Origin of the sequence: Paractinoplanes bogorensis, from assembly GCF_018829635.1 — a bacterium.
Taxonomy (GTDB): domain Bacteria; phylum Actinomycetota; class Actinomycetes; order Mycobacteriales; family Micromonosporaceae; genus Actinoplanes; species Actinoplanes bogorensis.
The window spans coordinates 338358-453700 of the sequence record NZ_JAHKKG010000002.1 but is presented as its reverse complement, the minus strand read 5'-3'; the positions used below and the strand labels follow the sequence as shown (position 1 = coordinate 453700).

At 70.4% G+C, this 115343-nt stretch carries 95 protein-coding genes, 1 tRNA gene, 2 pseudogenes and 1 riboswitch (2 of these 99 cut by a window edge); of the genes and pseudogenes, 56 read left to right on the top strand and 42 right to left on the bottom strand.

Annotation, left to right across the window (positions count from 1 at the left end; genetic code table 11):
* Nucleotides 1-481, top strand: the 3' portion of a protein-coding gene (gene ispD / locus KOI35_RS06920; RefSeq protein ID WP_215785197.1) for a 2-C-methyl-D-erythritol 4-phosphate cytidylyltransferase. 212 nt of this gene lie to the left of the window's left edge; only the last 481 of its 693 coding nucleotides appear in the window; its start codon lies off the left edge, out of view; its stop codon occupies nt 479-481.
* A gap of 10 nt (nt 482-491) precedes the next feature.
* Here the strand turns inward: ispD and KOI35_RS06915 are convergent, their stop codons facing one another.
* Nucleotides 492-800: a hypothetical protein gene (locus KOI35_RS06915; RefSeq protein ID WP_215785196.1), complete on the bottom strand. Its 309-nt coding sequence runs from the start codon at nt 798-800 to the stop codon at nt 492-494.
* Nucleotides 801-1259: 459 nt separating this feature from the next.
* Here KOI35_RS06915 and ispF point away from each other — a divergent pair, with 459 nt between their 5' ends.
* Both ispF and KOI35_RS06905 read left to right on the top strand, forming a co-directional pair.
* Nucleotides 1260-1733 (top strand): 2-C-methyl-D-erythritol 2,4-cyclodiphosphate synthase, encoded by a 474-nt coding sequence (gene ispF, locus KOI35_RS06910; protein ID WP_215785195.1) that lies wholly within the window; start codon nt 1260-1262, stop codon nt 1731-1733.
* Between the two features lie 268 nt (nt 1734-2001).
* Nucleotides 2002-3171 (top strand): tetratricopeptide repeat protein, encoded by a 1170-nt coding sequence (locus KOI35_RS06905; RefSeq protein WP_215785194.1) that lies wholly within the window; start codon nt 2002-2004, stop codon nt 3169-3171.
* Between the two features lie 93 nt (nt 3172-3264).
* On the opposite strand, the gene KOI35_RS06900 is transcribed toward KOI35_RS06905, so the two are convergent.
* The 6 genes from KOI35_RS06900 to KOI35_RS06875 all read right to left on the bottom strand — a co-directional run bounded on the left by KOI35_RS06900 (nt 3265) and on the right by KOI35_RS06875 (nt 9957).
* A complete protein-coding gene (locus KOI35_RS06900) occupies nt 3265-4281 on the bottom strand; it encodes an N-acetylglucosamine kinase (protein WP_308120826.1) in 1017 nt (338 codons plus the stop codon).
* Entirely contained in the window at nt 4278-5534 is a 1257-nt protein-coding gene (locus tag KOI35_RS06895; protein WP_215785192.1) for a family 4 glycosyl hydrolase, read from the bottom strand. The genes KOI35_RS06900 and KOI35_RS06895 overlap by 4 nt, the downstream gene beginning before the upstream one ends.
* Entirely contained in the window at nt 5531-6388 is an 858-nt protein-coding gene (locus KOI35_RS06890; RefSeq protein WP_215785191.1) for a carbohydrate ABC transporter permease, read from the bottom strand. Before KOI35_RS06890 ends, KOI35_RS06895 begins: the two co-directional genes overlap by 4 nt.
* Nucleotides 6385-7323: a carbohydrate ABC transporter permease gene (locus KOI35_RS06885; RefSeq protein WP_215785190.1), complete on the bottom strand. Its 939-nt coding sequence runs from the start codon at nt 7321-7323 to the stop codon at nt 6385-6387. Before KOI35_RS06885 ends, KOI35_RS06890 begins: the two co-directional genes overlap by 4 nt.
* A gap of 3 nt (nt 7324-7326) precedes the next feature.
* A complete protein-coding gene (locus KOI35_RS06880; RefSeq protein ID WP_215785189.1) occupies nt 7327-8643 on the bottom strand; it encodes an ABC transporter substrate-binding protein in 1317 nt (438 codons plus the stop codon).
* A 132-nt stretch (nt 8644-8775) separates the two neighbouring features.
* A complete protein-coding gene (locus KOI35_RS06875; RefSeq protein WP_215785188.1) occupies nt 8776-9957 on the bottom strand; it encodes an ROK family transcriptional regulator in 1182 nt (393 codons plus the stop codon).
* A gap of 207 nt (nt 9958-10164) precedes the next feature.
* On the opposite strand from KOI35_RS06875, the gene KOI35_RS48285 reads away from it, so the two are divergent.
* Nucleotides 10165-11376: a lectin gene (locus KOI35_RS48285; RefSeq protein WP_215785187.1), complete on the top strand. Its 1212-nt coding sequence runs from the start codon at nt 10165-10167 to the stop codon at nt 11374-11376.
* Between the two features lie 39 nt (nt 11377-11415).
* Here the strand turns inward: KOI35_RS48285 and KOI35_RS06865 are convergent, their stop codons facing one another.
* Nucleotides 11416-14154 (bottom strand): ATP-binding protein, encoded by a 2739-nt coding sequence (locus tag KOI35_RS06865; RefSeq protein ID WP_215785186.1) that lies wholly within the window; start codon nt 14152-14154, stop codon nt 11416-11418.
* Nucleotides 14155-14215: 61 nt separating this feature from the next.
* Here KOI35_RS06865 and KOI35_RS06860 point away from each other — a divergent pair, with 61 nt between their 5' ends.
* Nucleotides 14216-14875 (top strand): hypothetical protein, encoded by a 660-nt coding sequence (locus KOI35_RS06860; RefSeq protein ID WP_215785185.1) that lies wholly within the window; start codon nt 14216-14218, stop codon nt 14873-14875.
* On the opposite strand, the gene KOI35_RS06855 is transcribed toward KOI35_RS06860, so the two are convergent.
* Entirely contained in the window at nt 14872-16029 is a 1158-nt protein-coding gene (locus KOI35_RS06855; RefSeq protein ID WP_215785184.1) for a homogentisate 1,2-dioxygenase, read from the bottom strand. The two genes, KOI35_RS06860 and KOI35_RS06855, sit on opposite strands and share 4 nt — an antisense overlap.
* A 93-nt stretch (nt 16030-16122) precedes the next feature.
* Between KOI35_RS06855 and KOI35_RS06850 the strand changes: the two genes are divergently transcribed.
* From KOI35_RS06850 to KOI35_RS06835, 4 genes are read left to right on the top strand one after another with little or no spacing between them, the layout of a single operon-like run.
* A complete protein-coding gene (locus tag KOI35_RS06850; protein ID WP_215785183.1) occupies nt 16123-16965 on the top strand; it encodes a hypothetical protein in 843 nt (280 codons plus the stop codon).
* Nucleotides 16962-18062, top strand: a complete 1101-nt coding sequence (locus KOI35_RS06845) for a fumarylacetoacetate hydrolase family protein (protein WP_215785182.1) — start codon at nt 16962-16964, stop codon at nt 18060-18062. The genes KOI35_RS06850 and KOI35_RS06845 overlap by 4 nt, the downstream gene beginning before the upstream one ends.
* Nucleotides 18063-18095: 33 nt before the next feature.
* The gene (locus KOI35_RS06840) at nt 18096-18554 is read left to right on the top strand and encodes an SRPBCC family protein (RefSeq protein WP_215785181.1); all 459 of its coding nucleotides are present in this window, start codon (nt 18096-18098) and stop codon (nt 18552-18554) included.
* A gap of 14 nt (nt 18555-18568) precedes the next feature.
* Nucleotides 18569-19672: an outer membrane protein assembly factor BamB family protein gene (locus KOI35_RS06835; RefSeq protein WP_215785180.1), complete on the top strand. Its 1104-nt coding sequence runs from the start codon at nt 18569-18571 to the stop codon at nt 19670-19672.
* On the opposite strand, the gene KOI35_RS06830 is transcribed toward KOI35_RS06835, so the two are convergent.
* Nucleotides 19644-20954 (bottom strand): aspartate aminotransferase family protein, encoded by a 1311-nt coding sequence (locus KOI35_RS06830; protein WP_215785179.1) that lies wholly within the window; start codon nt 20952-20954, stop codon nt 19644-19646. The two genes, KOI35_RS06835 and KOI35_RS06830, sit on opposite strands and share 29 nt — an antisense overlap.
* A 75-nt stretch (nt 20955-21029) precedes the next feature.
* Between KOI35_RS06830 and KOI35_RS06825 the strand changes: the two genes are divergently transcribed.
* Nucleotides 21030-21920 (top strand): LysR family transcriptional regulator, encoded by an 891-nt coding sequence (locus KOI35_RS06825; RefSeq protein WP_215785178.1) that lies wholly within the window; start codon nt 21030-21032, stop codon nt 21918-21920.
* 4 nt (nt 21921-21924) lie between these two features.
* Here the strand turns inward: KOI35_RS06825 and KOI35_RS06820 are convergent, their stop codons facing one another.
* Together KOI35_RS06820 and KOI35_RS06815 are read right to left on the bottom strand one after the other, a co-directional pair.
* Nucleotides 21925-23142, bottom strand: coding sequence for a Fic family protein (locus KOI35_RS06820; protein WP_215785177.1), 1218 nt, complete (start codon nt 23140-23142; stop codon nt 21925-21927).
* A gap of 123 nt (nt 23143-23265) precedes the next feature.
* Complete coding sequence (locus KOI35_RS06815) at nt 23266-24366, bottom strand: ROK family transcriptional regulator (protein WP_215785176.1); 1101 nt, start codon at nt 24364-24366, stop codon at nt 23266-23268.
* Nucleotides 24367-24418: 52 nt separating this feature from the next.
* Between KOI35_RS06815 and KOI35_RS06810 the strand changes: the two genes are divergently transcribed.
* Complete coding sequence (locus tag KOI35_RS06810) at nt 24419-25630, top strand: MFS transporter (RefSeq protein WP_215785526.1); 1212 nt, start codon at nt 24419-24421, stop codon at nt 25628-25630.
* Here the strand turns inward: KOI35_RS06810 and hisC are convergent.
* From hisC to hppD, 4 genes are read right to left on the bottom strand one after another with little or no spacing between them, the layout of a single operon-like run.
* Nucleotides 25627-26709 (bottom strand): histidinol-phosphate transaminase, encoded by a 1083-nt coding sequence (gene hisC / locus KOI35_RS06805; protein WP_215785175.1) that lies wholly within the window; start codon nt 26707-26709, stop codon nt 25627-25629. The two genes, KOI35_RS06810 and hisC, sit on opposite strands and share 4 nt — an antisense overlap.
* Nucleotides 26706-27632: an RDD family protein gene (locus tag KOI35_RS06800; RefSeq protein WP_215785174.1), complete on the bottom strand. Its 927-nt coding sequence runs from the start codon at nt 27630-27632 to the stop codon at nt 26706-26708. Before KOI35_RS06800 ends, hisC begins: the two co-directional genes overlap by 4 nt.
* Nucleotides 27629-28255, bottom strand: coding sequence for an RDD family protein (locus KOI35_RS06795; RefSeq protein WP_308120825.1), 627 nt, complete (start codon nt 28253-28255; stop codon nt 27629-27631). Before KOI35_RS06795 ends, KOI35_RS06800 begins: the two co-directional genes overlap by 4 nt.
* Nucleotides 28256-28265: 10 nt before the next feature.
* Nucleotides 28266-29420, bottom strand: coding sequence for a 4-hydroxyphenylpyruvate dioxygenase (gene hppD / locus KOI35_RS06790; RefSeq protein ID WP_215785173.1), 1155 nt, complete (start codon nt 29418-29420; stop codon nt 28266-28268).
* A 208-nt stretch (nt 29421-29628) separates the two neighbouring features.
* Between hppD and KOI35_RS06785 the strand changes: the two genes are divergently transcribed.
* Both KOI35_RS06785 and KOI35_RS06780 read left to right on the top strand, forming a co-directional pair.
* Nucleotides 29629-30933, top strand: a complete 1305-nt coding sequence (locus KOI35_RS06785; protein WP_215785172.1) for a hypothetical protein — start codon at nt 29629-29631, stop codon at nt 30931-30933.
* Nucleotides 30934-31003: 70 nt separating this feature from the next.
* Entirely contained in the window at nt 31004-32671 is a 1668-nt protein-coding gene (locus tag KOI35_RS06780; RefSeq protein WP_215785171.1) for a fumarate hydratase, read from the top strand.
* Nucleotide 32672: 1 nt separating this feature from the next.
* Here the strand turns inward: KOI35_RS06780 and KOI35_RS06775 are convergent, their stop codons facing one another.
* Nucleotides 32673-33185, bottom strand: a complete 513-nt coding sequence (locus KOI35_RS06775) for a hypothetical protein (protein ID WP_215785170.1) — start codon at nt 33183-33185, stop codon at nt 32673-32675.
* A gap of 329 nt (nt 33186-33514) precedes the next feature.
* Here KOI35_RS06775 and KOI35_RS06770 point away from each other — a divergent pair, with 329 nt between their 5' ends.
* The 5 genes from KOI35_RS06770 to rlmB all read left to right on the top strand — a co-directional run bounded on the left by KOI35_RS06770 (nt 33515) and on the right by rlmB (nt 43486).
* The gene (locus KOI35_RS06770) at nt 33515-36463 is read left to right on the top strand and encodes an AfsR/SARP family transcriptional regulator (RefSeq protein ID WP_215785169.1); all 2949 of its coding nucleotides are present in this window, start codon (nt 33515-33517) and stop codon (nt 36461-36463) included.
* Between the two features lie 76 nt (nt 36464-36539).
* Nucleotides 36540-39527: an AfsR/SARP family transcriptional regulator gene (locus KOI35_RS06765; RefSeq protein ID WP_215785168.1), complete on the top strand. Its 2988-nt coding sequence runs from the start codon at nt 36540-36542 to the stop codon at nt 39525-39527.
* A gap of 38 nt (nt 39528-39565) precedes the next feature.
* The gene (locus KOI35_RS06760; RefSeq protein WP_246612754.1) at nt 39566-40921 is read left to right on the top strand and encodes a class II fumarate hydratase; all 1356 of its coding nucleotides are present in this window, start codon (nt 39566-39568) and stop codon (nt 40919-40921) included.
* Nucleotides 40922-40952: 31 nt separating this feature from the next.
* Nucleotides 40953-42368, top strand: coding sequence for a cysteine--tRNA ligase (gene cysS, locus KOI35_RS06755; RefSeq protein ID WP_215785166.1), 1416 nt, complete (start codon nt 40953-40955; stop codon nt 42366-42368).
* Nucleotides 42368-43486, top strand: coding sequence for a 23S rRNA (guanosine(2251)-2'-O)-methyltransferase RlmB (gene rlmB / locus KOI35_RS06750; RefSeq protein ID WP_215785165.1), 1119 nt, complete (start codon nt 42368-42370; stop codon nt 43484-43486). The genes cysS and rlmB overlap by 1 nt, the downstream gene beginning before the upstream one ends.
* 363 nt (nt 43487-43849) lie before the next feature.
* Here the strand turns inward: rlmB and KOI35_RS06745 are convergent.
* Nucleotides 43850-43923: transfer RNA gene (locus KOI35_RS06745), tRNA-Thr, on the bottom strand.
* Nucleotides 43924-44059: 136 nt separating this feature from the next.
* On the opposite strand from KOI35_RS06745, the gene KOI35_RS06740 reads away from it, so the two are divergent.
* Complete coding sequence (locus KOI35_RS06740; protein WP_215785164.1) at nt 44060-45145, top strand: ABC transporter ATP-binding protein; 1086 nt, start codon at nt 44060-44062, stop codon at nt 45143-45145.
* Between the two features lie 63 nt (nt 45146-45208).
* On the opposite strand, the gene KOI35_RS06735 is transcribed toward KOI35_RS06740, so the two are convergent.
* Nucleotides 45209-48031, bottom strand: coding sequence for a hsp70 family protein (locus KOI35_RS06735; protein WP_215785163.1), 2823 nt, complete (start codon nt 48029-48031; stop codon nt 45209-45211).
* 58 nt (nt 48032-48089) lie between these two features.
* Between KOI35_RS06735 and KOI35_RS06730 the strand changes: the two genes are divergently transcribed.
* The 3 genes from KOI35_RS06730 (at nt 48090) to KOI35_RS06720 (ending at nt 53241) form a co-directional block, all read left to right on the top strand.
* Nucleotides 48090-48518, top strand: a complete 429-nt coding sequence (locus KOI35_RS06730) for a GNAT family N-acetyltransferase (RefSeq protein WP_215785162.1) — start codon at nt 48090-48092, stop codon at nt 48516-48518.
* Nucleotides 48515-49681, top strand: a complete 1167-nt coding sequence (locus KOI35_RS06725; RefSeq protein ID WP_215785161.1) for a low temperature requirement protein A — start codon at nt 48515-48517, stop codon at nt 49679-49681. The genes KOI35_RS06730 and KOI35_RS06725 overlap by 4 nt, the downstream gene beginning before the upstream one ends.
* A 275-nt stretch (nt 49682-49956) precedes the next feature.
* Nucleotides 49957-53241 (top strand): S8 family serine peptidase, encoded by a 3285-nt coding sequence (locus KOI35_RS06720; RefSeq protein WP_308120824.1) that lies wholly within the window; start codon nt 49957-49959, stop codon nt 53239-53241.
* 57 nt (nt 53242-53298) lie between these two features.
* On the opposite strand, the gene KOI35_RS06715 is transcribed toward KOI35_RS06720, so the two are convergent.
* Nucleotides 53299-54114, bottom strand: a complete 816-nt coding sequence (locus tag KOI35_RS06715; protein ID WP_215785159.1) for a hypothetical protein — start codon at nt 54112-54114, stop codon at nt 53299-53301.
* Nucleotides 54115-54230: 116 nt separating this feature from the next.
* Between KOI35_RS06715 and KOI35_RS06710 the strand changes: the two genes are divergently transcribed.
* Nucleotides 54231-55997 carry a potassium channel family protein gene (locus tag KOI35_RS06710; protein WP_215785158.1) on the top strand — a complete coding sequence of 589 codons (1767 nt, stop codon included), beginning with the start codon at nt 54231-54233 and terminating at the stop codon, nt 55995-55997.
* Here the strand turns inward: KOI35_RS06710 and KOI35_RS06705 are convergent.
* A complete protein-coding gene (locus KOI35_RS06705; protein ID WP_215785157.1) occupies nt 55971-57194 on the bottom strand; it encodes a DUF4032 domain-containing protein in 1224 nt (407 codons plus the stop codon). The genes KOI35_RS06710 and KOI35_RS06705 overlap by 27 nt on opposite strands.
* Before the next feature lie 111 nt (nt 57195-57305).
* Here KOI35_RS06705 and KOI35_RS06700 point away from each other — a divergent pair, with 111 nt between their 5' ends.
* Both KOI35_RS06700 and KOI35_RS06695 read left to right on the top strand, forming a co-directional pair.
* Nucleotides 57306-58742 carry a trypsin-like serine peptidase gene (locus KOI35_RS06700; protein WP_215785156.1) on the top strand — a complete coding sequence of 479 codons (1437 nt, stop codon included), beginning with the start codon at nt 57306-57308 and terminating at the stop codon, nt 58740-58742.
* Nucleotides 58743-58752: 10 nt separating this feature from the next.
* A complete protein-coding gene (locus KOI35_RS06695) occupies nt 58753-59472 on the top strand; it encodes a phosphatase PAP2 family protein (RefSeq protein ID WP_215785155.1) in 720 nt (239 codons plus the stop codon).
* Here KOI35_RS06695 and nagA read toward each other — a convergent pair.
* The 3 genes from nagA to KOI35_RS06680 are packed head-to-tail and all read right to left on the bottom strand — an operon-like array spanning nt 59438 to nt 62363.
* On the bottom strand, nt 59438-60526 hold the full coding sequence (gene nagA, locus KOI35_RS06690; RefSeq protein ID WP_215785154.1) for an N-acetylglucosamine-6-phosphate deacetylase: 1089 nt from the start codon (nt 60524-60526) through the stop codon (nt 59438-59440). The two genes, KOI35_RS06695 and nagA, sit on opposite strands and share 35 nt — an antisense overlap.
* Nucleotides 60523-61443, bottom strand: coding sequence for an ROK family protein (locus KOI35_RS06685; RefSeq protein ID WP_215785153.1), 921 nt, complete (start codon nt 61441-61443; stop codon nt 60523-60525). Before KOI35_RS06685 ends, nagA begins: the two co-directional genes overlap by 4 nt.
* Nucleotides 61440-62363 carry an SIS domain-containing protein gene (locus KOI35_RS06680; protein ID WP_215785152.1) on the bottom strand — a complete coding sequence of 308 codons (924 nt, stop codon included), beginning with the start codon at nt 62361-62363 and terminating at the stop codon, nt 61440-61442. Before KOI35_RS06680 ends, KOI35_RS06685 begins: the two co-directional genes overlap by 4 nt.
* Nucleotides 62364-62555: 192 nt before the next feature.
* On the opposite strand from KOI35_RS06680, the gene KOI35_RS06675 reads away from it, so the two are divergent.
* The 5 genes and pseudogenes from KOI35_RS06675 to KOI35_RS06655 all read left to right on the top strand — a co-directional run.
* A complete protein-coding gene (locus tag KOI35_RS06675) occupies nt 62556-63341 on the top strand; it encodes a DeoR/GlpR family DNA-binding transcription regulator (protein ID WP_215785151.1) in 786 nt (261 codons plus the stop codon).
* Between the two features lie 253 nt (nt 63342-63594).
* On the top strand, nt 63595-63993 hold the full coding sequence (locus tag KOI35_RS06670) for a contact-dependent growth inhibition system immunity protein (protein ID WP_308120823.1): 399 nt from the start codon (nt 63595-63597) through the stop codon (nt 63991-63993).
* A 22-nt stretch (nt 63994-64015) separates the two neighbouring features.
* The gene (locus tag KOI35_RS06665; RefSeq protein ID WP_215785150.1) at nt 64016-65002 is read left to right on the top strand and encodes an ATP-binding cassette domain-containing protein; all 987 of its coding nucleotides are present in this window, start codon (nt 64016-64018) and stop codon (nt 65000-65002) included.
* The gene (locus KOI35_RS06660; RefSeq protein ID WP_215785149.1) at nt 64999-66009 is read left to right on the top strand and encodes an ABC transporter permease subunit; all 1011 of its coding nucleotides are present in this window, start codon (nt 64999-65001) and stop codon (nt 66007-66009) included. The genes KOI35_RS06665 and KOI35_RS06660 overlap by 4 nt, the downstream gene beginning before the upstream one ends.
* 167 nt (nt 66010-66176) lie before the next feature.
* Nucleotides 66177-66401 (top strand): annotated as a pseudogene (locus KOI35_RS06655) (DUF3263 domain-containing protein); the annotation flags it as partial.
* Here the strand turns inward: KOI35_RS06655 and KOI35_RS06650 are convergent.
* Nucleotides 66398-68617, bottom strand: a complete 2220-nt coding sequence (locus KOI35_RS06650; RefSeq protein ID WP_215785147.1) for an AAA family ATPase — start codon at nt 68615-68617, stop codon at nt 66398-66400. The pseudogene KOI35_RS06655 and the gene KOI35_RS06650 overlap by 4 nt on opposite strands.
* 108 nt (nt 68618-68725) lie before the next feature.
* On the opposite strand from KOI35_RS06650, the gene KOI35_RS06645 reads away from it, so the two are divergent.
* The 4 genes from KOI35_RS06645 to KOI35_RS06630 all read left to right on the top strand — a co-directional run bounded on the left by KOI35_RS06645 (nt 68726) and on the right by KOI35_RS06630 (nt 75077).
* Nucleotides 68726-71476, top strand: coding sequence for an alpha/beta fold hydrolase (locus KOI35_RS06645; protein ID WP_215785146.1), 2751 nt, complete (start codon nt 68726-68728; stop codon nt 71474-71476).
* A complete protein-coding gene (locus tag KOI35_RS06640) occupies nt 71473-72342 on the top strand; it encodes an ABC transporter permease (protein ID WP_215785145.1) in 870 nt (289 codons plus the stop codon). Before KOI35_RS06645 ends, KOI35_RS06640 begins: the two co-directional genes overlap by 4 nt.
* 79 nt (nt 72343-72421) lie before the next feature.
* Nucleotides 72422-72549, top strand: a riboswitch (SAM riboswitch).
* 11 nt (nt 72550-72560) lie between these two features.
* Nucleotides 72561-73844 (top strand): threonine synthase, encoded by a 1284-nt coding sequence (gene thrC, locus KOI35_RS06635; protein WP_215785144.1) that lies wholly within the window; start codon nt 72561-72563, stop codon nt 73842-73844.
* A 255-nt stretch (nt 73845-74099) separates the two neighbouring features.
* Nucleotides 74100-75077, top strand: a complete 978-nt coding sequence (locus tag KOI35_RS06630; protein ID WP_215785143.1) for a GNAT family N-acetyltransferase — start codon at nt 74100-74102, stop codon at nt 75075-75077.
* Here the strand turns inward: KOI35_RS06630 and KOI35_RS06625 are convergent.
* Nucleotides 75016-75507 carry a hypothetical protein gene (locus KOI35_RS06625; protein WP_215785142.1) on the bottom strand — a complete coding sequence of 164 codons (492 nt, stop codon included), beginning with the start codon at nt 75505-75507 and terminating at the stop codon, nt 75016-75018. The genes KOI35_RS06630 and KOI35_RS06625 overlap by 62 nt on opposite strands.
* A complete protein-coding gene (locus tag KOI35_RS06620) occupies nt 75507-76016 on the bottom strand; it encodes a GNAT family N-acetyltransferase (RefSeq protein ID WP_215785141.1) in 510 nt (169 codons plus the stop codon). Before KOI35_RS06620 ends, KOI35_RS06625 begins: the two co-directional genes overlap by 1 nt.
* Nucleotides 76017-76113: 97 nt before the next feature.
* On the opposite strand from KOI35_RS06620, the gene KOI35_RS06615 reads away from it, so the two are divergent.
* Both KOI35_RS06615 and groL read left to right on the top strand, forming a co-directional pair.
* Nucleotides 76114-77016 carry a hypothetical protein gene (locus KOI35_RS06615; protein ID WP_215785140.1) on the top strand — a complete coding sequence of 301 codons (903 nt, stop codon included), beginning with the start codon at nt 76114-76116 and terminating at the stop codon, nt 77014-77016.
* A 265-nt stretch (nt 77017-77281) separates the two neighbouring features.
* Nucleotides 77282-78904, top strand: a complete 1623-nt coding sequence (gene groL, locus KOI35_RS06610; protein ID WP_215785139.1) for a chaperonin GroEL — start codon at nt 77282-77284, stop codon at nt 78902-78904.
* A 73-nt stretch (nt 78905-78977) separates the two neighbouring features.
* Here groL and KOI35_RS06605 read toward each other — a convergent pair whose 3' ends face one another.
* A complete protein-coding gene (locus KOI35_RS06605) occupies nt 78978-84338 on the bottom strand; it encodes an Ig-like domain-containing protein (RefSeq protein ID WP_215785138.1) in 5361 nt (1786 codons plus the stop codon).
* Between the two features lie 137 nt (nt 84339-84475).
* Here KOI35_RS06605 and KOI35_RS06600 point away from each other — a divergent pair, with 137 nt between their 5' ends.
* Both KOI35_RS06600 and KOI35_RS06595 read left to right on the top strand, forming a co-directional pair.
* A complete protein-coding gene (locus KOI35_RS06600) occupies nt 84476-86275 on the top strand; it encodes a glycerol-3-phosphate dehydrogenase/oxidase (protein ID WP_215785137.1) in 1800 nt (599 codons plus the stop codon).
* Nucleotides 86272-86535: a DUF4031 domain-containing protein gene (locus tag KOI35_RS06595; RefSeq protein ID WP_215785136.1), complete on the top strand. Its 264-nt coding sequence runs from the start codon at nt 86272-86274 to the stop codon at nt 86533-86535. Before KOI35_RS06600 ends, KOI35_RS06595 begins: the two co-directional genes overlap by 4 nt.
* On the opposite strand, the gene KOI35_RS06590 is transcribed toward KOI35_RS06595, so the two are convergent.
* Nucleotides 86532-87164 (bottom strand): HD domain-containing protein, encoded by a 633-nt coding sequence (locus KOI35_RS06590; RefSeq protein WP_215785135.1) that lies wholly within the window; start codon nt 87162-87164, stop codon nt 86532-86534. The two genes, KOI35_RS06595 and KOI35_RS06590, sit on opposite strands and share 4 nt — an antisense overlap.
* 233 nt (nt 87165-87397) lie before the next feature.
* Here KOI35_RS06590 and KOI35_RS06585 point away from each other — a divergent pair, with 233 nt between their 5' ends.
* Nucleotides 87398-88594, top strand: a complete 1197-nt coding sequence (locus tag KOI35_RS06585) for an FUSC family protein (RefSeq protein ID WP_215785134.1) — start codon at nt 87398-87400, stop codon at nt 88592-88594.
* A 1468-nt stretch (nt 88595-90062) separates the two neighbouring features.
* Here the strand turns inward: KOI35_RS06585 and KOI35_RS06580 are convergent.
* Nucleotides 90063-91874: pseudogene (locus tag KOI35_RS06580) on the bottom strand (PrsW family intramembrane metalloprotease); the annotation flags it as partial.
* Between the two features lie 56 nt (nt 91875-91930).
* A complete protein-coding gene (locus KOI35_RS06575; RefSeq protein ID WP_215785523.1) occupies nt 91931-92227 on the bottom strand; it encodes a GroES family chaperonin in 297 nt (98 codons plus the stop codon).
* Between the two features lie 110 nt (nt 92228-92337).
* Here KOI35_RS06575 and KOI35_RS06570 point away from each other — a divergent pair, with 110 nt between their 5' ends.
* The gene (locus KOI35_RS06570) at nt 92338-93591 is read left to right on the top strand and encodes an AI-2E family transporter (protein ID WP_308120822.1); all 1254 of its coding nucleotides are present in this window, start codon (nt 92338-92340) and stop codon (nt 93589-93591) included.
* Nucleotides 93592-93694: 103 nt separating this feature from the next.
* Here KOI35_RS06570 and KOI35_RS06565 read toward each other — a convergent pair whose 3' ends face one another.
* The 5 genes from KOI35_RS06565 to KOI35_RS06550 all read right to left on the bottom strand — a co-directional run bounded on the left by KOI35_RS06565 (nt 93695) and on the right by KOI35_RS06550 (nt 97100).
* Nucleotides 93695-94024 (bottom strand): DUF1416 domain-containing protein, encoded by a 330-nt coding sequence (locus tag KOI35_RS06565; protein WP_215785133.1) that lies wholly within the window; start codon nt 94022-94024, stop codon nt 93695-93697.
* 5 nt (nt 94025-94029) lie between these two features.
* Nucleotides 94030-94878, bottom strand: a complete 849-nt coding sequence (locus KOI35_RS06560) for a sulfurtransferase (protein WP_215785132.1) — start codon at nt 94876-94878, stop codon at nt 94030-94032.
* Between the two features lie 190 nt (nt 94879-95068).
* The gene (locus KOI35_RS49230; RefSeq protein WP_369076848.1) at nt 95069-95146 is read right to left on the bottom strand and encodes an Ms5788A family Cys-rich leader peptide; all 78 of its coding nucleotides are present in this window, start codon (nt 95144-95146) and stop codon (nt 95069-95071) included.
* A gap of 117 nt (nt 95147-95263) precedes the next feature.
* A complete protein-coding gene (locus KOI35_RS06555; protein WP_308120821.1) occupies nt 95264-96058 on the bottom strand; it encodes an LmeA family phospholipid-binding protein in 795 nt (264 codons plus the stop codon).
* A gap of 73 nt (nt 96059-96131) precedes the next feature.
* Nucleotides 96132-97100, bottom strand: a complete 969-nt coding sequence (locus KOI35_RS06550; protein ID WP_215785520.1) for a hypothetical protein — start codon at nt 97098-97100, stop codon at nt 96132-96134.
* Nucleotides 97101-97374: 274 nt separating this feature from the next.
* On the opposite strand from KOI35_RS06550, the gene KOI35_RS06545 reads away from it, so the two are divergent.
* The 6 genes from KOI35_RS06545 to pstB all read left to right on the top strand — a co-directional run bounded on the left by KOI35_RS06545 (nt 97375) and on the right by pstB (nt 103381).
* Nucleotides 97375-98145 carry a winged helix-turn-helix transcriptional regulator gene (locus tag KOI35_RS06545; protein ID WP_215785131.1) on the top strand — a complete coding sequence of 257 codons (771 nt, stop codon included), beginning with the start codon at nt 97375-97377 and terminating at the stop codon, nt 98143-98145.
* Nucleotides 98146-98155: 10 nt separating this feature from the next.
* Nucleotides 98156-99028, top strand: a complete 873-nt coding sequence (mshD, locus tag KOI35_RS06540) for a mycothiol synthase (protein ID WP_215785130.1) — start codon at nt 98156-98158, stop codon at nt 99026-99028.
* 269 nt (nt 99029-99297) lie between these two features.
* Nucleotides 99298-100395: a phosphate ABC transporter substrate-binding protein PstS gene (pstS, locus tag KOI35_RS06535; RefSeq protein ID WP_215785129.1), complete on the top strand. Its 1098-nt coding sequence runs from the start codon at nt 99298-99300 to the stop codon at nt 100393-100395.
* A gap of 41 nt (nt 100396-100436) precedes the next feature.
* Entirely contained in the window at nt 100437-101510 is a 1074-nt protein-coding gene (gene pstC / locus KOI35_RS06530) for a phosphate ABC transporter permease subunit PstC (RefSeq protein ID WP_215785128.1), read from the top strand.
* A gap of 32 nt (nt 101511-101542) precedes the next feature.
* A complete protein-coding gene (gene pstA, locus KOI35_RS06525; RefSeq protein ID WP_438870590.1) occupies nt 101543-102592 on the top strand; it encodes a phosphate ABC transporter permease PstA in 1050 nt (349 codons plus the stop codon).
* A 12-nt stretch (nt 102593-102604) separates the two neighbouring features.
* Complete coding sequence (gene pstB, locus KOI35_RS06520; RefSeq protein ID WP_215785126.1) at nt 102605-103381, top strand: phosphate ABC transporter ATP-binding protein PstB; 777 nt, start codon at nt 102605-102607, stop codon at nt 103379-103381.
* 182 nt (nt 103382-103563) lie between these two features.
* Here the strand turns inward: pstB and KOI35_RS06515 are convergent, their stop codons facing one another.
* The gene (locus KOI35_RS06515; protein WP_215785519.1) at nt 103564-104337 is read right to left on the bottom strand and encodes an NUDIX hydrolase; all 774 of its coding nucleotides are present in this window, start codon (nt 104335-104337) and stop codon (nt 103564-103566) included.
* A 59-nt stretch (nt 104338-104396) separates the two neighbouring features.
* On the opposite strand from KOI35_RS06515, the gene KOI35_RS06510 reads away from it, so the two are divergent.
* Both KOI35_RS06510 and KOI35_RS06505 read left to right on the top strand, forming a co-directional pair.
* A complete protein-coding gene (locus KOI35_RS06510) occupies nt 104397-105374 on the top strand; it encodes a Gfo/Idh/MocA family protein (RefSeq protein WP_215785125.1) in 978 nt (325 codons plus the stop codon).
* A gap of 40 nt (nt 105375-105414) precedes the next feature.
* Nucleotides 105415-105870 carry a MarR family winged helix-turn-helix transcriptional regulator gene (locus KOI35_RS06505; protein WP_215785124.1) on the top strand — a complete coding sequence of 152 codons (456 nt, stop codon included), beginning with the start codon at nt 105415-105417 and terminating at the stop codon, nt 105868-105870.
* Here KOI35_RS06505 and KOI35_RS06500 read toward each other — a convergent pair.
* The 3 genes from KOI35_RS06500 to KOI35_RS06490 all read right to left on the bottom strand — a co-directional run bounded on the left by KOI35_RS06500 (nt 105863) and on the right by KOI35_RS06490 (nt 108544).
* Nucleotides 105863-106876: an inorganic phosphate transporter gene (locus tag KOI35_RS06500; protein WP_215785123.1), complete on the bottom strand. Its 1014-nt coding sequence runs from the start codon at nt 106874-106876 to the stop codon at nt 105863-105865. The two genes, KOI35_RS06505 and KOI35_RS06500, sit on opposite strands and share 8 nt — an antisense overlap.
* 3 nt (nt 106877-106879) lie before the next feature.
* On the bottom strand, nt 106880-107506 hold the full coding sequence (locus tag KOI35_RS06495; protein ID WP_215785122.1) for a DUF47 domain-containing protein: 627 nt from the start codon (nt 107504-107506) through the stop codon (nt 106880-106882).
* Between the two features lie 78 nt (nt 107507-107584).
* Nucleotides 107585-108544: a PI-PLC domain-containing protein gene (locus tag KOI35_RS06490; RefSeq protein WP_308120818.1), complete on the bottom strand. Its 960-nt coding sequence runs from the start codon at nt 108542-108544 to the stop codon at nt 107585-107587.
* An 81-nt stretch (nt 108545-108625) separates the two neighbouring features.
* On the opposite strand from KOI35_RS06490, the gene sigJ reads away from it, so the two are divergent.
* The gene (gene sigJ, locus KOI35_RS06485; RefSeq protein ID WP_215785121.1) at nt 108626-109489 is read left to right on the top strand and encodes an RNA polymerase sigma factor SigJ; all 864 of its coding nucleotides are present in this window, start codon (nt 108626-108628) and stop codon (nt 109487-109489) included.
* Here sigJ and KOI35_RS06480 read toward each other — a convergent pair.
* Nucleotides 109469-109975 (bottom strand): DUF402 domain-containing protein, encoded by a 507-nt coding sequence (locus KOI35_RS06480; RefSeq protein WP_215785120.1) that lies wholly within the window; start codon nt 109973-109975, stop codon nt 109469-109471. The two genes, sigJ and KOI35_RS06480, sit on opposite strands and share 21 nt — an antisense overlap.
* 82 nt (nt 109976-110057) lie before the next feature.
* On the opposite strand from KOI35_RS06480, the gene KOI35_RS06475 reads away from it, so the two are divergent.
* From KOI35_RS06475 to KOI35_RS06465, 3 genes are read left to right on the top strand one after another with little or no spacing between them, the layout of a single operon-like run.
* Nucleotides 110058-112082 (top strand): ATP-dependent DNA helicase, encoded by a 2025-nt coding sequence (locus KOI35_RS06475; RefSeq protein WP_498371305.1) that lies wholly within the window; start codon nt 110058-110060, stop codon nt 112080-112082.
* Nucleotides 112079-112513 carry an NUDIX hydrolase gene (locus KOI35_RS06470; protein WP_308120817.1) on the top strand — a complete coding sequence of 145 codons (435 nt, stop codon included), beginning with the start codon at nt 112079-112081 and terminating at the stop codon, nt 112511-112513. Before KOI35_RS06475 ends, KOI35_RS06470 begins: the two co-directional genes overlap by 4 nt.
* Nucleotides 112510-113346: a hypothetical protein gene (locus KOI35_RS06465; protein ID WP_215785118.1), complete on the top strand. Its 837-nt coding sequence runs from the start codon at nt 112510-112512 to the stop codon at nt 113344-113346. Before KOI35_RS06470 ends, KOI35_RS06465 begins: the two co-directional genes overlap by 4 nt.
* Here KOI35_RS06465 and KOI35_RS06460 read toward each other — a convergent pair.
* The gene (locus KOI35_RS06460) at nt 113340-113702 is read right to left on the bottom strand and encodes a DsrE family protein (RefSeq protein ID WP_215785117.1); all 363 of its coding nucleotides are present in this window, start codon (nt 113700-113702) and stop codon (nt 113340-113342) included. The genes KOI35_RS06465 and KOI35_RS06460 overlap by 7 nt on opposite strands.
* Nucleotides 113703-113748: 46 nt before the next feature.
* On the opposite strand from KOI35_RS06460, the gene mtfM reads away from it, so the two are divergent.
* The 4 genes from mtfM to ygfZ form a co-directional block, all read left to right on the top strand.
* Complete coding sequence (gene mtfM, locus KOI35_RS48275; RefSeq protein WP_275407434.1) at nt 113749-113853, top strand: small membrane protein MtfM; 105 nt, start codon at nt 113749-113751, stop codon at nt 113851-113853.
* Nucleotides 113847-114452, top strand: a complete 606-nt coding sequence (locus tag KOI35_RS06455) for a heme-binding beta-barrel domain-containing protein (RefSeq protein WP_246612627.1) — start codon at nt 113847-113849, stop codon at nt 114450-114452. Before mtfM ends, KOI35_RS06455 begins: the two co-directional genes overlap by 7 nt.
* 64 nt (nt 114453-114516) lie before the next feature.
* Complete coding sequence (locus tag KOI35_RS06450; RefSeq protein ID WP_215785516.1) at nt 114517-114909, top strand: Fur family transcriptional regulator; 393 nt, start codon at nt 114517-114519, stop codon at nt 114907-114909.
* 4 nt (nt 114910-114913) lie between these two features.
* Nucleotides 114914-115343: the beginning of a CAF17-like 4Fe-4S cluster assembly/insertion protein YgfZ gene (gene ygfZ, locus KOI35_RS06445; RefSeq protein WP_215785115.1), read on the top strand. It continues 605 nt past the right edge of the window; the window shows 430 of its 1035 coding nt (coding positions 1-430); it begins with the start codon at nt 114914-114916; its stop codon lies off the right edge, out of view.

Sequence of the window (115343 nt, the reverse complement as noted above, 5' to 3'; positions counted from 1 at the left end):
ACTCCTGACGCCGGTCGCGCCGGTCACCGTGGTGGCCGGCGGGGCCGAACGTCAGGAGTCCGTCGCACTGGCCCTGGCGGCAGTCCCCGCCGAGATCCCCATCGTGCTCGTCCACGACGCAGCGCGCGCCCTCACCCCACCCGACGTGATCGAGTCGGTGGCCGCCGCAGTCCGATCCGGCCGGCCCGCGGTGATCCCGGTGCTTCCGGTTGTCGACACCATCAAAGAGGTCGACGCCGACGAGGCCGTGCTCGGCACGGTCGACCGCTCGGTGCTACGCAGCGTGCAGACTCCGCAGGGCTTCCAGCACTCCGTGCTGGCTGCCGCCCACGCCGCCGCCACCGACCCGCTGACCGACGACGCAGGCTTAGCCGAAAAGGCCGGCATCCAGGTCACCTGCGTCCCCGGCTCCGACCTGGCCCTCAAGATCACCCGCCCGATAGACCTGATCCTCGCCGAGGCCTTCCTCAACCTCCCCTGATCCCGAGCGGCTACTGCAGGGGTTTGCCGGTGTGCCAGATCGTCACGACGGTGGGCACGGGGCTCGTGCCACGGCCGTCCGACGCCAGCCGCGCTTCGAAGCCGTTGAGGCACACGAGTCGCTCGTCGTCGGTCCACCACCCGACCGAGAAGCCACTCGCTGAGTCGATCGGCCGCAGACGTGGGTGCCGAGCGCGGAGTTCGGTCAGGTAGGCATTGGCATCCGTGGGCGTCTCGGCGGAGACGACGCGCTCGTGGCGGACGTGCTGCAGCAGGGCGTCGCATTCCAGAAAGTGGGCAAGCGAGGGAAAGGCCGGCACTTCGACGCCCAGGAAGCCGAACCACAGCGTCTCGTCGGGCCGGACGAAGCCGTAGCGGCAGCCGTCGGGCGCGGCGTCTGAGACGGCGTAGTCGAAGTTTGATCTGCCCGGTGCCGGGATCGACCTCGAAGGCAGGCTCGAAGACGATCTCGGAATCGCGGAACCGGCTGAAGTAGGTCAGTCCCGCATATCGACGCTGGACACGCCGGAACATGGCCAGCGCATCCTCATCGCTAGATCCGAGTACAGAACGCATCATCGCCCGGCAATCGTCGTCACCCGGCCCGGCATGCGCGTGTGCACTCAGGAAGCCCCGCGCACGCACGCTGAGCGGCGATGGGGAGACGAGGACGTGCGCGTTCGACATCGACTCATCCTCCGGCACCGCGTCACATCCGCCGCTCGGTGGGCAGCTCGCCAGGAGATCTGTTCGATCAGGCGGCTCGGTAGGGTGGTTTCGTGATCAACCAGCGGGTCGGGATCGGGACGGATGTGCACGCCTTTGCGGCCGGGCGGGAGTGCTGGGTTGCGGGGCTGCTCTGGCCGGACGAGGTTGGGCTGGCTGGGCATTCGGACGCCGATGTGGCTGCTCATGCGGCTTGCGATGCGCTGTTCGGGGCGTCGGGGCTGGGTGATCTGGGGAGCAATTTCGGCACCTCGCGGCCGGAATGGGCGGGGGCTTCGGGGGTCGCTCTGCTGAGCGAGAGTGCGCGGCTGGTTCGGGCCGCGTCCTTCGAGATCGTGAATGTGTCGATCCAGGTGATCGGGAACCACCCGAAGATCGGCAAGCGGCGTGACGAAGCTCAGCGGGTGCTGTCGGCCGCGGTCGGGGCGCCGGTCACGGTCTCGGGAACCACGACGGACGGTCTCGGGCTGACCGGCCGCGGCGAGGGCCTGGCGGCCACGGCGATCGCGCTTATCGCGCACATCTGAGAGCGTCGGGCGCGCACGCTTGAGGGCGTCGGGCGCGCACGCTTAAGGGCGCAGCGCGCGCACGTTGAGAGCGTCGGGCGCGCATGCTTGAGGGCGCGGGGCGAGCACGTTCGAAAGCGTCGGGCGCGCACGCTTGAGGGTGTCGGGCGCGCACGTCTGAGGGTGTCGGCTGCGGGCTGGTCACGGGTGGCTGAGAGTGCGCTGGAAGATGCATCGGAGGCGGTCACCCGGCAACGGGGGATTTCGTGGCAGCGCTTACTCTCGGAGCGTGGCCGCGCCCCTGGAACCAGAAACCACGCCGGAAGAGTACCGGCAGCGTGCGCTGTTGCTGGCCGACCTCGGGCGGTATGACGAGGCGGCTCAGGAGATCGCGTCGGGGCTGTCGACCGCCCCGGATGACCCCAACCTCCTCGCCACTTTGGCCCGCATCCACCTCGCGGCCGAGCAGCCCGGTGAGGCCCTGCGCGCGGCCCAGAAGGCGACCGAGGCCGCCCCGGGCACGCTGACCAACCTGGTTGTGCAGGCGATGGCGCTGGCCGACAGTCAGAAGTACGGCGAGGCGGCGCTGGTCGCGTCCGAGATTCTGCGCACCTGGCCGGGTGACGCCTACGCGCAGCGGACCGGCGCGGCGCTGCTCAGCGAGTCGCGGAACGGGCAGGAGGCGCTCAACGCGGCCTGGAACGGGGTTCGGGTGGCGCCCGCCGAGGCCGAGGCACACCTGGTCCTGGCGGTCGTGGCGGCGCGGTTGCGGTTGTTCGACCTGGCCCAACGGGCGTACGCGCAAGCACTTGACCTTGATCCGGAGATCGGGGACGCGCAGCGGGACGTCGGCATCGTGCGGTTCGAGCGGCGGCGCTGGGCCCAGGCGCTCGAGTCGCTGGCCGATGAGGCGGCGCTGCCCACGGCGGCCGAGCCCGTTCCCGATGACGGCGAGCCATATCCGGAGCCCTTCCCGCGCCCCTACCCGGCGCCCGACCGGCCCGATCCGGAGGAGCCGCCGGCGCACACGTCGGCGAGCTGGACCGGACAGCCCGCGATCAGCAAGCCCGTCGGCCCGGTGCTCGACCCGTCCGAGTCGTCGGCCGAGGCCGTACGCCGGCATGTGCTCTACGGCATCAACGGCACGCTCGTGGCCGGTCTGGTGGCCGGGCTCATGACGCTGGCCAGCCCGGGGATCTCGCGGATGTGGGGCGGCCTGATCGGCATCCTGATCTTCGTCGGGGTGGTGTTCGCGCTGAACCGGGCCGTGCCCGAGCCGCTCGCCGCCGCCCTCGGACGGTTGCGCGCGCACGATCGCCCCCTGGCCGCGGCGGCCTACGTCGGTTTCGTCGCGCCGCTGCTGCTCTTCGTCTACGCCCTCGTCGGCGGCGTGATCCCGCTGGTCGCGGCGCTGGTGCTGGCCGCCGTGGCCGAGATCCTGATCCTGACCCGCCGCTAAGGCACTCCCCCACAAACCCGGTCAGCCGGCACCGCTTGTCCTCGGAATCATTCGCAGTCCTGGCCCGGGGCGACGGTTCAGCTGAGACAAAAACTATGCCGCTCGACGCGGGAGGGCGGAACCGAGCGCTTGCGGGGTCATCGTGGCCAGTTCGGCTCGCACCACTGCCTCGGCGGCGGATGAATCCAGGGCGTCGAGTGCGAGCAGCGCCGCCCCGGCGATCGGTGCGGCGTCGGGCACGGTGACCTGCACCTGGGGTGCCAGCCGCTGCGCCCCGGCGACGATCTGGCGATGTAACTGGGGGTGCTGGGCCCGCAGCACGCTCCCGCCCAGCACCAGCGTGTGCGGGGTGTCCAGCAGGTCGAGGCGGGTGGCGGCCACCCGATGCTGGGCCAGCACCTCTTGAGCTTGACGGGTGACCAGGGCACTCGCCACCTCGTCACCGGTGGCGGCCACCTCGAACAGCAGGTGGGACAGGGCCGACAGTTCGTCGCGGGGGATGTCGCCGAAGTGCAGCGCGATCGACACCGCCTCCACGGTGGGCCGACCGAAGTGGGCCGCGATCGCCGCGCTCAACGCCGTCGGTTGGCCGCGGCCGTCTTCGCCGCGGGCCGCCAGGTGCAGGGACTGGTCGGCCAGGTCGTGGCCGCCGCCCCAGTCGCCCGAGATCGGGCCGAGGGCGACGAAACGCGCGGTCCGGCCGTCGGCCGCGCGGCCCACGCAGTTGGTGCCGGCGCCGCAGACGACCGTCACCGCGTCCGGCAGTGAGGTGCCGGAACGCAGCAGCGCGAAGCAGTCGTTGTCGACGATCGTGCGCCGGGCCCAGCCCTCGGCCGCGATCGCGCCGTGCAGCGCGGTCACCTCGACGGGCAGGTCGGCGCCGGCCAGGTAGGCCGCGACGACGTCGACCGGCGTACCGAAAGCCATGCCCGCCTGGGTGTAAGCGGAACGCACGAGATGAGAGAGCACGGCGACGGCACCGTCGAGGCCGATGTTGTGCGGGGACGACGTTCCCCCGCGTACGTATCCGAGAATCTCCCCGGTCGACGTGCCCAGCACCACGTCGGTCTTGGAGTTGCCGCCGTCGATGGCCAGATAGAGCGCTCTCACCGCGACCACGCCAGATGCGCCCGTCCGCTCGCGATGAGCCGGTCGGTCAGGTCGTCGGCGATCTCGTGCTGGCCGATCAGCGGGTGCGCGAGCAGCGCCCGATAGACCCGCGATCGACCACCACGCAGGGCCGCGTCCAGTGCGTACTCCTCGTAGCCGCTGACATGAGCGATAAGTCCGGACAGATCGGGCGGCAGCGGAGTCATCGGCAATGGCGTGGGACCGTCCACAGAGGCCCGAGCCGACACCTCGATCACCGCCGAAGACGGCAGAAACGGCAGAAGACCTTCATTCCGTACGTTTACCGAGTGCACCGACGACGAGTCGAACCCGTGCAGCGACGCGATCAACCCCACCGCTGCCTCGGAGTAGTAGGCGCCCCCGCGTTCACCGAGGAGAGCCGGCTTCTCGACCAGCGCCGGATCCCGATACATCTCGAGCAGAGACGCCTCGAGCGCGGCGACGACGGACCCCCGCGTCGGCGCGCCGGCCGCAGCCCGTACGTGCCGATCGTGGGCGTAAAAATACGACAAATAGTACGAGGGGACGTTGCCGAGCAACTGGAGAACCGAAGGCGCGAGATCGACCTCGGCCGCCAGGGACTCCAAATGATCTTGCAGCAACCCCGGTAGCCGGTCGACACCGTCCACATAGGCGGCCCGCTCCCACGTCAGGTGGTTGAGGCCGACATGCTCGAGAACGACCGATGACGGTGACACTCCGAGGTGGCCGGCGAACCGCCGCTGGAACCCGATCGCCACGTTGCACAGCCCGACCGCCTTGTGACCGGCGTCGAGCAGCGCACGCGTCACGATGCCGACCGGGTTGGTGAAGTCGATGATCCACGCGCCCGGCTTGGCCCGCTCGCGCACGCGCGCGGCCACATCGAGCACGACGGGAACCGTACGCAAAGCCTTGGCCAGGCCCCCGGCCCCGGTGGTCTCCTGACCGACGCAGCCGCACTCGAGCGGGAACGTCTCGTCGTTGATCCGGGCCTGTTGGCCGCCGACGCGCAACTGGATCAGCGCCACGTCGGCGTCGGTCACGCCGGCGTCGAGATCGGTGGTCCACCAGATCTTCGCCGGGTGGCCGTAGTGCTGCAGGATGCGGGCGGAGAACGCGCCCACGACGTCGAGCCGTTCCGCCGCCGGGTCGATGAGCACCAGTTCGGTGACCATCGGTCCGAGGCGGGCGAATCCGTCGACGAGCTCCGGCGTGTAGGTGGATCCACCGCCGATGACCGCGATTTTCAACCTTTGAATCCCGTCAGAGTGATGCCTTGGACGAAGGCACGTTGAGCGAAGAAGAAGATGACGATGAGGGGCGCCATCGCCAGGACGGTGGCCGCCGTGACCAGGTTCCAGTCGACGTGGTGGACACTGTGGAACGACGCGAGACCGAGCGACAGCGTCCAGGAGCTCTCGTTCTCGCTGGTGTAGAGCAGCGGGCCGTAGTAGTCGTTCCAGCAGTAGAAGAACTGGAACAGCCCGGCCGCCGCGATGCCCGGACGCGCCATCGGCAGCACGACCCGCAGCAACGTGCGCCACTCGCCACAGCCGTCGACCCGGGCCGCGTCCAGATATTCGCTCGGGATGGTGAGCAGGAACTGACGCAGCAGGAAGATGCAGAACGCGTCGCCGAACAGCGCCGGGATGATCAGCGGGGCCAGTGAGCCGGTGAGGCCGTAGCGGGCCCACATCAGGTAGAGCGGCACGGTCACGACCTGCGGCGGAAGCATCATCACGCAGATCACGAGCAGGAACAGCGGATTGCGGCCGCGGAACTTCAACTTCGCCAGCGCGTACGCGGCGGGGACGCTCGACAACAGCACCAGCACCGTCGACGACACCGCGTAGATGACCGTGTTGAGCAGATAGCGCGGCAACGGGGTCACCTCGAAGACCCGGACGTAGTTCTCCGGGTGCCACGAGTTGGGCCAGTAGTCGCTGGTCAGCGCCTGATCGCTGGTCATCAGCGAGAGCAGCACCAGATAGACGACGGGCGTCACGAACATGATGCCGAGTGCGATCGCGATGCTGTGCTTACCGATCCAGGCCAGCCGCCGCTGCCGGTGAATGCGACGATCCGGCGACGCCACTAAAGTCACGCCTCCTCCCCCGTAAAGGCCTTGGCCCGGCGCAACAGGATCAGGGTGACCCCGAGCGCGACCACGAAGAGCCCGATGGCCAGCGCGTTGGCGTAGCCGAGGGCGCTGTAGCGGAAGCCGACGGTGTAGAGCCAGAGCGGATAGGTGAAGGTCGAGCCCTCGGGGAAGCCGAAGTTGGACGAGATGCCACCGCCGACCGTGGCCTGTCCGCTGGCGATCGAGCCGGCCACCGCGGCCTGGTCGAAGTACTGCAACGTGTAGATCACGCCGGTGACCGCGGCGAACAGGATCACCGGCTGGATCGTCGGCAGCGTGATCGACCGGAACCGCTGCCAGGCGTTGGCGCCGTCCAGCTCGGCCGCTTCGTACAGGCTGGACGGAACTCCGAGCACCGCGGCCAGGAAGATCACCATCAGGTCGCCGATGGCCCACAGCCCGAGCAGGACGAGCGAGGGCTTGGCCCAGGTGGGCGAGTTGAACCAGAGCGGGCCGTCGATGCCGACCTTTTCCAGGAAGTGGTTGACCGGGCCGGTGCCGGGTTTGAGCAGGTAGACGAAGGCGATGGTGGCGGCCACCGGCGGCACGAGCGCGGGCAGGTAGAACAGCGTCCGGAAGAACCCGGCCCCGCGCTTGAGCTGGGTGAGCAGCATGGACAGGCCGATCGCCCCGATGATGCGTACGGGAACGAAGACCACCACCATCCACAGCGTGTTGCGGATGGACTGCAGCAGGAACGGGTCGTCGGCCATCCGCCGGTAGTTGTCCAGGCCCACCCACTCGGGCACGGAGAGCAGGTCGAACTTCGTGAACGAGAAGTAGACCGCCGAACCCAAGGGGTAGAGGAAGAACACCGCGATGCCGATCAGCGCGGGCGCGAGGAACGAGAGGGTCGTCGCGCCCTTCCGGACCCGTACGCCCAAAGGTCTGGCGGTCATCTTCTAACCGCCCAGGTTCATGACGCTGTTGATCTGCTTGTCGGCGTCGGCCAGGCCCTTGTCGAGGTCGGTGACCTTGCCCGACTGATAACTGTTGAGGAACTGCCCGAATGTCTCCTGGTAGGCCGGCCCCGAGGACGACGGCGGCGTGGTCGACGAGTTCGGGTTGGTGAAGATGTCGATGAACGTCTTGAAATCGGCGTCCGCATTGAGACCCGGGTCGGCGATCGACGCGGTCGTGGTCGGGATGTTCTTGAGCAGCCCGGAGAGCTTGATGACGGCCTGGTCATTCGTGGTCAGATACTTGATCAGCTCCCACGCGGCCTCGGGGTTCTTGGCGTTCTTGCTGATCCCGAGGATGTTGCCGGTGACGTAGCCACCGCCGTAGCGGGCGGGGTCGCTGGTCGGGATGGGCGCGACGCCGTACTTCAGGTTCGGGGTCTGGTCCTTGACGAACGCCAGGCGGTACTCGGCGTCGATGTTCATCGCCACCTGGCCCTTCTGGAACGCGTTGTCGGCGCTGTACTCGTCACCCAGGCCGGCCCGGAATTTGGTCAGCTTGTCGTAGCCGTACCAGTCGACGAGGTCCTTCTGCCAGGTCATCAGCGTCTTCCAGGCCGGGTCGGAGCCGATCGCGGACTTGCCGTCGTCGGTCAGCCACTTGGCCCCGACAGCCGGGGCGAGGTGCGACGCCGCGTTCTCGTAGAAGTCGTAGAGAGGCAGGAACCCGACCGTCTTGAGTGACCCGTCGGCGTTCTTCACGGTGAGTTTTTTCGCGTACGCCGTCAGTTCGTCCAGCGTCTTCGGCGGTCCGCTCAGTCCGGCCTTGGCGAACAGGTCCTTGTTGTAGAACATGCCGTACGCGTCGGCCAGGAACGGCATCGCGCACCGCTTGCCGTCGTACTCGGTGTACGAGCGGGTGGTGGCGTTGAGCTGGTTCAGGTCCACTTTGTCGCGTTCGATGTACTGCTTGAGGTCGACCCACGCGCCGGACGAGCAGAACTTGCCGACGATGTCGGTCGAGTAGGAGAGCCCGACGTCGGGACCGTTGCCGGCACCGATGGCCTGAGTGACCTTGGAATCGTCCTGGCCGCTCTTGATCGTGACCTTGATGTTGGGGTGGGTCGACTCGAAGTCCTTGACCACAGTCGCGATGGCGTCGGCCTCGCGCTCGGTGAAGAAGTGCCAGAGCTCGACGGTGCCGGAGACCTCCGTACCGGGGTCGGCGATCTTGGTTTCCTTGGGCGCCGGGGTGCAGGCCGTCGCCAGGGCGGTGGCGGTTATCAGGGCAAAAAGGGCGCGTGGGAGCCGTTTGTTCACTGTGGCCTCTCAGGGTTCGGCTTGGCGAAGAAACGAAATAAAGCGATAAAACGCGAGAAATCGAAGGACCGGATTCGGGCGGGTGGCGCAGGAGCAGGGTGGCGCAGGTGCGGGGCCGGCGGTGGCCGGTGGTCAGTTGTCGCGGATCGAGGCGATGAGGGTTTCGTGCACGGCGGTCAGGCCGGCGTCGAGGGCGCCGAGCAGCACCGAGTCGTCGTCGATCGAGGTGACGGCGATGGTGCTCTCGAGCGGGGCGGCACGGCGTACGGCGAAATTCACCGCCGACAGCAACGTGTCACCGCCGGCCTGGGCGATCGGGCCGGCCAGAACAACCAGGTAGGGATCGAGTACGGCGATGACCGCGGCCAGACCGATCACGATGCGGTCGGCCAGCGCGATCAGGAAGTCGCCGCCCGTCGCCGGGTCGGCCGCCGCGGCCCGGACGGCCGCGGCCGGGGTGGGACCCGGAACGCCGTTGTCCCGGGCCAGCTCGAGGATCGCCGCGCCGCCGAACAGGTCTTGCAGGTCGAGCTTGCGGTGGGACGAATCGGGGGAGTAGAGCGGCATGTAGCCGATCTCGCCGGCCCCGCCCCGCGCGCCGCGCAGCAGCGTGCCGGCCATGTCGATGGCCAGACCGAGGCCCTCTTCGCCCAGCCAGAGCAGGGCGAAGCCCTCGGCGTCACGTCCGGTGCCGCGCCGCCGCTCGGCGATCGCGGCCAGGTTGACGTCGTTGTCCACGCCGACCTCGGTGCCGAGCGCGGCCGCCAACTGGGGCACCAGGCCGGTGCGGCCGAATCCGGGCACGTCGACGTGCCGGATCGTCTCGGTGTGCGGGTCGTAGGAGCCGGCCACGCCGAACTGCACGTGGCGGATCCGTTCGGCGGGCACCCCGGCCTCGTTGCGCAGCTGGGCGACGACCTCGACCAGGGCGGTCAGCGGGTCGGCGGTCAGGAAGTCGATGCGGGACTCGATGCGCCCGCGGATCGTGCCGGTGAGATCGCACAGGGCCGCGACCACCGACGGGGCACCGCTCGCGCCGATGTCACGGACCGACACCGCCGCCGCGTACGCCGCGTCGGGGTTGGCGTTGTAGATCTCGGCGTTCGGCCCCGGCCGGCCACTGTTGTGGCCGACGACGTTGACCAGCCCGGCCTCGGTCAGCCGGCGCAGCACCTCGGAGATGGTGGGCGTCGACAGGGCCGTGAGCTTGCGCAGGTCGGCGCGCGTGAGCATGCCCGGATCCAGCAGGTGGGCCAGTGCCGCGCTCTCGTTCATGGCGCGCAGCAGTTTGGACGAACCGGCCAGACGGGTCACGGCGGCTCCTCGGATCGAGGCGGCTGATTGGCAAACTGACTAACAGTTAGCCCGGACGGTAGGCGGGCGGATCAAGGGTGTCAAGGGCCCGATCGCCAGCTTAGAACAAGCTATAGACGCCTATTGATAAACCTTTTTAACAGTTGTAGCGTCTCACCTCGTCGCGCGCGCCATCCCCCATGACTTCCCCCTCCCATGAGGAGCGCCATGAAACGCGCAAGGAGAGCCCTCTACGCCGCCGTCGCCCTGGCCGTCCCCGGAGCCGCCCTGATCTATGGGCTGCTCCCGGCCAATGCCGCGTCGGCCGGCCCGATCAAGGGGCTGGGCGGCAAATGTGTCGATGTGGCGGCCAGTAACTCGGCCAACGGCACCGCCATCCAGCTCTACGACTGCAACGGCACCGGAGCCCAGCAGTGGACCGTCGGTAACACCGACGGCAGCATCCGCGCGCTGGGCAAATGCCTCGACGTGACGGCTGCGTCGACCACCGACGGCGCCAAGATCCAGCTGTACGACTGCAACAACACCGGAGCGCAGAAGTGGACCGCCTCGGGCGGAAGTCTGGTGAATACGGGCAGCGGAAAGTGCCTCGATGTCACCGGTGGCAGCACCGCCAACGCCACCCGCCTGCAGATCTGGACCTGCTCGAACTCGGCCAACCAGCGGTGGACGCTGCCCGGCGGCACCACGCCGACCACTCCGCCCACGACCGCACCGTCGGGGACCAACTTGGACAACCCGGCCAAGAAGGACGTCGCGATGCAGATCGTGTCGGCCGCCGAGAACTCGTCCCTGGACTGGCGGGCCCAGTTCCGCTACATCGAGGACATCGGCGACGGGCGCGGCTACACGGCCGGGATCATCGGGTTCTGCTCGGGGACCGGCGACATGCTCGAGCTCGTGCAGGCGTACACGAACGCGGTGCCCGGAAACGTGCTGGCCAAGTACCTTCCGGCGCTGCGCAACGTGAACGGGACGGACTCGCACGCGGGGCTCGACCCGAACTTCCCGGCGGACTGGCGGACGGCCGCGGCCGACTCGCGTTTCCAGGCCGCGCAGGAGTCGGAACGTGACCGCGTCTACTTCAACCCGTCGGTGCGGGACGGGAAGAGCGACGGCGTACGGGCGCTGGGGCAGTTCGCCTATTACGACGCGGCCGTGATGCACGGCTACGAGGGCATGCGGGCGATCCGAAGCCAGGCGCTCAAGCGGGCCAAGCCGCCGGCCCAGGGCGGCGATGAGCGGGCGTGGCTGAACGCGTTCCTGGACGAGCGCGTGATCGAGATGAAGAAGGAGGAGGCGCACTCGGACACGTCCCGGGTGGACACCGCGCAGCGCCGCTTCCTCAACAACGGCAACTTCGACCTGAACACGCCGCTGGACTTCGCAGTCTATGGGGAGGCCTTCCACATCGGCTGACCCCTCCGACGGGGCCGAAGCTGCCCGGCTTCGGCCCCGTCACCCCGAACGCTTGAGAAACGGTCGGAGTTGGTCGGGATTTCGCGCTGGCTCCGAACGCCCCGCGATGATCGATGCGGACGAGCGGGAACGGGTAGCCGAACGGGGGAAACGATGGCGCACGCCGCCTACGGCGTCATCGTTGGGCTGCGCGTCCCCGCTCTGCCGTTCCCGGGTGCGCGCGAGACCCGCGTACGCCCGTCCCCGCTGCTCGGCCATCCCGCTCTCGGCCGCGATGGCCAGCGCCGCCTCGAAGTGGGCGACCGACGACTCGAGCCGGCCGGCCGCCCGGGCCGCCTCGCCGAGGTTGTTGAGGATGTCGGCCTCGGTGACCCGGTCGCCCGACTCCCGGGTGATCGCCAGCGCCTGTTCGTGCAGGTGAATGGCGCGTTCCGGCTCGCCGCGGCGGGTGCAGACCAGGCCCAGGGCGTCCAGCGCATCCGCCTCGACGCTGCGGTTGCCGAGCCGCAGGCACAGACCGAGCGACTCGCGGCAGTGCTCCTCGGCCTCGTCCAGCCGACCGCACCGGGCCTCGATGTTGGCCAGGTTGGCCAGGCCCTTGGCGATGCCGTGCGAGTCGGCCAGTTCGACGTGGACCGCGAGCCCCCGGGTCAGGAAGTCGAGCGCCTCGTCGAAGTTGCCGAGCGTGCCCTCGCCGTAGCCGAGGTTGTCCAGGGCCCGGGCCTCGCCGATCCGGTCGCCGGCGGCCCGATAGAGGGCGAGCGCCTTCTCGTAGTGCACCCGCGAGGCGGCCGGGCCGCGTCGGTAGAACTCGATGTTGGCCAGGTTGAGCACCGCGTGGGCCTGACCGCGGACGTCGTCGATGCTCGCGAAGAGCGTGGCCGATCGCTGGAGACGGTCGGCGGCCGGTTCGTTGCGGCCCAGGTTGGTGTAAGCGACGCCCAAGGCGGACAGGGCGGTGGCCTCGGCGCGGACATCGCCGACCGACCGGGCGGCCTCCACCGCGCGGTCGTTCATCACCAGCAGGTCGCGATAACTGGTGTTGAGCAGGTGCCGGAACATCGTCTCGGCGAGCCGGGTGGTGTGCGTCGGCCATCCGTGACCGGCGGTGTACGCGGCGAGCGCCATCAGCGTGGAATGCTCGGCGCTCAACCACGTCGAGGCGGCATCCGGGCCGGGCAGGGCCGGCGCCGCGGTGGTCGTCACCGGGGCCTGCGGGCGACGGTCGGCGCCGGTGGGATAGAGCACCCGCATCGCGGCCACGCTGGTGGCCAGGTAGTGGTCGAGCAGGCGGGTCAGGGCGGCCCGGCGCTCGGCCGGTCGCTCCTGGTCGTGGGCCCGGTCGGCCGCGTGCAGGCGGATCAGGTCGTGCTGCGAGTAGCGGTCGTCGCCGACGAACTGGATCAGGTGATCGTCGTAGAGCTGCCGGAGCCCGGTGCGGACCGTCCCCAGGTCGTCGCCGGTCAATGCGGCCGCGGCGTAGGCGTCGAAGTCTCCGGCCGGGTGCAGCGCCACCAGCCGGAGCAGCCGCTGCCGGTCGTCGTCCAGGTTGCGGTAAGACCGGTCGAGGGCGAGGGCCACGCCGTCGTCCAGGCGCCCGGCCCGGCGATGCTCGTCGAGCCGGTCCGCGTGGTCGGTCAGGCTCCAGCCGGGTGTGGCCCGCACCTGCGCCGCGACCAGGCCGAGCGCGAGGGGCAACCGTCCACAGAGCTCGGTGATGCGGACCGCGGCGTCGAGGTCGTCGCAGACCGTGGCCGCGCCGACCTCGTCGGACAGCAACCGCAGAGCTTCCGGGCGGCCGAACACCTCGAGCGTCAGCGAGACGGCCGGCTGCAGAGCGTCGAGGCTGCGTCGGCTGGTGACCAGCACCGAACAGCCCGGCGTGGCCGGCAGCAGCGGCCGGACCTGGTCGGCGTCGGCCGCGTTGTCCAGCACGATCAACGTCCGGGTGCCGGCCAGCCGCTCGTCGTAGAGCCGCCGGCAGGCGTCGAGGTCGTGCGGGACGGCCGAGCCGGGCACGCCGAGCAACCGCAGGAAGCCGTCCAGCACGGCGATCGGGTCGGCCGGCGGCTGGTCGGGATCGAAACCGCGCAGGCTGACGAAGAGCGTCCGCTCGTGCGGGAGCAGGTGGGCCGCCCGTACGGCCAACTCGGTCTTGCCGACTCCGGCCATCCCCTTGATCGCGGCGATCACGACCGGGCCGTCCGTGGACAGCGCGTCCCGCAGGTGGCGCAACTCGTCGGCCCGGCCGGTGAACAGCGGCAGCTCCGGCGGCAGGGTGTCGTAGACGCGGACCTGAGCACCGGCCTCCCGGCGACCGGCGACCGCCTGCAGAGCCTGCTGCCAGCGCGCCCGATAGCCGGGATCGGGATGCAGCACCTGGACGATCGCCGTCACCAGGTCGGAGCTGAGCCGGCGTCGCCCGGGCCGGAAACAGTCGCCCACGGTGGTGCGCCCGACCAGCTCGCCGTCGCCCCACAAGGCGTTGACCAGCGTGGTGATCCGTGCGTAGGACGGATCACCGGCCCAGACCTTGAGGGCACCGAGCCGTTCGGCCAGCTCGTCCACGGTCATCGCCGCGCCGGGTTCGGGCGGTTCCGGCCCGGGGCCCGCCGGCCCGTCGGTGGCCAGCGCCCGTGTCACCGCACGGTGCACTGTGGCCAGGCTCGGTACCCGGGCGCCGCCGGCCTCCGCCACCAGTTCGCGGTGCAGCGCGGAGATGTTGCCGCCCAGGTACGCCAGCCGGTCCAGCAGCGCGACATCGACGACAAACCCCACGTCGCTGAACACTAGGCGTCCCCGGCCCGGCCTCGACAGGGTGGTGAGTACCTTATCGGGCATGGTGGATCTCGTGATCGCGGTCGTCGCGGTCGTCGTGCTGATCGCGGTCGCGGTTCTGGTCGTGCGGCGTGACCGGATCAGCCACGCGGCGCTGGCTGGGGCGCTGGCGGTGGCCGTGGTGGCCGCCGGGGCGTTCGCGGTGGCGCTCTATCGCAGCCAGACCGGCGACGAACCGGCCGCGCTCCCCAAGGTCATCGGGTCGTCGGCGCCGGCCCGGCAGGGGCTCGGGACGGCGATCCTGAAGATCGAGGTTCCGATGGGTACGGGCGACAAATACCCGCAGGGCGCCCTGTGGCTGCTGCCCCCGCGCCCCGGCACCGATGCCTACACCGGCGACATCTCGCTGCTCTGCTCGACGCCCGGCAAGGACGAGAAAGTACAGAACTGCACGGGCGGCGACCAGCGCGTCTGGAGTGCCGAGCCGCTCGAGGGACGGGCGACCATCGGGCCGGCGACCGGGGATCCGTTCGCCGACCCGGCCGCCTGCGCCGAGGCCAACGGCGTGCAGTACTCCGGCGACTATCTGCAGCTGACCCCCGGCCGCGCCTACTGCCTGCACAAGGACGCGAGCACGGTGGTCTTCCGGGTGCCGTCCTTTCCGGACGAGAAGCCGCTCCCGGCCAAGCTCCTGGTCGAGCTGTCGGTCCTGTCCGCTTAGCGGTTCCAGGTCCAGGCGTAGGCGGTGTCCTCGACGGCGAGCGCGTTGTCGCACAGGTCGAGCGGGCGGAACGTGTCGACCATGACGGCCAGCTCGTCGAACGCCTCGACACCCAGGGCCCGCTCGACCGCACCGGGCTGGGGGCCGTGGGTGAAGCCGGACGGGTGCAGCGAGATCGAGCCCTGCTCGATGCCCGAACCGCGGCGGGCCTCGTAGTTGCCGCCGGTGTAGAACATCATCTCGTCGGAGTCGACGTTGTGGTGGTTGTACGGCACCGGGATGGCCAGCGGGTGATAGTCGACCTTGCGCGGGACGAACGAGCAGACCACGAAGTTGGGCCCCTCGAACGTCTGGTGCACCGGCGGCGGCTGGTGCACGCGGCCGGTGATCGGCTCGAAGTCGTGGATCGAGAACGCCCACGGATAGAGGCAGCCGTCCCAGCCGACCACGTCGAACGGATGGTGCGCGTAGACGTGCCGGGTCCAGCCGGCCCGGTGCTTGACCAGCACCTCGACGTCGGTCTCGTCGACCAGCAGCGGCTCCGACGGGCCGCGCAGGTCACGCTCGCAGTAGGGCGCGTGCTCGAGGTACTGGCCGCGCACCGACAGATAGCGCTTCGGCGGTCCGATGTGGCCGTTCGCCTCGATCGTCAGCAGGCGGGCCGGTCCGTCCACCGGCACGATCCGGTGCACGACCGAGGTCGGGACGATCACGTAGTCGCCCGGACCGGCCTCGAGTGCACCGAAGCTCGTCTCGACGACCACCCGGCCGTCCTCGACGTAGAGCAGTTCGTCGCCGACGGCGTCGCGATAGAGCGGGGACGGCCGGTCGGCGACCACGTAGCCGATCCGGACGTCGTCGTTGGCCAGCAGCGCGCGACGGCCCAGCACCGCGTCGGCCGGGCCTGCGTCGAGCTTGTGGGTCCGCAGGTGGCGCGGTTTCAGCGGCAGGTTCGGAGAACGCTTCACGGCCGGCGACTCGTGGGTGTCGGCCGAGACGATGGCCGTCGGCGGATACCGGTGATAGAGCAGCGAGGAATCGGAGGAGAAACCCTCCTGACCCATCAGCTCCTCGGAGTAGAGACCGCCGTCCGGGCGCCGGAACTGTGTGTGCCTCTTGTGCGGCACCTCGCCGACGCTGCGGTAGTAGGGCACCGTTGCCTCCCACCTGGGGTGATACCTCGTTGGCAAAACCGACATAGCGGACGTGGTTGTCCACTATCCGAAGCGTCTATTAGGTTCGGATTCGTGTCAACGTCGGTTCCTCCGCTCTTCGCCGGGCTGGTGGACGACGCCTCGCTGCTGCCGCCCAGCCCCACGAGCGCGGCCGAGGCCGTCGCCAAGCACGACGAGCACCGTGCGGGCTGGTTCGCCGGTCTGCTCGGTCCGTTGCTGCTGCCCGCGTCGCTGATCGGCGCCGACCTGCGGGCCGACGACCTGCCGGTCGCCCTGGTCGGCGACGTCAGCATGGGCGCGGTGCCGGTCGCGGTGGAGAAGCTACGCGCGGCCGGCGGCCGGGTGCAGCACCTCGAGGCCGCGGTCGCCCGCCGCGGGGAAGATCCGCAACCCGGGCTGGCCGACCTGCGCGGGCTGGCCGAGCGCGACGGTCTGCCGGTCTTTGCCGAGATCCCGCTCAGCTGGGGACTGCTCGGCGCCCTGGACACGGTGGCCGAGGCGCGTGGGGCCGGGGTGCGGATGGCCCCCAAGTTCCGGGTCGGCGGGCTCGCGGCCGAACTGTTCCCCACGCCGGTCGAACTGGCCGCCGTGCTCTGCGCCTGCCGCGACCGGGAGCTGCCGTTCCGGCTGGCCGCCGGGCTGCGGCATGCGATCCGGCACACCGACCCCGAGACCGGGTTCACCCACCACGGCTTTCTCAACGTGCTGGCCGCCTCGGTCAGCGCGACCGATGGCGCCGAGGTCGCCGAGGTGGCCGAGGTGCTGGCCGCGACCCACCCGGTGCCCCTGGTCGAGGCGTGCCGGGCCCGGCGCAGCGATCCGCGCCCGATGTTCGTGGGCTTCGGCGCGGCCAACGTCGTCGAACCGCTCACCGAACTGGTGCGCCTCGGACTGATCAACGGTGGGTACGAATGAGTGCAGGGTTCGGTCTCGACAATCTCCCGTACGGCGTCTTCAGCCGGCCCAACGGCGAGCGGCGCATCGGCGTACGGCTGGGAACCGACGTAGTTGATCTGTCGGCGCTCGGCGGGCACCTCTCCGCGCGGTCGCTCGACCCGCTGATGGCGGCCGGTCGTCGGGAGTGGACCGCCGCGCGCGAGCAGGTAGTGGCCCATGTGACGGCCGGGCCGCCGCTGATCCCGCTGCGCGACGTGACCCTGCACCTGCCGTTCGCGGTCGCCGACTACACCGACTTCTATTCGTCCGAGCATCACGCGCTCAACGTCTCGTCGATCCTGCGGCCCGAGTCACCCGGCCTGTCGCCGCAGTGGAAGCACCTGCCGATCGGCTATCACGGCCGCTCGGCGACCGTCGTCGTCTCGGGCACGCCGATCCCGCGCCCGCACGGTCAGCTCGGGGCGGGTGAGTTCGGCCCGACCCGGCGGCTCGACGTCGAGGCCGAGGTGGGTTTTGTCGTCGGACGCCCCGGCCGCCGGATCGCGACCACCGACTTCGCCGAGCACGTCTTCGGCGTCACCCTGGTCAACGACTGGTCGGCCCGCGACCTGCAGGCCTGGGAGTACCGTCCGCTCGGGCCGTTCCTGGCCAAGTCGTTCGCGACCTCGGTGTCGCCGTGGGTGACGCCGCTCGACGCGCTGGCCACCGCTCCCCCACCCGCGCAAGATCCGGAGCCGCTCGACTACCTGCGCCCGGCCGGGCCCGCCTTCGACCTGCGCCTGACCGTCGAGTGGAACGACACGCTGGTCAGCACGCCGCCGTTCGCGTCGATGTATTGGACCGCGGCCCAGCAGTTGGCCCATCTGACCAGCAACGGCGCTTCCGTACGGACCGGCGACCTCTACGCCTCGGGCACGGTCTCGGGGCCGGCCCGCGACCAGGCCGGCTCGTTCCTCGAACTGACCCGCAACGGCGACGAACCGGTCAAGCTGGCCGACGGCACCGAGCGCGGCTTCCTGCTCGACGGCGACCACGTGCGCATCGGCGGCACGGCCCGCTCGGCGGCCGGCACCGAGATCTCCCTGGGCTCGGTTTCCGGCACTATCGTCACCTAGAACATGTCGTAACGTGTACGCGGGGGTGACGCTATGTCGACGGTCGTGGTGACCCGCCTGATCGACGCGCCGGTCGCGGCGGTCTGGCAGGTGTTCACCGATCTGAGCCGGCGCCGCGAGTGGCTCACCGCCGTCACCCGGGTCGAGGTGCGCACGCACGGGCCGTTCGACGCGGGCACGGTCTGGCGGGAGACGCGCGCGATGGCCGACGGCGGCGAGGTCACCGAGGAGTTCCGGGTACGCGAGTGCGAGGTGCCCGAGCGGTTCGTCGTCTCTTCGCCGGGCATCGGCGCCGACTACCGGATGACCTATTCGTTCGTCCCGGTCATCTCCGGACGGCATCGCGGCGGCACGATGGTCACCGTCAAGCAGGAGGGCGCCCCGACCGCGCCGGCCGGCCGCATCCTGGCCCTGATCTTCGGCGGGCTGGCCGCTGAGACGGCCGAGGGCGTGCTGCGGCGCGACCTCGACGACCTGGCGGCGGTCGCCTGACATACGCTTCCCGGGTGTCCCGGGTGCTGCTGCGATCGCTGGTGGCGCTCGTGCTGGTGGCGGCGGCCGGTCTGATCGGCTGGCGGGTGCTGGCCCCGGCCGAGGTGCTGTCGCCCGCCGCGACGCCCTATCCGCTGCCCTCGGTCGTGACGGCGCAGGTGACCGGGCGGACGAACGTGGCGCCGCTGATCGTCGACCAGCGGATCCGGGTCTACGCCGGTCAGCGGCAGGTGCGCGCCGACGGTCCGGTCGACGCCAAGACCGTGAACACCGCCCGCTGGTCGCTGCGGCGCTGGCCGGCCACGGTGTCCGGGGTGGTGGCGGCCGGAACCACGGTGATCAGCCGCTGGTCGGACGGGGTGCTGGTCGCGGTCGACGCCCGTAGCGGTCGCGAGAGCTGGCGGGTCAACAGCGGGCCGGCGCCGGCCTTCGACGGGCATCGCACCGGGGCGTCGACCGTGTGGGCACCGGCCGGTCTGCACGTGGCCGCCGACTCGGTGCTGGTGCAGGCCGATCAGAAGCTTTCCGCGTACGAGGTGGACAGCGGGGCGCTGCTCTGGACGGTGACCGTGCCGGCGGGGTGCGGAGACGGGTTCACGACTCTGGGCGGGCAGTACTTCTGTGCCACCGGCGGGTTCGATGCGGTTACCGGGGTGGCGCTGCCGGCGTACGGGGAAGGCCCTTATACGCCTTTGACCTGCGGTGTTGCCGTGTCGGCGTGTCAGGGGATGCGGGATGCCCGGGGGCAGGGCTTTCTCACCACCGGTGTGACGCCTCGCCGTGTTGTTGAGCTGGACGACTCGGACATTTCGGTCGTTGATGGTGCGTTTGAGCGTGTGCCATCGGGCGTACAGGTGCTCGGTGTTTCCTCGGGGCGACTCGTGGTGCTGACCGCGGACCGGCATCTGCAGGTGCTGCGGTCGGGGCACGTCGTGGCCGACTTTCCGCTGGCCGTGGGCAGTGAGCGGCTGGACTGGAAGCCGGGGTTGTGGCAGGTGACCGACGGTTGGGTGGCGATCGAGCGCCTGACCGGGGACGGGCCGGCCGATCCGGGGGCGCCCGAGCACTACTTCACCGTCGACACCGTGATCATCGCGTCGCTGCTGTCACCTCTGTGATCGCCTGGTCGAGGATCGACAGGCCCAGGTCGAGCTCCTCGGTCGTCGAGGTCAGCGCGGGGGCGATCCGGAAGACGCCGCCCATGTGGGGCAGCTGGACCACGTTCATGTGCAGGCCGAGCTCCAGGCAGCGCTGGGTGACGGCGGCCCCGAGTGCGTCGGCCGGCTTCTTGGTCTCGCGATCCTGCACGAGTTCGAGTCCGACCAGCAGGCCGCGTCCGCGTACGTCGCCGATGACTTCGTGTTTCTTGGACAGGTCGCTCAAGCCTGTGCTGAGGTAGGCGCCGAGCTCCCTTGCTTTTTGGTCCAGTTTGTCGTTTTCCAGAACGTCGAGGACCGTGTTGCCGACCGCGGCCACCAGCGGGTCGGAGACGTGCGTGGTGAAGAACAGGAAGCCCCGCTCGTGGGCCGTCCGCTCGATCTCGTCGCTGGTCACGATCGCGGCCAGCGGCAGGCCGGCGCCCAGGGTCTTGCTCAGCGTCAGGATGTCGGGGGTGACGGCGTCGCGCTGGAACGCGTACCAGTCGCCGGTCCTGCACAGACCGGTCTGTGCCTCGTCCAGAATGAGCAGCCCGCCGCGCTCGTGCACCTTGTCGCGCAGCGCGGCCAGATAACCCGGCGGCAGGTCGAGCACGCCGCCCGAACTCAGGATCGGCTCGACGATGCAGGCGGCCAGGCTGCCCACCGACTGCGCGTCGAACAGCTCGAACGAGAAGTCGAGCTGGCGCCGCCAGTCGAGTTCGCCGTCGGCGCCGGTGAAGTCGGGCCGGTAGGCGTTCGGGGTCGGGATGGCGAAGTTGCCGGGCGACGCCGGTCCGTAGCCCTTGCGGCCCGAGCTGTAGGTGGCGTTCGCGGCCGCCTGCGTCATGCCGTGCCACGAGCGGGCGAACGAGATCACCTCGTGCCCACCGGTGACCAGCTTGGCCATCCGGATCGCGGCCTCGTTGCTCTCGGCGCCCGTGGTCAGCAGCAGCACCTTGCTCAGCGGCTCGGGCAGCGACTCGGCCAGGCGGCGGGCCAGGTCGACCACGGGCCGGCTGAGCATGCCGCTGAACAGGTGGTCGAGGGTGGCGGCGGAGCGCTGCACGGTCTCGACCACGGCCGGGTGCGAGTGGCCGAGGATGGCGCTCATCTGCCCCGACGTGAAGTCGAGCAGGCGGCGACCCTCGGCGGTGTAGACGAAGCTGCCCTCGGCGCGCTCGATGATCTCGGGGACGAAGCGTCCCGCACCGGAGTAGCGGACCAGGTGGCGCTCGGCGTCGGACCAGAATTCATCAGCCATGCCTCGACGCTAAGACGCGATCGCTGTGCCGGTCCATCTCACTTTTTCGCCGTCGCTGTTAAGTAAAGTTGGACAATGCTGAACCCGTGGCGCCTGCGTCTGCTGGTCGACCTGGCGACGTACGGAACGGTGCGAGCGGTCGCCCAGCGCGGCAACCACAGCCCGTCCGCGGTGTCGCAACAGCTGGCCACCCTGGAACGCGAAACCGGCACGGCCCTGCTCGAACGCACCGGCCGCCGAGTCCGCCTCACCGCGGCCGGGGTGCTGCTGGCCGGCCGGGCGCGGGAGATCCTGGCCGCCATGGACGCGGCCGAGGCGGCTCTGCGCGGCCTGGCCCTCGAACCGGCGGGCACGGTGCGGCTGGGCGCCTTCCAGAGCGCGCTGCCCGGGCTGGCCGCGCAGGCGGTGTCGCGGCTGGCCGCCCGGCACCCGGACGTGACGGTGGTGCTGCTCGAGATGGAACCGCACGAGAGCATGCCCGCCCTGCGCCGCGGCGAGGTCGACGTCATCATCACGACCACCGACTTCGTCGGCGCCGAACTCGACCCGGCCATCGACCTTGTGCCGCTGGCCTCGGACGAAGTCGTGGTGGTGCTGCCGCTCGACCATCCGCTGGCCGGGCTGGAAGCGGTCCCGCTGGCGGTCTGCGCCGACCAGCGGTGGACCTTCGAGGGGGCCGGCTCGTACATGTCGGAACTGGCCACCCGGCTCTGCCGCGAGGCCGGCTTCGAGCCGTCGGTGGTGTGCCGTTTCAACAACTACATGCTGGCGCAGCAGCACGTGGAGCTCGGCCAGTCGATCACGCTGCTGCCCAGCTTGGCCGTGGATCCGCGCTACCGGGTGGTCACGCGGCCACTCTCCCCACCGGTCACCCGGCGCATCACCGCGGCGGCGCGCCGGCCTTCCCCGTCGGCACCGCGCCCCGAGGTCACCGCCGTGCTGACCGCCCTGCGCAGCTCCGCTTAGCCGGTCAGGCGGCGTTGATGATGTTCAGAACCCGTCGCGCCGCGAAGACTCGCCCATACCTGCGACCCGTGCGCTCCTCCAGAATGCCGAGCTGAACGAGACGCCTGATCGCGGAGTTGGCGGCTTGATACGAGACGCCGTACCTCTCAGCGGTCGGCCTGGCCGTGATCAACGGATAGCCGAGCAAATCCTCGACGATCCGGACCGCGACGCCTCGGACGTCGGCATCAAGCAACTGGGCCAGGGCCTCGTCCCGCCAGTCGTGCAGGGCATCGATCTTTTCCACCCTGCGAACCGCCTGCGCGCGCACGGCCTCGGAGAAGAACCGGATCCAGGGCTCGAAGTCACCGGTTGCGCTGACCGCGAGCAGATGATCCTGATAGATGCGTCGTCTTCCTTCTAGCCACGGAGAAAGATTCAGCACCGGAACCCGCAGTTCGCCTCGATGGGCCAGTTGGAGGACGCAGGCGAGCCGGCCGAGTCTGCCGTTGCCGTCGTTGAACGGGTGCAGGGTCTCGAACTGGTAATGACCGAGAGCCATCTTGATCACTAGGGGGATGGTGTCGTCGGCCGTGATCCACGTCGCCCATGCGTCGACGCCCGCGCGAAGCTGATCGCCTGGCGGTGACGGCACGAATCGCGCATCTTCCACACGTCCGCCACCGGCGCCGATGAAGACCTGCGTGGTTCGGATCCGTCCCGCGTCGTGCGAATCTCCCCGGGTGCCTCGGACGAGAATCTTCTGCAGTTGCTCAAGCATGCCGACCGTGATCGGCTTGTCCTTGATCCAGTCGAACGCGAGCTCGGCCGCCTCGACATAGTTGTGAACCTCGGCGACCGACGCGGTGAGCTGGCTGCGGTTGAGGAAGTCGGCCTCCAGGACGTCATCGAGGGCCGCGTAGGTGCCTTCGAGTGCGGAGGTGCTGACAGCTTCTTGCCGGATTGCCGGTCGTGCGAGAAGGCCGGGGTTCGGAAGGCGGAAAGCGACCTGGTCAAGGCGAGCTACCGCGACTGCGGCATCGGTGACCGCCAGGTACGTCTCCTGTGCCAAGTTGAGTTGGGTCGGCAGCGGGTCGGGGACGAATGCGGAGCAGTCGTAGTCCTCGTTGTACCGGGAGTCCCAGCCAGTGATTCGGACAAGAGATCCCACTGGCGACGTTTGGGACATTGCGCCATCCATGATTTGAAGCAAAGCGCGAAAGACTTGAAAAGTGCCGCCCACTTTTCAAGCGCAACGGCATTCGCCCGGTCAGATTTCAAGTCTTGAGCCGCAGACGTGAAATTACATGGGTGGAATTCAACCACTCTAAGTAGTTAGGGTTGCGAGTCTGGATGCCGGCCGGAGTCAGCCGAGGGTAGTCAGCAGGGTTGACCAGGCGCTTTCGGCGGCGCCGGCTATCGGGCCGTCGGGGCCCAGGGCGGCCGGCACCAGAGGGGGCGGTGACTTGCGGCGGATGGCCATCAGGCCGGACTGGTAGGCCGAGTGGAGTTCGGCCGGGGCGGCGGCCAGCAGGTCGGCGGCGATGCTGCCCAGCGTGACCAGGTCGGCGTCCAAGCCGTTGACCAAGCCCGCTAGGCCGCGCCCGAGGGCGGCGGCGACCACGCCCACGGCGGCCCGCTCGGCCGGGGCGGTCGAGGCGATGACCCGCTTCGCGTAGGTCACCGGGTCGCGTGGTGGCGGCTCGCCCAGGAAGCGGGCCAGAGCCGTGCCGTCGACTGCGGTTCCCCAGCAGCCGCGGGCGCCGCAGGGGCAGATGACGGCCGGGTCGCCGAAGGGCATGTGGCCGAACTCGCCGCTGGCGCCGGACGCGCCGATCAGCAGGTGGCCGCCGTCGACCACCGCGCCGCCGAGGCCGCCCTCGATGCGGACGTGCAGGGCCACCGTGGCGCCCACGGCGGCGCCTCGGGCCGACTCGGCGGCGGCGGCCAGGCTCGCGTCGTTGCCGGCCACCAGGAGCGGCACGCCGGGCCACAGGGCGGTCAGGTCGGCGTCGTGCCAGCCCAGGTTGGCCGCGTCCAGGTGCAACGCGGGCGAGACGGTGCCGGGGACGGAGACGCCCATCGCTCGCAGGCGGCTGCCGTACGGGGGAATGTGCGATGCGATCGCGGCCGCCACGGTTGGCCACTCCGTGCCCGCGTGCGGAGCCGATACCGAGGTCAGCGTGTGACCGCCCAGCTCGACCACGTCGACCCGCCACGACTCGTGGGTTATCTCGGCGGCCAGCACGAGGGGGCCGGACGGATGCGGCACCAGCACGGTGGTCGGGCGGCCGCGGGTGCCGCTGGGAGCGGCCGGCGTCTCGGCCAGCAGGCCGGCCTGGGCCAGGCGGGAGACGACCTCGGTGGCGGCGCCGGTGCCGATGCCCAGCCGGCGGGCGGCGTCGGCCCGGGTCACGCCGGGGTGGGCGTGGACGACCCGGAGGAGCTCGGTTGAGCGCGTCGTCACAGTGGTCTCCCTTCTTTTGCTCGGATCAAGAGCTTATTCTGCGAGCGTGAGCATGAACCGTCCGGCTCTGGCCATTCTGGGCGCTTCGGCGTTCTTCTATGTGACCGCCGAGACCCTGCCGGTGGGGCTGCTGCCCGAGATCGCCACCGGTCTCGACGTCAGCGAGGCGGACGTCGGCCTGCTGCTGACCAGCTATGCCGTCGTGGCGGGGCTGAGCACGATCCCGCTGACCGCGCTGACCATGCGGGTGGCGCGGCACAAGCTGATCGCCATCACGATGGCCATTTTCGTGGTGTCGCAGGCCGCGGCCACGTTCGCGCCGACCTTCGAGATCCTGGCCGGGGCGCGGCTCATCTGCGCGCTGGCCCACGGGGTGTTCTGGTCGGTGATCGGACCGGTCACCGCCCGGCTGGCGCCGCCGGGGCAGGCCGGACGGGCGACCGCGCTGGTCTTCGTGGGCAACTCGCTGGCCATCGTGCTGGGTGTGCCGCTGGGCACCGCGCTCGGGCAGTGGCTCGGCTGGCGGGCGGCGGTCGGCGCGGTGACCATCGGCGGCGCGATCTGTGTGCTCGGGCTGCTCAAGGTGCTGCCCAAGCTGCCGCCGCGGCCGCACGACCTCGAGCTGCGGCCGGCCGCCCAACTGCGGGCGGCGTTCACCGTCGTCCGGGACCGGCAGGTCGTGCTGCTCTGCCTCATCGTCGCGGTGCTGGTGGTCGGGCACTTCGCGGCCTACACGTACATCGCCCCGCTGGTCCGCCGCGACGCCGGGCTCGAGGGGGCGGGGCTGAGCCTGCTTCTGCTCGGCTACGGCGTCGTCGGCCTGATCACCAACTGGGCGGTCGGCCGGCACGTCGACCGGCGGCCGGGCACCATGCTGGCCGTCCTGCTGGCTGTGCTGGCGGTCTCGGCGGGGCTGCTGGCGCCGGTGCTGGGCCTGGTGCCGACCGTGATCGTCACGCTGCTGTGGGGCGGGGCGTTCACCGCCATGCCGGTGATCCTGGCCGCCGCGCCGCTGCGGATCGCGCCGCGGGCCCGGGACGCGGCCTCGGCCCTCTATGTGGTCGCGTTCCAGGTCGGCATCGGCGGCGGCGCGCTGCTCGGCGAGCGGATGGTTCGGGCCGATCACCTGGGGACGCTGCCGCTGGTGACCGCCGGACTGGCGATCGTCGCCGTGGTGCTGGTGCTGACCGTGGGGCGCCGGGTCTTCCCCGCCCGCCTGAGCGAGGAAGACCATCACCGCACCGAAGCACAACTGGTGAACTAGCTCTTCAGGGCCACTTCGGCGGCGGCCAGGAAGGCGTCGTTCTCTTCGGCGGTGCCGATCGTCACCCGTACGCCGTCGCCCTGGAACGGCCGCACGATGACCCCGCGCGACTCGCAGGACTGGGCGAACGGGGCCGAGCCGTCGCCCAGCGGCAGCCACACGAAGTTGGCCTGGCTCGAGGGCACGTCGACTCCGAGCGCCCGCATCGCCTCGGTGACCCGGTCGCGCTCGGCCACCACCAGGGCACACCGGCGGCGAACCTCCGCCTCCTGGCCCAGGGCCGCGATCGCCGCCGCCTGGGCCACGATGCTGGTCGAGAACGGGGTCAGCACCTTGCGGATCGCCGCCGCCACCTCGGGCTGGGCCACCAGGTAACCCATCCGCAGGCCGGCCAGCCCCCACGCCTTGCTCATGGTGCGGAGGACGAGCACGTTGGGCCGGTCGCCGTACGTCTCGACGCCGTCCGGCACCTCGGGATCGGTCACCAGTTCCCGGTACGCCTCGTCGAGCACGATCAGCACGTCGGACGGGACGGACGCGATGAACCGGTCGAGCTCGGCCTTGCGCACGCTCGTGCCGGTCGGGTTGTTCGGGTTGCACACGATCACCAGCCGGGTCCGCTCGGTGATCGCGGCGGCCATGGCCGGCAGGTCGTGCTCGTGGGCGGCCGTGTTGGGCACGCGCACGCTGGTCGCCCCCGCGCCGGCCGAGATGATCGGGTAGGCCTCGAACGACCGCCACGAATAGACGATCTCGTCGCCCGGCAGGCAGGTCGCCTTGACCAGAATCTCGGCCAGCGCCACCGACCCGCAGCCGGTCACGATGCGCTCGGGCGCTACGCCCAGCTTGGCCGCCAGGGTGTCGCGCAGCGCGACCGAGCCCATGTCGGGGTAGCGGTGCGACTGCCGCATCGCGTCGGCCACCGCCTCGGCCACGCCGGGCAGCGGACCGTACGGCACCTCGTTGCTGGCCAGCTTGATCGCCTCGGCGATGCCCAGCTCACGGGTCAGGTCGGCCAGGTTGCGACCGGGCACGTACGCGGGCAGGTTGTCTAGGTCGGCGCGGGTTAGGCGGGTCATCGTTGTCCCTCCGAGGAGCCGTTGGAGCCGCCGCCGGTGGTGGCGTCGACGGGCTGGCGGTCGTCCGGCGGCAGCGCGATCACGACCGTACGGGCCGTCTTGTCGTGAAATGCCTGTCGCAGTTGCTGGTCGAAGATCGGGGACACGCAGTCGATCAGCTGCAGGACGAAGCCGATGCCGGCGCAGCCCCAGGCCGGGGTCCACAGGCCGAGGCGGGCCCACCGGCCGAACGCGCGGCCGAAACCGATCGGCTCGGTGTTCTCGACCGCCATCACCTTGATCCGCATGAGGCGTTTGCCCAGCGTCTGGCCGGTGCTGCCGATCGACGGGGCCTCGTAGAGCAGCCACAGCAGGGTGGCCACGATCAGCATGGCCCAGAGCAGGCCGTCCATCCGGCCCGAGGCCTGCACGTCGAACGCGCTGCCCCCGTTGGCCATCTCGTCGAGGCTGGCCCGGTACATGGGCACGAATTCCTTGGCGAACTCGTACGCGAAGTAGCCGTTGACCACGACGTTGAGCAGCAGGACGGCCAAGATGTCGAGCAGCCGGGCGACCAGGCGCGGGCCCAGGCCGGCCAGTGCGTAGCCGTGCGGGCGGGCGGCCACCGGCGGATACATGCCCGCGCGCATGGCCGGCGGCATCTGCTCCCAGCCCGGCGGGGGCTGCCACCCGGGCGGCGGCTGCCAGCCCGGCGGCGGGGGCGGCTGCGGACCCCAGCCCGCGGGCGGCCCCGAAGGCACCGGCGCGGCCGGGGCCGGGGCCGGCGGGGCCTCCTCAACCAAAACTTCCTCGACCGGTGGTGGCCCGTCCGGTGGAACCGCGTCGGCCGCGATGGCCTTACCGACCCAGCCGTCACCGTCCCAGTAACGCTGAGTGTCGGGGTCGGCCGGGTCCTTGTACCAACCGGCAGGCAGCGAGCTCATGGAGAAACCTTAACGACCACGGTCTGAGCGAACTTGTCGTGCAGGGTCTGCTGGTACGGCTTGTCCCCGAGTTGCCACAGTCCGTCGACCCAACTGAAGAACGGCACGAGCCCGCCGGCCACGAACTCGACCAGGTAGCGCTTGGCCGCCATGCCCCGGGTCAGCTTGCCCTCGGGGTCGAGCGGGACGACCCGGATCTTCATGATCTTTTTGCCCAGGGTCTGGCCCGACCGGTACATGACCTCGACCACGTAGACGTAGTAGAGCAGGAACATCAGGACGAAGAGGCCCGCCTCGAGCAGCAGAAGGGGCACCAGGAAGTCGCCGAAGAAGACGTTGAAGTCGGGTTCGGAGTTGTCGGTGTAGGTCACCGGGTCGGGAAAGCTGCGGAACAGCACGATGAAGGCCGGGATGGCCACGATCATGGCCACCACCGACAGCAGAACCGAATCGATGATGTACGCCACGAGCCGCTGCGGGAACTCGGCGAGCGGCACTCCGCCCGGACTGAGCGGAGGCGGTGGCGGTCCGGGCGCGTACATATAGCCCGGCGGATACGCGGGCGGATAGGGGTGGCCGGGCCCCGGCGGAGGCGGCCCGTACCCCGGAGGTGGCTGGGTCACGCGAACAGTGTCACAGATTGCCGCGCAGTTCCTGCTCCCGCTCGATGGCCTCGAACAGCGCCTTGAAGTTGCCCTTGCCGAAACCGAGCGACCCGTGGCGTTCGATCAGCTCGAAGAACACCGTCGGCCGGTCCTGCACGGGCGAGGTGAAGATCTGGAGCAGGTAGCCGTCCTCGTCCCGGTCGACCAGGATCTTGCGGCTCTTGAGCTCCTCGATCGGCACCCGTACGTTGCCGATGCGCGCACGCAGCTCGGGGTCGTCGTAGTACGAGTCGGGGGTGTCGAGGAACTGGACGCCGGCCGCGCGCATGGCGTCCACGCTGGCGATGATGTCGTTGGTGGCCACGGCGATGTGCTGGGCGCCGGGCCCGCCGTAGAACTCCAGGTACTCGTCGATCTGCGACTTACGCTGCGAGACGGCCGGCTCGTTCAGCGGGAACTTGACCTTGCGGGTGCCGTCGGCCACGACCTTGGACATCAGCGCCGAGTAGTCGGTGGCGATGTCGTCGCCGATGAACTCGGCCATGTTGGTGAAGCCCATGACCCGGCCGTAGAACTCGACCCACTCGTCCATCCGGCCCAGCTCGACGTTGCCGACCACGTGGTCGACGGCCTGGAAGAAGCGCTTGGGCTGCAGGCCGGCGTCGATCGCGGGCTGCCGGTCGACGATCGGGGCGCGGGTGACGAAACCGGGCAGGAACGGCCCGTCGTAGCCGGACCGGTCGATGAGGGTGTGAACCGTTTCCCCGTACGTCGCAATGGCCGCCAACCGCACGGTCCCGTGCTCGTCCTTCACGTCGTGGGGCTCGCTCACGCCGCGGGCGCCGGCCGACATGGCGTGTGCGTACGCCTTGTCGACGTCCGGCACCTCGATCGCGATGTCCTGGATGCCGTCGCCGTGCCGGGTCACGTGGTCGGCCCCGGGCGCTCCCGCGTGCACCGCCCCGACCAGCACGAAGCGGGCGCCGCCGCTGGTCAGCACGTATTCGGCGTGGTCGCGGTAGCCCTGCTCGGGCCCGCGGTAGGCCACGCAGGTCATGCCGAACGCCGTGGAATAGTAGTGGGCCGCCTGCTTGGCGTTGCCCACGAGGAACTTCAGGTGGTCGACGCCCTTGACCGGAAAGACGTCGTCGGTGCGGGTCCCCTGTGCCATCGTCTGCGTCATTGACTGAGGTTGTCGCAGCTCACGGGCGGTTTCAACAGTTGTTCGCGCGGTTGCGCAGGCTGCCCGCTCGCACCGCGGCACCCGGCGGCGGCCGGTGCAATTTGCACAACCCGGCGAACGTCCAGTCGGAAATAACCTGACAAATCCCATCGACACGGGCGCATGGAGATCCATCGTCCGGGTGATTGACCTGGTTAGCGTGTCGCGCATGGCGTCGGGTGGCAGCCCTTGGAAGGGGTACGGGCTGGTCGCGATCGTGATCGTGGTCGTGCTGGCCACCACCGGCGTGTGGAACCCGTGGCCCAAGGTCTGGTCGTGGGTCAACACCAGCAAGCCGATCGCCGGGGATCAGGCCCGCTGGCAGGCCCGGATCGGGGGCAGCCCGCAGAGCGTCTCGATCGTCGGCGACGCGGTGGTCGTCGAATACCGGACGTCGATCGAGGCGTACGGGCTGACCGCCGGGGTGCAGCTCTGGAAGAACGACGCCGACTGGGCCGCGATCGCCGGTGACGGCAACGACGCGGTGGTCGCCACCGGTCGGCTGCTGACTAAGGGCTACCAGGTGCTCGACCCTCGCAGCGGCGCCCAGCTGCGCGCCGACACCACGGCCACGGCGGTCTGGACCTATCGCAACGGGCTGCTCGACCTGCACTGCGCCAAGGGCGGGGACTGCCGGCTGACCGCCTGGGCCCCGCGCGGCACCACGCCGCTCTGGACCGTGGACACCGGCGGGATCGGCTTCGTGCTCGACGCGGCCAACCCCGACCTGCCGGACACCCGCCAGCTCACCGCCGACCGGGTCGACGACGACGTGGCCCGCCCGCGGGTGATGCCGAGCCTGATCGGGCTGCCGGACGACGGCAAGGTCCGCGTGATCGACACCGCCACCGGCAAGGTCGTGCAGGTCGCCGAGCCGGCGGCCGACCAGCGGATCGCGATCGCCGGCGGCCGGGTGCTCACCGTCACCGGCATCGCGAAGGACGGCACCTGCTACTACAACGTGATCGCGACCGACCCGCCGTCGTCGTCGCCGGTCTGGCTGCGCGAGGGGCTCAACCTGCGGACGGCCGACAACGGCTCGGACTGCAAGCAGGACCGCGACCCGGCCGGCGGCGAGGACGTGATCCTGGGCGTCGACCCGATCGGCCGGGAGGAGCTGCTGGCCGGGCACGACGGTCGGCTGCTGTGGCGCGGGGCGCGCGGCGAGACCGTGCTCAGCGTGAACGACAGCTTCGGGGTGATCCGCAGCGCCGACTCGCGGACGGTGCGTGCCTACAGCTTCAGCCGAGGTCGGACGGCCTGGTCACGGGCGGCCGGCGAGGGGGTGGGGGCGGCTCTTACGCCGTACGCGGTGATCCTCACCAGTCGCAAGCCGGAGCGGGTCGTGGCCGTCTCGCCGAGCAACGGGCGGGTGCTGTCGGATGTGCGTACGGGAGCCGAGGTTTTCGCCGTCGGACCGGGCGGAATGATCGCCGTGTCTGGGCGGGATATGGCCTATCTCCCGTTTACTTGACCGAACTGGTATGTGCCGAGCCCCGGAGCGGTTCGCACATGCCCCGACCGCTGTCCTAGGCTTGCCGCTCATGAGCAGAGGCGCCGCATTCTCGTACTCGCCGCTGTTGCCCACCGGCGACGACCTGACCGAATACCGCTTGGTCACGGACGAGGGCGTGGACGTGGTGCACGGCCCGGGCGGGCGACGGTTCCTCACCGTCGAGCCGGCCGTGATGACCCAGCTGACCGCCGAGGCCATGCACGACATCGCGCACTACCTGCGCCCGGCCCACCTGGCCCAGCTCCGCGCCATCATCGACGACCCCAAGGCGTCGCCGAACGACCGGTTCGTCGCGCTCGACCTGCTGCGCAACGCGAACATCGCGGCCGGCGGCGTGCTGCCGATGTGCCAGGACACGGGCACCGCGATCGTGATGGGCAAGCGCGGCCGGCACGTGCTGACCGACGGCACCGACGAAGAGGCCATCGCCCAGGGTGTCTACCAGGCGTACACCCGGCTCAATCTGCGCTATTCACAGCTCGCGCCGCTCACCATGTGGGACGAGCGCAACACCGGTTCCAACCTGCCGGCCCAGATCGAGCTCTACGCCGAAGACCCGGGGGGCGCCCCCGACGCGTACAAGTTCCTGTTCATGGCCAAGGGCGGTGGTTCGGCCAACAAGTCGTACCTCTACCAGGAGACCAAGGCGCTGCTGAACCCGGCGCGGATGATGGAGTTCCTGGACGAGAAGCTGCGCCTGATCGGCACGTCGGCCTGCCCGCCCTACCACCTGGCCGTGGTCATCGGCGGCACCAGCGCGGAGTACGCGCTCAAGACGGCCAAGCTGGCCAGCGCGAAGTACCTCGACAACCTGCCCCGGCACGGCACCATGTCGGCCCATGGCTTCCGCGACGTCGAGCTCGAGGCCGCGGTGCTCGAACTGACCCGCGACTTCGGCATCGGCGCCCAGTTCGGCGGCCGCTACTTCTGCCACGACGTGCGGGTGATCCGGCTGCCCCGGCATGGCGCGTCCTGCCCGGTCGCGATCGCCGTCTCGTGCTCGGCCGACCGCCAGGCGGTCGCCAAGATCACCCCGTCCGGCGTGTGGCTGGAGCGCCTCGAGACCGACCCGGCCCGCTTCCTGCCCGAGGTCGACCTCGGCGGCGAGCCGGTGGTCAACGTCGACCTCAACCGCCCGATGGCCGAGATCCGCGAAGAGCTGTCGAAATACCCGGTCAAGACCCGCCTGTCGCTGACCGGCCCGCTGGTCGTGGCCCGTGACATCGCGCACGCCAAGATCGCCGAGCGGCTGGACGCGGGCGAGCCGATGCCGCAGTACCTGAAGGACCACGCTGTCTACTACGCCGGACCGGCCAAGACCCCTGAGGGCTACGCGTCGGGCTCGTTCGGGCCGACCACGGCCGGGCGCATGGACTCCTACGTCAAGCGCTTCCAGGAGGCCGGCGGCTCGCTGGTCATGCTGGCCAAGGGCAACCGCTCGAGCCAGGTGACCGAGTCGTGCCACGCCAACGGCGGGTTCTACCTGGGCTCGATCGGCGGCCCGGCGGCCCGCCTGGCGCAGGACTGCATCCGCCACGTCGAGGTGCTCGAATACCCCGAGCTGGGCATGGAAGCCGTCTGGAAGATCGAGGTCGAGGACTTCCCCGCCTTCATCGTCGTCGACGACAAGGGCAACGACTTCTTCGCCGACGTCACCCGCCCCAACCCGCTGCTGCGGATCGGGGCGAAGCCCTAGGTCACGCCGCGCAGTAGCCGGTGACCGGGCTCAGCCAGCCCTTGAGCTGACCCTCGATGGTCTTGTCGAGCGTGGCCATCGTGGTCGTCTTCTTGATGTACGTGCGGTTGGCCGCGCTCGCGTCGATCTTGGCCGCCGAGGTCAGGCCGGCCGCCTTGAACTCCGGGTTCTCGGCCTCCGCGGTGTCCTTGCGGATCTTGGTCGCGATCTGCTTGAGCTCGGTCGCGGCGGCGGTCTCGGCCTTGGCCGCCTCGGCCGTCTGCTTGGCCTCGCGATAGGTGATCAGCTTGCCCATCGCGGCCCCGAAGTCCTTCAACTCGACCGTGTACATCGTCTGCAGCTTGGCGCAGACCTGCTTGGTGTCGGCCGTGTAGTCGGGCGCCGCGCTGCTCGGAGCCGTGCTGGGCGCGGTGGGGGCCGGGGCGTCGGCCTCGGTGCTGTTCGCGTCGCTGTCGCAGGCGGCGCCGGTCAGCAGCAGGCCGCCGGCGAGCACGGCCAGGAGGGCGCGTCGCATGAGGGTTCCTTCGGTCGGGGACGGAAAACGCTCGCCCGACGGTACGTTCCGTCCCGCGCCACGTCCAACTATGCGTGACCAGTGCGATACCAACGGGCGAATACCAACAGCCCGTCCGCGTCCCGATCGGAAATGCGGACGGGCTGCAGGTCCCCCGTACATCCAGGTTCCCCCGTGAACCTGGGCCGCCGCGCCGTGCTGGGGCGATGTCGAGACATCCACGGCGCGACGGCTGCGGGTAACAGACTGGCGTACGGCGCTGTCATTCCGCTCTCGTTCCGCTCTCACGGCCTCGGCTATGGTCTATGTCTCACAGGGCTGGGGGCGGCATGCGCTTTCGCATCCTCGGGCCACTGTCCGTCACCGTCGACGGACAGGACGTGCCGATCACCGCGGGGCGTGATCGCATCGTGCTGGCCATGCTGCTGCTGCACGCGGGACGCGTGCTGGGCGTCCACACCCTGGCCGAGGCGGTCTGGGGTGCCGAGCCGCCCGCGACCGCCCGTGGCCAGCTGCAGAGTTGCGTCTCCCGGCTGCGGCGCTCACTGCCCGCCGGCACGATCCGCAGCGATCCGGCAGGCTACTGCCTGGCTCCCGGTCCGGGCGAGCTCGACGCGGCCGAGTTCACCCGGCTGGTGGCCGCCGCCCGGGACGGGCGGGACCCGGAGCTCTACCGCCAGGCGCTCGACCTGTGGCGCGGGGACGCGGCCGCGGGCCTCGACAGTCACGGCGTACGGCCGGCCGCCGCCACCCTCGACCAGCAGCACGTCGCCGCGCTCGAAGGCTGGGCCGAGCTGGAACTGGACGCCGGGCACGAACTGGCCCTGATCGGTGGCCTGACCGCCGCGGTCGACCGGTTCCCGCTGCAAGAGAGGCTCAGCGGCCAGCTCATGCGGGCGCTGCACCGGGCCGGGCGGCCGGCCGACGCGCTGGCCCACTACCGGCGGATCCGCACTGCCCTGCGCGACGAGCTGGGCCTCGACCCCGGCCGTGAGCTGCAGGAGTTGCACACCGCGCTGCTGAACGGCGCGGCCCCGGTCGGTGCGGCCCCGGTCGGTGCGACGAGAGAACCGGACGTCAGAATCAGGTGCCTTCCCCGTACGGTCGGCGACTTCACCGGCCGCGTAGAGGTGATTCGCCGCCTGGTCGGCGCGATCGAGAACGCCCCGGCCACCGAACCGGTCGTCGCCGTGATCGACGGGATGGCCGGCAGCGGCAAAACCACGCTGGCCCTGCACGTGGCGGCCCGGCTCGGCGACCGCTACCCCGACGCCCACCTCTTCGTCGACCTCCAGGGCCACAGCGAAGGCCGGCCGCTCGAACCGGCCGCCGCCCTGCTCATCCTGCTGCGCCAGCTCGGGGTCGAGGCCGAGCGGATCCCCGGTGGCCTGCTCGAACGGGTCGGCCTGTGGCGCACCGAGCTGGCCCGGCGCCGGACGCTGGTGCTGTTCGACAACGCCGCCTCGAGCGCCCAGCTGGCCGAACTGATGCCGACCGCCCCCGGCAGCCTGGCAGTGGTCACCGGCCGGCGCCGGCTGGTCGGGCTGGATGGCGTGCTCCCGGAGTCGCTGCCCGTTCTCAGCCCGGACGAGGCGCTGGTGCTGCTGGGCCGCATCGCCGGCGAGCGGGTGTGGGCCGAGCCGGACGCGTCGGCCGAGGTGGTGCGCCGCTGTGGTGGCCTGCCGCTGGCGATCCGGCTGGCCGGGGCCCGGCTCGCCCATCGGCCGCGGTGGCGGGTGTCCGATCTGGTCGGACGGCTCGGCGACACCGCGCTGCCCGAGCTCGCCGCCGAGGACAGGTCGGTCGCGCACGCCTTCACCGTGTCGTACCGGCAGCTCGCCGCGCCGTCGCAGCGGGTGTTCCGGCTGACCGGCCTGTGCCCGGCGTCCGAGTTCGACGCGCTGACCGTGGCCGCGCTGGCCGAACTGCCGGTCGCCGACGCCCAGGACGAACTCGACGATCTGGTCGACGTGCACCTGGTCGACGAGCCCGAGGCGGGTGTCTACCGCCTGCACGACCTGCTGCGCGAGTTCGCGTCGGCGCTCGCGTCCGAGATGGACGACGAGGACCGCGTCGAGGCCCGGCGCCGGATGTTCGACCAGCAGTTGCACGCGGCGGCGGCGACCCATCTGCCCGCGTACCGGAAAACTCTTGATCGTGATCTGGGTGATCCCCGGCCGTTGCGGCCCGACCTGATCGCGGCGCTGACCGATCCCACGGCCCGTCTGGAGCGCGAGCGTCCGCAGCTCAGCCGCTACATCGACGCGGCCGCCGAGGATCAGATGCTTTCCCCGTACGCCTGGCAGCTGGCCCGGGCCACGTGGCGGCATCTGTTCGTGCGCGGTTACTTCGACGACGTCTACGACCTGCAGATGCGCGCCCGGGCGGCGGCCGAGCGCAGTGGTGACCGGGCGGCCACCGCGACCGTGCTCAACTACCTGGCGTCGGTGCACTACCGGCGGGCCGAGATGGACGAGGCGGCCCGGCTGATGGAGCAGTGCATCGCGATCCGTCAGGAGCTGGGCGACCGGGACGCGGTCGGCGCGGCCATGGTCAACCTGGCCGGGGTGCACGCCGTCGCGGGACGGTGGGCCAAGAGCATCGAGGTCGCGGCGCAGGTCCGGCGCTCACCGCTGCGGCGCGGTCAGGAGGACCTGAACGTGCTGGCCCTCGGCTACCAGCGGCTCGGCCGCTATCCGGAGGCGCTGCGTTACCACCGGCTGCGGCTGCTGATGCAGCTCGACATCGGCGACCCGACCCGGATCGGCGACAGTTTGATCAACATCGCGGTGGTCAAGCACCGGCTCGGTGCGGTGAGCAACGCCCGGGCCCGGCGTCAGGTGCGGGCCGGGTTGCGGCTGCTGGAGCGGGCGGCCCACCCGTACGGCGAGGCCGAGGGGCGCAACGAGCTCGGGCAACTTCTCGCCGCCGACGGCCGGTTCGCCGAGGCGGCCGACGAGCACCGCCGGTCCATCGAGATCGCCGAGGGGCTGCACGACCCGATGCAGGAGTCCCGGCTCTGCCACGGGTTCGGCACCACGTTGCAGCTGGCCGGCGACGAACCGGCCGCCCGGGCCATGTTCGAGCGGGCCCTGGCCCTGGGCCGGCAGACCAAGGTGCCCTATCCGATCGCGCTGGCCGAGGCCGGGCTCGGCGCCTGCCTGGTCACCGCGGATCCGGCCGAGGCCCACCGGTTGCTCACCCGGGCCGGCGCGACGCTGGCCGCCCTGGACGCCCCGGAACTGCGCGACGTCGAGAAGGCGCTGGCCGCTTTATGAGCCGAAATGCCGAGGTCAGTCCGGCTGACGCTCGGTAGTCTCGATGTTCGTCAACGCCCAGGCTTGGGGGACGGGCATGCGTTATCGCATCCTCGGGCCGCTGTCCGTCACTGTGGACGGACAGGAGGTCGCGGTCACGGCCAGTCGTGACCGCGTCGTGCTGGCCATGTTTCTGCTCCATCCGGGCCGGGTGCTCGGTGTCGGCGTGCTGGCCGACGCGCTGTGGGGCGCCGATCCGCCGGCCACCGCGCGGGGCCAGCTGCAGACCTGTGTGTCCCGCCTGCGCCGGATGCTCCCGGCCGGCGCGATCCACAGTGACCCGGCCGGCTACCGGCTCGTTCCCGGTCCCGGCGAGCTCGACGCCGCCGAGTTCGCCCGGCTTGTCACGGCCGCCCGCGAGCAGCGCGACCCGGTGCTCTACCGGCAGGCGCTCGACCTGTGGCACGGCGAGGCGCTGACCGGCATCGACAGTCACGCCGTACGGCTGGCCGCGGCCGTTCTCGACCAGCAGCACGTCGCCGCCGTGCAGGACTGGGCCGACCTCGAACTGGCCGCCGGGCCGGAGCCGGGGCTGATCGGACGGCTGATCGCCGCGGTCGACCGGTTCCCGCTGCAAGAGAGGTTGAGCGGCCAGCTGATGCGGGCCCTGCACCAGGCCGGCCGGCAGGCCGAGGCGCTGGCCGAGTTCCGCCGGGTCACCGCGGCGCTGCGGCACGACCTGGGCCTCGACCCCGGTGCCGAGCTGCGGGAACTGCACGACGCGATGCTGCACGGCCGGCTCGACCCACCGTCGCGGGCCGGCCCGCCGATCCGCTGCCTTCCCCGTACGGTCGGCGACTTCACCGGCCGCCGGGCGCTGGTCGAGCGGATGGTCACCGCGATCGAGCAGGCCGGCCCCGGGCCGATCGTCGCCGTGGTCGACGGGATGGCCGGCAGCGGCAAGACCACGCTCGCCCTGCATGTGGCCAGCCTGCTGGGCGACCGCTATCCCGACGCGCACCTCTTCGTCGACCTGCACGGGCACAGCGCCGAGCAGCCGCTCGAACCGTCGGCCGTCCTGCTCGTGCTGCTGCGCCAACTCGGGGTGAGCGCCGAACGGATCCCGCCCGCCCTCGTCGACCGCGTCGGCCTGTGGCGGACCGAGCTCGCCGAGCGCCGGGTGCTGGTGCTGTTCGACAACGCCGCCTCCAGCGCCCAGCTGGCCGATCTGCTGCCGACCGCGCCGGGCAGCCTGGCGCTGGTCACCGGCCGGCGCCGCCTGCTCGGTCTGGACGGGGTGCAGACCGAGTCGTTGCCGGTGCTCGACGCCGACGAGGCGGTCACTCTGCTGGCCCGCATCGCCGGAAGCCGGGTGTGGGCCGAACCCGAGGCGGCGGCCGAGGTGGTGCGCCGCTGCGGTGCGTTGCCGCTGGCGATCCGGCTGGCCGGGTCGCGGCTGGCCCACCGGCCGCGCTGGCGGGTGGCCGATCTGGTGCACCGGCTCGGCGATTCGGCCCTGCCCGAGCTGGCCGCCGAGGACAGGTCGGTGGCCAGCGCGTTCGCCGTCTCCTACGGCCACCTGCCCGATCCCGTGCGGGATGTCTTCCGGTTGCTCGGCGTCGGCCCGGCGAACGAATTCGACGCGCTCACGGCGGCCGCCCTGACCGGCCTGCCGTTGCCCACCGTGCAGGACGCGCTGGACGAGCTGGTCGACGTGCATCTGGTGGAGGAACCCGAACCGGGTGTCTACCGGCTGCACGACCTGCTGCGCGAGTTCGCCGCCGCACTGGCCGCCGAGATCCCGGCCGCCGACCGGACCGAGGCCCTGCGCGGGCTGCTCGACCAGCAGTTGCACGCCGCGGCGGCAACCGTCCGGCCCGGCCTTCGGGGCGCGGTGGAACGGGACATCGGTGTGCTCACCCCCATGCGTCCGGACCTGCTCGCGGCGGTGACCGACCCGTCGGCCCGGCTCGACCGGGAACGCCCGCACCTGGTCGATTACGTGGAGGCCGCGGCCGGTGTCCCCGAGCTGATCGACTACGCGTGGAAGCTGCCCCGGGCCGCCTGGCGCTTCCTGTTCGAGCGGGGCTACCTCGACGACGTCCGGCGCACCAACGAGCGGGCGCTGTCCGCGCTCGACGACGGGGAGAACCGCGGTGCGATCGCCACCGTCCTCAACTACCTGGCGTCGGTGCACTATCGCTCGGCCCGGCTCGACGAGGCGATCCGCATGATGGAGCGGTGCATCGCCCTGCGGCAGGAGATCGGCGATCGTCACGCGGCCGCCTCGGCGCTGGTCAACCTCGCCGTCCTCTACTCCGACGCCGGGCTGTGGATCAAGAGCAACGAGATCGCGCTCGAGGTCCGGCGGACCTCCGTGCCCCGGCACGGCCGGGACGAGCTGAACGTGCTGGCCAACAACTACCAGCGCCTCGGCCAGTATCCGCAGGCGCTGCGTTACCACCGCCTGCGCCTGATGGCCCAGCTCGACATCCGCGATCCCACCCGGCTGGGCGACACCCTGCTCAACCTGGCCGTGGTCAAGCACGGGCTCGGCCTGATCAGCCTGGCCACCGCGCGGCGCAAGGTCGAAGTGTCGCTGCGGTTCATCGAACGGGCCGGCCTGCCGCACGAGGAGGCTGAGGCCCAGCATGCCCTGGCGTTGCTGCTCGCCGACGAGGGCCGGACAGCCGAGTCGGCCACCGCGCACCAACGGGGCATCACGATCGCCGAGCGCATGGGCAACCGGGAACAGGAGGCACGGATGCTCTGCGGTCTCGGCTCGACCCGGATGCGGGCCGGCGACCGCACGGGAGCACGCAGCCTGTTCGAGCGGGCCCTGGAGGCCGGGCTGGCCTCGGGCCTGCCCCATCCGATCGCGGTGGCCAAGGCCCGGCTCGGCGGTTGCCTGATCACCGACGACCCGGCCGCCGCCCGGCGCCTGCTCGGCCAGGCCCGCGCCGAGCTGGCCGCGCTCGAGGCGCCCGAGCTGGCCGACGTCGAGAAGTCGCTGGCCGAGCTGGGCGGCACGGGTGGTGAGGATCATCTGCGGAGCCGCTCGGGCAGAGAGACGATGGAGTCGTGACTACTGACGAGAGCGGATACCGGGTCGAGAAGGACACGATGGGCGAGGTCCGGGTGCCGGCCGACGCCCTGTGGCGGGCGCAGACGCAGCGGGCGGTCGAGAACTTCCCGATCTCGGGGCGCGGCCTCGAACCCGCCCACATCAAGGCGCTGGCCCAGATCAAGGGCGCGGCCGCGCAGGTCAACGCCTCGCTCGGCGTGCTCGAGGAAGATCTCGCGCAGGCCATCGTGACGGCGGCCGCGCACGTGGCCGAGGGCGGCTACGACGACCAGTTCCCGATCGACGTGTTCCAGACCGGCTCGGGCACCTCGTCCAACATGAACGCCAACGAGGTGATCGCCACCCTGGCCGCCCGCGAGCTGGGCCGGCCGGTGCACCCGAACGACCACGTCAACGCGTCGCAGTCGAGCAACGACGTCTTTCCCTCATCGATCCACCTGGCCGCCACCGAGGCGGTCACCGCCGAGCTCATCCCGGCCCTGGAACACCTGGGCACCGCGCTGCTGGCCAAGTCCGAGGCCTGGCGCGAGGTGGTCAAGAGCGGCCGCACCCACCTGATGGACGCCACGCCGGTGACTCTGGGACAAGAGTTTTCCGGGTACGCCCGGCAGGTCGCCAACGGCATCGAACGGCTCACCGGCACGCTGCCCCGGCTGGCCGAACTGCCCCTGGGCGGCACCGCGGTCGGCACCGGCGTGAACACCCCGCCCGGGTTCGCGCCCGCGGTCATCGAACGACTCCGCCAGACCACCGGGCTGCCGGTCACCGAGGCCCGCGACCACTTCGAGGCCCAGGGCGCCCGGGATGCGCTGGTCGAGGCGTCCGGCCAGCTCAAGGTGATCGCCGTCGGGCTCTACAAGATCGTCAACGACATCCGCTGGATGGGCTCGGGGCCGCGGGCCGGCCTGCGCGAGCTGCGCCTGCCCGACCTGCAGCCGGGGTCGTCGATCATGCCGGGCAAGGTGAACCCGGTCGTGCCCGAGGCCGTCCGTCAGGTCGCCGCGCAGGTCATCGGCAACGACGCCACCGTGTCGTTCGCCGGGTCGCAGGGCGACTTCGAGCTCAACGTGATGCTGCCGGTGATGGCCCGCAACCTGCTCGAGTCGATCCGGCTGCTGGCCAACGCGGCCCGGCTGCTGGCCGACCGGTGCATCGACGGGCTGGAGGCGAACGTCGAGGTGGCTCTCGCGTACGCGGAAGGGTCGCCCTCGATCGTCACCCCGCTGAACCGCTATCTGGGCTACGACGAGGCCGCCGCGATCGCCAAGGCCGCCCTCGCCTCGAACCGGACGATCCGGGAGGTAGTGATCGAACGCGGCCACCTGGAGAACGGCAAACTCACCGAGCAGCAGCTCGACGAGGCCCTGGATGTGCTGCGGATGACGCGACCCTGAACCCGCTTTGCAAGGCCGGTACCCTTGTACGGTGAGTTTGCGCTTGTATGACACCGCGACCCGATCGGTTCGGGACTTCGTCCCGATGACGCCCGGTAAGGTCGGTATCTACCTGTGTGGGCTCACCGTGCAGTCGGTGCCCCATATCGGGCACCTGCGCTCGGCCGTCAACTACGACGTGCTGCGCCGGTGGCTGCTGCACACCAACTACGACGTCACGTTCATCCGCAACATCACCGACGTCGATGACAAGATCCTCGACAAGGCGGGGTCGCAGAGTCGTCCGTTCTGGGCGATCGCGCACGCCAACCGGCTGGTGCTGGACGCGAACTATCGCGACCTCAACGTCATCCCGCCGACCTACGAGCCGCTCGCGACCGGGCACATCCCCGAGATGCACGAGCTCATCGAGGAACTGATCGAGCGCGGTCACGCGTACCCGGCGGCCGGCGGCACCGGCGACGTCTACTTCGACGTGCCGTCCTATGCGGATTACGGCCACCTCTCGGGCCAGAACCCCGACGACATGCGCCCACCGTCCGACGGCGGTGAGAAGGACAAGCGCGACTATCGCGACTTCGCCCTGTGGAAGGGCGTCAAGTCCGACGAGCCGCGCGACGCCTCCTGGCCGTCACCGTGGGGCCGTGGCCGCCCGGGCTGGCACATCGAGTGCTCCGCCATGGCCCGGCGCTACCTCGGCGACGAGTTCGACATCCACGGCGGTGGGCTCGACCTCACGTTCCCGCACCACGAGAACGAGATCGCCCAGTCCAAGTCGGCCGGCCTGCCGTTCGCCCGCCACTGGGTGCACCACGCGCTGCTCAACCTGGGCGAGGCCAAGATGAGCAAGTCGCTCGGCAACGTGATCGACGTGGCCGCGGTGCAGGCCATGGGCATCCGCCTGGTCGAGCTGCGCTACTACCTGGGCACGCCGCACTACCGCTCGCGCATCGACTACTCCGACGAGGCGCTGCGCGAGGCCGCGGTGGCCTACCGGCGCATCGAGGGCTTCGTGCAGCGGGCCACCGAGGTCGTCGGTCCCGGCCGCCCCAAGGACGTGCCGCCCGCGTTCGCCGCGGCCATGAACGACGACCTCAACACGTCGGCCGCGCTGGCCGTCGTGCACGACACCATCCGCGAGGGCAACAGCGCCCTCGCCGCCGGTGACGAGCCCAGCATCCGTGGGGCGATCACCGCCGTCCGCGCGATGCTCGGGGTGCTCGGTCTCGACCCGCTCGACGGGGCCTGGACCGGCAAGCAGACCCAGAACGACCTCAAGCCGGTCGTCGACTCGCTGGTCCAGCTCGCGCTCGAACAGCGGACGCAGGCGCGGGCACGCAAGGACTGGGCGGCGGCCGACTCGGTCCGCGACCAGCTCAAGAACGCGGGAATTCAGGTGGAGGACACTCCGGCCGGGCCGCGCTGGACGGTAGGAGAGCAGCACTGATGCCAGGAAACTCGTGGAACGCGAGCAAGCGGACCACCACCAAGAAGGGTGCCGCCGGAGGGTCGGGCGGCAAGAACCGCTCGGGTCTCAAGGGGCGCGGCAAGACGCTGCCGGCCGACGAGCGGCCGTGGCACAAGGGATACTCGGGCACCGAGAAGCTGCCGGACAAGACTGCCCGTAAGCAGGACAAAGAGCGCCGGGCGGCGGCTGCTGAGGGGCGGGCGCCCAAGGTTGGCGTGCCCGGGTCCAAGGACACGACCTGGGGTCGTGGGGGTGGCCGGGCCTATGGCAAGCAGGCGCCCCAGCGCGGTCGGTCCGTCGGTGGTCGTGGTGGTCCGCGTGTGGCGCCCGGTCGACGGTCCAACCCGACCAAGGAAGGGCCGGAGCTGCTGCTCGGGCGTAACCCGGTCAATGAGGCGTTGCGGGCCGCTGTGCCGGCTACGGCGTTGTATGTCGCTCAGGGGATCGACATCGACGATCGGGTCAACGAGATCGTCCGGACCGCTGGGGACCGGGGGATTCCGATCCTCGAGATCGGGCGGAACGAGCTCGATCGGATGACCGGTGGGGTGCTGCACCAAGGCATCGGGCTGCAGGTGCCGCCCTTCGCCTATGAAGACTTCGATGACCTCGTTGCTGCCTCGCTGGAGTCTCGGGCCCCGTTGCTGGTCGCCCTTGACGGTGTCACCGACCCGCGCAACGTCGGCGCCGTCATCCGTTCGGTGGCCGCGTTCGGTGGTCAGGGCGTGTTCATGACCGAGCGTCGCGCGGCCGGCATCACGGCTACGGCGTGGCGGACATCGGCGGGCGCAGCGGCTCGGGTGCCGGTGTCGCAAGTTGTGAACCTGACCCGCGCTATCAAGAAGGCTCAGGAGGCTGGGTTCATCGCCGTCGGTCTGGATGCTGACGGGGAGACCGACCTCTACTCGCTCGAGGCGGCTACCGGGCCGCTGCTCGTCGTGGTCGGATCCGAGGGGCGTGGTTTGTCCCGACTCGTCGGAGAGACGTGCGACATGAAGGTGTCGATCCCGATGGCTTCGGATGTTGAGTCGCTTAATGCGTCCGTGGCTGCGGCTGTGACGCTTGCCGAAGTGGCTCGGCGTCGGGCTGTGTCCTAGCCGGGCTGTGTCCTAGAGGTCGACACCCTGGGGCGCTGCCCCAGACCCCGGCGCATCACAAGGAGATGGGGCGGGGCGGGGGGGCTTGGGGGTTCTCCTCGCGGCGGCAGCCAGAGCGAATCGCAAAGTGAGGGAGGGCGCAACCAAACACCGGTTGCGCCCTCCCTCACTTCACGATGAGTGCGAGCGGCCGTCGCGAGGAGAACCCCCAAGCCGAACTTGGTGTGTGGTCGTGCACGACCAACCAGCCGTGAGCGATTCGCCGACCTTGCGCCCGTAACGTGGGGGTCTGGGGGGTCGCCCCCCAGGTGCGAATGCGAGGAGGCCGGTGCGCGCATTTTGCGCACAGGGAGGCCCCCGACGAGCCCCCGGTCGGGGTCGAACCGACGACCTCCCGTTTACAAGACGGGTGCTCTGGCCAACTGAGCTACAGGGGCGTGGATGCCAGCATAACGGCTGTGAACTTGCTGGCTGTCTTGGCATGGACTGTAAAAACCTTTACGTTTACAGGGCTGTTCCTTCTACTCGGATCGTCCGGCACGTTCCTGCCGGTGGAAAGGAAGTCGATTCACCATGGCTACGGTCACCTATGACAAGGCCTCGCGCATCTACCCGGGTTCTGAGCGGCCCGCGGTCAACGAGCTGAACCTCGAGATCGGCGACGGAGAGTTCCTCGTTCTGGTTGGTCCCTCGGGATGTGGCAAGTCCACCTCGCTGCGCATGCTCGCCGGGCTCGAAGATGTCGACCGGGGACGCATCCTGATCGAGGGCAAGGACGTCACGAACCTGCCGCCGAAGTCGCGCGACATCGCGATGGTCTTCCAGAACTACGCTCTCTACCCGCACATGTCGGTGTACGAGAACATGGCGTTCGCCCTGAAGCTGCGGAAGACCAGCAAGGCCGAGATCGACCGCCGGGTCAAGGAAGCCGCCGCGCTCCTGCAGCTCGACGAGTACCTGTCCCGCAAGCCGAAGGCGCTCTCCGGTGGTCAGCGTCAGCGTGTCGCCATGGGCCGCGCGATCGTGCGTGAGCCGCAGGTGTTCCTCATGGACGAGCCGCTGTCGAACCTCGACGCGAAGCTCCGTGTGCAGACCCGTTCGCAGATCGCGTCGCTGCAGGCCAAGCTCGGTGTCACCACGGTCTACGTCACGCACGACCAGGTCGAGGCCATGACCATGGGTCACCGCGTGGCCGTCATGCTCGACGGTGAGCTGCAGCAGTGCGACACCCCGCGCGCCCTGTACGACACCCCCGGCAACGTCTTCGTCGCCGGCTTCATGGGCTCGCCCGCCATGAACATCAAGACCGTTCCGCTGACCGAGACCGGCGGCAAGTTCGGTGCCTTCACCGTGCCGCTGACCCGCGAGCAGGTCGCGGCCGCGCAGAGCGGTGGCGGCAAGGTCACCGTCGGCTTCCGTCCCGAGGCGGCCGAGCTGACCACCGAGGCGGCCGGCGCGCTGCCGATCGTCGTCGACCTGGTCGAAGACCTCGGCTCGGACGCCAACGTCTACGGCCACGCCGACCTCGACGGCTCGCAGGAGCGCTTCGTGGTCCGCACCGACCGTCGCAGCATGCCGAACATGGGCGAGACGGTCTACATCAAGCCGCAGACGACCGGCATCCACGTGTTCAACGCGGAGTCCGGCATTCGCATCTGAACGACTGAGCGGTAGAAACCGGGCGGTTCCCCTGCGAGGGGGAGCCGCCCGGTTCTCGTTGTACTACTTGGCGAACTGGCGGATCACGAAGTCCTTCTCGGTGGCGCAGACCAGGCGCGTCGTGTTCCACGAGCAGGTCTCGGTGTAGGCGTCGGGCAGCGCACCCAGCTGCGCCGGGTCGTCGCCGAGGTGGCGGCCGGCCAGGGCAGGCTCGGTGTCGTAACCGGCCAGCGGTTTGCTGAACTCGAGGACGTTCGTCCGGTCGAGGCGGACCGCGGCACGGGTGCCGGCCCACACCTCCTTGCCGTTCGCGTCGATCAGGCGGGTGGCCGACGAGTAGCTCGCGATGACGGCCTCGCCGACCGGGACCAGGACGCCGGCGTCGGGGGCCGCGGTCTTCCAGACGAGTTTGCCGTCGGTCACGTTGACCGAGATGACCTGGGCGTTCTCGTCGCCGGCACCGGTGCCTTCGATGGCACAGACCCGGTCGTCGCCGCACGGGGTGAGCTGGAACAACCGCGCGTCGGAACTGGACGCGGTGTAGATGATGTCGACGCCGTCGAGCTTGTCCAGCCCGTACGCGACCAGGCGGTGGGCGCCCTCCGACTCGCGCACGATCAGCCGGCCGTTGTGGGCCACGATCTCGTCGTTGGTGCCGGCCACGTTGGGGCGGGTGGCCTTGATCTCGCCGGTGTTCCCGTCGATGACCCGGGCCGAACGGTCGCCGCCGATCTGCACGAACCGGGGGTCGTCGTCGAGGTCGGGGTTGAGCGGGCGGCCGGTGGGCCCGGCCGGGCCGGACAGGTCGGCCGGAGTGGAGGCGCTGGCCAGCGCCGGGGCGGACGTGCCGGCCGGGTCGTCCTGACTCCACTTCTCCGCGCCGGTGGCGATGTCGAGGCCGAGCAGCCGCTTGTTCGCGCGGTCGTCGACGACCGCGCGTTCCCCGGTGAACCAGACCTCGTCGTCGCCGCCCAGGGTGCGGTCCCAGAGCTTCTCGCCCTTGTCGGCGCTGAGCACGACCAGGTAACGGGTGCTGGTCTGGTAGTCGTCCTGGCTGATCAGGGCCACCCCGACCGGCAGGGCGATCATGGTTTCCCAGCCCTTGGCCGTGCCCGCGTCGGAGTTGGTCCACGCGGGCTTCGTGGCGTCGGTGTCGATGGCGACGACACCGGCCTTACCGGTTTCGTAGTCGGCGTTGCCCAGGTAGGCGCGGTTGCCCCGGACGACGGCGTCTTTCCAGCCCGAGTTCATCGGGACGGCGGACGCGATGTCGACCGGTTCGCCGAGCTGCGCCAGATAGTCGAGGGACGGGTTGCGCGGCCAGAGCGTCCAGGCCGCGGTGGCCCCGGCGGCGAGCACGAGCACGACCGCCGCGGCGCCGACCGCGATCCAGCGGCGACGGCCCCGGCGGGGCTTGGCCGCGGGCGCGGCGGGGCCGCCGGGCGGCGAGGTCTCGTTGGAGGCGAGCCACGACTCGTTGCTGGGCGGCCCGAAAGGTGTCGGTGTGCCACGCCCCGACGGCGTGCCGGGAACTGACGGCGAACCGGAGTACGCGTGCTCGCCGGCGGCGATCGAGGCGGCCTCGCCGGTGGCCCACGGGTCGACCGGCTCGGCATAGTTGCGGTCGTCCGGCGGCCCGGCCGCCGGGGGCGCCGGCACCGGAGCCGGAACGGGCGGCGCGGCCGGGAACGGCGTCGGGGTGGTCGACGCCATGGTGGCGGTCAAGGGCCCGTCAGCGGCCGCGGTGTGGTCCGGCGCATCTGACAGATCGGGCGACGCGGCGGTGGTGGCGTCCGGATTGGAGGAACGGGCGGCGCTCAGGGTGGCGCCCTCGGCGACCGGCAGTTCGGGCTGTTCGAGCACGGTCGGTGCGATGCCCAGCTCGCTGTGCAGCAGCCGGGCCACCAGCGGCACCCGGGACGAGCCGCCGACCAGGAACAGTCCGGCCAGGTCGGCCGGCTTGAGACCGGCGGCGGCGATCACCGCGCCCGCCTCGGCCACCCCACGGCGTACGAGGGGATTGCTCGCCGCCTCGAGCTCGTCGCGGGTCAGGTGGATCGCCTGCTCGACGCCGGGCACCGGCACCGGGGCGAACGAGCTGCGCGAGAGCATCTCCTTGGCGCCGCGCACGTCTTCCCAGAACTGCCGCCGGGCCCGCCACTGGGCCAGCGTCACCGGCTCGGTCAGCGCCTGCCAGGCCGCCGGTTCCGACCCGGCCAGCGACTTGCCCAGGTGGTCGACCAGGGCGGCGTCGAGGTCGAGCCCGCCCAGGTCGTCGATGCCGCCGGAGGCGGTCACCGAGAAGGCCGCGCCGGGCCCGTCGTGGCGCACCACCGCCACGTCGAGGGTGCCGCCGCCGAAGTCGAAGACGGCCAGCGAGGAGCCGATCGGCAGCGGTCGCCGCAGCACCTCGGCGAAGTAGCGCGCGGCGGCCACCGGTTCGGTCAGCAGCGCCGTCTCGGCCGGCCAGCCCGCGCGGCTCAGCGCCTCGGTCAGCACCGCGCGCCGGGGCGCGCCCCAGGACGCCGGGTAGGTGACCGTGGCCGGGGGCAGGAAACCGGCGGTGGCCACGGCCTCGCGGGCGACCGCCTCGAGCAGGGCGGCCAGCAGGTCGGCGGTCGGCACGCCGGCACCGTCGCCGAGCAGCACTGTCTCGTCGTCGACGTGGCGTTTGGGGTGCGGTTCGAGGCGGGCCGGGTCGGCCTGGCCCAGGCGCAGCGCGTCGACGCCCACGTGCAGCCGGCCGCCGGGGTCGAGATAGACCGCGGACGGCAGCAGGGGGCGCCCGTCGAACAGCAGCGGCCGAGTGCGCCCGTCCGGCCGTCGCAGCATGGCCACTGTGTGTGAGGTGCCCAGGTCGACGCCCAGCACGAACCCATCCGTCACGGGCGTCATGCTAGTGCCCGGGTACGACCAGCCCCATCGGCTCTCTAGTGTGACCTGCATGCGGATCGATCGGATCACGGAGGCGGCGGCGGTGCACGCGGCCTCCGAGTTGTTTGACGCGCCTCCCCTGGCCGAGGCGACCGAGCGGTTTCTGGCCAGCCCCGGGCACCACCTGCTGATGGCGTACGGGGAAACGGGTCTGGCTCTGGGAATGATCTCCGGTGTCGAGATGACCCATCCGGACAAGGGCACGGAGATGTTCGTCTACGAGCTCTCGGTGGCCGAGAGCGCGCGCCGGCAAGGGGTGGCGACCGCGCTGGTCACCGAGCTGGCGGCGATCGCCCGGCGCAACGGGTGCTACGGCATGTGGGTCGGCACCGAGCCGGACAACGAGGCCGCGCTCGGCACCTACCGCAAGGCGGGCGCGTCCGAGGAGGCGCCGTTCGTGCTGCTCAACTGGGACCTGCTGGTCGAGGGAGAGCGATGAGCTGGCTGACCCCGATGCGGGCCCGGTCGTCCGACGAGCCGCACCGCGCCTCGACCCCGCTCGAGCTGTTCTTCGACCTCTGTTTCGTGGTCGCGGTGTCGCAGGCCGCCCTGCCGCTGCACCACAGCCTGGCCGAGGGACACGTGCTGGTGGCTCTGCGTGGCTTCCTGATGGTGTTCTTCGCGATCTGGTGGGCCTGGATGAACTTCACCTGGTTCGCCTCGGCCTACGACACCGACGACGACGTCTACCGGATCACCACGCTGGTGCAGATCGCCGGCGCGCTGGTGCTGGCGGCCGGCGTCGACACCGCGTTCGAGCACTCCGACTTCACCGAGATCACCATCGGCTACGTGATCATGCGGCTGGCCCTGGTCGCGCAGTGGCTGCGGGCCGCGCGGTCGGACCCGCAGCGGCGGCCGACGGCGTACCGCTACGCGATCGGCATCTCCGCTGTGCAGGTGCTGTGGCTTCTGCGGTTGCTGCTGCCGGCCGAATCCGCGCTCACCGTTCCGGTTTTCCTCGGGCTCGTGCTGCTCGAACTGGCCGTGCCGATCTGGGCCGAGAACGCGCGGGGCGGGCCGACCACCTATCACCCGCACCACATCGCGGAACGGTACGGGCTGTTCACGCTGATCGTGCTGGGCGAGTCGGTGATGGCGGCGGTGGTGGCATTCCACGACGCGTACAACGAACGCGCGGAATTCACCGCCGGGCTGACCCGGCTGGCCATCTCCGGCGTACTGATCGTCTTCGCGCTCTGGTGGATCTATTTCGATCGATCCGCGCATGGCCTGCTGACCTCGCTGCGGACGTCAATTCTGTGGGGTTACGGCCATTACTTCATCTTCGGGGCGGCCGCGGCGGTCGGGGCCGGATTGTCGGTCGCGGTGGACCACGTGACCGAGCACGCCGAGATCTCCTCGACCCTGGCCGCGTACGCGATCGCCGTTCCGGTCGCGGTCTACCTGTTCTTCGTCTGGCTGCTGCACCTGCGACCGCATCAGAGCGGGACGCTGCGGTACGCGTACCCGATCGTCGTGGTCGTGATTCTGCTTCTGCCGTTCGTGCCGGGCTCGATCGAGCTGATCGCCGCGGTGCTGGTCGCACTCGTGGCGGTCATGATCACGGTCGGCCGGCGCACTCCCGATCCGATCGCATAACCCGGGGCGGATGGCCGCCGGAGTATGGAACGCAGCGTGTCCATTCAAGTATGGACATTTGCCTTCCCATGCCCCGATAGTCGCGCGTCGGCGAAGAATTTCCGTGACCTGCGGTAACTCGCAGGAAATCATCGCGCATAGATGCGTACGGGCGAATGTCACGGGCTAGTCACAACGTCATCGAGCGTAGTGACTTTAATGCCGATCGATCGGAAGATCCGTGGGATGCGCTCAGTGAACCCCCGCTGGGCGCCTTCCTTCCGGAGGACCCGTACGTGAGACAAGAATTCACTTGGGGCCGGCGAACCTTCACCTCTGTGCTTGCCGTCGGTGTCGCCGCCGGTGTGACGCTGAGCGGTTCGGTTCCGGCCTTCGCGGCGCCGGGCGACGACGTCCCCGCGGCCCTGCAGAAGGCGGCCCCCAGCCCCGCCACGCCCAAGGAAGCGCCGGCCGACACCCTCGGTGCGCACGACGCCGAGCTGCTGGCCAAGGCCGAAGCCGCCAACAAGAAGTTCGTCACCGTCATCGTGGCGACCGAGGCCGGTAAGTCGGCCGACGTGGCCGCGCGGATCAAGGCCCTCGGTGGCGTCGTCACCCAGCAGTTCGACCAGGTCGGCTATGTGCTCGCCTCGGTGCCGATCGCCAAGGTGGTGACCGCGGCCAACCTGCCCGGCATCCAGGCGATCGACCTCGACGAGACGATCAAGCTGCCCGAGGCCGACCTCTCCGGCAAGGGCTCGAAGTCGTCGGCCACCCTGGCGCCGCCCGGACCCGACACCAAGGCCGTCAACCCGTACATGCCGAACGACGAGATCGGCTCCGAGGGCTTCAAGAAGAAGAACCCGAAGTACGACGGCCGTGGCATCACGATCGGCATCATGGACTCCGGTGTGGACATCGACCACCCGGCGCTGGCCAAGACGACCACCGGCGAGCGGAAGATCACCGACTGGGTCACCGCGACCGACCCGCTGCTCGAGGGCGACGGTTCGTGGCGCGCCATGCTGACCGCGGTCGCCGGCCCGTCCTTCACGTACGCGGGCTCGACCTGGAAGGCGCCCGCGGGCAACTACCGGATCAACCGCGTGGCCGAGTCGATCTCGGCGGCCTCCGACGCGGCCGGTGACTTCAACCGCGACGGTGACACCACCGACACGTGGGGCATCCTCTACGACACGGTCACGCACGACATCCGGGTCGACACCAACCAGAACTTCGACTTCACCGACGACGCCGTGATGCGGCCGTACAAGGAGAAGTTCGACGTCGGTCACTTCGGCACCGACAACCCCGCCACCGCGGTGGTCGAGCGGATGCCGTTCGTCGTCGAGTACCGCGAGGACGTCGACCTCACCCCGGCCGGCCTGCCCGGTCAGACCGCCGACTTCGTCAACATCGGCGTCCCGGAGAGCCTGCACGCCTCGCACGTCGCGGGTATCGCCGCCGGTAACGACCTGTTCGGCAACAAGGCGTTCGACGGTCAGGCGCCCGGCGCCAAGATCGTGTCGTCGCGGGCCTGCTCGTGGGGCGGTGGCTGCACCGCGGCCGCGCTGACCACCGGCATGGTCGACCTGGTCGTCAACCGGGGCGTCGACGTGATCAACATGTCGATCGGCGGCCTGCCCGCCAACAACGACGGCAACAACGCGCGCGCCCTGCTCTACAACGACCTGATCAAAAAGTACGGCGTGCAGATGTTCATCTCGGCCGGCAACAGCGGCCCGGGTGTGAACACGATCGGTGACCCGTCGGTCGCCAGCGACGTCGTCAGCGTCGCGGCCAGCATCTCCAAGGAGACCTGGCTGTCGAACTACGGCTCGGAGACGCGCAAGAAGCTGCAGCTGTTCCCGTTCTCGTCGCGTGGCCCGCGTGAGGACGGCGGCTTCAAGCCGAACATCGCGGCGCCCGGCTCGGCCGTCTCGCTGTCGCCGACCTGGGAGGTTGTCCCCGGTCTGACCACCGTGCCCTACGTCCTGCCGCCGGGCTACTCGATGCAGAACGGCACCTCGATGGCCTCGCCGCAGGCCGCCGGTGGCGCCGCACTGCTGCTCTCGGCCGCGAAGCAGAACAAGCTCACGGTCTCCCCGGCGTCGCTGCGCCGCGCGCTCTACACGACGGCCGACATGATCGCCGACGAGGACGTCAACGAGCAGGGCTACGGCCAGATGAGCGTGCCGGACGCCTGGAAGCTGCTGACCAAGAAGTCGCCGGTCAAGGACTACACGTCGTCGGCGCCGGTCTGCACCCCGCTGTCCGGCGGGTTCGCGACCCCGAACGTCGGCACCGGCTACTACAACCGCTGCGCCGCCGGCGCGGGTGGCCTCAAGGCGGGCCAGTCCAAGGTCGTCAACATCAAGCTGACCCGTACGTCCGGCCCGGCCTACCCGGTGCTGCACAAGCTCAGCTGGATCGGTGACAAGCGGAACTTCAAGTCGGCCTCGACGGTCGTGCTGCCGCTCAACAAGACCGTCACCGTGCCGGTCATCGTGACGGCCGACGAAGGACTGAACACCGCGATCCTCAAGGTCGACGACCCGGCCACCCCGGTGGTCGACTTCGAGGTGCTGAACACGGTGATCGTGGGCGACGACGTCAAGAAGCCTTCGTTCGCGAAGTCCTACACGGGCGCCGTCGACCGCAACTCGACCACGTCGTTCTACGTGACCGTGCCCGAGGGTGCCAAGGCGCTGCAGGTCGACCTGTCCGGCATCGCCGCCGGCTCGCAGACCCGGTTCATCGCCATCAACCCGTGGGGTGTCCCGGTCGAGAGCACGGCCAGCACGGCGTGCTACACCAACTTCTCCGACGCGGCCGTCTGCAAGCCGGAGGAGCGCTCCTACGAAAACCCGATCCCGGGTATCTGGGAGCTCGAGGTCGAGTCGCGCCGCACGTCGCCGACGCTGCGCAACGGGTTCGACCTGACCGCCAAGGTCCAGGGCGTCACGCTGACCCCGGCGACCGTCACGCTGCCCAGCATCCAGGCCAACGTGCCCGCGCCGGTCAGCTTCACCGTCAAGAACGACTTCGGTCCGGTGACGGTGACCGCGCAGGGTGGCCCGCTCGGCAGCGCCAACCGCCAGCGTCCGTCCATCGCGGACGGTGCCAGCCAGGAATACACGATCGTCGTGCCCGAGGGTTCCTCGCGCCTCGACGTCGCGATCGGCAAGACGAGTGACGCCTCGGCCGACCTCGACCTGTCGCTCTACCTGGGTGACACGCTGGTCGGCCAGAGCGCCGACGGCGACTCGGAGGAGTCGGTCTCGCTGGCGAACCCGGCGGCCGGCACCTACACCGCCGTGGTCGACGGCTACGCGGTGCCCGCGGGCACCACGGAGTACGACTACCTCGACGTCTACTTCAGCCCGGCCCTCGGCTCGGTCTCCGTGCCGGCGACGCCGGTCAAGCTGGCCAACGGCGCGTCGACGACGGTCTCCGGCACGGTCACCGCACTGTCGGTGCCGCCGGCCGGCCGGACCCTGTCGGGTGAGGTGGCCATCGTGACGGACGAGGGTGCGGTCGTCGGCCGCGGCCCGATCATCATCTCGGCCGTTACTTCGTAATCAGCGCCAACGAGAAGGCCCGCCCGGTGTACCTGCCGGGCGGGCCTTTCGCTTGTCCTACTTGTACTGCTGGTCCACTCCGGCCACCGGGCGGCCGTCGTTGGTGAACGGGCGATGCTCGGTGGTGGTGTCCGGGTCGATCGGCTCCTCGTGCAGCCGGGGGTCGTCCGGGGCGGCCGTGGGTGCAGGCGTGGTCGTCGTCGGCACCGGGGAGCCGTCGGTGGCCGCGGGCATGATCGCCACGCCACCGCCGGGCATGCCCGAAACATCCGGCTTGTCGGTGGCCGGGAGCGTCCGCGGCTGCCGGTTGGCCGGCAGCAGCCCGCCGAGGCCGCCGAGCAGCGGGATCCCGCCGTCGAACGACTCGGTCGACTGGTCCGCGGCCGGCTGGTCCGATGTGGACCGGCCGGAACCCGGCAGGTCGTCGAAGTTGAAGTCGCCGACCTGGCCGTTCGGCATCATGCCGGTGAGCAGCGGCAACCCGTTCGACCCGAAGATCGGCAGGCTGCGGACCGGCAGCGTACGGGTCGACCCGCGCACCACGTCGGCATCGGGCAGGATCTGCGGGCGCTCCTCGCCGGCCGCCTCGGCCTTGTTGACCTGGGGCAGCGCGCCGCGCAGGTTGGTCGAGTTCTGACCCGGCTTGAGCTGGGCCACCGGGACCCGGGCGAGCGGGCTGTCGTTCAGCGAGCTGTACTGCAGCGGATTGTCGACATTGACCCCGTTGCTCTGACCCAGCAGGTCGGCGAGCCGCTCGTCGGCCTGCTGGGCCGCGGTGTCCGCGCCGGGAAGCAGGTCGGCCTGCGCGGGCGCGGCCGCGAACAGGAACAACCCACCGGCGATGGCGGCTCCGGCATACCAGAACTTGCGCACTGTTCTCCTCCTGGAATGATCGGGGATCTTGCTATCCCCCCGAATTCGGACGAAAGGCGTCGGATGGGGCAACGACTGGCCCCGCGCACCGGTTCCGGCTGACTACGATCGCGAGCGTGGCTACGGATTCGGCGCGCAGATCCCTCGTTGCCCGGCTGCGCGAGCGAAACGGCGACGCCCGGCCGCATTTCGTGGTCTGCGGATCCGATGCGCTCGTCTATACGCTGGCCGACGAACTCGCCAACTCCGGGCGCATCCGGCTGACCGTGATCACGCCGCCCCACCTGCGCCCGTCGGTGCCCGATCTCGACGATCTGAAGTCGCGCGGGGTCCGGGTGATCAGCGCGGCGCGGCTCGACGAGCGCACGTTCCGCGAGGCCGGCCTGGAGGGCGCCGCCGCGCTGGCCCTGGTGATGCCGGACGACATGGTCAACCTGCACGCGGCGTTGTGCGCCCGCGCCGTCGAGGGCGACCTGCGGCTGGTCATCCGGATGTTCACCACCAATCTCGCGTACGGGGTCCGCCGCCTCTTCGCCGACTGCGCGGTGCTCTCCGATGCGGCGATGGCCGCGCCCGCGTTCGTCGCCGCCGCGCTCGGTGAGGTGGCGCCGACCCATTTCCGGTACGCCGCCCGCACCCTCACCGTGGCCGAGCGCGGCGACGTACCGGAGAGCGCCGCCCTGCTCACGCTGGCCACGTTCGACGACGGCGGCCGCATCCGGGTGCTGCCCGCCGAACCGGGCCCGCCCGACCGGAAGCCGGCCGACCTGGTGCTCGCCGAGGCCACCGGTCGCCCGGCGGCGCAGGCGGTGACCGCGCGCCGCTGGGCCCGGGCCGGCCGCCGCCGTCGTCCGTGGCTGTCGATCGGCCGGGCCGTGCGCGCCGGCCTGACCCGCAAACTGGGCATCGCGGTGCTGGTCGCGCTTGGTCTCACGGTGGTGTCGGGCACCCTGCTGGCCCACTTCACCGGCGTCGACGGTTTCTGGACGTCGATCTACGTGACGCTGCTGACCATGGTCGGATCGTCCGATGTGCAGCCCGACAACCCGGCCGGGGCACAGGCCGCGCAGCTCGTGCTCACCGTGGCCGGTGTCGCGCTGCTGCCGCTGATCACCGCCGCGGTGGTCGACGGCGTGGTCAAGACCAGGCTCGCGCTCGACCGGGGCGCCGTGCTCAAGGTCCACACTGGGCACATCGTGCTGGTCGGGCTGGGCACGGTCGGCACCCGGGTGCTGCGCCAGCTGATCGACCTGGGCCTGGACGTGGTGGCGATCGACCGTGACCCCAAGGCGCGCGGTGTCAAGGTGGCCGAGTCGCTGGGCGTACCGGTGGTCACCGGCGACGCCGCGCAGGAGGAGACGCTGGTCGCGGCCTCGATCCAGCACTGTCAAGCTCTGGTCGTGGTGTCCACCAACGACGCGGTCAACCTGCAGGCGGCGCTGCACGCCCGGGCCGCTCGCGAAGACATCCGCGTCGTGCTGCGGCTCTACGACGAAGATTTCGCTCAGCGGGTGCAGACCGCTTTCAACGTCAACATCTCCCGCAGCGTCTCGCGATTGTGCGCGCCTGCCTTCGCCGCCGCCATGCTCGAGCGCGAGGTGCTGGCCACGATCCCGGTCGAGCGGCACGCGCTGCTGGTGGCCGCGGTGCGGGTGCTTCCCGGCTCGGCGCTCGACGGCGCTGCGCTGGCGACGGCCGAACGGCCCGCGAGCACCCGCGTGATCGGGATGACGGCGGCCGGCTCGGAATGGGTCGACTGGCTGCCCGACGGCCGCCGGGTGCTGGCGCCGGACGACGAGATCATGGTGGTGGCCCGCCGGGCCGGGCTGCGCGCCCTGCTCGAGGAGGCGAGCCCGTCAGGCGACCCCGCCGCCGGCCAGTGAGCCCACCTCGATGCCGAGCACGGCCTGCTCGTCGGGCTTCTGGGTGAGCACGTCGGTCAGATAGGACTGCACGGCCGGGGCCATGCCGACGTCGCGGCCGGCGCGCTCGGACAGCAGCCACTTGTGCTGGATGATCTGGGTGAAGATCTCTTGCGGCTCGAGCTTGTGCCGCAGGTCGGCCGGGACGGCCCGGACCACCGGCTCGAACACCTCGGTCAGCCAGCGGTGGGCGGCCTGCTGCTCGTCGGTGAGCAGGCTCTCGGCGCGATAGGTGTCCAGGTCGTTGAGCAGCTGGCGGGCCTGGTTCTCCTCGGCGTCGAGGCCGGTCAGGCGGAGCAGGCGACGGGTGTGATAACCGGCGTCGACGACCTTGGGGCGGATGCGGTAGCCGCCGTCCACCGTGGACATCGCCACCTCGGCCACGTCGAAGCCGAGCTCGTTGAGGCGGCGGATGCGGCCCTCGATGTCGTGCCGGGCATCACGCGACACTTCCTGCTCGTACGTCACCTCGTGCCACAGCCGCTCGTAGCGGGCCACGATGTCGTCGACCACCTGCTCGGGGTCGATCGACTCGTGCAGCAGCTCGGCCGCCTGCAGGTCGAGCAGCTCGCCGAAAATGTTCAGCCGCAGGATCTCGATGTCTTCGAGGCGCTGCCCCTCGGACAGTCGCGGATAGAGGTTGCCGGTCTCGGCGTCGACCAGATAGGCCGCGAACGCACCGGCGTCGCGGCGGAACAGCGTGTTCGACAACGAGCAGTCACCCCACGAGAAACCGGTGAGATGCATCCGCACGATCAGGGCGGCCAGCGCGTCGAGCAGGCGGTTGAGCGTGTTGGGCCGCAGCGTGTGCGAGAACAGCGCGCGGTAGGGCAGTGAGAACTGGAGATGCCGGGTGATCAGCACGGTTTCCAGGGCCTCGCCCTCGGGCGTCTCGCGGTCGGTGACGATGGCCACCGCCTCGACGGCCGGGAAGTCGATGCGCTCGAGCGCGCGCAGCAGGTCGTACTCCTTTTCGGCGATCCGCTCGCGCGTCTCCTTCAATGCGTAGACCACGTCGTTGAGCTTCACGAACCGCACGATGTGACGCGAGATGCCCTGGGGCAGGGCAACCAGGTGATCGGCCGGCCACTCCTCGAGCGGAATGCCCCACGGCAGATCCAGCAGCGCCGGGTCGACGACGGCGGAAGTGATGCGCACGCAACCAGTGTGCACGCTTCCCGGTCCGCGTCGCTGCCACAGGTGGCTCGTTACACAGGTGCGAGAACGCCGGATTAGTACATATGTCCCTGATATGACGCGAATGGCGGGATGACGACAGTGCCCCTGAAGACCGGTCGACGTAAGGCAGGCATGGCGATCGGGGCGTGCGCCGCCCTGATGCTGGCGGGTACGGCAGGCGCCGTCGCCTGGCGGTCGGCCGGCGACACCGGGAAGCCGATCGGCACCTGGCACGACGCCCCGGAAGCGGCTCGGACGCCGGTCTCGGCCGATCAGCAGACCGGACAAAAGCCGCGATATGCGCCATCTTCCCCGGATGCGGAACCCACGCCGGGCAGTCCGGTGGTGCAGCCCACCGACGCGCCGCGGACCGAGAAAGCCACCGTCCCGGAGGCCCCGGGCAGTGCCGGCCGACCGATCGAGAAGGCCACCGCCGCCGACGGCCGCCAGCAGGTCGGCGAGCTGCTCACCGTGCGCAAGCTGCTCAGCTATCTCGGGGGCAAGCCGCGCACCGAGACGTTCCGCTACCCCGGCGCGTCCTATGTGAAGCTGCACTTCTCGCGCATGGCCCTGATGCCCGGCGACTACGTGACCGTGGCCAACGCCGACGGCACCGAGAGTTACCGGTACGAGGCTCCCGAGAGCGGGACCGACACCGACAAGTGGGCGATGTCGGTCACCGGCGACACCGCCGTGCTCGAGGTGCACCGCGGGGCGAGCGACCTGCTCGGGCTCGGCCAGTTGCTCGGCGGTCCCGGAGTGGACGTGGACCGGGTGGCGCGCGGGTTCAGCCGTACGGAACAGGCCCGTCAGCCCGAGAAGCAGCTCACCGCCCCCGGTCGGACCGGTCGCGAGGAATCGGTCTGCGGTGCCGACACGTCGGCCGATGCGGCCTGCTACCGGTCGTCCGACCCGGTGGCGTACACGAAGTCGAAGGCCATCGCGCGGCTGCTGATCAACGGAACCGAGCTGTGCACCGGCTGGCGGGTCGGGGCGCAGAACCGCATGCTCACCAACAACCACTGCTTCACCACCTCGTCCGAGGCGTACGACACCGAGGTCTGGTTCAACTACCAGTGCGCCAAGTGCGGTGGGTACGACGTCTACCAGCCGACCAAGGTGTGGGGCGCGTCCGTGCTGGCCACCGACAAGACGTACGACTTCACCCTGTTCACGGTCGACAAGTTCGCCGACGTCCAGAAGTTCGGCTACCTGAGCCTGGACACCAAGCGCCCGGCCAAGGGGCAGGAGCTGTACGTGCCGCAGCACCCGGCGGGCGAGCCGACCCGGATCGCCGGATCGCTGGGCGAGAAGGCCGGCAACTGCTCGGTCGCCGACCCGGGCTACGACGGCTACGCGACCGGATCCGACGTGGCTTACTACTGCGACACCGAGGGCGGCTCGTCCGGCTCGCCGGTGCTCTCCCGCTCGACCAACAAGGTCGTGGCGCTGCACCACTTCGGCGGCTGCCCCAATTCCGGGGTGCGGGCCGACCTGCTCGCCGCGAAGCTCGCCAAGTACCTCTAGTTTTGTAGGCGTGCCGAAACCGAAGACCTGGTGGCTCGACGTCGTCCTGGTGACGGCGTTCGTCGCGTTGACGGTCGCGCTGCTGAATGGTCACCTGCTCCGGCTCGACGAGCGGGTGGCCGACTGGTCGTTGTCGCACCAGCCGTGGCTGCCTTACTGGACCGCCCGGGTGTTCAACTATCTGGGGCAGGGCGGCCAGGTGCTGATGCCGGTCTCGCTGATCCTGACCGGGCTGCTGGCCTGGCGCACCCGCTCGGTGCGGGCGGTGTTCCCGTTCGCGGCCGGGTTCCTGCTCACCTACCTGACCATCGGGCCGCTCAAGATCTGGGCGGGCCGGGCCGCACCCAGATTCGAGGGCCCGAACCCGGTGATCATGCACAACCCGGACGCCACGGGCGTGTACGCGATGAGCTACCCGTCCGGCCACCTGGGCAACTCGCTGGTCTGGTACGCGGTCATCGCGCTGCTCGCCGTCGCACTGCTGCACCGGCCGTTGAGCCGGCTGGAGACGTACGGGATAAGGGTCTTGCCCGTCGTGATCGTCTTCGTGACCACGGTCTACACCGGTTTCCACTGGCTGACCGACTCGATCGCGGGCGCGCTGCTCGGCGTGGTGCTGGCCCGGCTGATCGAGCGGATCCCGTTCGACCGGGTCCCGCTGCCCCGGCTGGGTGGATGGGAACGGCCGGCCGGGTTCAGACCCAGCGACCGGCTCGCATCACGCGTTTGACCCGCAGGTCGCTCGACAGCACGACCAGGTCGGCGCGCAGCCCGGCCTCGAGCGCGCCCAGCTCGTCGCCGAGACCGAGCACCCGGGCCGGCGTGGTCGAGGCCATCAGCACCGCGTCGGGCAGCGCGATGCCGGCCGCGACCGTGTTGCGCAGCGCCGCGTCCATGGTCAGCGTGCTCCCGGCGATCGAACCGTCGCGCACCAGCCGGGCCACCCGGTCGGCCACCACGACGGCCTGACCACCCAGGTCATAGGTGCCGTCGGCCATGCCGGTGGCATCCATCGCGTCGGTGATCAGGGCGGATTTGTCCGGACCGGCGGTGGTGGCGGCGAACTTGAGCATGCCCGGGTGCAGGTGGATGTTGTCGGCGATCAGCTCGCACACCACCGGCGAGGACAGCAGGCCCACGACCGGGCCCGGCTCGCGGTGATGCGGCGGGCGCATGCCGTTGAACAGGTGCGTGCCGACTGAGGCGCCGGCCTTGACCCCCAAGAGCGTTTCCTCGTACGTGGCGTCGGTGTGCCCAACCGCGGCGGCGACGTTCCGCTCGCGCAGGAAGGTGATCGCCTCCAGCGCGCCGGGCAGCTCGGGGGCGATCGTGACCAGGCGGACGCCACCGATCTCGATCAGCTCGGTCAGTTCCTTGATCGACGGGTCGCGCAGGAACTCCGGGTTCTGGGCGCCGCAGCGTACGTGGGAAAGAAAGGGACCTTCGTAGTGCACGCCGGCGATCAACCCGGCCTCGATCAGCGGGCGGTAGGCCTCGGTGGCGTCGCGCATCAGCTCGAACGGGGAGCTGACCAGGCTGGCCAGCATCGTCGTGGTGCCGTGGGCGAGGTGGAAGGCGGCTGCTCCGCGGGCCGAATCGGCGTCACCGGTGGTGAACGTGTGGCCGCCGCCGCCGTGGCAGTGGATATCGACGAAGCCGGGGACGATGATGTCGTCGCTGTTCGGCTGCTCGGCGTTGACGGACAGGATCGCCGGACCGTCGACCTCGACGTAGCCCTCGACGACGGCTCCGGGCCGGACAATGCGGCCGCCGATGCGGGTCACTGCTTCTCCAGGTGGTCGAGGGCGAGCAGGGCGCTACCGATGCAGCCGGCCTCGTCGCCCAGGCCGGCGCGGACGAACTCCGGCACGCGGTGGAAGGTGATCCGCTCGCGGAATGTCTGCTCCAGGGGCTGCAACAGCTCGTTGCGGGCCTCGGCCAGCCCACCGCCGATGACGAACACGCCGACGTCGTAGAGGGCCTGCGCGATGACCATGCCGTCGGCGAGGGCCTCGATCGCCTCCCGCCAGACCGTGCGGGCCAGGGCGTCGCCCTCGCCGGCCCGGGTCACGACATCGAGTGCGGTCGCTCTCGGGAGGCCGGCCAGCTCCGCGTAACGCAACCCGATGGCACGGGCCGAACACAGCGACTCCAGGCAGCCGCGCTGGCCACAGGGGCAGAGTGGGCCGCCGGGCCGGACGACGATGTGGCCGAGCTCGCCGGCGCCACCGTGGGCGCCGCCGTAGCCGGCACCGTCCACGATCAGGGCGGCCGCGATGCCGGTGCCGATCGCCACGAACAGCACGTGCCGGTGCCCGCGACCGGCGCCCAGGCGGGCCTCGGCGGTGCCGCCGACCCGCACGTCGTGGCCGAGGACAGCGGGCAGGCCGAGGCGCTGCTCGAGCGCGGCCCGCACCGGGACGTCGCGGAAGCCGACGTTGGACGACCAGACGGCGATGCCGTTCTCCTCGTCGACCACTCCCGGCACGGCCACACCGGCCGCGACCGGCTCGAGGCCGTCGGCGCGGGCCTTGCCGGCCAGGCCGGCGGCGACGTCGAGGATCGTGCCGAGGACCGCCTCCGGACCCCGTTCGGCCTGGGTGGGGTGCCGTTCCGCGTGGTGGACCGTCCCGTCCGGGCGGACCAGTGCGCATTTCATGCCCGTCCCGCCCACATCGAGGGCGACCACCACTCGATTCACTGCAAAACCACGGATCGGGTCAGGTTTCGGGGGTGGTCGGGGTCGAGGCCCTGGCTGGTGGCCAGCAGCACGGCGACGCGTTGGGCCACGACCAGGTCGGCCATCGGGTCTAGCGGAGCCCGGCCGCCGCACCAGCTGCCCAGCGCGGCGTAGCCGCCGTGGTGGCGGCTGTGCACGAACAGGGCGCCGGTCGCCTCGACCTGCTCGGCCAGGTCGGTCGGGACGTCGCCGAACGCCCACACCGCGCGGCGCGGGGCGGCGATCGAGATCGGGCCGTGCCGGTAGTCCATCGCCGGGTAGGCCTCGGCCCAGAACATGGCGGCCTCGCGGCACTTCAGCGCGGCCTCCTCGGCCAGGCCGACGGTCCAGCCCCGGCCCAGGAAGGTGATCTGCTCGGCCAGGGCCGGGTGCACCGGCAGCGGCAGGCGGACGGCGACCTCGCCGTCGGCCGCGACCGACTCGATGTCCTCACCCAGGTGGGCCCGCAGCAGCGCCAGGGTGCTGGTGGCGAACCGGGTCTGCACCACCGACTCCTCGTCGGCGAAGTCGAGCACGATCGACTGGTCGGCGATCCGGGCCGCCGGCTGGGCCTCGTCGGCCGTGATGACCGTGGTCGAAGTGCCGCCGGCCAGGTCGTTGAGCAGGTCGAGGACCTCGGTGGTGGTGCCCGAGCGGGTGATCGCGACGACCCGGTCGTAGCGGCGGCGGCGCGGGAACTCGGACGCCTGGAACGCGTCGGTCTCGCCGTGGCCCTTCTGCTCGCGCAGGGCGGCGTAGGCCTTGGCCATGAACCAGGAGGTGCCGCAGCCGACGACCGCGACGCGCTCGCCGCGCTCGGGGAGCCCCGGGGCGTCGGCCAGCTTCGCGGCCTGGCGCCAGCACTCCGGCTGGGAGGCGATCTCCGCCTTGACGTAGGTCATGGGCCACCCTTCACCACGTGCTGTGCTGCGCATAAGCGCTCAGTACCGGGGACTTTCGAGCGCCATTCTGCGTGGAACGTCGGCGTAGACGCAACCATTGACGCCGCACCGCGCAGGGCTGAGCTTTGCTTCCCGGGCTTTCGCGCACTAATGTGCACACTCTTATCACGTAATGTGCATCTGGGAGTCTGGGTGGACCGGTACGCGCGGTGGAATGCCCTGCTCGAGTTACTCGCCGAGAGTGGCCGGGTCAGCGTCGAGGACGCGGCCGAGCGCCTCGACGTCTCGCAGGCCACCATCCGCCGCGACTTCGACCAGCTGGCCCAGCAGCAGATGATCACGCGTACGCGCGGGGGAGCGGTCGCCAACGGCGTCTCGTACGACCTGCCGTTGCGCTACAAGAGCGCCAAACACTCGGCCGAGAAGCAGCGCATCGGCGAGGCGGCGGCCGGCCTGGTCACCCCCGGCACGGTCGTCGGGCTCAACGGCGGCACCACGGTGACCGAGGTGGCGCGGGCCCTGGCGGTGCGTCCTGATCTGAACGCGGGCGGCGAGGGCTCCCAGCTCACCGTGGTGACGAACGCCCTCAACATCGCCAACGAGCTGCTGGTCCGCTCGCGCATGAAGATCGTGGTGGCCGGCGGCGTGGTGCGGCCGCAGTCCTTCGAGGTGGTCGGCCCGCTCGGCGGGGCGCTGCTCAAGGAGGTCACGCTCGACATCGTGCTGCTCGGCGTGGACGCCGTCGACGTCGACCTGGGCGCGGCCTCTCACCATGAGGGCGAGGCGGCCATGAACAGCCTGATGGTGGCCCGGGCCAAGCGCGTCGTGGTGATCGCCGACTCGTCCAAGCTGGGCGGGCACGCATTCGCCCGCATCTGCCCCATCACCAAGATCGAAACCTTGGTCACCGATTCCGGCGCCTCCGCCGACACGGTCGCCCGCTTCCGCGAGGCCGGCGTCCAGGTCATCACCGCCTGACAAGATCCCGGGCCTATCGTGCGGCGGATCAGGCGTCGGCCGGGCGGCGAAGCACCCTGGCCCTTGCTCGTGAGCAGGTCGATCAGGCCGGACGCGTCGCCGCGCGCTCAAGCGGCTGCTGGGCGACTCCCGTCTCTCGGCCGAGGAGAAGGCCGACTATCAGTCCGAACTGTCCGAGGCGAGTCGCCTCCTCGATCATTCCGAGCAGTTCGTTCCCCGGCCCTAGGATGGCCGCGATGCGGAAGGTGGAAACGTGCCGGGTTTGGAGCGATCGCTTCAGGAGATCGAGGGCAACGACTGGGGTGACCCTCAGCCGGATGCGACCCGACTGATCAGCACCGTGCTCGAGCTTCGCCGGCGGCCGATCGGGACGTTGGAGGTCGAAGACCTGCGCATTTTGCTCGGACAACAAGTGGGCGTCGAGGTGCTGGTGCCGTTGGCGCTGGATCGGCTCGAGGACGATCCGCTCGCCGAGGGGGATTTCTATCCGGGCGATCTGCTCGTGTCGGTGCTGCGGCTGCCGGCCGAGCACTGGCGTGGCCATCCGGATCAGGTGCGGAGGATGAACGACGTGATTGCGGCGGTTCCCCCGGAAGAGGTTGACCGGGACCTGCAGGGGGACATTTCCGCGTTCCGGAGCTGCATGTATTGACGGCTCTGCTTAAAGTCCTCGCGTGACTGCCGTATTGGAGATAGCGGGGCTGCAGAAGACGTATCGCAGCCGTAAAGGGGTGCGCCGAGCGCTCGACGGGTTCGACATGGTCGTCGAGGCGGGTCAGGTTCATGGCTTTCTCGGGCCCAACGGGTCGGGCAAGACGACGACGCTGCGGACGCTGCTGGGGCTGATCCGGCCCAACGGCGGGCGGATGGCGATCCTCGGCCGTGAGGTGCCCGAGCACCTGTCCGAGGTGGCGGGCCAGGTCGGTGCGATCGTCGAGAGTCCCCAGTTCTTCGGCAACTTCACCGCGCAGGACACGTTGGCGCTGCTGGCCGAGGCGGGTGGTGTCCGCAAGGAGCGGGTGCACGCCGTGCTCGAGCTGGTCGGGCTGCGCGACCGGGCCAAGGACCGGGTCAAGACCTATTCGCTCGGCATGAAGCAGCGCCTGGCCGTGGCGTCGGCGCTGCTCAAGGAGCCGAAGCTGCTGATCCTGGACGAGCCCGCCAACGGTCTCGACCCGGGCGGCATCCGGGAGATGCGCTCACTGATGCGCAACCTGGCCGAGTCCGGCATGACTGTGGTGCTGTCCAGTCACATCCTCGGCGAGATCCAGCTCATCTGTGACAGCGTCACGATCATCTCGGGTGGGCGGCGGGTGGCCGCCGGGTCGGTGGCCGACGTGCTGGCCAGCCAGAGCTCGGCCGGCGTGAAGGTGCGGCTCGAGCCGGGTGTCGACATGCGCGCGGCCGTCGAGTTGCTGCGGGCGAACGGTGCCCAGGTGAGCGTCGAGCACGACCACTTCACGGTCGGGAACGCCGGCAACCCGGCCCAGATCACCCGGATCCTGGCCGAACGCGAGATCTATCTCAGCGAGCTGACGCCGATGTCGGCCGACCTCGAGAGCGTCTTCCTGCAGCTCACCGGCACCGCGCCGGTCGAAGGGCAGAACCGTCAGGTCGATCAGAGCGTGGTGTCCGCGCCGGCTGGAGGGTGGGGTCAGTGAGCCTCTACAGCGCCGAGACCAAGCGGCTGACCAAGCGCCGCTTCACCCGGTTGTTCCTGCTCGGCATGACGTTGATCCTGCTCGCCATCGCGGCCGGCATGTTCTTCGTCAACCAGAAGGCCGGCCCCGAGCAGATCGCCTCGGCCAAGGCCCAGTCCCAGGCCGACTATCAGCGCGCGGTGGAGCAGTACAACCAGGACAAGACCCAGTGTCAGGCCGACCAGGGCACACCGAACGCCGGCCGGTGGCCGACCAACTGCGAGGGCCTGTACGAGCCGACCCAGGACGACTTCCAGTACCAGTGGAACATGCCGCCCACCTTCGACTTCCGGGAGAACTTCCCGAACATGGTGACCACCCTGGCGGCGTTGCTCGCGCTGGTGGCGTTCATCGTGGGCGCGTCGTTCGTGGGGGCCGAGTGGAGCAGCGGCGGGATGATGAACCTGCTGCTCTGGCGGCCGCAGCGGCTCAAGGTGCTCGGCACCAAACTGGCCGCCCTGCTGGTCTTCTTCACCGCGCTGACCGTGGTCTTCTCGGCCGTCTGGACCGGGCTATTCGTGGGCATCGCCGAACTGCGCGGCAGCACCGACAGCATGACGTCGGGCGCGTGGCAGTCGATCGGGCTGATGGAGTTGCGCGGTCTGGCCCTGGTGCTGGTGGGGGCCGCGGTCGGGTTCGGGCTGGCCTCGCTGGGCCGGCACACCGCGATGGCGCTGGGCGTGACGATCGGTGCTGTGATCGTGTTCCAGTTCGGACTGGGCACGGTGTTGTCGCTGGCCAAGGTCAAGTTTGCCGAGGCCTATCTCATCCCGGTCTGGATGGTCGCCTGGATGGACAAGGAGATCAAGATCGAGGACTACAACTCGTGCGACTTCTCGTCGGCGGGGGGCTGCCAGCCGGATTCGCTGACGCTGACCTGGCCGATGGCGGGCGGCATTCTCGCCGGCGTCTTCGTACTGATCGTGGGCCTGGCTATGTGGACCATGCGTAGTCGCGACATTACGTGACGTAACGCCGTCTAGGCGTGCAAGCGGGGATCGTCAGCACCTATGCTGACGGTCCCCGTTCTCATCTTTGGAGCGTCATGCAGCCCGCCGCGGACCCGTCCGAAGAGCAGCAGCACATCCCGGCGCCGCGTGTCGAGGCCGAGCCTGAACCAAAACCGGAGCCGAAGCTCAGCGATCGTGAGCAGCAGATACTCGCATTCGAGGCGAAGTGGTGGAAGCACGCGGGCAGCAAGGAACAGGCCATCCGCGACACGTTCGAGCTGTCCTCGACGCGCTATTACCAGCTGCTCAACACCCTGCTCGACAATCCGGCCGCCCTCGAGCACGACCCGGTGCTGATCGGCCGGCTGCGTCGCCTGCGATCAACCCGGGCCCGCACCCGCCGACGCTAGGCCTGCCGTTTTTCCGCGTACGCCTCGAGCCACGCCACCTGATCAGGATCGAGCGACGCCCGTACGCGTTGCCGCGCGGTCGCCACATTCTCCGCGGTGACGGTCGTCGCCTCGAGCGAGTCGCGCATCGCGGCCAGCGCCGACTCACGGATCAGCGCCGCACAGTCGGCCGCCGAGAAACCCTCCAGCTCCTCGCCCAGCGCGACCAGGTCGACCGTCGGGTCGAGCGGCACCGACTTGGACGACGCTTTGAGGATCGCCGCCCGGGCCTCGGCGTCCGGCGGCGGCACGTAGACCAGCCGCTCGAGCCGGCCGGGCCGCAGCAGCGCCGGATCGATCAGGTCGGGCCGGTTCGTCGCCCCGATCACCACCACGTTGCGCAGGTCTTCGACGCCGTCGAGCTCGGTGAGCAGCGAGGCCACCACCCGGTCGGCCGTGCCGCCGTCGGTGCCCTGGCCGCGGGTCGGGGCCAGCGCGTCGATCTCGTCGAGGAACACCAGGGTGGGTGCGGCCTCGCGGGCCCGGCGGAACAGTTCCCGTACGGCCTTCTCGCTGTCACCGACCCACTTGCTGAGCAGCTCGGCGCCCTTGACCGAGAGCACGTTGGCCTTGCCGGTGCCGGCGATCGCCTTGACCAGGAAGGTCTTGCCGCAGCCGGGCGGACCGTAGAGCAGGACGCCGCGCGGCGGTGAGACGCCGAGCCGGGCGAACGTGTCGGGGTAGGTCAGCGGCCACAGCACCGACTCGGTCAGCACCTGCTTGACCTCGACCATGTCGCCCACGTCGTCGAGGGTCACGGCGGCCACCTCGAGCGTCGACTCGGCCATCGAGGTCGGTCGCACCACGTCGAGCGCGGCCTCGAAGTCGGCCATGGTGACCTTCTGGGCGTCGTCGTCGGACAGCGGCTCGTCTGCGGAACCGGTCTGCCGCAGCGCGGCGCGGACCGCGGCCTCACGGGCGAGGGCACCGAGGTCGGCGGCGACGAATCCGGGCGTACGGCCGGCGATCGTGTCCAGCACCACGTCGGTGGCCAGCGGGATGCGCTTGGTGATCACCCGGAGCTGTTCCAGCCGCATCGCCGCGTCGGGCAGCGGCACCACGAGCTGCAGGGCCAGCAGGTCGGGTGACCGCAGTGAGGTGTCGACCGCCTCGGGCCGGTTGGTGGTGGCCACGACCGCCACCCCGTCGCGCAGGATCTCCTGCATCACCTCGCGGAAGACGATCGAGATCGGGCCCGGCTCGTCGCGGGGAGCGAGCGCGTCCACGTCGACGAAGAGCAGCACGGTCGGGCCGCCGTCGCGGGCCTCGCGGGCGAGCTCGCGCAGCCGACCGGCGGCCGCCGTGTTGGTCAGCGCGGCCAGCGACGGGCTCCACACCTGGATGACCCGGGCCTCGACCTGGGCGGCGACGGTGCGGACGAGCGCCGACTTGCCGGATCCGGCCGGGCCCGAGATCAGCACGCCGAGCGAGACGGAGGTGCCCAGCCGGGCCAGCACCTCGCCGTGGTTGAAGCCCAGGTCGAGCAGTTCCTCGAGTTCCTTGGCCTGGGTGCGCAGGCCGGGCAGGTCTTCGATGCTCAGCGGCGGCACCTCGGGGTCGGCCGGGGCGAGCGACTCGGGCTCCGCGGTCGGGCCGGGCACGGGCGAGGCGATCGGGCCGCCCTGCCAGCCGAGCACGGTGTCGGCCGAGATGACGGCGGACTCGGCCCCGACCACCTCGACCACGTCGAGCAGCGCGGTCCGCCATTCCGAGCCGACCTGGTTGTACAGGCTGGTCTTGACGTTCGGGTCGTGCGGGCCGACGTTCGGGAGCACGTCTTGAGGGACCAGCGCGATCTTGTCGCCCGCGGTGACGACCTTGCTGAGCAGCGCCATCTGCAGCGTGTGCGGCTTGATGATGTCCTGCAGACCGGCCGGGCCGGCCAGGGTGACCCGGCGGGCCGCGACGGCCGGCAACCGGCTCACGGTGACCTCGGCGCCGTCGCGCACGCCCAGGTTGCTGCGCGTGACGTCATCGATGACGAGGTATTGGACGCCGGTCGTCGGGTCGGACTCGGCGACGAGGGCGGCGGTGGTGGTGACGCCGCCGAGGCGTACGGGATCGCCCTTGCTGATCGCCAGCGCCCGCATGACCTCGGGGTGCAGCCGCACGATGCCGCGCCGGGCGTCGAGCCCGGTGTCACGTACCGACACCGTGCGCTTCAGTTCCTCGTCCACCGGCGGCCTTCCCTCGAGCGTCGGATTCCCATGGTCCACGCTATCGTCCCGGCACAGCTGAGAGGTTTCACAGGCATCGCTCAGACGTCCCGGGCTAGCGTTCCTGGCATGTCTTGGACTCGCCGGCTGCCCCGGCCCACCCGGCGACGGGTCATCGCGGCGTCGGCCGTTGTCGTGGTCGTCGCCGGCCTGGTCGGCTGGGGTGTGTGGCCCGAGCGCGCGGGCTGGACGTCGCAGGACCAGATGATCACCGTGGTCAGCGGGCCCGAGCGCAACGAGAACGTGACGCTCGACGCCCGGTTCTACCTGCCCCGCGAGCGGTCCGGCCGGGTGCCCGCGGTGCTGCTGGCACACGGTTTCGGCGGCACCAAAGACGCACTCAACGACGACGCCGAGTCGCTCGCCGGGCGCGGCTACGCGGTGCTGACCTACACCGCCGAGGGCTTCGGGCGCAGCGGCGGGCAGATCCACCTGAACAGCCCCGACCACGAGATCCGCGACGCCCAGGGGCTGCTCGACTGGCTGGCGGCCCGGCCCGAGGTCCAGCTCGACTCGGCCGGCGACCCCCGGGTGGGCGTGGCCGGGGGTTCGTACGGCGGGGCCCTGGCCCTGATGCTGGCCGGGCAGGACCAGCGGGTCGACGCGATCGTCCCGTCGATCACCTGGAACGACCTGACCAACGTGTTCCTGCAGCAGTCGGCCGACACCTCGGCCCCCGGGGTGTTCAAGAAGGGCTGGGCCGGGGTCTTCTTCGGCAACGCCGGGGCCGTTCCCACCGACCTGACCAAGGGTCCACCGACCGGCATCAATCTGGATCCGGCCTGCGGGCGGTTCGCGGCCGACGTCTGTAAGGCCTACTTCGACCTGGCCACCAGCGGAAACCCCGACCAGAACACGCTCGACCTGCTGCGCCGGTCGAGCCCGGCCGCGACGATCGGGCAGATCAAGGCGCCCACGCTGCTCATCCAGGGCGCGGTCGACACGCTGTTCCCGCTCAGCGAGGCCGACGCGAACGCCCGGTCGATCGCCGCGGCCGGCACCACCGTCCGGGTCGCCTGGTTCACCGGGGGCCACGACGGCGGGGTCGGGCCGCAGACGGATCAGGACAGGGTGAAGTTCCTGACCGCGCAGTGGCTCGACCACTACCTCAAGGGCGAGGGCGAGACGCCGTCCGACAGCTTCACGTACTCGCGGGTGGCCGGGTTCAGCGCGCTCGACCGGGGCCTGGTCACCAACGGATACTCAGCCGACGCTTACCCGGGATTGACCGGCACCGGCACCACGTCGCTGCAGCTCGCCGGGCCGGCCCAGCCGATCGCCAACCCGCCCAACGGCAACCCGGGTGCGTTGTCGTCGCTGCCCGGCACGGGTGGGCGGCTGAGCGAGCTGCTGTCCGGGGTCGCGGCCGACATCCCGGGCCAGCACGCGACCTTCGAGACCGCGCCGGTGAGCACGTCGATCGACGTGGTCGGGTCGCCGACCGTGAAGATCAAGGCCGCCTCGCCGACCGGGGAGGCCACCCTCTTCGTCAAGCTCTACGACGTCGACGAGTCGGGCGCCGAGACGCTGAGCGCGGGCCTGGTCGCCCCGGTGCGGCTGACCGACCTGCCCGCGTCGCTGGAGCAGGCGCCCGAGCGCACCATCAAGCTGCCCGCGATCGTGCGGAGGATCGAGGCCGGTCATACCGTACGGGTGGTGGTCGCCACGACCGACCAGGCGTTCCTGTCGCCGGTGCAGCCCGCGACCTACACCGTGCAGGTCGAGCCGGCCCTCGAGCTGCCGACCGTGGTGGGCACGCCGATCGCCAACCCGCAGACCGTGTGGCGCTACGTGCTGGCCGGGCTGCTGGCGGCGATCGTGGTCGGGCTGGCCGTGGTGCTGCTGGTCGGGCGGCGGCGGGCGCTGAAGCGGCACGATCCGACCGATCCCGCGTACGCGGACACCCCGCTCGTCGTGCGGGGACTGCGGAAGGCGTACGGGGACGGCTTCGTCGCGGTCGAAGAGATCAGCTTCACCGTCGAGCGGGGGCAGGTGGTCGGTCTCCTCGGCCCGAACGGTGCCGGCAAGACCACCACGCTGCGGGTGCTGATGGGTCTGACCATGCCGACCGCGGGCGAGGCGATGGTGTTCGGCCACCGGCTCGTGCCCGGCTCACCGGTGCTGTCGCGGGTCGGCGCGCTGGTCGAGGGGCCGGGCTTCCTGCCGCACCTGACCGGGCTGGAAAACCTGCGGGCGTACTGGAAAGCCACCGGCCGCCCGTGGGCGGACGCCCGTTTCGACGAGGCTCTCGAGATCGCCGGGCTGGGCGACTCGGTCCACCGGCGCACGAAGAAGTACAGCCACGGCATGCGGCAGCGGCTGGCCATCGCCCAGGCCATGCTCGGCCTGCCCGAGCTGCTGGTGCTGGACGAGCCGACCGACGGGCTCGACCCGCCGCAGATCGCCGAGATGCGCCGGGTGCTCAAGCGCTACGCCACCGACGGCCGGGCCGTGCTGGTCTCGAGCCACCTACTGGCCGAGGTCGAGCAGACCTGCACGCACGCGGTGGTGGTCAACAAGGGCCGGATCGTCGCGTCCGGGCCGGTCGACGAGATCGTCGGCGACTCGCCGTCGGTGCAGCTCGAGGTGTCCGACGTGCCGACGGCCGAGCGGGTGCTGGACGAGCTGGGCGTGCGCTCGGTGGCTCCGGACGGGCCGTCCGGCCTGATTGTCGATATGAACGGCACGCCCCGCTCCGAGGTGGTGGCGTCGCTGGTGCGGGCGGGGGTGGCGGTCGACCGGGTGGTGCCGCGCCGCCGGCTCGAGGACGCCTTCCTGGCCCTGGTCGGGGACAACACGCGGGGGAGCGGAGACCGATGAGCGTCGAGACTTCAGCCGGAGCCGTCGGCTATCGCCCGTCGCGCACCCTGCCGATCTGGGCCGAGGTGCGGCGGCAGGCGTCGCGGCGCCGCACGCAGCTGGGCCTGGGCTTCATGGCCGTGCTGCCGCTGATCGTCCTGGTCGCGTTCGAGTTCGACAGCGGCGGGGGCGACGACGGCAACGGCGGCGGCGCGTTCGGCAGCCTGGTCGACCTGGCCACCTCGGGCGGGCTCAACTTCGCGCTGTTCTGCCTGGCCGTCTCGGCCGGTTTCCTGCTGGTCGTGGTGGTCGCCCTGTTCTGCGGCGACACGGTGGCCAGCGAGGCGAGCTGGGGCAGCCTGCGCTATCTGCTGGCCGTGCCGGTGCCGCGGGCCCGGCTGCTCGCGGTCAAGCTGATCGTCGCGCTGGCCTATTCGGCGGCGGCGCTGGTCGTGCTGACCGGGGTCGGCCTGCTGGCCGGCACGCTGCGCTACGGCTGGCACCCGCTGGGCAGCACGGTGGCGGCCGAGATCGCCCCCGGGCCGGGCCTGCTGCGGCTGCTCGGCATCGCCGCCTATCTGGGCGTCACGATGCTGATCGTGGCCGGGCTGGCCTTCCTGCTCGGCACCCTGACCGACGCGCCGCTGGGCGCGGTCGGCGGCGCGGTGATGATCTGGATCCTGTCCAGCATCCTCGACCAGATCACCGCCCTGGGAAATCTGCGCTACCTGCTGCCGACCCACTTCAGCGACGCCTGGCAGGGCCTGCTGTCCACCCCGGCCCAGGTCGACGACCTGGTCAAGGGGGCGATCAGCGCGGTCGCCTACGCCACGTTGTGCTGGGGCATAGCGTTCTGGCGCTTCACGCGCAAGGACGTCACCTCGTGACTTGGTGTGGCTCACACCTCGGGATCTCACGCGCCTGATCAAGCGATCCCGTCGTAAGGTGTTGGAAACACAACTGAATACCTCATCCAGAGGGGCAGAGGGACACGGCCCGATGAAGCCCCGGCAACCACCACGCATGTCTCGATGACGAGGCCTTTGCGCGCGGCAGGTGCTAATTCCGTCCCCGATCCCGGGGAAAGATGAGAGGGAAGGCCTCGATGACGTCTACCGTCAATGCACCCACTGCTACCTCCGTTTCGCCCGCCAAGGGTCTGGTCTGCCGCGCCTGCGGTGCCGAATACCCGCTGGTCGCCCAGCACGCGTGTTACGAGTGTTTCGGCCCGCTCGAGGTGGCCTACGACCAGGAGCTCCTCGCGCGGGTCACCCGTGAGCAGATCGAAGCCGGTCCGCAGAACATCTGGCGCTACGCCGGTCTGCTGCCCGCCGGCCAAGACCCGGCCACCCGGGTCACCCTCGACCCCGGCCTGACCCCGCTGGTCAGCGCGCCCGCCCTGGCCGCGGCGATCGGCCTGCGGGCCCCGCTGTGGGTCAAGGACGACTCGGCCAACCCGACCCACTCGTTCAAGGACCGGGTCGTCTCGGTCGCCCTCACGGCGGCCCGCGGCCTCGGCTTCACCCGCTTCGCCTGCGCCTCGACCGGCAACCTGGCCAACTCGGTGGCCGCCCACGCGGCCCGGGCCGGCGCGCCCAGCATCGTCTTCATCCCGTACGACCTCGAGCAGGGCAAGGTCGTCACGACGGCGGTCTACGGCGGCGAGCTGGTGGCCATCGAAGGCTCGTACGACGACGTGAACCGGCTCTGCGGCGAACTGGTCGAGACCGACGAGTTCGAAGACACCGCGTTCGTCAACGTCAACGTGCGCCCGTTCTACGCCGAGGGCTCCAAGACGCTCGGCTACGAGGTGGCCGAGCAGCTCGGCTGGCGCATCCCGGCCCAGGTGGTCATCCCGATGGCCTCGGGCGAGCTGCTGACCAAGGTGGACAAGGCGTTCGCCGAGCTGGTCGAGATCGGCCTGGTCGAGGCGCCCGAGGGCGGCTGGACGGTGTTCGGCGCGCAGTCGGCCGGGTGCAACCCGATCGCCACGGCACTGCACGGCGGCACCGACGAGATCACCCCGGTCAAGCCGACCGGCATCGCGAAGTCGCTCAACATCGGCGACCCGGCCGCGGGGGCGTACGCGATCGAGGCCGTACGCCGTACCGGCGGCTGGATGGACTACGCCGACGACGACGAGATCCGGGCCGGCATCCGGCTGCTCGCCGAGACCACCGGCGTCTTCGCCGAGACCGCGGGCGGCACCACCGTCGCGGTGCTCAAGAAGCTGGTCGAGAGCGGCAAGCTCGACCCCGAGAAGGAGACGGTCGTCTACAACACCGGCGAGGGTCTCAAGACGCTGGACGCCATCTCGGAGCTGGTCGGGCCGACCCACACGATCAAGCCGTCGTTGAAGGGCGCCCGCGAGGCCGGCCTGCTGGGATGACGGTGAGTAATCGCCGGTCTGGCGTCAAGTGAGAATTCCATCGCCTGAGGACTTGCGCACCGATCTCCGGATCGGCAGGATGCTCTCTGCGGGAGGGCGCGACGCCGTACGTGGCCCCTCACCTTCGAGCTTGGCGACAATCTCTCGAGGGACCCAACGACCCAGTGCCGGAGGCGCTGTGCGTTCGTCCTCCCGACCAACTTCCGGGCGGTAATTCGCTCGCGTTCATGGCCGTCGCCCGTCAGGGTGACGGCCATGCGTGTATCTACGGGGCCGTTGACGTCCCACGAGATCGTCTACGACATCGCCAGCGTGACGGCGCATCACGACCATCCGGACATTCCCTTCTCGATCCGGAAGAATTTCCTCGCGGCCTTCGACAATCCGCCTCCGGGCACGCTGATCGAGCGCTATCTCGGTTATCTCGACGACGAGCCGGTCGGCTATCTCGAGCTGGGCTTCCCGCAACTCGACAACCTGGACAATGTGGGCATCGACCTGATGGTCCGGCCCGACCGCCGGCGCCACGGCGTCGGACGGGCCCTGATGGAGCTCGCGGTCGAGCGGGCCGGGGCACACCACCGCACGCACCTGATGGGCGAGACCGTCGACCGGCATCCCGATGGCGCCGCGTTCGCCGAGGCGGTCGGGGCCAAGGTCGGCCTGACCGATCTGCGCAGCCGGCTCGACGTGACCGCGCTGGACGAGAAACGGCTGGCCGAGCTGCGGGCCGAGGCCGAGAAACACGCCGAGGGCTACACCCTGCGGCGCTGGACGGGGGTGCCGCCGGACGAGCTGATCGACGACGTGGCGTACCTGGAGGGCCGGTTGAACGCCGACGCACCGATCGGAGACCTTGCCCTCGAGCCGGAGAAGGTGGACGCCGACCGCCTCCGCCAGGACCATCGGGCGCGGGAGGCGCGCGGCCGCCGCAGCTATCAGACCGGCGCGCTGATGAACGGCCGGGTGGTCGCCTGGACGTGGCTCGTGGCCGAGGTCGACCAACCGGTGCACGCCTGGCAGAGCACCACGATCGTCGACCCGGAGCACCGCGGCCACCGGCTCGGGCTGCTGGTCAAGCTGGAGAACCTGGCCCACATCCGGGCGGAGAAGCCGGCCCTGGAGGCGATCGACACCTTCAACGCGGCCGCCAACACCTACATGCTCAAGGTCAATCGGGCGATGGGCTTCCGGGCGGCCGACGTCTGGACCGGGTGGCAGAAGGACCTGTGAGCCGCCGCACCCAGGGGCGCAGCGGGAGGTCGGTCGGGTAGCCACCGGCCTTCAGTCCGGCGTTGCGCTCGAAGAAGTTACGGGCGCCCCACGAGCCGGTCGTCGCGTAGGAATAGCCGCAGGCGACCCAGTAGGCCGGCCAGAACAGCGGTCCGAGCACCGCGTACTGCTTGGCGTGGTGATGCTCGTGCTCGAACAGCTCGCGGCGCTCGTCGGCCAGCAGCCAGTCGGCGCTGCGCCGGGTCAGGATCACCGACCCGACCGTGAAGCAGGACGCGGGCGGCATCGGCAGGCGGTAGCCCTCGGCGATCAGCACGCCGTGCCGGCCCCGCCGGATCTTGGCCCGGGTGGCCAGGGCGACCAGCAGCCCGGCCCCGGTGGTGCCGTTGAGCGCGGTGAGCACGCCCCGGGTCACGTGCCGGGCGGCCATCAGGCGGTCCGCCGCATGCGCAACTCGGTCAGCGTCGGGATCACCGGATGGGGCACGCGCTCGCCGGTGTCAGAGAAGCCGAGTTTCTCGTACGCCCGCAGGGCCCGATCGTTGCCGACGACGACTTCGAGCAGCGTGCGGTCGCGTCCGGCGGCCCGCGACCAGTCGGTCACCGCCTCGATCAGGTCGGCCACCACCTTGCCGCCGCGGTAGGCCGGGGTCACGTAGACCGCGAAGATCACCGTCTCGCCCGGGAAGTCGGGAGCGACCGTGCCGCCCGCGTGCCCGATCAGCCGCCCGTCGTCGGCCGGGGCGGCCACGAACTGGGCCACGCTGTCACCCGTGGACGCCTGGGCGATGCGCTGCCGATACGACTCGTGGGAGCGCTGGGCGGCCTGGGCCAGGGTCTCGAGAAACGCGAGCGGACTGTCGGCGAGCATCTCGAGCCGCAGGGCGCGCATTCGGGCCGCGTCCTGCGATGTCACTCTGCGTACGTTCCAGCTCGCCATGCCGTCCTGATTACCTTGGGCGGGCCCCCGCGGCAAGCCGGTTGCCGGGAATCGGACGGGGTGGCGGGCGAGCCCGGTGCTGGGGCAAGGTGTCCCGGTGGACCCCGGCGAGGCACCCCTCTTCATGGTCGAGGAACCGGTGGTGGCCGCCGCCGACCCGGTCGACCCCGACGGGCGCACCGCCGACCTCAGCCGCCACCATGTCTTCCCAGCTCCGCCGCCGATCGACGACCCGCTGGTGGCCGGTCCCGGGCATGCGGTCTGGGCCCGGCGGTTCGGGCGGCTCAGCTCGCGGCACGGGGTCGCCCTGCTGCCGGTGATGGTGCTGGCCGCGCTGCCCATGCACTTCTTCGTGGGCCGGGTCGACGACACTATCGTGGCCGCGCCCGCGCTGGCCGACCTCGTCGGCGGCTTCGGTCTGCTGCTGCTCCCGGCCATGTGGCTGGCCTATCTCGCGGTGTCCGCGCTGCCGCCGGTGCTGTGCCTGGCCGGTGCCGTGGGCGTCCTGATCCCGTGGGCCGCCGAGGGCGTCCGGCCGCGGCCGCGGCGGGTCTGGCGGCTGGTGGCCGAGCGGCTGCGCGCGCTGTGGTTGTGGTTCGCCGCGTTCGGCCTGGTCACCGGGGGCATGTCGCTGCTGGCGACCGAGGAACGGGCCGGCCCGATCACGGTCCTGTTCTCGATCGTCTCGACCGCCGTGCTCACCTTCACCGGCCTGCTCGGCTGCGTGGCGCTGATCGAGCGTGGGCGTGGCCCCCGGCGCGCCACCCACCTGCTGGCCCAGTCGCGGCCGGCCGGGCTGATCGTCGCCGCGGCCGCCGTCACGGTGGTCCCGCGGGTCGCCGACGCATACCTCGGCGGGTTCGCCGCCACGGCGGCCGGAGTCGTGCTGGTTCAGCTGTGGGCGATCGCCGCGTTGGTGACCTACGCCCAGGCCCGCCGGGCGGCCGAGCCGGTGACCAGCCGCTCGCTGTTCGCCGAGCTGAACGCCCCCGAGGAGTGAAACCAGGTTTTCTTGCACTCGCACCCCCAGAGTGCTAAACAAGTCATTGGCACTCGCGACTGCTGAGTGCCAAGCAGGTCGGGACGGTGGGGTCTCGGTCGCGGTGCCGCCATCGGCGCCGGGGCACGGGACCGGTCGTCGCGGGCTATCCGGCTCGGCCTGAGGACGTCACGACGCCAGGTGGTGACGTCCGCAGAGTTCCGCACACGTGCGGGGGCGGGGCCACGCGGCCCAGCACCTCGAATGTCCAGGAGGACACAGCCGTATGGCCAAGATCATCGCATTTGACGAGGAAGCTCGTCGCGGCCTCGAGCGGGGCATGAACCAGCTCGCCGACGCCGTCAAGGTGACGCTCGGCCCCAAGGGCCGCAACGTCGTGCTCGAGAAGAAGTGGGGCGCTCCCACCATCACCAACGATGGTGTGTCGATCGCCAAGGAGATCGAGCTCGAGGACACCTTCGAGAAGATCGGCGCCGAGCTGGTCAAGGAGGTCGCCAAGAAGACCGACGACGTTGCCGGTGACGGCACGACGACGGCGACCGTCCTGGCCCAGGCGCTGGTCCGTGAGGGCCTGCGCAACGTCGCCGCCGGCGCCAACCCGATGGCCCTCAAGCGGGGCATCGAGGCCGCCGTGGCGAGCGTCTCCGAGGGCCTGCAGCAGCTCTCGAAGGACGTGGAGACCAAGGAGCAGATCGCTTCGACCGCCTCCATCTCCGCCGGTGACTCCACGGTCGGCGAGATCATCGCCGAGGCCATGGACAAGGTCGGCAAGGAAGGCGTCATCACCGTCGAGGAGAGCAACACCTTCGGCCTCGAGCTCGAGCTCACCGAGGGCATGCGCTTCGACAAGGGCTTCGTGTCGGCCTACTTCATGACCGACGCCGAGCGCATGGAGGCCGTCTTCGACGACCCCTACATCCTGATCGCGAACAGCAAGATCTCCGCGGTCAAGGACCTGCTCCCGGTCCTCGAGAAGGTCATGCAGGGCGGCAAGCCGCTCGTCATCATCGCCGAGGACGTCGAGGGCGAGGCCCTGGCCACCCTGGTCGTCAACAAGGTCCGCGGCACCTTCAAGTCGGTTGCCGTCAAGGCCCCCGGCTTCGGTGACCGTCGCAAGGCCATGCTCGAGGACATCGCCATCCTCACCGGTGGCGCGGTCATCAGCGAAGAGGTCGGCCTCAAGCTGGAGAACGCCGACCTGAGCCTGCTGGGCCAGGCCCGCAAGATCGTCATCACCAAGGACGAGACCACCGTCGTCGACGGCGCGGGCAACGCCGAGCAGATCCAGGGCCGGGTCAACCAGATCCGCGCCGAGATCGAGAAGTCGGACTCCGACTACGACCGCGAGAAGCTGCAGGAGCGCCTGGCCAAGCTGGCCGGCGGCGTTGCGGTCATCAAGGTCGGCGCGGCCACCGAGGTCGAGCTCAAGGAGCGCAAGCACCGCATCGAGGACGCCGTTCGCAACGCGAAGGCGGCCGTCGAAGAGGGCATCGTGCCCGGTGGTGGCGTCGCCCTGGTGCAGGCCGGCAAGACCGCGTTCGACAAGCTCGACCTGGTCGGCGACGAGGCCACTGGCGCCAACATCGTCAAGGTCGCGCTCGACGCCCCGCTGCGTCAGATCGCCGTGAACGCCGGCCTCGAGGGTGGCGTCGTGGTCGAGAAGGTGCGCAACCTCGAAGCGGGTCACGGCCTCAACGCCGCGACCGGCGAGTACGTCGACCTGCTGGCCGCGGGCATCATCGACCCGGCCAAGGTCACCCGCTCGGCGCTGCAGAACGCCGCGTCGATCGCCGCGCTGTTCCTCACCACCGAGGCCGTCGTGGCCGACAAGCCCGAGAAGACCCCGGCTCCGGCCGGTGCCCCGGGCGGCGGTGACATGGACTTCTGAGTCCAGTCCCAGCTACACAGAAGAAGGGCGGGTCGCCTGGCGACCCGCCCTTCTTCATGCCCTCATGTCGGGGTCAGCCGCGGTGGCGTCCCGGGCGGTGCCGGCCCGGACCGTGCAGGCCCAGGGCCGCGCCGGCCAGCCGGACCCGGTCGCCGCCCGCCATCAGCAGGAACCCGCCGATCAGGACGGCGATGCCGCCCGCGACCACGACCGAGATGATGTCGGCGCCGGTCTTGGCCAGCTTGCCGTTGCCCGCCCCGACGTCGGTCGCCGCCGCCTTCACGGTGACCGTGATGATCGCGGTGGCGGTGCCGCCGTGACCGTCGCTGACCGTGTAGGTGAACGAGTCCACCCCGCCGGCGTAGCTCTGGTTGGGCGCGTAGGTGACCGTGCCGTCCGGGTTGAGGATCGCCGTGCCGTGCTTCGGCTTGCCGATCTTGACCACGGTCAGCTTGTCACCGTTGGCGTCCTTGTCGTTCTTCAGCGGCGTGATGACCACCGAGTCGCCGGCGTCGACCGAGACGTTGTCGTTGACCGCGACCGGCTTGGTGTTCACGCCGGCCACCTTGATCGTGATGGTGCCCTCGGCCACGTTGCCGGCCTCGTCGACCGCCTGGTAGGTGAAGCTGTCGGTGCCGCTGAAGCCCTTGGCCGCCACGTAGGTGACCGTGCCGTCGGCGTTCAGCTTGGCCGTGCCGTGCTTGGGCTGACCGATCGACTTCACCGTCACCGGCACGCCGTGCTGGTCGACCGTCGGCAGCGTGATCTTCACGCCGACACCCGGCTTGGCGGTCAGCGACTTGTCCGGCACCACGGGCGGGGCGCCCACGGTGATGGTGACGGTCGCGGTGGTGTGGTTGCCGTCGCCGTCCACAGCGGTGTAGCTGAACGTGGCGACACCGGTGAAGCCGGCCGGCGGCGTGAACTTGACCTTGTTGCCCTCGATCACCGCGGTGCCGTGGTCGGGCGTGGTCACGCTGCTCAGGGTCAGGGTGCCGTCGGGGTCCAGGTCGTTGCCGAGCACGGCCACGGTGATCGGCTGCTGGTACGGCGTGGTCCGCTCGTCGGCCACGGCGACCGCCGCGCCCGAGCTGACCGTCACGGTGACCGTCGCCTGGGCGGTGCCGCCGTTCCCGTCGCTGATCGTGTAGGTGAAGGTGTCGGTGCCGGCGTAGTCGGCGGCCGCCGTGTAGCGGACCTTGCCGTTGACGATGGTGGCCGTGCCGTGGGCCGGGGTGCCGACCGCGGTCACCGTCAGCGTCTGGCCGGTGTTGGGGTCGGTGTCGTTGGCCAGCACGTTCACGTCGACGCTCTTGCCCGCGAGCACCGCGGCCGAGTCGTCGGCGGCGACCGGGGCCGAGTTGGCCACGGTGACGGTCACCGTGCCGGTCACGTCGTTGCCGGCCGCGTCGCGCACCACGTAGGTGAACGTGTCGGTGCCGCTGAAGCCGGTGGCCGGCGTGTAGCGGACCTTGTTGCCGACGACGCTGGTGGTGCCGTGAGCCGGGGTGCCGGCCGAGACCAGCGTCAGCACGCCGCCCTCGGGGTCGGTGTCGTTGGTCAGCACCGCGATGTCCACGGGCTGGCCGCCCGGGGTGGTGGCGGTGTCGGCGCCGGCCACCGGCAGCGCGTCGATCACGATGGTGACCGTGCCGGTGTCGGTCAGGCCGAGGTCGTCGGTCAGCACGTAGTCGAACGTGTCGGTGCCCTGGGTGAGCGGGTTCGGACGGTAGCTGACCGTGCCGTCGGCGTTGAGCGTGACCGTGCCCTTGGCCGGCGTGCCGAGCGTGGCGATGCTGAGCACCTGGCCGGTGTTCGGGTCGCGGTCGTTGGCGAGCAGGTCCAGCTTCGTGGTCACGCCGGGGCGTACGACGAACCGGTCGTCCACCGCGATCGGCGCGGCGTTGCGGACGGTGACCGTGATGATCGCCGTGGCGGTGAGCCCGTGCGCGTCGCGGATCGAGTAGGTGAAGGTGTCGGTGCCGAAGAAGCCGGCGTTCGGGGTGTACGCGATCGTGCCGTCGGCGGCCAGGACGGCGGTGCCCTTGGCCGGGTTGGTGATGGCGGTGACGGTCAGGGCGTCGCCGTTCTCGTCGGTGTCGTTGGCCAGCGGCGTGATCGTCACGGCGGTGTCCGTGTCGGTCGTGCTCGCGTCGTCGCGGGCCACCGGAGCCGTGTTGACCAGGCCGATGGTTACGGTCGCGCCCGCCGTGCCGCCCTTGCCGTCGTCCACGGTGTAGTGGAACGAGTCGCTGCCGACGTAGCCGGCGGCCGGCGTGTAGGTGACCTTGCCGTTCGCGCCGACGGTGGCGGTGCCGTGCGACGGCGCCTGGTCGATGGTCACGGTCAGCGGGTCGTTGTTCGGGTCGGTGTCGTTGGCCAGCACGTCGATCGTGGCGACGGTGCCCGCGGGCACGGTGACCGAGTCGGGCCCGGCGGTCGGGACGCCGTTGGTGACGACGATGCTGACCGTCTTGGTGTCGGTGCCGCCGTGACCGTCGTCGACGGTGAAGGTGAAGCTGTCGTTGCCGGCGTAGGCGGTGGCGGGCGTGTAGGTCAGGGTGCCGTCGGCGTTACGGGCCAGGCTGCCGTTGGCTGGGTTGGTGAACCCGCTGACGGTCAGGGTGTCGCCGTTCGGGTCGGTGGCGCCCTGGAGCGCGTCGATGCGTACGGCGGTGTTCGTGGCCGTGTGGACGGACTGGTCGGCCGCCGTGGGCGCGGCGTTGGCCACGGTCACGGTCACGGTCGCGGTGTCGTCGTCGGTGCCGTCGGTGACGACGTACGTGAAGGTGGCGTCACCGGAGAACCCGGCCGGCGCCGAGTAGACGATCTTGCCGGCCGTGATGGTCGCGGTGCCGTGGTCGGGGGTGCCGACCGACTTGATGGTCAGGGTGTCGTGGTTGGCGTCGGTGTCGTTGTTCAGCACGTCGATCGTGACGTTGCCGCGGTAGGCGACGGTGGCCTGGTCGTTCGCGGCGACCGGCTTGGCGTTGCCGACGGTGACCGTGACGTTGGCCGTCGACTGCGCGCCGAGGCTGTCCTCGACGACGTAGGTGAAGGTGGCGGTGCCGGCGAAGCCCGCGGGCGGGGTGTAGGTGACGGTGTCGCCGTTCAGCGTCGCGCTGCCCTTGCCGGCAACCGGCTGGGTGATCGAGGCGACGTGGATCGGGTTGTTGTTCGGGTCGGAGTCGTTGCCGAGCACGGTGATGTCGATCGGGGTGCCGGCCGGGGTGGCCCGGGTGTCGTCGACCGCCACCGGGGCGGCGTTCGCGGTGGTCACGGTGACCGTCGCGGTGTCACTGCCGCCGCGGCCGTCGGAGACGAAGTAGCCGAACGAGTCGGCGCCGGTCCAGCCCAGGTCGGGCGTGTAGGTGATGGTGTTGTCGGCGTTGACGACGGCCTGGCCGTGCGTCGGCGGGGTGCCGAGGGTGACGGTGAGGTCGGCGCGGGCGTCGTCCGGGTCGCTGTCGTTGGCGCGGACGTCGATCGTCACCGGGACGCCGTTGGTGGTGCCGGCCGAGTCAGCGACCGCGGTGGGGGCGGCGTTGACGCGTACGGCGGCCGAAGCGGTGTTGTTGGGCACGACCGAGTCGGCGCCGGTGCCGGAGACCTTGAGGACCGCCACCGCGCTCGGGTCGGCATTCGACGCGATCGAGGCCGGGATGGTGAAGGTGGCCGCGGTGTTCTTGAGCAGCGCGCCCGCCGAGCAGGTGACGACCGAACCCGCGAGCGTGCAGCCCGACGGGATCGGGCCGGTGGTGACGCCGGTGGGCAGGGTCAGCTCGGCCGTGGCGGCCGGCTCCAGGTCGGTGCCGTTGTTGGTGACCTTGACGGTGTAGGTGAGGCCGTTCGGCGAGGTGGCGCGCTGCACGGCGGTCGGTGAGACGGTGAGCGCGGCCGACAGGTCGGCGTGCGGCTGCTGCACGGTCATGGTGCTGGCGGCGGGCACGCCGTTGACGGCCATGCCGGTGAACTGGGCCGTGTAGGAGCTGTTGGCCAGGTTGACGATCGAGTAGCCGGCCGGGGTGTCGTTGTCGACCTTGACCCGGAAGGTGAGGGTGGTGGTGTCGTTGTGGGCCAGCGTCCCGACGTTCCAGGTCGCGGTGCCGCTGCCGAACTGGGCGTTGTCGTCACCGGAGGCGTCGGTCCGCGGGGCACCGGCCACGGTGAGCGAACCGGGCACGTAGGTGGTGTGCGTCGGGATCGCGTTGCTGATCACGGTGTTGAGCGCGGTGTCGGTGCCGTCGTTCTTCACCACGATCGTGTACTCGATCGTGTCGCCGGGCAGCAGGTCGCCACCGTCGAGGTCGGCGCCGGTCACGGTGGACTGCACGTCCGGGGCGAACAGGTCGGTGGTGAAGGTGACCACGCCCGGGTAGAAGGTCTCGCCGCCGGTGGTCAGGGTCAGCTCGGCGTTCTGCACGTTGTTGCCGAGCTTGCCGGTCGCGTCGAACTGGTCGACGTCGACGCCCATCAGGTTCTTGTTGCCGGGCGAGCGGCCGCTGGTGATGTTGGCGCCGGCCTCGCTCACGGTGCTGTTGAAGAAGTTGTCCTCGGGGTTCGCGGCGTCCGACATCTTCTGGTTGTCGAGCATCAGGTTGTCGCCGGTCAGGCCCAGGTCACCCTCGTAGACGACGGTGCCGACGCTGGCGTGCACGGTGCCGCTCTGCGGGGTCTGGAAGCCGCTGACCGGGATCTTGACGCTGGTGTCGCTGCTGCTGACCACGCCGAAGCCGTCGAAGATGCGCAGGCTGTGCATGGCCTCGCTCGCGTTCTGGTACGCGATCGCGAGCGCCCAGCCGGCGTACCGGTCCTTGCCGGTACCGGCCTGGATGTCGGCCACGCTGTAGACGCCGCTGCCCGCGCCCGAGACGAGCGAGGTGACGTCGGCGAAGCCCTGGTAGGCCGAGTTCGTGCCGTTGGTGAACACCGTCGAGGCGGTCACTGCGTTCCAGGACGAGGCTGACGGCGTACGGAAACGGACGTTGCCCTTGTTCCCGGCGTTGAGAGCCGCGGCGCCGCTCGTGCCGGCGGAGGTGTCGGCGCTCCAGTAGAGGCCCGCGAACAGGACCTTGCTGTTGGCGGGCAGCGTGATGGTCGCCGTGCTGTCGTTGAACGTGCCGGCGTCACCATCGGCGTCCGCGTACTGCATGACGTAGTTGTTGTTGTTCAGCGTGGCCAGCCCGGAGCCGGTGGCCAGGCCGTTCTGACCGTCGGTGCAGCCGGTCGCCGCCGGCGGGCACACCATGTTGGTGTTACCGCGCAGCAGGATCGAGCCGTTGACGTTCGCCTGGAAACGGGAGCTGAACGCGGTGGTGATGGCCGCGTCGGCCCGATTCCCGAGGATCGTGATCGTCACCGTCATGGCGACGGCGGCCACCACCGCCAGAACCAGCGTTCGGTAGCCCTTGGACCGCAGAACGGCTCGAAGCATCAAGATCCCCGTCGTCTCGAGGCGGCACCCGAACTCCAGTGATCCGGGCCAAGGATTGACGCTAGGGACCGTCGGGTGCGGTTCGGTTGCACACAGCAACGGGTTCGGGAGCGCTTGCGGGCGCTAACGTGGGACGCGTGCGCGAACCCTCCGTCTCCCGTTACGCGGCCGGTCGTCTCTCCCCGATCCGCCGGGTCTCCGACATCCGGCGTCTGCGTGACGAACAGTTCGACGTCCTCGTCATCGGCGGCGGGGTCACCGGCGCCGGCGCCGCCCTCGACGCCGCCTCCCGTGGCCTCAAGGTCGCCCTGGTCGAGGCCCGTGACCTCGCGGCCGGCACGTCCAGCCGCTCCAGCAAGCTGATCCACGGTGGCCTGCGCTATCTGGAACAGCTCGAGTTGCACCTGGTGCACGAGGCGCTGACCGAGCGGGGCCTGCTCTCCACCCGGCTGGCGCCCCACCTCGTGCGGCCGGTGCCGATCCTGGTGCCGCTGCCCACCGGCAATCCGGCCGCCCGGGTCGGCCGGCGGGCCTACTACGGGCTCGGCGTGGCGGCGTACGACGTCTTCGCGGGTGTCTTCGGCACCGGCCGGGGCATGCCGCTGCACAAGCACCTGAGCCGCGACGGCGCCCGCCACCTGTTCCCGAGCCTGCGGGCCGACACCCTGGCCGGGGCGATCCGCTACTACGACGGCCAGGTCGACGACGCCCGGCTGGTGGTGACGCTCGCCCGCACGGCGGCCAGCCTCGGCGCGGCCGTGGTGACCAGCGCCCGCGTGGTGGGTTTCGTCCGCGAGGCCCGCGAGGTGGTCGGGGTGCGCGTCCGCGACCTCGAGTCACCCGACTCACCCGAGTTCGAGGTGCGCGCCCGTACGGTCGTGGCCGCCACCGGCGTGTGGAGCGACGACATGTCGCAGATGCTGCGCGATGTGGGCGTACGTCCGGGTTTCCGGGTCCGCGCCTCCAAGGGCGTTCACCTGGTGGTGCCGCGCTCGGCCATCACCGGCGAGGCCGGGCTCATCCTGCGCACGCCCACCTCGGTGCTCTTCGTCATCCCGTGGGGCGGCCACTGGATCATCGGCACCACCGACACCGACTGGAAGCTCGACCGCTCCCACCCCGCCGCCTCCGCCCGTGACATCCGATACCTGCTCGACCAGGTCAACACGGTGCTCGACCGGCCGCTGACGACCGACGACATCGAGGGCGTCTACGCCGGGTTGCGGCCGTTGCTGTCCGGCGAGGCCGACTCGACGTCCAAGCTCTCCCGCGAGCACGCGGTGGTCGAGCCGATGCTGGGCCTGCTGCTGGTGGCCGGCGGCAAATACACGACCTACCGGGTGATGGCCTCCGACGTCATCGACCGGGCGGTGGCCCGGCTCGGTGGCCCCCTTCCGGAGTCCCGCACCGACCAGCTGCCGCTGCTGGGTGCCGACGGCTACAACGCCGCCTGGCGCGACCGGCAAGACACGGCCCGCCGCCACGGCGTCACCGCGGGCGTGATCGAGCACCTGCTCGAGCGCTACGGCACGCTGGCCGTCCACCTGCTCGCGATGATCAAGGCGGATCCCGACCTGGCCGTCCCGCTGGCCGGCGCCCCCGAATACCTGGCGGCCGAGGTGGCCTACGCCGCCCTGGCCGAGGGCGCACTGCACCTCGACGACGTGCTCACCCGCCGCACCCGCATCTCGATCGAGACGGCCCACCGCGGCACCGAATCGGCCGCCCACGCGGCCGAAGTGATGGGCAACGCGCTCGGCTGGGACAAGGTGGTCCGCGAGCGCGAGGTCGAGCACTACCTGGCCCGGGTGGCCGCGGAACGGCAGTCCCAGACGATGCCGGACGACGCGGCGGCCGACGCGGCCCGGGTCGGTTCGCCCGACGTCCGGGGGTTCGCGGCCGACCGCGGGATCGACCTGATGCAGATCGACCTTTGATCCTCGTCGACGAACCGGTGTGGCCGGGGCGCGGACGGCTCTGGTCACACCTGGTCAGCGATTTGTCGTACGAGGAACTGCACGTGTTCGCCGAGATGCTGGGCGCGCCCCGGCGGGCCTTCGACCGGGACCATTACGACATTCCGGCGTTCCGGTTCCGGAGTGCGCTCTGGCTCGGTGCCGAGCTGGTGTCGTCGCGGGAGCTGGCGTCCCGGTTGCGGGCCGCCGGGTTGCGGCGGCCCAAGCACCTGTTTTCCTAGCCCTCCAGCTCCTTGGCTATGTTGCGCCGCGCTCGCTCCTCCCACTGCTCGCGCAGCGGCTCGAGACGGTAGATCGAGGGCAGCTCGAGCAGGGCCTTGAGCACCTGGGCGCGGCCGGCCCGGAAATCGGCCTCCGGGACGTGCGCATACTCGCGGCGGATGGCGGCGGTGTATTTCCCGTACGCGTCGTCGTCGCCCGCCAGCACGGCCAGATCGGCGTCGCAGAGCAGCTCGCCGTCCGGGTCGTCCTCCTCGGTGGCGTGCCCGGCGGTCAGGCTGACCAGGCGGGCCACCTCGCGGGCATTGCCATCGGGGACGCCGAGCGTGCTGAGCAGGCCCTCGGCGAACTCGGCGCTGTCCCGCTCGTTGGCGTCGCCGAGCGCGCGCGGGTCATAGACGGCGTCGTGCATCCAGGCGGCCAGGCGAACCCGCTCGGGATGCGGAGCCAGCTGCCCGAACTGGTCGACTACGTCCAGAACGGCCTGCAGGTGCGAAACGGTGTGATATTGCCGCTGGGGTTCGGACCAGCGTTGCAGGAGGTAGCCGGCCGCTGCTACCAGGTCGTCGTCGCCGACTGTTGCGCCGGCTTGGCGGGCCGCATCCCGAAACCCCTCAACAAGATTCTCCACGCGGCAATCCTGACACCGGTTGGCTGAGGCCTTCGTACGGGCGTCGCGTCGTTCTTTCCGGGTTGCGCCGCGTGGTCGTCGCGTAGTTTGCTCTGTTTGCCCATTGCGGGCGTTGCCTCGTTTGCTCCATGCGGGCGTCGGGTCGTTCGCTTCGGGCGGGCGTTGTCTCTTTGCGTCGCGTGGGCGTTGTCTCGTTTCGGGTTCCGTGTCATCGCTGGGCCTAGGGTTTGGGCATGAGTGAGGCAGGGCCGCCGGGGTGGATCGCGCGGAACGTGGAGCGGGCGCTCGGCGGGCTCGGGGAGGGGTTGCGGCGGACGAGGTACGGGCTGGCGCTGGCCGTGCAGGCGGGGGTGGCGGCCGGAATCGCGTGGTTCGTGGCGCACGACGTGATCGGACGGCCCAGTCCGTTCTTCGCCCCGATCGCGGCCGTGATCACGTTGGCGTCGTCGGTCGGGCAGCGAGTACGCCGTACGGCCGAACTGGTTCTGGGCGTCGCCATCGGCATCGGGATCGGCGACGCGCTCATCCTGCTCATCGGCAGCGGACCGTGGCAGATCGGGTTGATCGTGCTGCTGGCCGTACTGGTGGCGACCGCGGTCGGCGGGGGCACGCCACTGGTGGTGCAGTCGGCGTCGTCGGCCGTGCTGGTCGCGACGCTGACGTCGACAACCGGGCTGCCCTGGACGAGGTTCTTCGACGCGCTGGTCGGCGGCGGGGTCGGGCTGGCCGTGATGACACTGTTGCTGCCGCTCAACCCGCTGAACGTGGTGCGCCGGGCGGCCGACCCGGCCCTGCGTGCGCTGGCCGACGGACTGCACCAGGTCGGGATCGGCATGGCCGAACGGGACCGGGAGACGATCCAGGACGCGCTGGCCCACCTGCGGGAGGCCGAGGCAGACTTCGCCGCGTTCTCGGCTGCGGTCACCGCCGCGCGCGAAAACGTGGCCTTCGCACCGGCGCGCTGGCGAAACCGCGGGGCGCTGGCGCTCTACGTCGACGGGGCCAGCCACATCACGTACGCGCTGCGGAACTGCCGGGTGATGAGCCGCCGAGCGGACACGGCGCTGGGCGACGACGAGACGATCCCCGATGTGCTGCCGGTGTCGGTGGGGTTGCTCGGGGACGCAGTCGACCTGCTGCGCCAGGAGTGGGCGCGCGGCGTGGAGCCGGAAGCCGCCCGGGAGCGAGCTTTGCGGGCGGCGGCGGAGTGCGGGAAGGCGTACGAGGAAGGGGTCGGTTTCTCCGGCGGGGTGATCGTGGCGCAAGTACGAACCACGGCAACCGACCTGCTGCGCGCCAGCGGGGTGGAACATGCCGAGGCGCCGCGCCTGGTGCGCCGCGCGGTCGGCTGGCACGGGCGCTCACGCTCCGGCCGACGCAAACCAGCCTCCCGCACAGGACTCAACCGTCCCGAAGGCTCCCACAGCTGACCACCTCGCCGCGCCCAGGTCCGAACCGGCCACCCCGGGGGCTGCTCCGACCATGGTCTCGCCTGACCGCTGGCTGGGCTGATGGTGGGCTGCGCTGACTGTGGGCTGGGCCGATGGCGGGCTGACTGTGGGCTGGACCGATGGTGGCCTGGTCGTGAGCTGGGCCGACCGTCCGCTGGGCCGATGGCGTGCTGGGCTGGCCGTGGGCTGGGCCGATGGTGGGCTGGCCTGGTCGTGGGCTGGGCCGACCGTGCGCTGGGCCGATGGCGTGCTGGGCCGGCCCAGGGCTGGACCGTTCGTGGGGCTTGGGTTGGCTGTGGGCATGTGGTGACACGGCTCGGACCGAACCGGTCGTGAGGGTGAGTGTGCGTGGCTACTGCTGCGGCGGGTTCTCGCTGGTGGAACGTCCGTCCTGGTCCGGGGGCGTCGCAGCGGGATCGGCGGGCGACGGCGCGAAGGGCGGCGGAGTCGGGAAACCGGAGGTCGGCGGCTGGCCGGTGCTGGCTGGGTAGGTGTAGTCGGGCTGGGCGCCGATGGTCGGCTGGCTGTCGTGGGCCGGCTGGGCGCCGTCGCTGGGCTGAGCGCTTTGGTCATGCTGTGCGCCCTGGTCAGCGTGGGTTGAGCCCGGCTGGTAGCTGTAGCCGTCCTGGTAGCTGTAGGCGGGCTGATAGCTGTAACCCGGCTGATAGCTGTAACCGGGCTGCGTGCCTTCGTCGGGCTGGGTTGCGTTCGGGCTGAGCTGCGTGCCTTGGCCGGGCTGAGGCGCGTGCGACTGTGTGTCTTGGCTGGGCTGTGCGCTTTGGCTGGGCTGGGGCGTGGTCGGCTGCGAGCTGTGGCCCGGCTCCGTGTTGGGGTTCGGTTGGATCGCGGGCGACTGTGTGCCGTAGCCGGGATCGGTGCTCTGGCTTGGCTGCCACCCCTGGCCGGATTGGGGTGCGGGCGGCTGGGCTCCGTCGCTGGGATGGGTGCCGCTGTGGCCGGGCTGAGCGTTGTTGCCCGGCTGGGGAGTTTGAGCAGGTTGGCTGCCATACCCCGGCTGGCCATAGCCTGGCTGGCCGCCGTAACCAGGCTGGCCGCCGTAACCAGGCTGGCTGTAACCAGGCTGGGGGCTGTAGCCAGGCTGGCCGTACCCGGAGTGGGTGCTGTGACCAGGCTGGGCACTGCCGTAGCCGAGTTGGGGGTCGTAGCTGGGCTGGGGACTGCCGTAGCCGGGCTGAGCGCCGGAGCTGGGCTGGGGACTGCCGTAGCCGGGCTGAGCGCCGGAGCTGGGCTGGGCATTGCCGTAGCCGGGCTGGGCATTGCCATGGCCGGGCTGGGGGCCGTAGCCGGATTGGGGTGCGGGCGGCTGGGCTCCGTCGCTGGGATGGGTGCCGCCGTAGCCGGGCTGAGCGTTGCTGCCCGGCTGGGGAGTTTGAGCAGGCTGGCTGCCATACCCAGACTGGTCATAGCCAGGCTGAGCGCCGCCGTAACCGGGCAGGCCGTAGCCAGGCTGAGCGTGGTAACCAGGCTGGCCATACCCAGGCACCGTGCTGTAACCAGGCTGGGCGTACCCGGGCTGAGCGGTGTAGCCAGGCTGAGCGGTGTAGCCAGACTGAGCGCCGCCGTAACCGGGCTGCGGACTGTAGCCGGGCTGGGCGCCCCCGTAACCCATCTGAGCGCCGCCATAACCAGGCTGAGCGCCGCTGTAGCCGGGCTGGGCGCCGCCGTAACCAGGCTGAGCGCCGCTGTAGCCGGGCTGAGCGGTGTAACCGTATGCGGGCTGCTGTGCGCCGGGCCACTGGCCGGGCTGTGGCGCGTAGCCGTAAGGAGCAGGCGCGCCGGCGTAAGCGGGCACCCGGATCGGCAGCGGCACCACCGGCTCGCTCGGTGGTGGGACCGTGCGGGTCACGCCGTCGGGGAAGGCTATCTGGTAGTTGTCGCCGTCCCAGAAGGCCTGCGGCGCCTGCGGATCGCGGCCGGTGAAGGCGGCCCGGTGCTCGAGGATCTCGGCGAGCAGGCGCTGTTCCTCGGCGGCGGCGTGTTCGATGTCGGCCGGTTTGCGGTCGAGGCCGCGGTTCATGCCGTCGCGGAGCAGGGCCAGCTGGGTCGAGGCGAACTGGAAGCTTCGCATCGCCTTCTGACCGGACTGCCCGGCCACCCGCCGGGCCCACTGGCGGGCCGAATAGCGCCGGCCCAGGCTGCCCAGGGCGGCTACTTCGGGGGGTGAGAACCAGCCCGTACGCACATAGAACGGCAGCACCCGCTCGGTCAGCCGGCCTTCCCAGCTGCGCAGCGCGATCGCGAAGCCGACGACGGCGAAGAAGAACGGGACCATGAAGCCGAGATAGCCGTACAGCATGATCAGGGGTTGGGAAAGGTTGACCGAGAGCGTCGGCAGCAGGTTGAACGTGCCGTGCAGGATCATCGCCAGCAGCAGGCCGGCGATCGGGGCCAGCCAGCGGACCCGGCGGTCGCCGGAGCGGGCCGCGATGCCCAGGCCGATGCCGGTCATGGCCGAGAACAGCGGGTGGGCGAAGCCGGTGAAGAGGATTCGCACGATGAAGATGGCGAAGAGGTTTTGCAGGCCGGTCGCCGGGCCGTATTGCTCGACGCCCGCCGCGTAGCCGTGTTCGCCCAGGTAGAGCACGTTTTCCACCATGGCGAAGCCGAGCGCCGACATGCCCAGATAGACGATGCCGTCGGTGATGCCGGACCATTCGGCGCGGCGCCGCCAGAAGAGCAGGATCGGGCCGGCCGCCTTCATCAGCTCTTCGATGAACGGGGCGACCAGCACCGCGACCAGCGCGTCGGGCAGGCCGAGCTTTTCGAAGAGCAGGGCCGAACCGGTGTTGACGGCCAGCGCGACCGCGGTGGCGATCGCGGCGCCCCAGGCGAAGCTGAAGGCCAGGTATTTGATCGGCTCGGGCTCGTAGCGGTCGAGCCACAGGAAGCTGGCGACCAGCAGCGGGACCGGGACGATGGCCGCGGTCAGGCCGATGGCGAGGCTGGTGCCACCCATGTTGACGCCGAGGAACAGCAGCATGCCGATGGCGCCGGCCAGCAGGAACGCGACCACCCCGGCGATGGGCAGCCAGCGCCGCCAACCCGTCTTGCGGGCGCGCGCGACCGGCAGCGACCCGGGCGACAGCGGGGCGAGCGGATCGAAATGTCCGGCCTCGGGCACGACCACCCCGGCCGGGACCGGCCCGACGGGCGTAGGCGGAGGCCCGGACAAAGCAGCGGGAGACGAGACCGGGCCGGCGTGCGCGGTGGAGTCAGCGTCGGGCGAAACGTCGGCCATGCAGCCAGAGTAGTCACCCGAACGAGGACAGGCCGTCCCGGAGGATCATCAACAGGTCAAAGATAGAGGCCGGTGCCGTCCGGTTCGACCCGGCTGGCCGCGACGGCATGCACGTCACGCTCGCGCAGCAGCACGTAGCCCTTGCCGTGCAACTCGACCTCGGACCGGTCGTCGGGGTCGAAAAGGACGCGGTCGCCCACGACGATCGAACGCACGTTGGGCCCGACGCCGACCGCCGTCGCCCAGGACAGCCGGCGGCCCATCGACGCCGTCGCCGGAATCACGATGCCCGCCGTCGAGCGGCGCTCGCCCTCGCTCCCGTCCTGCCGCACCAGCACACGGTCGTGCAGCATGCGGATCGGCAGTCCGCTCTCGGTCCGGGTGTCGGTGCTCACGCCCAGACGGTACGCCGCCCGACGTGGCGGCCACCGTGCGGGAGCGGCCGGAGACTAGGTTGTATGCCGTGAGCCGGTTGCAGCGAGTCCGGGAGAATCTCAAGCGCGCCTATGAAACGGGCCGCGATTCGGTGCGGATGGCGCGCGAGGAACCGGCGCCGGAACCGGACAACGAGGTCGAGTTCGCCCCGCCGCCCCCGGTGCCTGACGACGTACACCACTCGACCAACAGCCGCGACGACGCCGAGGTGCCGCACTCGCTGCGGATCGCCGCGGCCTGGGGCTGGCGCCTCATCGTGGTCGGCCTGGTCGGCTGGGTGCTGCTCCGGTTCATCGGCATCATCAGCGTCGTCGTCATCCCGCTGGCGATCGCCCTGCTGCTCTCGGCCCTGCTGGCCCCGGCCGTGGGCTGGCTGCGGCGGCTGCGGCTGCCGCCCTCGCTGGCCACGTTCCTGGTGCTGATCTGCGGGCTGGCCGCCGTGGCGGGCACGTTCACGCTGGTGATCAGCCAGTTCCTCGACGGCCTGCCCCAGTTGACGCAAAATGCGACCGCGGGTGTCCGGCAGATTCAGGAGTGGGCCAAGACCGGCCCCCTGCACCTCTCCGACGACCAGGTCAACCAGGCCATCGACAACGCGCAGGAATGGATCAACACGCACAGCGCGTCGCTGACCTCCACCGGCATAGCTACCGCGGCCACGGTCTTCGAGGTGCTGACCGGCATGTTGCTGGTGCTCTTCTCGACCTTCTTCTTCCTGCGTGACGGTCGGTCGATCTGGCGTTTCGTCGTACGCCTCTTCCCGGTCAACGCCCGCTGGTCGATCGCCGACGCCGGCGACGCCTCGTGGGTCACGCTCGGGTCCTATGTGCGGGCTACCGTGCTGGTCGCGTTCATCGACGCCGTCGGCATCGGCATTGCCCTGGTCATCCTGGACATCCCGTTCCCGTTCCCGCTGGCCGCGCTGGTCTTCCTGGGCGCGTTCATCCCGATCGTCGGCGCCAGCGTGTCGGGTGCGGTGGCCGTGCTGGTCGCGCTGGTCGATCAGGGCTGGGTCTACGCGTTGATCGTGCTGGGCGCGGTGATCCTGGTCCAGCAGATCGAGGGTCACCTGCTGCAGCCGCTGATCATGGGCCGGGCGGTCGCCATCCACCCGCTCGCGGTGATCATCGGTATCGCGTCCGGAGTGGTGCTGGCCGGCATCATCGGCGCGCTGGTCGCGGTGCCGCTGATCGCCGTCCTCAACACCGGCATCCGCCGCCTGACCCGCCGTCGCCCCGAGGTCCCGCCGACCGCGGTTGTCGTGACGACCGGGAGCAGCTGACGACGGCAAAAGTCGACCGGGAACAGCGGAGAAACACCAAAAGAAAAAGAGCGAGTTCCCGCGTACGGAGGGAACTCGCTCTTGATCTTGAAAAGTGGACCGGTCAGGCCGGGGCGACCGCGAGCCCGATCTCGTTGACGCCGACGGTGGCGTCCACGACGGCCTCGCCGTTGCCACTGCGGCTCAGCGCGCGCAGCGTCCACGAGCCCGGCGCCGCGAAGAAGCGGAACACGCCCTCGGGCGACGACACGACCTCGGCCGTGAACTCGCCGGACGAGTCGAGCAGACGCACGTAGGCGCCGCCGACCGGCTCACCCTCGGCGGTCGAGACGATGCCGGTGAGCACGGTCTCGGTGGTCAGGTCGACGCTGGCCGGCATCGGGGCCGACTGGTCGGGCGCGGCGCATCCGGCCGCGATGTTCGGTGACGTCATGGTGATCACGCCTTCCCGGGCTCGTCGCCGAGCGCGATCGGCACGCCGATGAGCGAGCCGTACTCGGTCCAGGAGCCGTCATAGTTCTTGACGTTCTCGTGGCCCAGGAGCTCACGCAGAACGAACCAGGTGTGCGAGGAGCGCTCGCCGATCCGGCAGTAGGCGATGGTGTCCTTGCTGCCGTCCAGACCGGCCTCGCCGTAGATCTTGGCGAGTTCCTCGTCGGACTTGAAGGTGCCGTCCTCGTTGGCCGACTTGCTCCACGGCACGCTGATCGCGGTCGGGATGTGGCCGGCCCGCTGCGACTGCTCCTGCGGCAGGTGGGCCGGGGCGAGCAGGCGACCCGCGAACTCGTCGGGGCTGCGGACGTCGACCAGGTTCTTGACGCCGATGGCCTCGACGACCTCGTCCCGGAAGGCGCGGATCGACAGGTCGGGGGCCTGCGCCACGTACGAGGTCCCGGCCCGGACCGGCACGTCCTTCGAGTACGGACGCGCGTCGAGCTCCCACTTCTTGCGGCCGCCGTCGATCAGCTTGACCTGCTCGTGGCCGTACAGCTTGAAGTACCAGTACGCGTACGCGGCGAACCAGTTGTTGTTGCCGCCGTAGAGGATCACCGTGTCGTCGTTGGAGATGCCGCGCTCGGAGAGGAGGGCGGCGAACTGCTCCTGGTTGACGAAGTCACGGCGGACCGGGTCCTGGAGGTCCTTCTTCCAGTCCAGCTTGATGGCGCCCGGGATGTGGCCGCCGTCGTAGGCGGTGGTGTCCTCGTCGACCTCGACGAAGACCAGGCCCGGGGTGTTGAGGTTCTGCTCGGCCCAGTCGGCCGAGACGAGTGCGGTGTCGCGACTCATCGGTTCACTCCCTGATCAAGGTGAGAGATGGGGGTGAGTCAGCGCACGGAGATTTGCCAGTCGCACCGCGCGCGGGACCCAGTGGAGATGGAAAACGGATCTCGAGCTGTCGTGCGACGGAGCCACGAACCCGGCTGCACTGCCGGAGGGGGAGGAGCGCGCTAGAAGGCGCCCAGCACAGGTGACCCCGTCAGATGACGGGGCGACACAGGCAGGTGGCCGTGCGGCACAGGTCGACCGCACGCCTCTTGGTGAGCAACGGGCTCATGAGATGGGACCCTACCAGCGGTTCACGTACTGGTAACAGGCTCGACCACGATCCGGGATTGAGTCTTTAGTCATCTTTAGGGGCGGTGGTCGGGGTGGTTGGACGGGATGGCCGCCGTCACAGGCCGCCCGCATTGAGTGACACGTTGTCCGCCCCGGCGGTGAACCGCAGGCCGTCGGGCTGCGGCTCCACCTTCTGCACGGCCAGCTTGAGCGGCAGTTCGGGGACGCGCAGGTCGACCGAGATCTTTTGCACGTACGAGGCCAGCAGCGACCGGATCAGCGGCACGTCGGGCAGTCCGTCGGCGGTGACGTCGGAGAACCGGACCTGCACCGTGCCGTTCTGCACGGCGACGGTGGCCGCGCCCGAGACGTTGAAGGTCTGGCCCAGCGCCTGGATCGGCGCGCTGCCGATGAGCTTGCCGTCCTTCTCCGACAGCTTCAGGCCGGGCTGGCCGATCAGCTCGGCCAGCTGCGGGTAGTCGATCACGCCGGTGCCGGTGACCGTCTTGGCCACGATGTCGCCGGTGCCGTTGCGGATGGTGTCGAGCGGCGCCGCCACGTCGTGGGCGCGCACGTCGAGACCGGCCACCCGGACCGTCTTGTTGTTGCCGGCCGGGCCGGTGAGGTCGCCGACCTGGATCCGGATCTCCTGATAGTTGCCGTCGAGCACCTGGGTCAGGAACGGCACGCCCTCGATCGTGACGTCGGGTTTCTCGCTGGTCGCGTTCTGATCGGCGATCTGCTGCGAGACCCGGTCGCCGATGGTGCGCTCGGCGTAGCCGGCCGCGAACCGGTCCAGCGCCACCAGCAGGCCCAGGATCAGCACCAGGAACACGATGAACGTGATCAGCAGTCGCCGCCCCCGCCGCTTCTTGCGGGGACGTGCCGTGCCGTAGACCTCGCCGCTCACCGCGGTCCTCCTGACATCACGAAAGGTGCCGAGAACCGTACATGCCCGGGGCGAGGACTCCCTGAAACCGCGCTCAGAGGAACCAGTGGCTCAGCGCGTACGCGGCCGGGGCGACGAGGGCGAACGCGCCCAGCGGTCCCTGCATGTGCCGGGCCACCCAGAACGTCGGCGCGTCCCCGGCCAGTTGCCGGCCCGCCTGCCCGAAGTTGACCGCGAGGTCGACCAGGTGGGCCACCACGACGGCGATCAGGCCGACGACCGCGCCTTTGGCCGGGGTGAACGGCAGCACCAGGAAACTGCCCAGGGCGGCCCCGGCCAGCGTGCCGAGCATCGCGCCGAGCACGACCCCGGCCACGCCCCGCGGCACCTGGGCGGCGATCCGCGGCTTGGGGAAGGCGGCGTCGGTGGCACGGGCCACGACGAGCGCGACACCGGCCGCGGCGGCGCACACGATCAGGGTCTGGGTGCCGTTCTCCTGGCGGGTGAGCACGATCGGGATCGCGTACGCCACCACGCCGGCCACGATCGCCAGGGTGGTGCGCCACGAGTCGGTCAGCCTGGCCCTGTCCTCGGCCCGGAACACCTGACCGATCAGCGCCGCCACGAACCCGCCCGCGGTCACGTAGACCAACGGCATCAGCTCGGCCTGCGCACTCGAGACGGCGAGATAGTCGGCCACCAGCGCGACGGCCACGCACACGCCCGCGGTGGCGCCGGCGGCGGGCGGGTTGAGCGCCATCACCCAGGCCAGCAGATAGAGCAGTTGCACCCCGAAGAGCACGATCGCGTACGGCATCCGGGAGTCGGGGGCCGAGGTCAGGGCGCCCAGGGCGAGACCGACGGCCAGCAGACCGGCGAACCCGGCGATGGCCAGGGACAGCTCCCGGCGTACCGGGACGACCTCGATCTCCTCGAATTCCTCCTCGTCCGGCGTCTCCTCGGGGCCGGTCGCGCGATCGTCGGGGACGGTCGGCGGCCGCTTGCCGCCGGGCCGCGCGATCTCACGCGAGGCGTCGGCGTCCCAGGGGTCGTCCTGCGGCATGGAGGGAAACACGCCTGCGATCGTGCCAGAGACGCGCCCTCCGCCCAACAAAGGCCATTCAGCGCGCTGGTGGGGTCATCCTCGGCGCTGAACAACCTTTGAATCCCCGCCGTTTGTTAAAGCCTTGTTACTAAACCGCCATTTAGGCGTCGTAGCGGCGTTCACTGCATCACTCGACCAAACGATCGAGTCTTTCCGAGCGATGCATCGGTTAAGGTAAGCCCAGCCCACCCGTCGGTGACGCCGGGACCTGTCCGCCGATGGCGGAATGATTATGAACGCCATCGAGTCACCCGAGCGGCCAAGAGCCGCAAGGACGGAGGTGAGTGTGGAAATCCTTCTGTTGGTGACGGCACGTGCCGGCGAGCCTTCCGCCGTGCTGCCCGCGCTGGATCTGCTTCCCCACTCCGTACGCACTGCCCCTCGCGATGTCCGCACGCTGGTGTCCGGGCCGAGCCCCGACGCCGTGCTGGTGGACGCCCGCTCCGAGCTCTCCGAGGCCCGCGCCACGTGCCGCATGCTGCACGCGACCGGCATCGGCGTCCCGCTCATGGCGGTGGTGACCGAGGCGGGCCTGATCGCTCTGAACGCCGACTGGGGTGTCGACGACGTCATCCTGGCCAGCGCCGGTCCGGCCGAGGTCGAGGCGCGTCTGCGGCTGAGCGCCGGTCGCATCAACAACGCGACCGCCGGCGCCGGTGGTTCGGTGCGGGCCGGTGAGCTCAACATCGACCCCGACACCTACGCGGCGAAGCTCAAGGGCCGCCCGCTCGACCTCACCTACAAGGAGTTCGAGCTGCTGAAGTTCCTCGCCCAGCACCCGGGCCGGGTCTTCACCCGCGACCAGCTGCTGCGCGAGGTCTGGGGCTACGACTACTTCGGTGGCACCCGCACGGTCGACGTCCACGTGCGTCGCCTGCGCGCCAAGCTCGGCTCGGAATACGAGTCGATGATCGGCACGGTGCGCCAGGTGGGCTACAAGTTCGTGGTTCCGCCGAACGGGCGCCAGCTGCCCGACAACGAGCACGTCTCACTTCCGGTCTAATGTCGGGGGCATGACTTCCGTCCACTCCATTGACCGGTTGAGTGCGGCTCAGGCCGCGGATGTGCTGGCCTTGGCCGGTGCCGCCGAGGAGTCCGACGGGGTCTACCCGCTATCTGAAGATGTAGTGCTGCGAGTGCGCGGTGGGGGTTCCCCTGCCGCGCACCGGCATTTTCTGGCCTACACCGACGACGAAGTTCTGGCCGGCTACGCGTTCTCCGAGGGCGAGCTGGTCGTTCACCCGGCGCACCGTCGCCGGGGCATCGGCACCGCGCTGCTGACCGAGCTCGGCCCGGGGGAGTTGCGGATCTGGGCGCACGGTGACGACCCGGGCGCGCGGGCCTTCGCGGAAAAGAACGGCTTCGCGCGCGTACGCGTCCTGTGGCAGATGCGCCGCTCGCTGACCGAGCCCCTGCCCGACATCGCGCTGCCCGAGGGCGTGACCCTGCGCAGCTTCCGCCCCGGGGCCGACGAGGACGCCTGGCTCGCGGTCAACTCGCGGGCCTTCGCCCACCACCCCGAGCAGGGCCGCTGGACGCTCGACGACCTGCTCGCGCGCGAGGCCGAGCCGTGGTTCGACCCGGCCGGCTTCCTGCTGGCGGTCGACATCGCCGACACCGTCCTGGGCTTCCACTGGACCAAGGTGCACCCGGCCGCCGGCGACGACCCGGCGATCGGCGAGATCTACGTGCTGGGCGTCGACCCGGCCGGTCACCGCAAGGGTCTGGGCGCCGCGCTCAGCGTGGCCGGTCTGCGTCACCTGGCCGGGCTCGGACTGACCGTCTCGAACCTCTACGTCGACGAGTCGAACGCCGCCGCCGTGGCCCTCTACCAGCGGCTTGGTTTTGTGATCTACAAGACCGATATCAACTACCTTCGGCCGTAGTGGCGCCCGTCACGGGGGGCTCGTCCCACCAGTAACAACCCGGACAAGGGCATGTCTCAGGGCGGTAACTACCGCCCCCATAAGTCCGACATGTCGGTCTCTAGTCACTCAGTTCACGCAACGGACAACTCGCCCTCAGGGGAAGGCCACATGGGGGCGTCGACGTGTTCACCGCGCGTTCATTTGGCCCGGGGAAACCGGCTACCTCTCACTCTTAGCTTCGGTGGTGCCGGTGCGATGCCGGCGTGCACACCACCGAAGGGAATATTGTGAAGCTCCAGCGGTCCGGTTTTCTGGCAGCCGGCATTGCTTTGACTGCGACGCTCGCGCTGACCGCGTGTGGCTCGGACAACGAGTCGCCCTCGGGCGACGCCGGCAACTCCGCCGCGGCTAGCAACTGTGTCGCCGGCAGCCTGACGGCTCAGGGCTCGTCGGCTCAGAAGAACGCCATGGACGAGTGGATCAAGACGTACCAGGCCCAGTGCGCTGACGCCAAGGTCGACTACCAGGGCACCGCCTCGGGCGCCGGCATCCAGGCGTTCATCGCGGGCACCGCCGACTTCGCGGGTTCCGACTCGGCCCTGAAGGAGGAGGAGCAGCCGCAGGCCGACGCCAAGTGCGCCGGTGGCACCGCCCTCAACCTCCCGATGGTCGTCGGCCCGATCTCGGTCGTCTACAACCTGGACGGCGTCGACGGCCTCCAGCTGGACGCCCCCACCCTGGCGAAGATCTTCGACAGCAAGATCACCAAGTGGAACGACCCGGCGATCGCGGCGCAGAACACCGGCGCCAAGCTCCCCGACACCGCCATCACCGCTGTGCACCGCTCGGACGAGTCGGGCACGACTGACAACTTCACCAAGTACCTGAGCAAGACCGCCGAGGCCGACTGGACCTACGGCAACGCCAAGGCCTGGAAGGCCAAGGGTGGCACCGGTGCCGCCAAGTCGGACGGCATCGCGACCGCCGTCAAGGGCACCCCGGGCGCCATCTCCTACGTCGAGCTCTCGTACGCCGAGAACAGCGACCTGTCGAAGGCCAAGATCAAGAACGGTGCCGGTGAGTACACCGAGCTGACCGGCGAGAGCGCCGGTAAGGGCATCGAGGGCGCCAAGATCGAGGGCACCGGCAACGACCTGAAGCTCAGCATCGACTACGCCGCCACGACCGCGGGTGCCTACCCGATCGTCCTGGTGACCTACGAGATCGTCTGCTCGAAGGGCTCGTCGAAGGCCGCCTCGCTGAAGGCCTTCTTCTCCTACACCTCCAGCACCGGTGGTCAGACGGCGCTGGGCGACCTGGGCTACGCCCCGCTGCCGGAGACCATCCGCAGCAAGGTCGAGACCGCGGTCGCCTCGATCTCCTGATCTGACTGACACATCCCTCCGAGACGACAGCGAGCGAGCAGATGGGTGACAACCCCTCCTCCCGCTCGGAGAACACCACCGCCAGCGACCTGGGTGTGACCGGACGTCACACCCGGGGCGCTGGCACCGGTGTTTCACCGAGTAGTCACGATGACCCCCCAATCGGCGGCGGGGGCGCCCTGCCCAAGAAGGCCCGTTTCGGCATGGAGGCCGGCTTCAAGGGCCTCTCCGTGGCGGCCGGCGCGATGGTGCTGGTCATCATCGTCGCCATCGCGATCTTCCTGATCTCCAAGGCCGTGCCGGCCATCCGGGCCGACAACGAGAACTTCCTGACCTTCAACCAGTGGTTCCCGAACGAGACCGAGCCGCGGTTCGGTATCGCGGTCCTCGCCTTCGGCACCGTGCTGACCTCGATCATCGCGCTGCTCGTCGCGGTGCCGATCGCTCTCGGCATCGCTCTGTTCCTGTCGCACTACGCACCCAAGCGGCTGGCTACGCCGCTCGGGTTCGTGATCGACCTGCTCGCCGCCGTGCCCAGTGTCGTCTTCGGTCTCTGGGGCCGGGACGTCTTCATGGAGCCGGTCCGCGAGTTCTCCGGCTGGCTCAACAAATACTTCAGCTGGATCCCGATCTTCGGCGGCGACGGCCCGTTCGGCCGCTCGGTGCTGCTCGGCAGCCTGGTCCTCGCGATCATGGTGCTGCCGATCGTCACCTCGCTGTCGCGTGAGGTCTTCCGGCAGACTCCGGGAATGAACGAGGAAGCCGCGCTCGCCCTCGGCTCGACCAAGTGGGAAATGATCCGCACTGCGGTTCTGCCCTACGGCAAGCCGGGTGTGATCGCCGCCGTGATGCTCGGCCTCGGTCGAGCCCTCGGCGAGACGATCGCCCTGGCCATGACGCTCGGCATCGTCTTCAACATCTCGTTCAACATCATCGAGAACGGCGGTAACTCGATCGCCGCCAACATCGCCAACGCCTTCGGCGAGGCCAACGAGACCGGTCGCGGCGCGCTCATCGCCTCGGGTCTCGTGCTCTTCGCGATCACCCTGGTGGTCAACATGGCGGCGCGGGCGATCATCTACCGTCGGCGCGAGTTCCGGGACAGTGCAGCATGAGCCTTCTTGATCGCGAGGCCTCCGGCGTTGTCATGACGCCGGACAACATCCGCACCAAGCGCCTGCCGCTCGCCGTCAACCTCGGCATCGCCGTGGCCGGGCTGGCCATCGCGGCCGCCGTGGTCTACGGCTTCGGCATCGGCAACTACGTGCTCGTCGTCGTGCTCGGCGTGGTCTTCTACCTGATCGGCCTGCAGATCGTGGCCGGCCGGATCGAGGGCCCCCGCACCGCACGCGACCGTATGTGGAAGACGCTGATCTACGCCGCCTGTCTGCTCGCGGTTCTGCCGCTCGCCTCCGTGGTGTGGACGCTCGTCTCCAAGGGCGTCCAGCGTCTCGACGGCAACTTCTTCGGCTCGTCGATGAACAACATCGGCGCCCGTGACCCCGAGGGTGGCGCCTACCACGCCATCATCGGCACGCTCGAGCAGGTCGGCGTCGCGACGCTGATCGCCGTTCCGCTCGGTGTGCTCGGCGCGATCTACCTGGTCGAGTACGGCCGGGGCCGGTTCGCCAACACGGTCCGCTTCTTCGTCGACGTCATGACGGGTATCCCGTCCATCGTCGCCGGTCTGTTCATCCTCTCCTTCTGGGTGCTGATCGTCAGCCCGTGGTTCAACAACGGGACCCCGCGGTTCTCCGGTTTCGCCGCCTCACTGGCGCTGACCGTGCTGATGCTGCCGACGATCGTCCGCTCCACCGAGGAGATGTTGCGCCTGGTGCCGGGGCCGCTGCGCGAAGGTGCGTACGCGCTCGGGGTTCCGCAGTGGAAGACGATCCTCCAGGTCGTGCTGCCGACCGCCCTGCCCGGCATCGTCACCGGTGTCATGCTCGCCGTCGCCCGTGCGGCCGGCGAGACCGCCCCGGTGCTGCTGGTCGCGGGTGGCGCGGCGTCGATCAACTTCAACCCGTTCGAGGGCGGTCAGTCGTCGCTCGCCCTCTACGTGTACCAGCAGGCGGGCGACGCCTCCCGGTACGCTCCGGCACGGGCCTGGACGGCCGCGCTGACCCTGGTCGCCATCGTGCTCATCCTGACGATCGCCGCCAAGCTGCTGGCCCGTCGCAACAGTCTGTCGAAGTAGAGAGGTAACCCCATGGCCAAGCGCATCGAGGCGACCAACGTCACCTCCTACTACGGCTCCTTCAAGGCGATCGACAGCGTCTCCATGACGGTCGAGCCCAAGACGATCACCGCCCTGATCGGCCCGTCGGGTTGTGGCAAGTCCACCTTCCTCCGGTCGGTCAACCGCATGCACGAGGTGCTGCCGGGCGCCCGCATCGAGGGTTCGCTCACGATCGACGACCAGAACATCTACGACCCGGACGTCGACGTCACCGCGGTCCGTCGGATGATCGGCATGGTCTTCCAGCGGCCCAACCCGTTCCCGACGATGTCGATCTACGAGAACGTGGTCGCCGGCCTCAAGCTCAACGGTGTCAAGAAGAAGTCGGTGCTCGACGACGCCGCCGAGCAGTCGCTCAAGTCGGCCAACCTGTGGAACGAGGTCAAGGACCGCCTGGGCCGGCCCGGCGCCGGTCTGTCCGGTGGTCAGCAGCAGCGTCTCTGCATCGCCCGCACCATCGCGGTCGAGCCGCAGGTCGTGCTGATGGACGAGCCCTGCTCAGCCCTCGACCCGATCTCGACGCTGGCGATCGAAGACCTGATGTTCAAGCTGAAGGACCGCTTCACGATCATCATCGTCACGCACAACATGCAGCAGGCCGCTCGCGTCAGCGACAAGACCGGCTTCTTCTCGATCGACAAGACCGGTGACCCCGGCCGCCTGATCGAGTACGACGACACCCAGAAGATCTTCAGCAACCCGACCGAGAAGAAGACCGAGGACTACATCACCGGTCGCTTCGGCTGAGTCTGGCTCGCGACACTGCAGACGGCCCGTGCTCGACCGGCGGGCCGTCTGTCGTGCATCTCACCCGCTTCTTGCTCGCACAGCCTGTGGATAAGTCGATTTGCGATTTCCCGGCGGCGTAGTTTAGGCCAGCCCCCTGGGCGGGCGGGGTAGGCACAGTAGCGATTTCTGGCGGCGGCGCTCTACTGCATGTGCAGCTGGGCGCCGCCGTCGTCGGTCAGTTCCACGCGAGGCATGACCGGGGTGGCGGCGTCACGGCGGCTTGCGGCCGCGATCACCTCAGCCATTTCCCCGTACGCGGCGAGCGAGTCCACGGTGCTCCTCGTGGGCGGGAGCATCGCCAGGCCGTCGACCGCGCCCGGGTCGATCCATGCGGTGTGCTCGCTCTCGCCCGACACGTCGCGCGGCATCTGGCCCTCGGGCAGCAGCGACACGAAGAACCAGGTGTCGTAGCGCTTCGGCTCGAACTCGGGCGTGATCCAGCGCGCCCACGGGAACAGCAGGTCGTCGCGCATCCGCAGGCCCCGTCGCGCGAGCAGGGCGCTCAACGTCAGCTGACGGGCCAGCACCGCGGCGCGGTCGGCCTCCCAGTCCTCGGTGCCGACGTCGGCCAGGGTGCGGTCGGGCTGTTCCGCCGGGCCGGCCAGCAGCACGCCGGTCTCTTCGAAGAGTTCGCGTACGGCGGCCCCGACCACGGCCCGGGCGCGTTCCTCGTCGACGCCCAGACGGGCGGGCCAGTCGTCGCGGATGGTCTCGGGGCGGTCGGTGGGGTCGACCCCGCCGCCCGGGAAGGCGTACAGGCCGCCGAAGGCCATCGTCGTCGCGCGCCTGATCACGTACAGCTGGAATGCCTTTTCGTCCGGCCGCAGAAGTACGACGGTGGCCGCGTCTCGCACGGGCGCCGGCGGCCCGGTGAATTCGCGCGCACGCCGGACCATCGCCGGGGGAAGCCGCATGGGATCGGTCACCCCACGATCCTGACACCTGTGGCGGCGCGGACGATACCGTAGCGATCATGACGGAACAGAAGGTTCGCTGGGGAATTCTCGGTCCGGGCGGGATCGCCGCCGCGTTCGCCGCCGACCTGGCGCACGTGCCCGGCGCCGAACTGGCCGCCGTCGGTTCGCGCAACAAGGCGACCGCCGACGAGTTCGCCGAGCGGTTCGGATTCGCCCGGGCGCACGGCTCGTACGCCGATCTGGCCGCCGACCCCGGTGTCGACGTCATCTACGTCGCCACGCCGCACGCGTTCCACGCCGAGGCGGCGCTGCTCTGCATCGAGGCCGGCAAGGCGGTGCTGGTCGAGAAGCCGATCACCCTCGACCTGGCCGACGCCATGCGGCTCGTGACCGCGGCCCGCGACAAGGGCGTCTTTCTCATGGAGGCGATGTGGATGCGCCTCAACCCGGCCATCCGCAAGATCAAGGAGCTGGTCGAGGACGGCACGATCGGCTGGGTCAGCACGATCCACGCCGACTTCGGTCTGCAGGGCCCGTTCGACGCCGAGCACCGGCTGCGCAATCCCGCGCTGGGCGGCGGGGCGCTGCTCGACCTCGGCGTCTACCCGATCAACTTCGCCCACCTGATTGTGGGCGCGCCGGCCTCGGTGCAGGCGTGGGCGCATCTGACCCCCGAGCGGGTCGACGAGCACACCGGCGTCCTGATGGGCTGGGAACCGGGCGCGGTCGGGGCGCTGACCTGCAGCATCAACGGCCCGAGCCGGAACGAGGCGACGATCACGGGCACGGACGGCCGGATCGAGTTGCCCGAGGGCTTCTTCGCGCCGCGGTCCTTCGTGCTGCGGCGTACGGGTCAAGAGCCCGAGACGTTCGAGTTCGACTTCCCGGGCCGGGGCTACCAGTTCGAGGCGGCCGAGGTGCAGCGCTGCCTGCTGGCCGGTGAGCTGGAGAGCCCGCTCATGCCGCACGCCACCACCCTCGAGATCATGACCCTGCTGGACACGATCCGCGAAGAGATCGGCGTCATCTACTGAGCGCGTGCCGCTGGTTGGTTAGCCGCCTAAGCTCGTCGATGTGGATCTTCCCGAGGTCATGCGCGTCAACCGGGCGCTGAACAAGATGAGCCAGCTCTACCGGGCGGCCAAGGCCCGTCGCCTGGCCGCCCTCGGCCTGCACCCGGGGCAGGACACGCTGCTGTGGCTGCTGGCCCAGGAGCCGGACGGCATGACCGTGACGGCGCTGGCGGCCCGGCTGGGCGTCGAGCCGCCGACCGTGACCCGCAGCCTGGCCCGGCTGGGCACCGGCGGCTGGTTCCGCCGCGAGCCGGTGCCGGGCGACCGCCGCCAGGTACGCATCGTCGTGACCGCCGCCGGCCGGGCCCTGGTGCCCGAGATCGAGAGCGTCTGGTCCGACCTGGCCGACCAGATCCTGGGCGCGAGCACCGGCGCCGAACGCGGCATCCTGCTGACCGTCCTCGAGCGAGCCAACGACCGCCTGCTGCCCGACCTGGACGAGAACCTCGTCAGCTGAAAGCCGGGCGGAACACGAAGTAGCACAGGCAGGCGATCAGGCCGGCCGCCGGGAACGTGGTGACCCAGGCGATCAGGATGTTGCCGGCCACGTTCCAGCGGACCGCGTTCAGCCGCTTCGTCGCGCCCACGCCCATGATCGCCGAGGTGATCGTGTGGGTGGTCGAGATGGGGGCGCCCAGCACGTACGCGTTGAAGAAGAGCACCGAGCTGGCCACCGTCTCGGCCGCGAAGCCCTCGGCCGGGCCCAGGTCGATGATCTTGCGGCCGAGCGTACGGATGATCCGCCAACCGCCGGAGTAGGTGCCGGCCGCCAGCATCGTCGCGGTCGTGATGTAGACCCACCACGGGATGTGAGTGGAGCTCGACTGGAAACCACCCACGTAGAGCGCCAGCACCACGATCCCCATCGTCTTGGCCGCGTCCTGGATGCCGTGGCCGACCGACATCGCGGCGGCCGAGATCGTCTGCGCTATGCGGAAGCCGCGGTTGAGCCGGCCCGGGTTGCCCCGCCGGAAGATCCACATGATGGCGACCATCACCCCGAAGCCCAGCAGCAGCCCGACGACCGGCGACGCGACCATCGGGATAAGGACCTTCTCGACGATCGTCGCCCACTTCACCGTGCCGAGCGCCGGACCGGCCACCAGGGTGGCGCCGACCAGGCCGCCGAACAGTGCGTGCGACGAGCTCGACGGCAGCCCGAAGTACCAGGTGATCAGGTTCCAGGCGATCGCACCGACCACGCCCGCGAAGACCACGGCCAGGCTCGGGATGCCGAGTTTGAGGTCGACCAGGCCGTCGCCGACCGTCTTGGCCACCTCGCCGCCCAGGTGGGCGCCGATGAAGTTGCCGACGGCGGCCATGGCCAGGGCCACCCGCGGGGTCAGGGCGCGGGTACTGATGCTGGTGGCGATCGCGTTGGCGGCGTCGTGGAAGCCGTTGGTGTAGTCGAAGGCCATGGCGGCGATGATCACCGCGAGCACCGCGATGAGTTCGGGGGACAAGGTCTAGGACTCCTTGACCGCGATGGTCTCGACCGTGTTGGCCACGTGCTCGAACGCGTCGCAGGCGGCCTCCAGTTCGTCGGCCACCTCCTTCATCTTGAGCACGGTGAGCGCGTCGTACTCGCCCGAGAAGAGCCGGACCAGCAGCATCCGGTACGCCCGGTCGCCGTCGTTCTCGAGCCGGTTGATCTCGATCCAGTACTCGTCGAGGCCCTTCATGGCGCGCAGCTTCGGCATCGCCTCGGCGGTGATCCGGGCCTGCTGGTCGAGCACGGTGACCAGCTCGTGCATCTCGCGCGGGAGGGACGGGAGCTCGGTCAGCCCGTACAGGTAAAGAAGGTTGCCGACCGCCTCGAGGTGATCCATCACGTCGTCCAGCTGGGAGCCGAGCGAATAGATGTCGGCCCGGTCGAACGGCGTGATGAAGGTCGAGTTGATCTTCTTGTAGAGGTCGTGGGTGATCTGGTCGCTGTCGTGCTCGACGTCGGTCAGCCGTTCACTCACCGACTGCACGTCGACCCCCGGCAGGGCCAGCTCGTTCAGCAGTTCGGTGCCCTTGACGAGGTTGTTCGCGGCCTGTGTGAACAGGTCGTAGAAGGCGCCCTCGACAGGACGGAAGGAGAACTTCACGGCTCGGACCTCGATCGACAGACTGGGATGATCACCTGGAATGCTAAGGCCTCTCCAAGTTCACCTGTCGTTCGCCTGCTAAACAGGTTCGCGACGCCGATCCGGGCGGGGCGGATGCGGCCGCGGCGAACCGCGCCGGACGGCCCGCGTGGGCAACGGTTCCCGGGCCACCCAGCGGGTCACCGGGTGCTTGCGCAGGTGCCGGGCCAGGCCCTTGAGGTCGGCGTCGGCGATCACGTCGACCCCGGCCGCGCCGAGCTCGGTCCAGATCGCGGCCCGGGCCTTGCGGGGGCCGTCGGGCAGACCCGAGATGCGCACCGTACGCCCGTCGTCGTGGGCCGACCGCACCATCGCGTGCAGCAGGTGCCGTTCCTCGGCCGGGATCGGCTCGAGCCCGTCCCAGCCGAACCGCCGGCTCCACGGCTCGCTGATCATCGGGACCAGGGACGGCGGGGCCGAGCGGGAGCCGAGGTCGTCGAACGAGCCCTCGGCGAACGCGTACCGCACGTCCTCGGTCGCGAGCAGTTCCCGCACGTCGACGATGCCGGTCACCGAGACGGTCACCGCGCCCGGCCGGAGGTCGTCGCCGTCGCACTGGCTGAGCAGCCCGGCGTGGTCGCGCAGCTGCTTGTCGAGCACCCGGTACGCCCGCAGCAGGGTCTCGGCGTCGCGGACCGCACCGGCGAACTCGACCACGAGCCGGAACGGCACCTGCTGGTCGCGGGTGAGCCGACCGCCGTTGCCGCGGGCGCGGGCGAAGAGCGGGGAGAGGACGAGCCGCCGCAGCGTACGGCCCGGTTGGGGCGCGCCGCCGCCGAGGAAGAGCTCGCCACGCGGGCCGGGCGTGACCGGCACGGTAAGCCCGCCCAGTCCACGCCGGAGCACCGCCGGCAGCGGGTCGACATCGTCCGGGCGGACCAGTCCGTGCCCGGCCGGCAGGTAGGACGCCTTGCGGCGGGCCAGGAGCGCGATCACTCCGGTCAAGCCCGCGGCCCCGGCGAGGCCACCCGCGATCACCAGCCCGTCGTTCACGCTCACCGCCCGATTCGTACGAAATGCCGTTCTCTACTGTGTCACAACTGCTACCCCGCCCCAGGAATCTCGCGCAGAATTCCCCTCATGCCACCCTCCGCCGCGGCCTTCGAAGCCGAGCGCCCGCATCTCGTCTCCGTCGCCTACCGGATGCTCGGGAGCGTGGCCGAGGCCCAGGATGTCGTGCAGGAGGCCTGGTTGCGGTACACGCGGGCCGGTGACGACGAGATCCGTGATCTGCGCGGCTGGCTCACCACGGTGACCGGGCGGCTCTGCCTCGACGTGCTCAAGTCGGCCCGCGTGTCGCGCGAGGCCTACACGGGCCAGTGGTTGCCGGAGTACTTCGTGGACCCGGACGCCGGCCCGGCCGCTCAGGCCGAGCAGCGCGACCAGGTCGGGCTCGCGCTGCTGGTGGTCCTCGAGCGGCTCAGCCCCGAGCAGCGGGTCGCGTTCGTGCTGCACGACGTGTTCGCGGTGCCCTACGACGAGGTGGCCCGGGTGCTCGGCAGCACCGAGGTGACCGCACGCCAGCACGCCTCGCGCGGGCGCAAAGCGGCGTCCGAGGGCGGGATCCGGCACACCGCCGGCCTGGCCGAGCAGCGCCGCGTGCTGACCGCCTTCATCGAGGCCGTGAACAGCGGCGACATGCAGGCACTGGCCAATGTGCTCGCCCCCGACGTGGTCTCGATCAGCGACGGCGGCGGTTTCACCAGCACGGCCCTGCGCCCGATCGTCGGTGCCGACAAGGTGGCCCGTTTCTTCGTCGGCATCGCCCACGGCAGCCGGATGTCCGGCGCCGTGCTCGAGCCCGTGCTGATCAACGGGACGGCCGGCGTCTTCGTCCGGGGAGCGATCTCGGGCGCGCTCGGCGTCACCGTGTCGGACGGCCGGATCACCGGCCTCTTTCAGCAGCTCAACCCGGAGAAGCTGCTAGTCAGCGACCTTCTGTAGGTACTGGTGATAGCGGGTGGCGAACGGCTCGCTGCCGTCACCCAGCGCCACCAGCAGTTTGTCGGCCGCGGCATGCGCTTCCCGTACGAGATCATCGGGGTAACCGAACTGCGTGCGGTGCTCGTCGAACTCGTCCTCGTCGCGCAGTTCGACCAGCCCGGTCGCGCGCCGTCGCACCACGTCGAGATCGAGGTCGATGATGTGCACGGTGTCACCCTCCCAGCGGGCCGGGGTGGTGATGTCGCAGTAGACCTCGCTGGTCCGCGGGGGCGGGTTGAACATGCCCGTCCACCAGGCGTGATGCGGGATGAGCAGGACGAACGGGATCTGCTCGACGGACTGGCGGCCGTGGTAGACCGACTCGGTGCCGCGGGTGACGCCGACCCAGACGCCGAGGTCGTCGGAGTCGAATCGGCGTGCGGGATAGTCCCGATGGGCCGAACCGTCGTACTTCGTGTAGACGACCCGGACCGTGTCACTCGGCATGCAAGAACCCTAACGGTGGTCGGCTTCTGTCGGTGGTGGCGGGTACCGTCTTCGCGTGCCCGCTGCAACGGAGAAGAAGACGGTGCCTACCCGAGGTAAGTCCAACGGAGCGGTGAAGGCCGACCAACTCCTCCAGGCCGCGGTCGGCGCCGTCCCCGGGGGCTCGTCGCGCCCCGGTCAAGAGGCCATGGTCGCGGCCATCGACAAGGCCATCCGCGAGCGTGAACACCTGCTGGTGCAGGCCGGCACGGGCACCGGCAAGAGCCTGGCCTACCTCACGCCGTCGCTGCTGGTCGACGGGCCGGTGGTCGTCTCCACGGCCACCCTGGCGCTGCAGAATCAGTTGGTCGAGCACGACCTCCCCCGTCTCGCGGCGGCGGTCGAGCCGGTGCTCGGCCGCAGACCCACCTTCGCGGTGCTCAAGGGCCGGCACCACTACCTGTGTGTGGCCAAGATGGAACACGCCGATGAAGAAGCGCCGACCGACACGCTCTTCGACGACGCGCCGCCCAAGACGACCCAATGGCTGGGCGAGGCGGGCCGGCTCGGCAAGCAGATCCAGCGCCTGCAGGCCTGGGCCGACAAGACGGCCACGGGCGACCGCGACGAGCTCGACCCCGGCGTCGACGACACCGCGTGGCGGCAGGTGTCGATGCCCGCGCGCGATTGTGTCGGGGCGCAGCGCTGCCCCTACGGCGCCGAGTGTTTCGCCGAGGCGTCCCGGGCCCGCGCCCGCGAGGCCGACATCGTGGTCACCAACCACAGCCTGCTGGCCGTCGACATGCTGGCCGAGCGTCACATCGTCCCGCCGCACAAGCTGCTCATCATCGACGAGGCCCACGAACTGGCCGACCGGGTCTCCTCGGCGTCACAGGCCGAGCTCACCCCCGAGGCGGTCGAGCGGTCGTCCCGCCGCGCCCGCACACTGATCCCGGCCGACGTCGCCGAGTCGCTGGCCGAAGCGGCCGACGCGCTCACCGTGGGCCTGGCCGAGACGCCCGCCGGCCGCATCACGGCCGGTCTGCCCGAGCTGATCCAGCAGGCCGTGACGCTGACCGAGTCGGCCACCCGGGCCGGGCTGACGGCGATCGGCGAGGTCAAGGGCGACGATCCCGACCCGGTCCGTAAACAGCAGGCCAAGGCGGCCCTGGGCGACCTCAACGACACGGCCCAGCGGCTGCTCGAGGAGTCCGCCTTCGACGTCGCCTGGGTCGAGAAGTCCGACACCGGCAGCGGGCGCCGCGCGCTGGTGGTGGCCCCGCTCTCGGTCGCGGGCACGCTGGCCCAGGGCCTCTACTCCGACCGTACGGTGGTGGCGACCTCGGCCACCCTCACCCTCGGCGGCCGCTTCGACACCGTCGCCCGCTCGCTCGGCCTGCCCGCGGCCGTCCCCGCCGCACCGGCCGACCCGCAGTCCCCGGCCTCGGGCGACGGCTGGACGTCGCTCGACGTCGGCTCCCCGTTCGACTATCCGCGCCAGGGCATCCTCTACGTCGCCGCCCACCTGCCCCGCCCGCAGATGTCCGGCCTGCCCGCGGGCGCCGGCGAGGAGCTGGTCAAGCTGGTCGAGGCCCTCGGCGGTCGCACGCTGGGCCTGTTCTCGTCGCGGCGGGCCGCCACCCAGGCCGCCGAGCTGCTGCGCGCCCGCACCGACCTGCCGATCCTGCTGCAGGGCGAAGAGGCGCTGCCGGTGCTGGTCCGCCGGTTCAAGGAAGACAAGGCGAGCTGCCTGTTCGGCGTCATGTCGCTCTGGCAGGGCGTCGACGTCCCCGGCGACGCGTGTCAGCTGGTGGTGATCGACCGGTTGCCGTTCCCGCGCCCCGACGAGCCCCTGGCCGCGGCCCGCGCCGCCGCGGTCGACGCCGGTGGTGGTTCCGGCTTCGCCTCGGTCAGCGTCCCGATCGCCGCGATCCGGCTGGCCCAGGGCGTCGGCCGGCTGATCCGCTCGACCGGTGACAAGGGCGTCGTCGCCGTCCTCGACTCCCGGCTCGAGACGGCCCGCGGCTACGGCGCCTTCCTGCGCAAGTCGTTGCCCCCGTTCTGGTACACGACCCGCCCCGAGGTCGCCGTCGGTGCCCTCACGCGCCTGGCCGGGAGCGGCCAGTGAGCACCGACCTGCGCCGGATCGCCTGCACCCTCCTGGTCGACAAGTCCGGTGCCCTGCTGCTCCAGCTGCGTGACGGCAACGCGCCCTACTACCCGCACGTGTGGGGCCTGCCCGGCGGCTCGGTCGAGCCCGGCGAGACCCCGGTCGAGGCGGCCGAACGTGAACTCTGGGAGGAGACGTCGCTGCGCCCCGACGTCCCGCTGCAGCTGTTCGCCACGCAGCCGTTACCGGCCGAGGGGCGCGTGAAGCACTACTTCTTCGCCCCCACCAGCGCCGTCCAGTCCGACGTCGTCCTCGGTGAGGGTGCCGCCATGCTCTTCGTCCCCGCCGCCGAGGCCGCGGCCCGCGAGCTCACCCCGGGCACGGCCGAGATGATCACCCACTTCCTGGCCTCGGCCGCCTACGCCGAGCTCCATGCGGGGCAGTCGTGAGCCCGTTGACCCGGCCGAAGAGATGGTGGCTGGGCGGGATCGTCGCGGCCTGGATCGTCGTCGTCGCGGTGCTGGCCGTCTGGTCGGTCGGCCACGAGAAGGCGACCGTGCCCGAGCAGCGCGACATCGCGCTCGCCGTGCCCGACCTGCAGCGCGCGGCCGGGGTCGTCTACGCCGCAGCCGGCGGGGAGGGCCGGGCCGTCGTGCTCGGCGGGCTCGAGCCGCTCAAGCGGTGTTCCGTGACGCCGGTGCGATCGGGGCTGGGCGCGTTCCGCAACGTCACCGTCCACGTGCCCGAGGGTGAGGCCCAAGAGGTGGCCGCGGCGATCGCCGACGCCCTGCCGGCGGCGTGGGAGGCCGACGTGTGGGACGGCCGGGGCGGCACCCGGGTGTCGTTCCACGCCGACGCCGGCGACTTCATCGGCGTCGACATGAGCACCGAGTCGACGGCGCGCACGTTCTCGCTGCGACTGTCGACCGGCTGCCGGCCCGTCGACGGCGACGAGACGCCGGCCCGGGACGATCCGGCGACGGCCCAGGCCCCGGTGGCACCCGCTGTGCTGGCCGACACGCTCGGAGCCCTGGGCATCCAGTGGCGGGCGCCCAAGGTGCAGGCCGTCACGTGTCCGTCGGGCGCGGTCGCGGCGTCCTACTCGGTCGGGCCGGTCAGCCGGACCAAAGATCTCGCGACCGGCCTGCGGACGGTGGCCGACGGGGCCGAGATCGTCCGGGACGACGACAGCGAGCACGCCTACCGCAAGGACGGCGACTCGATCGTGATCGTGCCCGACGGCGCGAGCGTCCGCGTCACCGTCAGCACGCCCTGTCAGTAGACGAGCGCCTGCGCGCCGTCCGACATGATCTCTTCGACGAAGACGGCGGCGCCGGCGATGCGGATGCCGGGCAGGACGTCGCCCGGCGTGATGTCGCGCCGGGCCGCGCACTGGGTGCACGCCGTCACGCGGCCGGCCGAGAGCAGCAGATCGAGCAGGTCGGGCAGCGGCGCGGCGTGGGGGAGTTCGAACTCGGCGGCCCGGCCCGGCAGCGCGAACCACGTCGACTCGCCGGTCAGCCAGAGCGAGACGTCGACCCCGGACGAGACCGCGGTGGAGGCGACGGTGAAGGCCTGCGAGCAGCGCTCGGGAGCGTCGGCTCCCGCGGTTGCCTTGACGACGAGCAAACGAGCCATGGCGGCCAGCCTAGGTCAGAACCGCCCGGCATAAGATGGGCCGGTCATGGTTACCGAAATCGGGTTCGTGAGTCTGCTGGTCGCCGGTCTCGGCGCGCTGGCGGGCGGCATCGGCTATCTGGCTGTGCGCGTGTCGAGGGGGCGTTGGTGAGCGATCAGGAAAACCCGTTGGGCCCACCCCCGTGGCTCAACGCGCCTCCGGTCGACCCCTACCCCTACGAAGACACGCACGACCTGCGGCAGGGGGCCGACCTGCACCCGGCGCTGCTGGGCCTGCTGCCCTTCGTCGGGCTGTGGCGCGGGCGCGGTCAGGGCGGGTTCCCGGCCGACGCCGACTACGACTTCGCCCAAGAGGTGCGGATCAGCCACGACGGCCGCCCGTTCCTGCGCTTCGAGTCGCGCAGCTGGCTGCTCGACCCCGAGTCGAAGCCGGCCGGCGAGTGGGTCACCGAGTCGGGCTTCTGGCGTCCGGTGCTCGACGACGCCGGCCGGGCCACCGACGAGATGGAAGCCGTCATGGTCAACCCCGACGGCGTGGCCGAGATCTACGTCGGCAAGACCGTCGGCCCGACCCGCCTCGAGATCGAGGCCGACGCCATCGCCTACACCCCCTCGGGCCAGCACCTGACCGGCTCGCAGCGGCTCTTCGGCATCGTCGACGCCGCACTGCTCTACGCCCACGAGGTGTCGATCGACAAGGGTGACCTTCGGCCGCACATGTCGGCCCGCCTGATCAGAATCGGCGGCTGAGGGAACGGGCGTCGTGGCGTCGAGGGCGTAATCTCGTAACGTGTCCGCCTCTTCGCTTGCCGCCATGCTCCGCGAGCGTGGGCTGCGGCTCACCCCGCAGCGCCAGCTGATCCTCGAGGCCGTGCACGAGCTGGGCCACGCCACGCCCGAGCAGGTGCACAACCACGTGCGCGAGCGCGTCGCCGGGGTCAACATCACCACCGTCTACCGCACGCTCGAGCTGCTCGAGGAGCTCGGGCTCGTCAACCACACGCACCTCTCGCACGGCTCACCGACCTATCACACCGCGGGTGAGGATCAGCACGTTCACCTCGTCTGCCGTGGATGTGGGTCGATCAGTGAGGTAGACCCGAGTGTGATGCAACCGGTGACCGACCGGTTGTTGAGCGAACGCGGCTTCCGGGTCGACGTGGGTCACGTCTCGCTCTTCGGTGTGTGCGGGGACTGCAAGGAGTAGAGACATGACCGTGGTGATGGTCGAGGACCTGGACCCCTCGTCCGCCGATGCCGGGGTGCCGGCGCACTACGGCGACCCGATGCGTGAGCAACGCACGCTGGCCACCGCCGTCGGCCTGGTCGACCGCTCGAACCGCGACGTCGTCGCCGTGCCCGGCGAGGAACGCGCGAGCTGGCTGCACACGCTGACCACGCAGCACCTGACCGATCTGACCAAGGATCAGGGCACCGAGCTGCTCGTCCTCTCGCCCAACGGGCACGTCGAGCAGCACGCGCTGGTCACCGAAGACGGCACGACGGCCTGGCTCGACACCGAGCCCGGGGCGGGTGCGGGGCTGCTGAAATACCTCGAGATGATGCGGTTCTTCACCCGGGTCGAGCCGCGCGACGCCACGAGTGAGCTGGCCGCGCTCTCCCTGGTCGGGCCCGGGGCGG

Bases quoted from the DNA above. Each gene is read 5' to 3' on its own strand.
- KOI35_RS06625 (WP_215785142.1), bottom strand. From the start codon at position 75,507: ATGGCCGCCCGGCACGTGACCCGGGGCGTGCTCACCGCGCTCAACGGC.
- KOI35_RS06545 (WP_215785131.1), top strand. From the start codon at position 97,375: ATGAACGCCATCGAGTCACCCGAGCGGCCAAGAGCCGCAAGGACGGAG.
- KOI35_RS06775 (WP_215785170.1), bottom strand. From the start codon at position 33,185: ATGCGACGCGCCCTCCTGGCCGTGCTCGCCGGCGGCCTGCTGCTGACC.
- KOI35_RS49230 (WP_369076848.1), bottom strand. From the start codon at position 95,146: ATGAGCCCGTTGCTCACCAAGAGGCGTGCGGTCGACCTGTGCCGCACG.
- hisC (WP_215785175.1), bottom strand. From the start codon at position 26,709: ATGACCCGCCTAACCCGCGCCGACCTAGACAACCTGCCCGCGTACGTG.
- hppD (WP_215785173.1), bottom strand. From the start codon at position 29,420: ATGACGCAGACGATGGCACAGGGGACCCGCACCGACGACGTCTTTCCG.
- pstA (WP_438870590.1), top strand. From the start codon at position 101,543: ATGACGCCGGACAACATCCGCACCAAGCGCCTGCCGCTCGCCGTCAAC.
- KOI35_RS06560 (WP_215785132.1), bottom strand. From the start codon at position 94,878: ATGAGTCGCGACACCGCACTCGTCTCGGCCGACTGGGCCGAGCAGAAC.
- KOI35_RS06725 (WP_215785161.1), top strand. From the start codon at position 48,515: ATGAGCTGGCTGACCCCGATGCGGGCCCGGTCGTCCGACGAGCCGCAC.
- thrC (WP_215785144.1), top strand. From the start codon at position 72,561: ATGACGTCTACCGTCAATGCACCCACTGCTACCTCCGTTTCGCCCGCC.
- KOI35_RS06450 (WP_215785516.1), top strand. From the start codon at position 114,517: ATGCTCCGCGAGCGTGGGCTGCGGCTCACCCCGCAGCGCCAGCTGATC.
- KOI35_RS06770 (WP_215785169.1), top strand. From the start codon at position 33,515: ATGCGCTTTCGCATCCTCGGGCCACTGTCCGTCACCGTCGACGGACAG.
- KOI35_RS06830 (WP_215785179.1), bottom strand. From the start codon at position 20,954: ATGGCTGATGAATTCTGGTCCGACGCCGAGCGCCACCTGGTCCGCTAC.
- groL (WP_215785139.1), top strand. From the start codon at position 77,282: ATGGCCAAGATCATCGCATTTGACGAGGAAGCTCGTCGCGGCCTCGAG.
- KOI35_RS06840 (WP_215785181.1), top strand. From the start codon at position 18,096: ATGTCGACGGTCGTGGTGACCCGCCTGATCGACGCGCCGGTCGCGGCG.
- KOI35_RS06575 (WP_215785523.1), bottom strand. From the start codon at position 92,227: ATGCTGCACGACCGTGTGCTGGTGCGGCAGGACGGGAGCGAGGGCGAG.
- KOI35_RS06845 (WP_215785182.1), top strand. From the start codon at position 16,962: ATGAGTGCAGGGTTCGGTCTCGACAATCTCCCGTACGGCGTCTTCAGC.
- KOI35_RS06605 (WP_215785138.1), bottom strand. From the start codon at position 84,338: ATGCTTCGAGCCGTTCTGCGGTCCAAGGGCTACCGAACGCTGGTTCTG.
- KOI35_RS06825 (WP_215785178.1), top strand. From the start codon at position 21,030: ATGCTGAACCCGTGGCGCCTGCGTCTGCTGGTCGACCTGGCGACGTAC.
- KOI35_RS06510 (WP_215785125.1), top strand. From the start codon at position 104,397: ATGACGGAACAGAAGGTTCGCTGGGGAATTCTCGGTCCGGGCGGGATC.
- KOI35_RS06810 (WP_215785526.1), top strand. From the start codon at position 24,419: ATGAACCGTCCGGCTCTGGCCATTCTGGGCGCTTCGGCGTTCTTCTAT.
- KOI35_RS06780 (WP_215785171.1), top strand. From the start codon at position 31,004: ATGAGCAGAGGCGCCGCATTCTCGTACTCGCCGCTGTTGCCCACCGGC.
- KOI35_RS06645 (WP_215785146.1), top strand. From the start codon at position 68,726: ATGTCTTGGACTCGCCGGCTGCCCCGGCCCACCCGGCGACGGGTCATC.
- KOI35_RS06740 (WP_215785164.1), top strand. From the start codon at position 44,060: ATGGCTACGGTCACCTATGACAAGGCCTCGCGCATCTACCCGGGTTCT.
- KOI35_RS06700 (WP_215785156.1), top strand. From the start codon at position 57,306: ATGACGACAGTGCCCCTGAAGACCGGTCGACGTAAGGCAGGCATGGCG.
- KOI35_RS06460 (WP_215785117.1), bottom strand. From the start codon at position 113,702: ATGGCTCGTTTGCTCGTCGTCAAGGCAACCGCGGGAGCCGACGCTCCC.
- pstC (WP_215785128.1), top strand. From the start codon at position 100,437: ATGGGTGACAACCCCTCCTCCCGCTCGGAGAACACCACCGCCAGCGAC.
- KOI35_RS48285 (WP_215785187.1), top strand. From the start codon at position 10,165: ATGAAACGCGCAAGGAGAGCCCTCTACGCCGCCGTCGCCCTGGCCGTC.
- KOI35_RS06765 (WP_215785168.1), top strand. From the start codon at position 36,540: ATGCGTTATCGCATCCTCGGGCCGCTGTCCGTCACTGTGGACGGACAG.
- KOI35_RS06800 (WP_215785174.1), bottom strand. From the start codon at position 27,632: ATGAGCTCGCTGCCTGCCGGTTGGTACAAGGACCCGGCCGACCCCGAC.
- KOI35_RS06630 (WP_215785143.1), top strand. From the start codon at position 74,100: ATGCGTGTATCTACGGGGCCGTTGACGTCCCACGAGATCGTCTACGAC.
- KOI35_RS06480 (WP_215785120.1), bottom strand. From the start codon at position 109,975: ATGCCGAGTGACACGGTCCGGGTCGTCTACACGAAGTACGACGGTTCG.
- mtfM (WP_275407434.1), top strand. From the start codon at position 113,749: ATGGTTACCGAAATCGGGTTCGTGAGTCTGCTGGTCGCCGGTCTCGGC.
- KOI35_RS06785 (WP_215785172.1), top strand. From the start codon at position 29,629: ATGGCGTCGGGTGGCAGCCCTTGGAAGGGGTACGGGCTGGTCGCGATC.
- pstB (WP_215785126.1), top strand. From the start codon at position 102,605: ATGGCCAAGCGCATCGAGGCGACCAACGTCACCTCCTACTACGGCTCC.
- KOI35_RS06885 (WP_215785190.1), bottom strand. From the start codon at position 7,323: ATGACCGCCAGACCTTTGGGCGTACGGGTCCGGAAGGGCGCGACGACC.
- KOI35_RS06550 (WP_215785520.1), bottom strand. From the start codon at position 97,100: ATGCCGCAGGACGACCCCTGGGACGCCGACGCCTCGCGTGAGATCGCG.
- KOI35_RS06620 (WP_215785141.1), bottom strand. From the start codon at position 76,016: ATGGCGAGCTGGAACGTACGCAGAGTGACATCGCAGGACGCGGCCCGA.
- KOI35_RS06640 (WP_215785145.1), top strand. From the start codon at position 71,473: ATGAGCGTCGAGACTTCAGCCGGAGCCGTCGGCTATCGCCCGTCGCGC.
- KOI35_RS06585 (WP_215785134.1), top strand. From the start codon at position 87,398: ATGAGTGAGGCAGGGCCGCCGGGGTGGATCGCGCGGAACGTGGAGCGG.
- KOI35_RS06515 (WP_215785519.1), bottom strand. From the start codon at position 104,337: ATGCGGCTTCCCCCGGCGATGGTCCGGCGTGCGCGCGAATTCACCGGG.
- rlmB (WP_215785165.1), top strand. From the start codon at position 42,368: ATGCCAGGAAACTCGTGGAACGCGAGCAAGCGGACCACCACCAAGAAG.
- KOI35_RS06680 (WP_215785152.1), bottom strand. From the start codon at position 62,363: ATGACCTACGTCAAGGCGGAGATCGCCTCCCAGCCGGAGTGCTGGCGC.
- KOI35_RS06730 (WP_215785162.1), top strand. From the start codon at position 48,090: ATGCGGATCGATCGGATCACGGAGGCGGCGGCGGTGCACGCGGCCTCC.
- mshD (WP_215785130.1), top strand. From the start codon at position 98,156: ATGACTTCCGTCCACTCCATTGACCGGTTGAGTGCGGCTCAGGCCGCG.
- sigJ (WP_215785121.1), top strand. From the start codon at position 108,626: ATGCCACCCTCCGCCGCGGCCTTCGAAGCCGAGCGCCCGCATCTCGTC.
- KOI35_RS06760 (WP_246612754.1), top strand. From the start codon at position 39,566: ATGGGCGAGGTCCGGGTGCCGGCCGACGCCCTGTGGCGGGCGCAGACG.
- KOI35_RS06565 (WP_215785133.1), bottom strand. From the start codon at position 94,024: ATGACGTCACCGAACATCGCGGCCGGATGCGCCGCGCCCGACCAGTCG.
- KOI35_RS06860 (WP_215785185.1), top strand. From the start codon at position 14,216: ATGGTGGATCTCGTGATCGCGGTCGTCGCGGTCGTCGTGCTGATCGCG.